This is a genomic window from Propionivibrio dicarboxylicus (genome assembly GCF_900099695.1).
GTDB lineage: Bacteria > Pseudomonadota > Gammaproteobacteria > Burkholderiales > Rhodocyclaceae > Propionivibrio > Propionivibrio dicarboxylicus.
This window is the reverse complement of the sequence record NZ_FNCY01000006.1, coordinates 113,674-209,472: the sequence shown is the minus strand read 5'-3', so window position 1 is coordinate 209,472 and position 95,799 is coordinate 113,674. Positions and strand designations below refer to the sequence as shown.

100 protein-coding genes, 1 tRNA gene and 1 riboswitch (1 of these 102 only partly in view) are annotated in these 95,799 nt (G+C 60.0%); of the genes, 72 read left to right on the top strand and 29 right to left on the bottom strand.

What is annotated here, in order from left to right:
* Both BLR25_RS09630 and otnC read left to right on the top strand, forming a co-directional pair.
* Positions 1 to 225, top strand: a 225-nt coding sequence (locus tag BLR25_RS09630) for a nucleotide-binding domain containing protein (RefSeq protein WP_281245575.1), incomplete at its 5' end; no start/stop codon positions are given.
* Between the two features lie 44 nt (positions 226 to 269).
* The gene (gene otnC / locus BLR25_RS09625) at positions 270 to 926 is read left to right on the top strand and encodes a 3-oxo-tetronate 4-phosphate decarboxylase (protein WP_091936970.1); all 657 of its coding nucleotides are present in this window, start codon (positions 270 to 272) and stop codon (positions 924 to 926) included.
* Positions 927 to 989: 63 nt separating this feature from the next.
* Here the strand turns inward: otnC and BLR25_RS09620 are convergent, their stop codons facing one another.
* Both BLR25_RS09620 and ycaO read right to left on the bottom strand, forming a co-directional pair.
* Entirely contained in the window at positions 990 to 1,691 is a 702-nt protein-coding gene (locus tag BLR25_RS09620) for a FadR/GntR family transcriptional regulator (protein WP_091936968.1), read from the bottom strand.
* A 130-nt stretch (positions 1,692 to 1,821) separates the two neighbouring features.
* Positions 1,822 to 3,552: a 30S ribosomal protein S12 methylthiotransferase accessory factor YcaO gene (gene ycaO, locus BLR25_RS09615; RefSeq protein ID WP_091936966.1), complete on the bottom strand. Its 1,731-nt coding sequence runs from the start codon at positions 3,550 to 3,552 to the stop codon at positions 1,822 to 1,824.
* A gap of 126 nt (positions 3,553 to 3,678) precedes the next feature.
* Here ycaO and BLR25_RS09610 point away from each other — a divergent pair, with 126 nt between their 5' ends.
* Positions 3,679 to 4,101 carry a hypothetical protein gene (locus tag BLR25_RS09610; protein WP_091936964.1) on the top strand — a complete coding sequence of 141 codons (423 nt, stop codon included), beginning with the start codon at positions 3,679 to 3,681 and terminating at the stop codon, positions 4,099 to 4,101.
* Positions 4,102 to 4,295: 194 nt separating this feature from the next.
* Here the strand turns inward: BLR25_RS09610 and BLR25_RS09605 are convergent, their stop codons facing one another.
* The 3 genes from BLR25_RS09605 to BLR25_RS09595 are packed head-to-tail and all read right to left on the bottom strand — an operon-like array spanning position 4,296 to position 6,487.
* A complete protein-coding gene (locus BLR25_RS09605; RefSeq protein ID WP_245715517.1) occupies positions 4,296 to 5,177 on the bottom strand; it encodes a DMT family transporter in 882 nt (293 codons plus the stop codon).
* 12 nt (positions 5,178 to 5,189) lie between these two features.
* The gene (locus tag BLR25_RS09600; protein ID WP_091936962.1) at positions 5,190 to 6,050 is read right to left on the bottom strand and encodes an SPFH domain-containing protein; all 861 of its coding nucleotides are present in this window, start codon (positions 6,048 to 6,050) and stop codon (positions 5,190 to 5,192) included.
* Positions 6,047 to 6,487, bottom strand: coding sequence for an NfeD family protein (locus BLR25_RS09595; RefSeq protein WP_091936960.1), 441 nt, complete (start codon positions 6,485 to 6,487; stop codon positions 6,047 to 6,049). Before BLR25_RS09595 ends, BLR25_RS09600 begins: the two co-directional genes overlap by 4 nt.
* Before the next feature lie 149 nt (positions 6,488 to 6,636).
* Here BLR25_RS09595 and BLR25_RS09590 point away from each other — a divergent pair, with 149 nt between their 5' ends.
* Positions 6,637 to 7,644: an AAA family ATPase gene (locus tag BLR25_RS09590; protein WP_091936958.1), complete on the top strand. Its 1,008-nt coding sequence runs from the start codon at positions 6,637 to 6,639 to the stop codon at positions 7,642 to 7,644.
* 9 nt (positions 7,645 to 7,653) lie between these two features.
* Here the strand turns inward: BLR25_RS09590 and BLR25_RS09585 are convergent, their stop codons facing one another.
* Entirely contained in the window at positions 7,654 to 8,097 is a 444-nt protein-coding gene (locus BLR25_RS09585; protein WP_091937020.1) for a universal stress protein, read from the bottom strand.
* 170 nt (positions 8,098 to 8,267) lie between these two features.
* Between BLR25_RS09585 and BLR25_RS09580 the strand changes: the two genes are divergently transcribed.
* Genes BLR25_RS09580 through BLR25_RS09570 form a run of 3 tightly spaced genes read left to right on the top strand, consistent with a single transcriptional unit; the run spans position 8,268 to position 10,293 of the window.
* Positions 8,268 to 8,708, top strand: coding sequence for a hemerythrin domain-containing protein (locus BLR25_RS09580; RefSeq protein ID WP_091937018.1), 441 nt, complete (start codon positions 8,268 to 8,270; stop codon positions 8,706 to 8,708).
* Positions 8,709 to 8,722: 14 nt separating this feature from the next.
* Positions 8,723 to 8,962 (top strand): DUF2249 domain-containing protein, encoded by a 240-nt coding sequence (locus BLR25_RS09575; RefSeq protein ID WP_091936957.1) that lies wholly within the window; start codon positions 8,723 to 8,725, stop codon positions 8,960 to 8,962.
* A gap of 20 nt (positions 8,963 to 8,982) precedes the next feature.
* Positions 8,983 to 10,293 (top strand): hypothetical protein, encoded by a 1,311-nt coding sequence (locus BLR25_RS09570; RefSeq protein ID WP_091936955.1) that lies wholly within the window; start codon positions 8,983 to 8,985, stop codon positions 10,291 to 10,293.
* Here BLR25_RS09570 and BLR25_RS09565 read toward each other — a convergent pair.
* A complete protein-coding gene (locus tag BLR25_RS09565) occupies positions 10,276 to 11,136 on the bottom strand; it encodes a ChbG/HpnK family deacetylase (protein ID WP_091936953.1) in 861 nt (286 codons plus the stop codon). The two genes, BLR25_RS09570 and BLR25_RS09565, sit on opposite strands and share 18 nt — an antisense overlap.
* On the opposite strand from BLR25_RS09565, the gene BLR25_RS09560 reads away from it, so the two are divergent.
* Positions 11,135 to 11,533, top strand: a complete 399-nt coding sequence (locus tag BLR25_RS09560) for a GtrA family protein (RefSeq protein ID WP_091936951.1) — start codon at positions 11,135 to 11,137, stop codon at positions 11,531 to 11,533. The genes BLR25_RS09565 and BLR25_RS09560 overlap by 2 nt on opposite strands.
* On the opposite strand, the gene BLR25_RS09555 is transcribed toward BLR25_RS09560, so the two are convergent.
* Both BLR25_RS09555 and BLR25_RS09550 read right to left on the bottom strand, forming a co-directional pair.
* Positions 11,490 to 13,073: a glycosyltransferase family 39 protein gene (locus tag BLR25_RS09555; RefSeq protein WP_091936949.1), complete on the bottom strand. Its 1,584-nt coding sequence runs from the start codon at positions 13,071 to 13,073 to the stop codon at positions 11,490 to 11,492. The two genes, BLR25_RS09560 and BLR25_RS09555, sit on opposite strands and share 44 nt — an antisense overlap.
* A gap of 10 nt (positions 13,074 to 13,083) precedes the next feature.
* Complete coding sequence (locus BLR25_RS09550) at positions 13,084 to 14,067, bottom strand: glycosyltransferase family 2 protein (protein ID WP_091936946.1); 984 nt, start codon at positions 14,065 to 14,067, stop codon at positions 13,084 to 13,086.
* Positions 14,068 to 14,212: 145 nt separating this feature from the next.
* Here BLR25_RS09550 and BLR25_RS09545 point away from each other — a divergent pair, with 145 nt between their 5' ends.
* Positions 14,213 to 14,845, top strand: coding sequence for a class I SAM-dependent DNA methyltransferase (locus tag BLR25_RS09545; protein WP_091936944.1), 633 nt, complete (start codon positions 14,213 to 14,215; stop codon positions 14,843 to 14,845).
* A 31-nt stretch (positions 14,846 to 14,876) separates the two neighbouring features.
* Complete coding sequence (gene hemN / locus BLR25_RS09540; RefSeq protein WP_091936942.1) at positions 14,877 to 16,274, top strand: oxygen-independent coproporphyrinogen III oxidase; 1,398 nt, start codon at positions 14,877 to 14,879, stop codon at positions 16,272 to 16,274.
* Between the two features lie 116 nt (positions 16,275 to 16,390).
* Here hemN and BLR25_RS09535 read toward each other — a convergent pair whose 3' ends face one another.
* The 4 genes from BLR25_RS09535 to BLR25_RS09520 all read right to left on the bottom strand — a co-directional run bounded on the left by BLR25_RS09535 (position 16,391) and on the right by BLR25_RS09520 (position 20,760).
* Positions 16,391 to 17,158: a methyltransferase domain-containing protein gene (locus BLR25_RS09535; RefSeq protein WP_091936940.1), complete on the bottom strand. Its 768-nt coding sequence runs from the start codon at positions 17,156 to 17,158 to the stop codon at positions 16,391 to 16,393.
* A 210-nt stretch (positions 17,159 to 17,368) separates the two neighbouring features.
* Complete coding sequence (gene dcuC / locus BLR25_RS09530) at positions 17,369 to 18,631, bottom strand: C4-dicarboxylate transporter DcuC (protein WP_091936938.1); 1,263 nt, start codon at positions 18,629 to 18,631, stop codon at positions 17,369 to 17,371.
* Between the two features lie 55 nt (positions 18,632 to 18,686).
* On the bottom strand, positions 18,687 to 20,087 hold the full coding sequence (locus tag BLR25_RS09525; protein WP_245715516.1) for a sensor histidine kinase: 1,401 nt from the start codon (positions 20,085 to 20,087) through the stop codon (positions 18,687 to 18,689).
* Entirely contained in the window at positions 20,077 to 20,760 is a 684-nt protein-coding gene (locus tag BLR25_RS09520; RefSeq protein ID WP_091936936.1) for a response regulator, read from the bottom strand. The genes BLR25_RS09525 and BLR25_RS09520 overlap by 11 nt, the downstream gene beginning before the upstream one ends.
* 80 nt (positions 20,761 to 20,840) lie before the next feature.
* On the opposite strand from BLR25_RS09520, the gene BLR25_RS09515 reads away from it, so the two are divergent.
* A complete protein-coding gene (locus tag BLR25_RS09515; protein WP_091936934.1) occupies positions 20,841 to 21,908 on the top strand; it encodes an ABC transporter substrate-binding protein in 1,068 nt (355 codons plus the stop codon).
* Positions 21,909 to 21,917: 9 nt separating this feature from the next.
* Here the strand turns inward: BLR25_RS09515 and BLR25_RS09510 are convergent, their stop codons facing one another.
* Both BLR25_RS09510 and BLR25_RS09505 read right to left on the bottom strand, forming a co-directional pair.
* Positions 21,918 to 22,241, bottom strand: coding sequence for a branched-chain amino acid transporter permease (locus tag BLR25_RS09510; protein WP_091936932.1), 324 nt, complete (start codon positions 22,239 to 22,241; stop codon positions 21,918 to 21,920).
* The gene (locus BLR25_RS09505) at positions 22,234 to 22,938 is read right to left on the bottom strand and encodes an AzlC family ABC transporter permease (RefSeq protein ID WP_091937014.1); all 705 of its coding nucleotides are present in this window, start codon (positions 22,936 to 22,938) and stop codon (positions 22,234 to 22,236) included. Before BLR25_RS09505 ends, BLR25_RS09510 begins: the two co-directional genes overlap by 8 nt.
* 132 nt (positions 22,939 to 23,070) lie before the next feature.
* Here BLR25_RS09505 and BLR25_RS09500 point away from each other — a divergent pair, with 132 nt between their 5' ends.
* The 5 genes from BLR25_RS09500 (at position 23,071) to selD (ending at position 28,490) form a co-directional block, all read left to right on the top strand.
* Positions 23,071 to 24,009, top strand: coding sequence for a nucleoside recognition family protein (locus BLR25_RS09500; RefSeq protein WP_091936930.1), 939 nt, complete (start codon positions 23,071 to 23,073; stop codon positions 24,007 to 24,009).
* Positions 24,010 to 24,072: 63 nt separating this feature from the next.
* Entirely contained in the window at positions 24,073 to 24,750 is a 678-nt protein-coding gene (locus BLR25_RS09495) for a sulfite exporter TauE/SafE family protein (protein ID WP_091936928.1), read from the top strand.
* A gap of 22 nt (positions 24,751 to 24,772) precedes the next feature.
* On the top strand, positions 24,773 to 27,184 hold the full coding sequence (locus tag BLR25_RS09490) for a heavy metal translocating P-type ATPase (RefSeq protein ID WP_245715515.1): 2,412 nt from the start codon (positions 24,773 to 24,775) through the stop codon (positions 27,182 to 27,184).
* Between the two features lie 12 nt (positions 27,185 to 27,196).
* Positions 27,197 to 27,409: a heavy-metal-associated domain-containing protein gene (locus BLR25_RS09485; protein WP_091936926.1), complete on the top strand. Its 213-nt coding sequence runs from the start codon at positions 27,197 to 27,199 to the stop codon at positions 27,407 to 27,409.
* A 7-nt stretch (positions 27,410 to 27,416) separates the two neighbouring features.
* Positions 27,417 to 28,490, top strand: a complete 1,074-nt coding sequence (selD, locus tag BLR25_RS09480; RefSeq protein WP_091936924.1) for a selenide, water dikinase SelD — start codon at positions 27,417 to 27,419, stop codon at positions 28,488 to 28,490.
* A gap of 24 nt (positions 28,491 to 28,514) precedes the next feature.
* Here selD and BLR25_RS09475 read toward each other — a convergent pair whose 3' ends face one another.
* A complete protein-coding gene (locus tag BLR25_RS09475; RefSeq protein ID WP_091936922.1) occupies positions 28,515 to 29,177 on the bottom strand; it encodes a hypothetical protein in 663 nt (220 codons plus the stop codon).
* A gap of 9 nt (positions 29,178 to 29,186) precedes the next feature.
* Positions 29,187 to 29,276, bottom strand: a riboswitch (cyclic di-GMP riboswitch).
* A 252-nt stretch (positions 29,277 to 29,528) separates the two neighbouring features.
* On the opposite strand from BLR25_RS09475, the gene BLR25_RS09470 reads away from it, so the two are divergent.
* Entirely contained in the window at positions 29,529 to 31,481 is a 1,953-nt protein-coding gene (locus tag BLR25_RS09470) for a sensor domain-containing protein (RefSeq protein ID WP_091936920.1), read from the top strand.
* Between the two features lie 64 nt (positions 31,482 to 31,545).
* Here BLR25_RS09470 and BLR25_RS09465 read toward each other — a convergent pair whose 3' ends face one another.
* Both BLR25_RS09465 and queF read right to left on the bottom strand, forming a co-directional pair.
* Positions 31,546 to 32,268 carry a YecA/YgfB family protein gene (locus BLR25_RS09465; protein WP_091936918.1) on the bottom strand — a complete coding sequence of 241 codons (723 nt, stop codon included), beginning with the start codon at positions 32,266 to 32,268 and terminating at the stop codon, positions 31,546 to 31,548.
* A 6-nt stretch (positions 32,269 to 32,274) separates the two neighbouring features.
* Positions 32,275 to 32,694: a preQ(1) synthase gene (gene queF / locus BLR25_RS09460; RefSeq protein WP_091936916.1), complete on the bottom strand. Its 420-nt coding sequence runs from the start codon at positions 32,692 to 32,694 to the stop codon at positions 32,275 to 32,277.
* Between the two features lie 142 nt (positions 32,695 to 32,836).
* On the opposite strand from queF, the gene smc reads away from it, so the two are divergent.
* The 8 genes from smc to BLR25_RS20955 all read left to right on the top strand — a co-directional run bounded on the left by smc (position 32,837) and on the right by BLR25_RS20955 (position 43,424).
* Positions 32,837 to 36,337 carry a chromosome segregation protein SMC gene (gene smc / locus BLR25_RS09455; protein WP_091936914.1) on the top strand — a complete coding sequence of 1,167 codons (3,501 nt, stop codon included), beginning with the start codon at positions 32,837 to 32,839 and terminating at the stop codon, positions 36,335 to 36,337.
* A gap of 9 nt (positions 36,338 to 36,346) precedes the next feature.
* Positions 36,347 to 37,816: a cell division protein ZipA C-terminal FtsZ-binding domain-containing protein gene (locus BLR25_RS09450; RefSeq protein WP_245715514.1), complete on the top strand. Its 1,470-nt coding sequence runs from the start codon at positions 36,347 to 36,349 to the stop codon at positions 37,814 to 37,816.
* A gap of 9 nt (positions 37,817 to 37,825) precedes the next feature.
* Entirely contained in the window at positions 37,826 to 39,847 is a 2,022-nt protein-coding gene (gene ligA / locus BLR25_RS09445; RefSeq protein WP_091936912.1) for an NAD-dependent DNA ligase LigA, read from the top strand.
* 13 nt (positions 39,848 to 39,860) lie between these two features.
* Complete coding sequence (galU, locus tag BLR25_RS09440; protein ID WP_091936910.1) at positions 39,861 to 40,733, top strand: UTP--glucose-1-phosphate uridylyltransferase GalU; 873 nt, start codon at positions 39,861 to 39,863, stop codon at positions 40,731 to 40,733.
* The gene (locus BLR25_RS09435; protein WP_091936907.1) at positions 40,730 to 41,278 is read left to right on the top strand and encodes a hypoxanthine-guanine phosphoribosyltransferase; all 549 of its coding nucleotides are present in this window, start codon (positions 40,730 to 40,732) and stop codon (positions 41,276 to 41,278) included. Before galU ends, BLR25_RS09435 begins: the two co-directional genes overlap by 4 nt.
* A 1-nt stretch (position 41,279) precedes the next feature.
* On the top strand, positions 41,280 to 42,035 hold the full coding sequence (locus tag BLR25_RS09430) for an S-methyl-5'-thioinosine phosphorylase (RefSeq protein ID WP_091936905.1): 756 nt from the start codon (positions 41,280 to 41,282) through the stop codon (positions 42,033 to 42,035).
* Positions 42,028 to 42,552 (top strand): peptide deformylase, encoded by a 525-nt coding sequence (gene def, locus BLR25_RS09425; protein WP_091936903.1) that lies wholly within the window; start codon positions 42,028 to 42,030, stop codon positions 42,550 to 42,552. The genes BLR25_RS09430 and def overlap by 8 nt, the downstream gene beginning before the upstream one ends.
* A 269-nt stretch (positions 42,553 to 42,821) precedes the next feature.
* Positions 42,822 to 43,424, top strand: a complete 603-nt coding sequence (locus tag BLR25_RS20955; RefSeq protein WP_143009811.1) for a DUF6701 domain-containing protein — start codon at positions 42,822 to 42,824, stop codon at positions 43,422 to 43,424.
* Here BLR25_RS20955 and BLR25_RS09420 read toward each other — a convergent pair.
* Both BLR25_RS09420 and map read right to left on the bottom strand, forming a co-directional pair.
* Complete coding sequence (locus BLR25_RS09420) at positions 43,348 to 45,939, bottom strand: [protein-PII] uridylyltransferase (RefSeq protein WP_245715513.1); 2,592 nt, start codon at positions 45,937 to 45,939, stop codon at positions 43,348 to 43,350. The genes BLR25_RS20955 and BLR25_RS09420 overlap by 77 nt on opposite strands.
* A complete protein-coding gene (gene map / locus BLR25_RS09415) occupies positions 45,927 to 46,736 on the bottom strand; it encodes a type I methionyl aminopeptidase (protein ID WP_091936899.1) in 810 nt (269 codons plus the stop codon). The genes BLR25_RS09420 and map overlap by 13 nt, the downstream gene beginning before the upstream one ends.
* Before the next feature lie 308 nt (positions 46,737 to 47,044).
* Here map and rpsB point away from each other — a divergent pair, with 308 nt between their 5' ends.
* The 16 genes from rpsB to BLR25_RS09330 all read left to right on the top strand — a co-directional run bounded on the left by rpsB (position 47,045) and on the right by BLR25_RS09330 (position 62,016).
* Complete coding sequence (gene rpsB / locus BLR25_RS09405) at positions 47,045 to 47,782, top strand: 30S ribosomal protein S2 (protein WP_091936895.1); 738 nt, start codon at positions 47,045 to 47,047, stop codon at positions 47,780 to 47,782.
* Positions 47,783 to 47,887: 105 nt separating this feature from the next.
* A complete protein-coding gene (gene tsf / locus BLR25_RS09400; protein ID WP_091936893.1) occupies positions 47,888 to 48,781 on the top strand; it encodes a translation elongation factor Ts in 894 nt (297 codons plus the stop codon).
* 21 nt (positions 48,782 to 48,802) lie between these two features.
* The gene (pyrH, locus tag BLR25_RS09395; RefSeq protein WP_091936891.1) at positions 48,803 to 49,525 is read left to right on the top strand and encodes a UMP kinase; all 723 of its coding nucleotides are present in this window, start codon (positions 48,803 to 48,805) and stop codon (positions 49,523 to 49,525) included.
* Positions 49,526 to 49,536: 11 nt separating this feature from the next.
* Positions 49,537 to 50,097: a ribosome recycling factor gene (gene frr / locus BLR25_RS09390; protein WP_091936889.1), complete on the top strand. Its 561-nt coding sequence runs from the start codon at positions 49,537 to 49,539 to the stop codon at positions 50,095 to 50,097.
* A gap of 69 nt (positions 50,098 to 50,166) precedes the next feature.
* Entirely contained in the window at positions 50,167 to 50,946 is a 780-nt protein-coding gene (uppS, locus tag BLR25_RS09385) for a polyprenyl diphosphate synthase (protein WP_091936887.1), read from the top strand.
* A 7-nt stretch (positions 50,947 to 50,953) separates the two neighbouring features.
* A complete protein-coding gene (locus BLR25_RS09380; RefSeq protein ID WP_342718537.1) occupies positions 50,954 to 51,787 on the top strand; it encodes a phosphatidate cytidylyltransferase in 834 nt (277 codons plus the stop codon).
* Positions 51,784 to 52,974, top strand: coding sequence for a 1-deoxy-D-xylulose-5-phosphate reductoisomerase (ispC, locus tag BLR25_RS09375; RefSeq protein ID WP_091936883.1), 1,191 nt, complete (start codon positions 51,784 to 51,786; stop codon positions 52,972 to 52,974). The genes BLR25_RS09380 and ispC overlap by 4 nt, the downstream gene beginning before the upstream one ends.
* Complete coding sequence (rseP, locus tag BLR25_RS09370; protein WP_342718536.1) at positions 52,950 to 54,338, top strand: RIP metalloprotease RseP; 1,389 nt, start codon at positions 52,950 to 52,952, stop codon at positions 54,336 to 54,338. The genes ispC and rseP overlap by 25 nt, the downstream gene beginning before the upstream one ends.
* Before the next feature lie 13 nt (positions 54,339 to 54,351).
* A complete protein-coding gene (bamA, locus tag BLR25_RS09365) occupies positions 54,352 to 56,679 on the top strand; it encodes an outer membrane protein assembly factor BamA (protein ID WP_091936878.1) in 2,328 nt (775 codons plus the stop codon).
* Positions 56,680 to 56,730: 51 nt separating this feature from the next.
* On the top strand, positions 56,731 to 57,204 hold the full coding sequence (locus BLR25_RS09360) for an OmpH/Skp family outer membrane protein (protein WP_091937009.1): 474 nt from the start codon (positions 56,731 to 56,733) through the stop codon (positions 57,202 to 57,204).
* Between the two features lie 26 nt (positions 57,205 to 57,230).
* Positions 57,231 to 58,250 (top strand): UDP-3-O-(3-hydroxymyristoyl)glucosamine N-acyltransferase, encoded by a 1,020-nt coding sequence (lpxD, locus tag BLR25_RS09355; RefSeq protein ID WP_091937005.1) that lies wholly within the window; start codon positions 57,231 to 57,233, stop codon positions 58,248 to 58,250.
* Between the two features lie 5 nt (positions 58,251 to 58,255).
* Complete coding sequence (gene fabZ / locus BLR25_RS09350; RefSeq protein ID WP_091937006.1) at positions 58,256 to 58,690, top strand: 3-hydroxyacyl-ACP dehydratase FabZ; 435 nt, start codon at positions 58,256 to 58,258, stop codon at positions 58,688 to 58,690.
* A gap of 18 nt (positions 58,691 to 58,708) precedes the next feature.
* Positions 58,709 to 59,479 (top strand): acyl-ACP--UDP-N-acetylglucosamine O-acyltransferase, encoded by a 771-nt coding sequence (gene lpxA, locus BLR25_RS09345; protein ID WP_091936876.1) that lies wholly within the window; start codon positions 58,709 to 58,711, stop codon positions 59,477 to 59,479.
* Positions 59,479 to 60,654 carry a lipid-A-disaccharide synthase gene (gene lpxB / locus BLR25_RS09340; RefSeq protein ID WP_176785822.1) on the top strand — a complete coding sequence of 392 codons (1,176 nt, stop codon included), beginning with the start codon at positions 59,479 to 59,481 and terminating at the stop codon, positions 60,652 to 60,654. The genes lpxA and lpxB overlap by 1 nt, the downstream gene beginning before the upstream one ends.
* Positions 60,635 to 61,219 carry a ribonuclease HII gene (gene rnhB / locus BLR25_RS09335; protein WP_091936872.1) on the top strand — a complete coding sequence of 195 codons (585 nt, stop codon included), beginning with the start codon at positions 60,635 to 60,637 and terminating at the stop codon, positions 61,217 to 61,219. Before lpxB ends, rnhB begins: the two co-directional genes overlap by 20 nt.
* Positions 61,216 to 62,016: a TrmH family RNA methyltransferase gene (locus tag BLR25_RS09330; protein ID WP_091936870.1), complete on the top strand. Its 801-nt coding sequence runs from the start codon at positions 61,216 to 61,218 to the stop codon at positions 62,014 to 62,016. The genes rnhB and BLR25_RS09330 overlap by 4 nt, the downstream gene beginning before the upstream one ends.
* Here the strand turns inward: BLR25_RS09330 and smpB are convergent.
* Positions 62,006 to 62,452 carry an SsrA-binding protein SmpB gene (gene smpB, locus BLR25_RS09325; protein WP_091936868.1) on the bottom strand — a complete coding sequence of 149 codons (447 nt, stop codon included), beginning with the start codon at positions 62,450 to 62,452 and terminating at the stop codon, positions 62,006 to 62,008. The two genes, BLR25_RS09330 and smpB, sit on opposite strands and share 11 nt — an antisense overlap.
* A 74-nt stretch (positions 62,453 to 62,526) precedes the next feature.
* Between smpB and BLR25_RS09320 the strand changes: the two genes are divergently transcribed.
* Positions 62,527 to 62,970, top strand: a complete 444-nt coding sequence (locus BLR25_RS09320) for a type II toxin-antitoxin system RatA family toxin (protein WP_091936866.1) — start codon at positions 62,527 to 62,529, stop codon at positions 62,968 to 62,970.
* Positions 62,963 to 63,295 (top strand): RnfH family protein, encoded by a 333-nt coding sequence (locus BLR25_RS09315; protein ID WP_091936864.1) that lies wholly within the window; start codon positions 62,963 to 62,965, stop codon positions 63,293 to 63,295. Before BLR25_RS09320 ends, BLR25_RS09315 begins: the two co-directional genes overlap by 8 nt.
* A gap of 5 nt (positions 63,296 to 63,300) precedes the next feature.
* Here the strand turns inward: BLR25_RS09315 and BLR25_RS09310 are convergent, their stop codons facing one another.
* On the bottom strand, positions 63,301 to 63,768 hold the full coding sequence (locus BLR25_RS09310; RefSeq protein ID WP_091936861.1) for a DUF4124 domain-containing protein: 468 nt from the start codon (positions 63,766 to 63,768) through the stop codon (positions 63,301 to 63,303).
* A 165-nt stretch (positions 63,769 to 63,933) separates the two neighbouring features.
* Between BLR25_RS09310 and guaB the strand changes: the two genes are divergently transcribed.
* Together guaB and guaA are read left to right on the top strand one after the other, a co-directional pair.
* On the top strand, positions 63,934 to 65,394 hold the full coding sequence (guaB, locus tag BLR25_RS09305; RefSeq protein WP_091936859.1) for an IMP dehydrogenase: 1,461 nt from the start codon (positions 63,934 to 63,936) through the stop codon (positions 65,392 to 65,394).
* Positions 65,395 to 65,447: 53 nt separating this feature from the next.
* The gene (gene guaA, locus BLR25_RS09300) at positions 65,448 to 67,013 is read left to right on the top strand and encodes a glutamine-hydrolyzing GMP synthase (RefSeq protein WP_091936856.1); all 1,566 of its coding nucleotides are present in this window, start codon (positions 65,448 to 65,450) and stop codon (positions 67,011 to 67,013) included.
* A gap of 158 nt (positions 67,014 to 67,171) precedes the next feature.
* Here guaA and BLR25_RS09295 read toward each other — a convergent pair whose 3' ends face one another.
* From BLR25_RS09295 to BLR25_RS09285, 3 genes are all read right to left on the bottom strand, one after another.
* A complete protein-coding gene (locus tag BLR25_RS09295; RefSeq protein WP_281245576.1) occupies positions 67,172 to 67,654 on the bottom strand; it encodes an Aca2/YdiL-like domain-containing protein in 483 nt (160 codons plus the stop codon).
* Positions 67,655 to 67,756: 102 nt separating this feature from the next.
* A tRNA-Asn gene (locus BLR25_RS09290) sits at positions 67,757 to 67,832 on the bottom strand.
* A gap of 182 nt (positions 67,833 to 68,014) precedes the next feature.
* On the bottom strand, positions 68,015 to 69,217 hold the full coding sequence (locus tag BLR25_RS09285; protein WP_091936852.1) for an amino acid aminotransferase: 1,203 nt from the start codon (positions 69,215 to 69,217) through the stop codon (positions 68,015 to 68,017).
* A 133-nt stretch (positions 69,218 to 69,350) separates the two neighbouring features.
* Between BLR25_RS09285 and uvrB the strand changes: the two genes are divergently transcribed.
* The 7 genes from uvrB to BLR25_RS09250 are packed head-to-tail and all read left to right on the top strand — an operon-like array spanning position 69,351 to position 74,480.
* Positions 69,351 to 71,420, top strand: coding sequence for an excinuclease ABC subunit UvrB (gene uvrB, locus BLR25_RS09280; RefSeq protein WP_091936851.1), 2,070 nt, complete (start codon positions 69,351 to 69,353; stop codon positions 71,418 to 71,420).
* Positions 71,421 to 71,476: 56 nt separating this feature from the next.
* Positions 71,477 to 72,247, top strand: a complete 771-nt coding sequence (locus BLR25_RS09275) for a HesA/MoeB/ThiF family protein (RefSeq protein WP_091937002.1) — start codon at positions 71,477 to 71,479, stop codon at positions 72,245 to 72,247.
* Positions 72,247 to 72,747, top strand: coding sequence for a cyclic pyranopterin monophosphate synthase MoaC (gene moaC, locus BLR25_RS09270; protein WP_091936849.1), 501 nt, complete (start codon positions 72,247 to 72,249; stop codon positions 72,745 to 72,747). The genes BLR25_RS09275 and moaC overlap by 1 nt, the downstream gene beginning before the upstream one ends.
* Positions 72,744 to 72,983 (top strand): MoaD/ThiS family protein, encoded by a 240-nt coding sequence (locus tag BLR25_RS09265; protein WP_176785820.1) that lies wholly within the window; start codon positions 72,744 to 72,746, stop codon positions 72,981 to 72,983. Before moaC ends, BLR25_RS09265 begins: the two co-directional genes overlap by 4 nt.
* Positions 72,984 to 73,409 carry a molybdenum cofactor biosynthesis protein MoaE gene (locus tag BLR25_RS09260; RefSeq protein ID WP_091936845.1) on the top strand — a complete coding sequence of 142 codons (426 nt, stop codon included), beginning with the start codon at positions 72,984 to 72,986 and terminating at the stop codon, positions 73,407 to 73,409.
* Between the two features lie 30 nt (positions 73,410 to 73,439).
* Positions 73,440 to 73,982, top strand: a complete 543-nt coding sequence (gene mog, locus BLR25_RS09255) for a molybdopterin adenylyltransferase (RefSeq protein ID WP_091936843.1) — start codon at positions 73,440 to 73,442, stop codon at positions 73,980 to 73,982.
* 12 nt (positions 73,983 to 73,994) lie between these two features.
* Positions 73,995 to 74,480 (top strand): low molecular weight protein-tyrosine-phosphatase, encoded by a 486-nt coding sequence (locus BLR25_RS09250; protein WP_091936841.1) that lies wholly within the window; start codon positions 73,995 to 73,997, stop codon positions 74,478 to 74,480.
* 58 nt (positions 74,481 to 74,538) lie between these two features.
* Here the strand turns inward: BLR25_RS09250 and BLR25_RS09245 are convergent, their stop codons facing one another.
* Positions 74,539 to 77,196, bottom strand: a complete 2,658-nt coding sequence (locus tag BLR25_RS09245; protein WP_091936838.1) for an Rne/Rng family ribonuclease — start codon at positions 77,194 to 77,196, stop codon at positions 74,539 to 74,541.
* A gap of 405 nt (positions 77,197 to 77,601) precedes the next feature.
* Here BLR25_RS09245 and BLR25_RS09240 point away from each other — a divergent pair, with 405 nt between their 5' ends.
* From BLR25_RS09240 to BLR25_RS09230, 3 genes are all read left to right on the top strand, one after another.
* On the top strand, positions 77,602 to 78,594 hold the full coding sequence (locus BLR25_RS09240; RefSeq protein WP_091936836.1) for an RluA family pseudouridine synthase: 993 nt from the start codon (positions 77,602 to 77,604) through the stop codon (positions 78,592 to 78,594).
* Positions 78,578 to 79,234 (top strand): HAD family hydrolase, encoded by a 657-nt coding sequence (locus BLR25_RS09235; RefSeq protein ID WP_091936834.1) that lies wholly within the window; start codon positions 78,578 to 78,580, stop codon positions 79,232 to 79,234. The genes BLR25_RS09240 and BLR25_RS09235 overlap by 17 nt, the downstream gene beginning before the upstream one ends.
* A gap of 81 nt (positions 79,235 to 79,315) precedes the next feature.
* A complete protein-coding gene (locus BLR25_RS09230; protein ID WP_091936831.1) occupies positions 79,316 to 80,269 on the top strand; it encodes a S49 family peptidase in 954 nt (317 codons plus the stop codon).
* Here the strand turns inward: BLR25_RS09230 and BLR25_RS09225 are convergent.
* Both BLR25_RS09225 and BLR25_RS09220 read right to left on the bottom strand, forming a co-directional pair.
* Positions 80,266 to 80,979: an SAM-dependent methyltransferase gene (locus tag BLR25_RS09225; RefSeq protein WP_091936829.1), complete on the bottom strand. Its 714-nt coding sequence runs from the start codon at positions 80,977 to 80,979 to the stop codon at positions 80,266 to 80,268. The two genes, BLR25_RS09230 and BLR25_RS09225, sit on opposite strands and share 4 nt — an antisense overlap.
* The gene (locus BLR25_RS09220) at positions 80,976 to 81,560 is read right to left on the bottom strand and encodes a Maf family protein (RefSeq protein ID WP_091936827.1); all 585 of its coding nucleotides are present in this window, start codon (positions 81,558 to 81,560) and stop codon (positions 80,976 to 80,978) included. Before BLR25_RS09220 ends, BLR25_RS09225 begins: the two co-directional genes overlap by 4 nt.
* 117 nt (positions 81,561 to 81,677) lie before the next feature.
* Between BLR25_RS09220 and BLR25_RS09215 the strand changes: the two genes are divergently transcribed.
* The 9 genes from BLR25_RS09215 to BLR25_RS20950 all read left to right on the top strand — a co-directional run bounded on the left by BLR25_RS09215 (position 81,678) and on the right by BLR25_RS20950 (position 88,265).
* Positions 81,678 to 82,175, top strand: coding sequence for a YceD family protein (locus BLR25_RS09215; RefSeq protein WP_091936825.1), 498 nt, complete (start codon positions 81,678 to 81,680; stop codon positions 82,173 to 82,175).
* Positions 82,176 to 82,195: 20 nt separating this feature from the next.
* Positions 82,196 to 82,375 carry a 50S ribosomal protein L32 gene (gene rpmF, locus BLR25_RS09210; RefSeq protein ID WP_091936823.1) on the top strand — a complete coding sequence of 60 codons (180 nt, stop codon included), beginning with the start codon at positions 82,196 to 82,198 and terminating at the stop codon, positions 82,373 to 82,375.
* A 68-nt stretch (positions 82,376 to 82,443) separates the two neighbouring features.
* Positions 82,444 to 83,457: a phosphate acyltransferase PlsX gene (plsX, locus tag BLR25_RS09205; RefSeq protein WP_091936821.1), complete on the top strand. Its 1,014-nt coding sequence runs from the start codon at positions 82,444 to 82,446 to the stop codon at positions 83,455 to 83,457.
* Positions 83,458 to 84,420, top strand: a complete 963-nt coding sequence (locus BLR25_RS09200; RefSeq protein WP_091936819.1) for a beta-ketoacyl-ACP synthase III — start codon at positions 83,458 to 83,460, stop codon at positions 84,418 to 84,420.
* 10 nt (positions 84,421 to 84,430) lie between these two features.
* Positions 84,431 to 85,369 (top strand): ACP S-malonyltransferase, encoded by a 939-nt coding sequence (gene fabD / locus BLR25_RS09195; RefSeq protein WP_091936817.1) that lies wholly within the window; start codon positions 84,431 to 84,433, stop codon positions 85,367 to 85,369.
* Positions 85,370 to 85,372: 3 nt separating this feature from the next.
* Positions 85,373 to 86,116 carry a 3-oxoacyl-ACP reductase FabG gene (fabG, locus tag BLR25_RS09190; protein WP_091936815.1) on the top strand — a complete coding sequence of 248 codons (744 nt, stop codon included), beginning with the start codon at positions 85,373 to 85,375 and terminating at the stop codon, positions 86,114 to 86,116.
* A 124-nt stretch (positions 86,117 to 86,240) separates the two neighbouring features.
* Positions 86,241 to 86,477, top strand: a complete 237-nt coding sequence (gene acpP / locus BLR25_RS09185; protein ID WP_091936813.1) for an acyl carrier protein — start codon at positions 86,241 to 86,243, stop codon at positions 86,475 to 86,477.
* A gap of 91 nt (positions 86,478 to 86,568) precedes the next feature.
* Entirely contained in the window at positions 86,569 to 87,807 is a 1,239-nt protein-coding gene (fabF, locus tag BLR25_RS09180) for a beta-ketoacyl-ACP synthase II (protein WP_091936811.1), read from the top strand.
* 23 nt (positions 87,808 to 87,830) lie between these two features.
* Positions 87,831 to 88,265 carry a protein YgfX gene (locus BLR25_RS20950; protein ID WP_143009810.1) on the top strand — a complete coding sequence of 145 codons (435 nt, stop codon included), beginning with the start codon at positions 87,831 to 87,833 and terminating at the stop codon, positions 88,263 to 88,265.
* Here BLR25_RS20950 and nadB read toward each other — a convergent pair.
* Positions 88,225 to 89,796 (bottom strand): L-aspartate oxidase, encoded by a 1,572-nt coding sequence (gene nadB / locus BLR25_RS09170; RefSeq protein ID WP_091936807.1) that lies wholly within the window; start codon positions 89,794 to 89,796, stop codon positions 88,225 to 88,227. The genes BLR25_RS20950 and nadB overlap by 41 nt on opposite strands.
* 187 nt (positions 89,797 to 89,983) lie before the next feature.
* On the opposite strand from nadB, the gene rpoE reads away from it, so the two are divergent.
* The 8 genes in view from rpoE to era are tightly spaced (at most 59 nt apart) and all read left to right on the top strand, a layout consistent with a single transcriptional unit that may run on beyond the window.
* Positions 89,984 to 90,583 (top strand): RNA polymerase sigma factor RpoE, encoded by a 600-nt coding sequence (rpoE, locus tag BLR25_RS09165; protein ID WP_091936804.1) that lies wholly within the window; start codon positions 89,984 to 89,986, stop codon positions 90,581 to 90,583.
* 14 nt (positions 90,584 to 90,597) lie between these two features.
* Positions 90,598 to 90,999 carry a SoxR reducing system RseC family protein gene (locus tag BLR25_RS09160; protein ID WP_091936801.1) on the top strand — a complete coding sequence of 134 codons (402 nt, stop codon included), beginning with the start codon at positions 90,598 to 90,600 and terminating at the stop codon, positions 90,997 to 90,999.
* A 17-nt stretch (positions 91,000 to 91,016) separates the two neighbouring features.
* Positions 91,017 to 91,262, top strand: a complete 246-nt coding sequence (locus BLR25_RS09155; protein WP_091936799.1) for a glutaredoxin family protein — start codon at positions 91,017 to 91,019, stop codon at positions 91,260 to 91,262.
* A gap of 59 nt (positions 91,263 to 91,321) precedes the next feature.
* Positions 91,322 to 93,112, top strand: a complete 1,791-nt coding sequence (gene lepA / locus BLR25_RS09150; protein ID WP_091937000.1) for a translation elongation factor 4 — start codon at positions 91,322 to 91,324, stop codon at positions 93,110 to 93,112.
* A 9-nt stretch (positions 93,113 to 93,121) separates the two neighbouring features.
* Entirely contained in the window at positions 93,122 to 93,910 is a 789-nt protein-coding gene (gene lepB, locus BLR25_RS09145; protein WP_091936797.1) for a signal peptidase I, read from the top strand.
* A 10-nt stretch (positions 93,911 to 93,920) separates the two neighbouring features.
* The gene (locus BLR25_RS09140) at positions 93,921 to 94,274 is read left to right on the top strand and encodes a DUF4845 domain-containing protein (RefSeq protein ID WP_091936795.1); all 354 of its coding nucleotides are present in this window, start codon (positions 93,921 to 93,923) and stop codon (positions 94,272 to 94,274) included.
* 8 nt (positions 94,275 to 94,282) lie between these two features.
* Positions 94,283 to 94,951, top strand: coding sequence for a ribonuclease III (gene rnc, locus BLR25_RS09135; protein ID WP_091936793.1), 669 nt, complete (start codon positions 94,283 to 94,285; stop codon positions 94,949 to 94,951).
* Positions 94,948 to 95,799 carry the 5' portion of a GTPase Era gene (gene era, locus BLR25_RS09130; RefSeq protein WP_091936791.1) on the top strand. 33 nt of this gene lie beyond the right edge of the window, so 852 of the gene's 885 nt are visible here — the first part of the coding sequence; its start codon is at positions 94,948 to 94,950; the stop codon falls past the right edge of the window. The genes rnc and era overlap by 4 nt, the downstream gene beginning before the upstream one ends.

The following is a 95,799-nucleotide window of genomic DNA, read 5'->3' as shown; positions in this document are numbered from 1 at the left end:
GCCAAGGGCGTCGGGCAACTGATTGTCGCCGGTGGCGAGACCTCGGGCGCGGTGGTGAAGGCACTCGGCGTGAGCGGGCTGCGCATCGGGCCGGAGATCGATCCGGGTGTGCCATGGACGACCGGCATCGGCGGCGAAGCGCGCGAGAAGCCGCTGGCGCTGGCATTGAAATCGGGGAACTTCGGTACGCCGGACTTCTTCCTCAAGGCATGGAGCAAGTTGTAGCAGCCCCCGCATACGCAAGGCATAACAAGGAATATATCGAAAGCATGAGTGCACACATACAAAGCGCGGAAACGCGCGAACGCGACAAGATCGCGCGACTCTCGCGGTCCCTGTACGAACGCGGCCTGACGGCGGGCAGCAGCGGCAACATCAGCGTGCGGCTGGAAGACGGCTGGCTGCTGACGCCGACGAATTCGTGCCTGGGCGAACTCGACCCGGCGCGGATCTCGAAGCTGGACTGGAACGGACAAGTGCTGGCGGGCGATGCGCCGTCGAAGGAAGCCTTCCTGCACCGGTCGATGTACGAAGTGCGGCCGCAGGCGGGGGCGATCGTGCACCTGCACTCGACGCATTCGGCGGCGGTGTCGTGTCTGGCCGGACTGGATGCGGACAGCTGCATGCCGCCGCTGACACCGTATTTCGTCATGAAGATCGGGCGCCTGCCGCTGGTGGCCTACCATCGGCCGGGGGACAAGGCGCTGGGCGAGGTGATCCGGGGGCTGGCGGCGAAGCACAGCGCGGTGCTCCTGTCGAATCACGGACCGGTGGTATCGGGGCCGGACCTGGAAGGGGCGATCTACGCGAGCGAGGAGCTCGAAGAGACGGCGAAGATCTTCCTGCTGCTGCAGGGGCGGGCGACGAATTGCCTGAACGCGGCGCAGATGGAAGAACTGAAAGTGGCGTTCAAACTGGATCTCTGAAAAAAATGCGGCACGCCGAGTTTCGGTGTGCCGCCTGCTTGTTGCGCAAAACCGTGTCCGTCGTCAGAGCTTTTTCTGCGAGGCGATCCAGGTTGCCGTGTGATCGTGTTCGGCCGCCATTGCCGCCGCCTTGTCGCGACCGACGATTGCGGTAATGATCTTGCGGTGACGCTCAAGCCCGAAGGTGGCATTGATCGTCGGCGCGAAGATGTCGATGACGAAGTTGTACATGTTCTCGATCAGGTGGTTGTGCGTCAGCGTCGCCATCGTGCGGTGGAACTTGAGGTCGCAGGCGTTGAGCTGGGCGAGGTCGGTCTCGCCGCGCTGACCGAGGGCCTCGTATTCGGCATGCACCGCTTCGAGCTTGCGCAGGTCTTCGTCGGTGGCGTTGTCGATGATCGTGTTGATTACCCCCATTTCGACCATCTCGCGCAACTGAATCAGTTCGTTCGAGTCCGAATTCGAGATGATCATGCTGTAGATCAGCGGGTCGAAAATCTTCTTGTTGGCCGACGTGGCGATATAGGTGCCGTCGCCATGAATGATTTCGACGATACCGAAAGCGTCAAGGATCTTCAGCGCTTCGCGCACCGAACCGCGGCCGACGCCGAGGCTGTCGGCCAGCGCCTGTTCGCTCGGCAACAGATCGCCGGGCAGAATTTTCTTCTGGATCAGGATGTTCTTGATGCTGTCTATGACGAGATCGACCGCCGAAACCTTGGTCTTTTTTTCGAAGAGTGAGGCGACGTTCTTGGTGCGAGGCATGTAAATTCTCCCGTGCGATAGTAGAGTCGCACTGTTCTAAAAGCATGATATCACATGTCTGCAGTGTATTGCGTCATCGACCCGGAAAATCGGCCGGGTCGATGTTGCGGCGATGCCCGAGCTTGCGGCGTCAGCCGTGGGCGCGGACCACCTTCTCGTAAGCGGCCAGCAGGCGCTGGTGCATCTCGCAACCGGCGAACGCGGTGCCGGGCGCGTCGATGCCGAAGAAACGCAGTTCGCGCGTCATCAGCGCTTCTGCTTCGGCCAGCGTGGCCGGCCCGAACAGGTGTTCGAGGGCGGTCCGGAACGGATCGATTTCGCCGGCGTCGTACAGACGTTGCAGCGTGTCGATGCAGCGATAGACGCGCAGGCGCGCCGGGTTGATCTGGCCGAAATGCAGGATCCAGTCACAGCCTTCGCGCACCGCTTCCTCGTTGCCGATCGCCAGCGCCAGCAGCGTTTTCAGTTCGCCGACGCGCAGGTCTTCCCAGAACGAATCGGCATCGGGCGCCAGTCCGATCAGCGCGGCGACCAGGCGGTCGTCGGCGAGATTGAGGTCGTTGAAGGTATCGAGCAGATCGCTGCATTCCTCGTCGTCGAGTTCGGGCAGATAGAGAAGGGCTTCGCGGAAATCGTTGGCGACGCTGTTGTTCTCGTAGTCCAGGTCGTCGATCGGATAGATTTCCGACATGCCGGGGACGATGATCCGGCAGGCGTAGACGCCGAGATGTTCGTAATCGGCGACGTAGATGTCGCTGTCCTGGGCGCGGATCAGGCTTACAAGCCAGGTGTAGTCTTCGGCGGTGGTCGTGCTGAAATTCCAGTCGCAGAACTCGAAGTCGGGCGTGTTGCCGAGGAACGGCCAGCCGACGATGCCGCTCGAATCGACAAAGTGGATCTCGATGTTGGGCGAGCTGGCGACCTCGTCGAGGTCGAAACCCGGTGGCGGGAAACCGTCCAGCGCGTCGAGCGCGCGTCCTTGCAGCAGTTCGGTCAACGCCCGCTCCAGCGCGACCTCGAAGCGCGGATGGGCGCCGAAGCTGCAGTAGCAGCCTTGGTCGCGCGGATTGAGCAGGGTCACACAGAGAACCGGGAATCGGCCGCCGAGCGAGGCGTCGCGGACGAGGATGCCATAGCCGGCTTGGCGGAGCACGGCAATATCGGCGGCGATTTTCGGAAAGCGGGCGATGACGGCCGCCGGAATCTCCGGCAGACACAGCCCTTCGGTAAAGACGCGGAACTTGATGTGACGCTCGACGATTTCGGACAGCGCCTGCGCCCGCGCCTCGTTGCGGCTGTTGCCGGCGGCCATGCCATTGCTGACGTAAAGGTTGCCGACGATATTGACCGGGAACCAGACGCGGGTGTCATCGCTGAGGCGGGTAAAAGGCAAGGCGCAGATGCCGCGGTCGGCGTTGCCGGAGTTGTGATCGACGAGCATCGACGCATCGATGCTCTGCTGCGGGTTGTAGAAATTCTGCAGATCCGGCGTCAGCAACGCTTCGGGCCAGGCGCCGTCGTCGTCGAAGTCAAACCAGCGCTCCTCGGGATGGTGTGTGAAAGGCGCGTCGGCAAAGTGCGGACCGAGATGGTAGTGCGACCAGAAATAATTGCAGGACAAGCGCTCGAAGAATTCTCCGAGGGCGCTGGCACGCGCGGCCAGCTGGGATGCGCCCTTGCCGTTGGTGAACAGGAGCGGGCAGTCGCGGTCGCGGATATGCACCGACCAGACGTCATCAATCGGGTTGAGCCACGAACGTTCTTCGACATGAAACCCGAGTTCGGCAAGTTTTTGCTGCATGCGCCCGATCGTCGCTTCGAGCGAGGCATCCTTGCCGGGAATGAAGTGTTCAGTTGTCATGAATTCGTCCGATAATGGGTAAAGGGCGAGCTTATCGCAGGATTGTCGCGGGAATGCAAGCGCCAAAAAAACGAATTACTGTGATCCTGGCCGGAAATTTGGCCGGGATCGGATGAGGGGTTGATCATGTTTTCGGGATTTTTTCGTGAATTGAGGGACCAGATCGTCGAAGCCGGGCGCATCATGCGCACGCGCGAGTTCTGGATTTACATGGCGGTGATCGCCTTGTTCCTGCTTATGGCGATCGCCTTTATCCGCCTGGCGACGGCCTTCGATCCGATCACGCGCGGTCAGGTACGCCTCGATTTCAGCTGTCGGACCGGGCAGGGGCAATTGGGGACGATCATTGTCGGCTGTTTCGTCTTTGGCCTCGCCTGTCTGTTCGCGCTGGGTGAAGTCATCCAGTGGGTCGAGGGCGCGCGCGAAGCGAAGCGTCCGGGCAACGAACACTATCCGGTCCCCAGTCACTGGCGGGCGCTCCTGCATGTCGTCGGCACCGTCGCACTCGGTGCGACCGGCTATGGCCTCCTGATGACCTGGTGTACCTGAATCCGACCGGAGTGATTAAGAGCCCAATTCGGTAGGGCTCACGGGCCGCGTTGTCGATAGGGGCGGATGGATGCAAGGCGCGAGGTGCAGCGCATGGTTGTTCCATGCGCAAGCGGAGCAACGCCGCAGACACCGGCCCTATCGGCAACCCGAAGGGCCGTCGGCGCGGCCCACGATCCCTACCGAAATAGGCTCTAAAGCGTTGCCTTTTGCCGCGCGGCGACGAGCGCGCCGCCCGATACCAGTACCAGTCCGGTCATCAACCAGCCGGTCAGAGGCTCGTCGAGCAGCGGCACGGCGACGAGTCCGATGACGATCGGAACGAGCGCGAGCAGGGGCGCGCAACGTTCGGCCCCGAGGATCGAGATGGCCTTGAGATAGGTGAGCATGGCGAGAATCGTGGCGAAGATGCCCTGATACAGGCCTTGCATGACGATCGCCGAGAGCGGTGCAGCCGCCAGCGCCTTGGGCAGGAAGAGCGTATAGATCGGCAGATAGACGACCAGCGAGCCGAAGGCGATGGCGCAGGTCAGTCCCCAGACGGGATAGCCCCAGCGCGCCGCCAGCACCGAATAAACGGCCCAACTCACCGACGAGAGGAAGATCAGCAGATCGCCGAAGGCCGAATCGGGCGACCATGCGTTGAAATAGGGGACGGCGGCACAGACGATGCCGCCGGTGATCAGCAGCAGGCCGACGCTGCGCGCATGGCTCGGCCGCTTGCCGGTAAATAGCCAGACGACGAGGCTGATCAGCAAGGGCTGCAGGCCGGCGAGCAGGATGCCGCCATGCGCCGCCGGCGCGTATTTGAAGCCGCTGTAGACGAGCGGGCAGTAGATGAGGCTGCAGAGCGCGGTGAGCAGCCACAGCCGGCTGTCCTTCCAGGCGCCTTTCGGCAGGCGCCCGATGAAGGGGGTCAGCACGGCGGCGGCCGTGACAACCCGAAGCGCATAGACGTCGTACGGTGTCAGGACGCTTTTCCCGCCGAGGCGGGAAACGAGTGAAAAGGCGCTCCACATCAGGAGCGTGGCAATGGCGGCGAGGTAGCCCTGGAATAGATGTCGGTTGTCGGTCAAAACGCGTTCGCTTCAGGTCTTGGGTAGATGCTGGAACAGGCCGCGCAAGGTGTTCTGCAGATCGGCAGGGAGCAGTACGACCTTGGCATTGGGCGAGTCGGCCATTCTACCCAGACTGGCGATATATTTCTCGCCAAGCAGGTACAGCATCGGCAATTCATTGGCGCCAAAGGCGCCGGTGACCTTGGTGATCGCCTGCGACGACGCGTCGGCGAGCATGATCTGCGCTTCGGCGTCTCGCTTGGCCGATTCAAGCCGCGCTTCGGCGGTCAGAATCATCGACTGCTTCTCGCCTTCGGCCTTGGTCACCATTGCCTTGCGTTCGCGCTCGGCCGATGCCTGCAATTCCATTGCCCGCTGCATCGATTGCGAAGGCTTGATGTCCTGGATCTCGACCGACTTGACCGTCAATCCCCAGTCGAGCGCCTCGTCGGCGACGCCGGCCTTGAGCCGGGCCTTGATCATGTCGCGCTGCGAGAGCGCGTGGTCGAGTTCCATCTCGCCGACGATCGAGCGCAGGGTCGTCATGATCATGTTGCGGATCGCTTCGGAATAATTCTCGACGCCATAGACCGCCTTGACCGGGTCGGTGACCTTGATGAAGGCGATGGCATTGACGACGATGACGGCGTTGTCGCGGGTGATGACTTCCTGTTCCTGAACGTCGAGGATGATGTCCTTGGTCGTCACCTTGTAGGCGACCGAGTCGAGGTAGGGGATGATGAAGCGCAGGCCGGGCAGCAGCGTTACGCGGTATTTGCCAAGGCGCTGTACGACCCATTCCTCGCCCTGCGGGACGATGCGTACGCCGCGGGCGACGGTGATGATGACGAAAGCAAGGAATACGAACGAGGTGATGGTCGTGCCGATCATGATACTTCCTCCACTTTGACGAAACTGCCTTCGACGGCGACGATGCGCACGCGCGCGCCGGCGCGGATCGGCCTGTCGGCATAGCATTCCCAGAGATCGGCGCCGAGCACCGGTTTCTGGAAGCGCACCCGGCCGCGCGCGTCGGGGCCGAGATCGCCGACGAGAATGCCGATTTCGCCGGTGACATGCGCCGTCGAACTGCCGACTGCGCTGACGGTGGCCGGCCTGAGATAGCGGAACCAGACGATTACCAGGGCTGTCGAGCTCGCCGCCCACAGCAATAACTGAACAGCGATGCCGAGATCGGGCGAGGCGAGCAGGACAAGGCCGACGAGCAAGGCGCCGATGCCGAACCAGATCAGGAAGAAGGCCGGTACCGCCAGTTCGGCCATGGCCAGGCAGAGCCCGAGAACCATCCAGTGCCACCATTCGAACATGCGATTTCTCCCCGTGTGAAGACAATAGCATTGAGCCGGCCGTGCCGAATTTCCCCCGTTCGACTACCATGGGGTGTGTTCTCAATTAAGCGTTCGTTGCGCTTAATTGAGAATACACCCTAATACAAACCGTCAGGGAGGAGAAGCGGATGCTGGCCAAGGAAGTGACGCCGAGCGTCATCGTCAGGTATCTCGATCAGTATGTCATCGGCCAGGAGAATGCCAAGAAAATTCTGGCGGTGGCGGTCTATACGCACTACCGCAAGATCGCCTCGGCGGCATCCCGCCGCAGCGTCGCCGCCAAGAGCAACGTGTTGCTGATCGGCAGTTCGGGGACGGGCAAGACGCTCGTCTGCGAGACGCTGTCGCGCATGCTCGGCGTGCCTTTCGTTACCGCCGACGCCACCTCGCTGGCACAGACCCGCTATGTCAATGACGAAATCGAGGCGGTCCTGCTGCGCCTGCTCGAACGCGCCGGCGACGACCTGCGCAAGGCGCAGTGCGGCATCGTCTTCATCGACGAAATCGACAAATTGAAGGCCTCGCCGGGTCTCCAGCGCGCCGCGTCGGGCGAAAGCGTCCAGCATGCGCTGCTCAAGATCATGGAAGGCGCGCCGGTCAGGATGAAGGACGGGCGCTGCATCGATACGACGAACATCCTGTTCATCTGCGGCGGCGCTTTCGTCGGACTCGACGAACTGATGGCGAAGCGGCGCGGTTTCGGGTTCATCGCCACCTCGGCCAACGACAATCAGGCGATCCTGGATCGTCTCAACCGGCGCGTCAAACCGACCGATCTTGCCGAATACGGCCTGATTCCGGAATTCACCGGCCGTCTGCCGATCGTCGCGCGCTTCGACGATCTCGACAAGGCCATGCTGGTGCGCATCATCAGCGAACCGAAGGACTCGATCTACCGGCAATATGCCGATCTGCTGCAGGCCGACGGTGTCGAACTCGTCGTCGCACCGCGCGTCTTCGAGCAGATCGCAGAACTGGCGGTCGAATACCGTGCCGGGGGACGCAGCTTGCGCGGCATCTTCGAGGAATTGATGACGCCGGTGCTCTATCTCGTGCCTGATGATCCCGGCATCATCCGGGTGGAGATTGCCTCGCTGTTCGAGGAAGCGCGCTATCTGCGCAAGCACGCTTCCTGAGCCATGTGGCTAGCGATAGACCAGCACCGGAATCTTCGAGTGCGTCAGCACCTTGTGGGTTTCGCTGCCGAGCAGAAGCGCGCCGATGCCGCGGCGACCGTGCGATGACATGAAAATCAGGTCGCAGTCGCGCTGCGTCGCGACTTCGATGATGGCTTCATAGGGAATGTCGCTTTCGACGGCGCAGGTCTCGCACGGCACCTGCGCTTCGCGGCATCCGGACTCGACCTCGTCGAGGATACGCAAGGCTTCCTCTTCGGCCATCAAGGCGAATTTTTCCGGCGAACCGGGGTCTACCAGCGCACCTTCGCCGAAGAAGCATTCGGGGAAGGACGGTTTGGCATAGAACGCCGTGATTTTCGCGCCAGCTTCCTTGGCGAACGAAATGGCGCGTTTGACGGTTTCCTGCGAAAGCGGCGAACCATCGGTGGGAACAAGAATGTTCTTGAACATGAGCGCTCCTTTGTTGTTCTTGGTACTTTCACTATAGGTCGCTTTTGAAGCGAAGGGCAAAGTCCGGATCGATGACAATGCAGTGCGGCCGATTTGATCTTCGTCAATTCATTTGCTTCCGCCTTGCGGCAAGATGAGCCTCGTTGATGGGTAAAAAAGGAGATACGACCATGACATTCAGAGAACTGATGAGCGGCGATCATCGCCATTGCGACGATTGCTTCGTCGCGGTCGAATCGGCGCTCGGGCGTGACGATTGGGCCGGCGCAACGCAGGCGTTCGCCGTCTATGAGCGGGCGATGCTGGCGCATTTTTCCGCCGAGGAGTCCTTGCTGTTCCCGGAATTCGAAGCGCGCACCGGCATGCGCATGGGGCCGACGCAGGTGATGCGCAACGAGCACGCGCAAATGCGCGAATTGATCGAGGCGGCGGCTTCGGCCTTGCGCGAACACGATGCGGTCGACTATTCGGGCTATGCCGAAACGCTATTGATCATGATGCAGCAGCACAACATGAAAGAGGAGAATATCCTCTATCCGATGTGCGACGAGCATTTGCGCGATGCCTATGCGTCTTTGTCGGCGCGCATTGAATCGACATTGCACCCGTAAGCGAGGAGGCAAGCATGAGCGACGCCCAGGCCGACCGTATCATCGACGGACGCGAACTCGAACCGCCGGAGCCTTTCGTCCGGACGATGGAGGCGCTCGACGCGATCGCGCCGGGCGAGAAGGTGATGTTGCAGATCGGTCGCGAGCCGTTTCCGCTCTACCGCGCGCTGTCGCTCAACGGGTTCGAGTGGCTGACCCGGCAGGCGCCGGACGGTTGCTACGAAGTCCTGATATGGCATAAGTCGGCGGCATAGATTCCTGGGTTGAATTCGCGATGCAGGCTTTACTGTCTTACGATCAGTCGCCGCCGATGGCGGCGCCGTTCCGTTTTTTCCTGACGGCGCCGCTCTTCGCCGTGCTGGCCGGTGCGCTCCTGCTGTGGGGCGGGCCCGACGCGCTGGCTTCGCGCTGGACGCCGGCGATCCTCGCCGTGGTCCATCTGATGACTGTCGGCTTCATGCTGCAGGTCATGCTGGGGGCATTGGTGCAGATTCTTCCCGTCGTCGCCGGCGCCAATCTCGAGCGGCCGCTGTGGGTGTCGGCGGTCGTGCATGCGGCGATGACGATCGGCACCTTGTTTCTCGCCGTCGCCTTCCTCAGTTTCGCGCCCTACTGGTTTGCCGCTGCCTCTGCCTTCCTCGGCTTTGCCGCGCTGGTTTTCATCGTCGCCGCGGCAGCGTCCTTGCGCGGTGTGCCGCCGACCAGTCCGACGATCTCGGGCCTCAAGCTGGCGCTGGTCGGACTGAGCGTGACGGTCGCGCTCGGCGTCGCCATGGCTGTGTCCTTCGGCGGATCGTTTTCGCTGCCTTTACTGCAGGTGGCCGATTATCACGCGGCCTGGGGCTTTGTTGGCTGGGGCCTGGTGCTGCTCACCGCGGTGGCGCTCGTCGTCGTGCCGATGTTCCAGTTAACGCCGAATTACCCGAACGTATTTGGCGCGCGCTTCATGGTATTGGCATTGGCTGCGCTGGCGGTCTGGAATGCGGTCGACCTGTTCTGGCCGGGGCCCTGGGCGACGCTGGCCGCAGCCGTCGTCGTCGCCTTTCCGCCCGCTTTTGCCACAGCAACCCTGCGGCTGCAGCAGCGCAGCAAGCGCCCGCGCTTCGATCCCTCGCAGCATTTCTGGCGCCTGGCGATGCTCAGCACGCTGCTGGCGGCCATGCTCTGGGGCGCGGCGGTGGGATTCGACACGGTCGGCGAATGGCAAGGCTGGCCGCTTCTGTTTGGCACGCTCGTCATTTTCGGCGCTTTCGTTTCGGTGATCACCGGCATGCTCTACAAGATCGTGCCCTTCCTCATCTGGCTGCATCTGCAGAATCTCGGCAGCGGCCGGCTGATGGCGCCGAACATGAAGAAGATCATCGACGAAGCGGCCATGACCCGCCAGTTGCGCGCGCATGGCGTCGCCTGCCTGCTGCTGGCATTGGCGACGGTCTGGCCTGAGGCGCTCGTCTATCCCGCCGGCATCGCGCTGATCGTCGCGCAGGGCTGGCTGGCGCTCAATCTCCGCGCCGGCATGCAGGTGTATTCGGCGCACCGGCGCAAGCTCGACGCGCTGCCGCCGGCCTCAATGCAGCTCGGATAGACGGACAAGCCGGACGCCGGCCGTGGCGCGCCAGGCGTCGACGCGCGGGTCGGCGAGGGTGGCGAATTCCACCGGGCGCTGCGCCGCGATCGCATCGTGGTGCGGCTGCGTCAACGCCGCCCCGGCGATTGCCGGGTGACACATCAGGAGGTCACCGTCCTTCGCCGCCTGCAGCCAGCCGCGCAGCAAGTGCGCATAGCCGTCGGCATCGGAAGAAAAATCATAGACGCCGAGCAGCCGGCCGTTCAGGCGCCATCCCTGCGCTTCCGCCAGCGTGGCGAAGCGCCGGCTGCCGAGCGCTGCGATGACAAAGGCCTTGAACCGGAAGGCCGGCAGCGCTGCCGGTGCCGCCGTCCGGCGCAGCCAGAGCGGCTGTCCGGCATAGCGTCGGGCGAGAATTGGCAGCAGCGCGTCGCGGATCATCGGCAACTGGTGCACGTGCTGATGGCCGTCGACGAAGTCCGGGGCGCGTCCGTAATGACGTTCGAAAGCGTCGCATTGACGTTCGATTTGTTCGGCGAGACGCGACTTTGGCAGGCGGCGCAGGTAACATGCGCGGATCAGCGCCGGCAGCGGCAGCGACAGTGGCAGATGCGGCGCATCGCCGGCGAAGGCTTCGGTGAAATTGAGATGCAGTCCGGCATCGATCGGCAGCTCGCGCAGGCGCGCGGCGCTGGTCGGCCAGGTCGGCCCGGTGGTGAGACAACTGGTGGCGGTCAGCCGGCCTTGTTCGCTCAGTGCGATGATGCCGGCATCGACGTCGGCATTGAGGCCGAAATCGTCGGCGCAGACGGCGATGCGCTTGATTGCGTCGGAAGAAGATGAGCTTGGGGATGCGTGCATGAAGAAGATGTTCTGGGAAGTCGGCTGGTTCGTTGCGGTCGGTTGTGCGGCTGCGGCGACGCACTGGCTGGCGGCGGTTGGTTGCGTGAGCTTGCTCGCGCTGCCGCCGTTGGTCGCCAATGTGCTGGGCTGGCTGGTGGCTTTCATTGTCTCATTCAGCGGGCACTACTGGCTGACTTTTCGCCATCAGCAGCAGGCGTTCGCGGTCGCCCTGCGGCGTTTCTTCCTCGTTTCGGCGAGCGGCTTCGCGGTCAACGAATGCGCGTATGCCTGGCTGCTCAAGGCGACCTCGATCCGCTACGACCTTCTGCTCGCGGCGATTCTCGTGGCCGTCGCTTTCCTGACTTTCGTCGTCAGCCGCCTGTGGGCTTTCCGGCACACACCGGCAGCGTCCTGATGTTATCGGGCGTGAGCCGCCACAGCGCGTAACGCGCGTTGGAAAAGGCCGGCGGCAGGTCTTTCAGCCAGAGGGCGAATTCCATCGATGGCGGCCGCCCCCAGACCCAGATCGCGCCAGTCTGGCGGGCGCAGAGACGTTCGACGAACTGCGCCTCCTCGATGAGTTGAGCCGTGCCGGCGGCGGCGTCGAATTTTCCGGCATCGAAGAGTTCCTTGCGCCAGTTGTCGTGTTTCGGGATGTCGGGGTCGGACCAGCGGCTGACCACCCAGGCCGGTTTGCGCGCGCGCAGGTAGAAGGGCAGGTCGTACTGGTACCAGTCGATCATCGCGACATCGTCGGCCGCGGCATTGAAATCCGGGCGTGCCGGGGTAATGAGCGGCTTGGCGCTGACGGTGTAAGCGACGGCGATGACGGCGACCAGCGTGACACAGGCGCCTGACGCGAGGCCGAGCAAGCAGAGGAAGCGCGTGCGGCCGCGTTGCGGTTCGCGTTCGAGCCAGTTGGCGAAGGGGTCGGCGATCAGGTAGGCGAGCGGGGCGAGCGCCGGCAGGACATAGCCGACGAGTTTGGAACTCGGCAGCGAGAAGAAACCGACGATGACGATCAGCCAGATCGCCATCAGGCTGCGCAGCGGGGCTTGCGCCGCATCTTGCCAGTAGGCGCGGTTGAACAGCCGTGTCAGGCCGATCGTCCAGGGCAGCGCAAAGACGACGAGGATCGGTACGTAGAACCAGAGCGGACGCTGGTTGTTGAAGCCGGTTTCGGCGAAGCGCTGGAAGTGGTGGTAGATGAAGAAGTAGTCGTAGAACCCCGGGTACAGGTGCTGCATCCAGAAGAACCAGGGCAGCGCGACGAGCGCGAAAGCGAGCAGGCCGACCGGCCACAAGGTCTTGACGAGCGGACGCCAGGCACGCCGCCAGAGCAGCCAGAAAAAGAGGACGCCGCCCGGCAGAACGATGCCGATCAGGCCCTTGGCGAGGACGCCGAGTCCGGCCAGCGCGTAGGTTGCGGCGAGCGCGCCGCGGTAGGGCAGGCCCTGTTCGAGACGGAGGACGGCATTGGCACCGGAGAGGATGGTCAGCGAGATCATCCCGGCGACGAGCATGTCGAGGTTCGCGTACTGCGATCCGGCGAAGAAGAAGGGCGAGGTGACGAGAATCAGGCTGGCCATCGCCGCGACGCGGGCAGAGCGATGGCGGCGCGCGAAGAGATAGAGGCCACCGGCCGTCAGCACGCCGGCGAGGATCGAGGCGAAGCGCGCGCTCCAGTCGTGGATGCCGAAAAGCTTGAGGCCGAGCGCCGTCAGCCAGTAGAAAAGCGGCGGCTTGTGGAAGAAGGGCAGGCCGTCGAGGCGTGGTACGTCCCACTGTCCGTTGGTCACCATTTCCCAGGCGACGCCGACGTAGCGACCTTCGTCCGGGAGCATCAGGGCGCGGATACCGGCGAAGGCGACGAGCCAGAGCGCGAGGGTGGCGAGCAGGCGCCGGGGAGAGTTGCCGTCGGTCAGCGACGACAGGAATGCAGCGATTTTCGACATGGGCGGTACGTCAGAGAGGGTCGGCGCCGGTCGATCGTCCGAGATTCTGGCGCACGACGTAGAGCGGGCGCTGCTTGACTTCGTCGAAGATGCAGGCGATGTAGGCGCCGATCGTGCCGAGCGCCATGGTATTGATGCCGGCGAAGAAGAACATTGCCGTGACGATCGTCGTCCAGCCCGACACCTGGTTGCCGTTTACGGAATAGTCGACGATCAGGTAACTGCCGTAGACGAACGAGGCGATGGCGACGAGGCAGCCGACGGCGGTGAGGAAGCGTAGCGGCCAGGTCGAGAAGGCGGTGATGCCGTCGAGCGCGAAGCGGGTCAGGCGGATGAGGCTGAAATTGCTCTGGCCGTGGCGTCGCTCGGCCGGGACGTACAGGATCGGTTCGGACTTGAAGCCGACCCAGGCGTACAGGCCCTTCATGAAACGGGTGCGCTCGGGCAGGTGGAGCAGCGCGTCGACGACCTGACGGTCCATCAGGCGGAAATCGCCGGCGTTCGGCGGGATGCGGAAGCGTCCGCCGTTGCCGAGGATGCCGTAGAACATCGACGAACCGACCCGCTTCAGCCAGCGCTCGTCGTCGCGATGTTCGCGCACCGCATAAACGGTGTCGATACCGGCGTGCCAGCGTTCAAGCATGGCGGGGATCAGTTCGATCGGGTGTTGCAGGTCGGCGTCGAGAATGACGACGACGTCGCCGTCGGCGACTTTCAATCCGGCGGTCAGCGCCGCTTCCTTGCCGAAATTACGCGACAGTTGCAGATAACGGAAGCCAGGCTTCGTGGCGAAGTCGGCGAGCAGTTGCGGTGTGGCGTCGGTGCTGCCATCGTCGATGACGATGATTTCCCAGCCGCCGGCGATTTTTCCGAGCAAGTCCGATAACATCGGCAAAAGCAAGGCGAGATTATCGTGTTCGTTGAGTGCGGGGACCACGCAGCTGATGCGTGGGCGATCGGGGCGTTGGCAGTGGTTCTGGGCGCTGGGCGTCATCAAGAGGTCCGGAAGTGCTTTCGGGCGTAATCTGAGATATTTTCCGTTATTCGCCGCTCAAATGAAACCCACGCCGCCCATTTCGGGTCTGTGTTAGCGGCGTTTTGTCTTTTTTGTAACGAAAATGAACCGGAGGAATGGCAGCATGGTGGCTGAAGCGGCAAGTTTCGATGCACGGGCGGAGACCTGGGACGAGGATCCGATGAAGACGGCGCGGGCCGAGGCGGTGGCGGCGGCGATGTACGCCGGCGCCCGTTGGCAGCCTGGCATGCGCGGTCTCGAATTTGGCTGCGGGACGGGCTTGCTGAGCTTCGCGCTGCGCGACCGTTTTGATGCTGTTGTAATGGCCGACACCTCGGCGGGAATGCTCGATGTGTTGCGGCGCAAGATTGCCGGGTCGAACGCGGTCGGTCTCGAGCCGCGGCTGCTTGAGGTGGGCGCCGGCGGCTTGGCCGATACCCTGGCGGGCGAACGCGTCGACATGATCTTTTCCTTGATGACGCTGCATCACGTGCCCGATACCGATGGCATCCTGGCGCAGTTTGCCGAGGCGCTCCCTGTCGGCGGACAGCTTTGCATTGCCGATCTCGACGCCGAGGATGGTTCGTTCCACGCGCACGATCCTTCGGTGCACAACGGGTTTGACCGGGCCGCGCTCGAACGGCAGCTCGTCGCGGCGGGGTTTGGCGCAGTCCGCTTCTCCACCGTTTTTTCGATTGCCAAGGGCACGCCGGTGCGCGAGTATCCGGTTTTCCTGATGATTGCCGAGAAGCGTTGAGGGACATGCCTTCTGGGTTAAACTTGCTGCCATGACTGCCATGACCGACCACGTCGTTTTCGACCCGCAACTGATCCGCCGTTTCGACATCAACGGACCGCGTTACACCTCGTATCCGACGGCCGACCGCTTCGCCGACCAGTTCAATCCCGACATCTGCCGCCACTGGCTGTCGCACCGCAATTCGGGCGGTGCGCGACAACAGTTGTCGCTGTATTTTCACATCCCGTTCTGCAGCACGATCTGTTACTACTGTGCCTGCAACAAGATCATCACCAAGGACCACGGGCGTTCGGCCAAGTACCTGCGCTATCTGGCGCGCGAAGTCGCGCTGCAGCAGAGCTTCCTCGCCGACGGCGACAACGTCGTCGAGCAGTTGCACTGGGGCGGCGGTACGCCGACCTTCCTGTCGCACGACGAGATGCGCCAGCTGATGGCGATCACGCGGCGCCACTTCCAGTTGGTCGACGGCGGCGAGTATTCGATCGAGGTCGATCCGCGCAAGGTCGACCACGCGACCGTCGCCTTGCTCGGCGAACTCGGTTTCAACCGCATGAGCATCGGCGTGCAGGATTTCGACGAGCGCGTGCAGGAAGCGATCAACCGCATCCAGAGCGAAGCCGAGACGATGGCCGTGATCGATGCGGCGCGCGCCAACGGCTTCAAGTCGATCAGCCTCGACCTGATCTACGGCCTGCCACGGCAGAGCGTCGAGGGCTTCGAGCGGACGCTCGATCGCGTCCTGGCGGCGAGTCCGGATCGCCTGTCGATCTACAACTACGCGCATCTTCCCAGCTTGTTCAAACCGCAGCGACGCATCCTCGAAAGCGATATGCCGAGCGCCGACCAGCGCCTGCAGATCCTTTCGCTGGCGATTTCCAAGCTGACCGCGGCCGGCTATGTCTTCATCGGCATGGACCACTTCGCCAAGCCCGACGACGAACTCGCCGTCGCCCAGCGCGAACGTCGCCTGCACCGCAATTTCCAGGGTTATTCGACGCATTCGGACTGCGACATGCTGGCTTTCGGCATCTCGTCGATCAGCAAGGTCGGCCCGACCTATTACCAGAACGTCAAGACGCTCGACGAGTACTACGGGCTGCTCGACGAAGGGAAACTGCCGGTGTTCAAAGGCATCGAACTCGATGCTGACGACATCATCCGGCGTTCGATCATCCAGTCGCTGATGTGCCACTTCGAGTTGTCGTTCCCGGCGGTCGAACGCGCCCACGGGCTCGAGTTCAAGTCCTATTTCGCCACCGAGATCGCTGCGCTCGACGAGATGGTTCAGGCCGGCCTGGTGCGCCTCGAGGAGGAGCGCCTGGTCGTGCTGCCGCCGGGAAGGATGCTGATCCGCGCCATTTCGATGGTCTTCGATCGGCGTCTGCGTGCCGATCGCGAGAACAAGCGTTATTCCAAGGTGATATAGAGCCTCTTTTTGCGCTGCCTCCCGCAACAAGGCGGCGCGGCTCGTGAGCTCTACCGAAATAAGCGCTTAAGGCGGCACCAGCGCTGCAGGCCGGTGCCGGTGCTATTTCCGAGTCGTTAGGCGCGAGTGGCGACGATGAACAGGCGACGGAAGGGGAAGAGCGTCTTACCGTCGGGCAGCGTCGGATAGGCCGCGCGCAGGCGCTTGGCATAGTCTTCCTCGAAGTCGGCGCGTTCGGCCGGATCGAGCGCATCGAGGAACTGCTTGAGCCAGGTGCCCTTGGTCCATTCCTTGACCGGGTCCTTGCCTTCGAGTACCTGCAGGTACTCGGTCTCCCAGATGTCGATGCGCGCCGCCGCCGGGGCGATGCATTCGTAATAGAAGCGCGGTTCGGCCACCGGCGAATTACGCGGAATATGACCGAAATCGCCCTTCCAGGCCTGAGCGGCCACGGTTTCCCAGATCAGCGTGTGCGAGGGCGCGCCGAAGTTGCGCGGCATCTGCACGGCCAGCGTGCCGCCGGGCGCGAGTTGCCGCATCAGTTGGGGGAACAGCGTCGCGTGATCGCCGAGCCAGTGCAGCGCGGCGTTCGAGTAGATCACATCGACCGGCGCGTCGGCCTGCCAGGCGGCGATGCTTTGCTCCTGCCAGGCGATATTGCCCGGCAGCTTGGCGGCCTCGGCGATCATCTCCGCCGAACTGTCGATGCCGGTGATGCGCGCCGAGTTCCAGCGACCGGCCAGCATCTGGGTGACGTTACCGGCACCGCAGCCGAGATCGACGACGGTCTGCGGTGCGTCGGCCGTGACGCGCGCCAGCAGGTCCTGCGCCGGGCGGAAGCGCGGTTGCGAAAACTTCAGGTATTGCTCGGGATTCCAGGCCATCGTGATTCCTTTTCGATCGGGCAATGGGGGCTTAGAGCCTATTTCGGCGGGGCTCGCGGGCCGCGTTGTCGATAGGGGCGGATGGATGCAAGGCGCGAGGCGCAGCGCATGGTTGTTCCATGCGCAAGCGGAGCAACGCCGCAGACACCGCCCCTGTCGGCAACCCGAAGGGCCGCCGGCGCGGCCCACGATCCCTACCGAAATAGGCTCTTATTTGTAGAGCATCATCCACATGGTGACACAGCAGGCGATGAACATGCCAGGCGCGTTGCGCTTGGCCGATTCGAGCGGCGAGCATCCGGCGAATCCGGCGCAGATGACCATGCCGCCGGCGATCGGCGACATGCTGCGGCCGAGCGCGCCGGCAATCGCCGCAGCGCTGCCCATGTCGATGGCGGAAAGGCCGAACTTTGCGGCTTCCGGCGTTACGGCACGGTTGAAGGCGACGGCGGCGGCATCGCCGGAACCGCTCAGAACGCCGAGGATGAAGGGGCCGAAGGTGGCGCTGATCTTGGCGATTGCCGGGGTGTGCACCATGGCGTCGGTCATCGCCTGGATCATGCCGACCGATTTCAAGCCGGAGACGAAGACGAGCGCGCAGATGATGATGCCGAAGACATGGCCGAAGGAGTCTCCGGCGCCGTGCCAGAATTCCTTCGAGATCTTCTGCGGATTGGTGCGGGTGACGGCGAAGGCGACGAAGACGCCGATGATCATCGCGTGGGAGATGGCGAGCTGCTTGAGCGCCGGGACGAGGCCGAAGCTGCCGAGCAGCAGGAGCACGAGCGGAATCAGCGGGACGAGGGCCTTGACCGGATGGACGCTGAAGTCGGCCGGCAGTTGCTTGTCGCTCGGCACGACGTAGCCCTTGTTTTCCTTGAGCAGCAGCGCGACGACGAGCAGCGAGAAAGCGCCGATCATGCCGGTGGCAAGCATGGTCATGAAGTGGTTCGAGACGACTTCCATGTTCGAGGCTTTGGCCACTTCGGCGACCAGCGCGACCTGGGCGTAGCCGGGGTTGAAGATGGCGCCGTAGGTGCCGGCGTAGATGGCGGCGGCAGCGATGGCCGGGTGCACGCCGGCGGCGAGCATGATCGGGATCAGGATCGAACCGACCGCGGCCGAGCAGCCGGCCGAGCTGGTGATCGAGGTGTTGATGAAGAAGGTCACCAGCGTTGCGCCCGGAATCAGCAGCGGACCGGCCTTGCGCAGCGGCTTGACGAGCGACTGGATGAGATGCTGGTCGCATTGCGTCAGCTTCATCACCATGGCAAAGCCCATGACGGCGATGATCGCCTCGAAGAGCTTGTTTTCCTGCATGGCGTGCGAGAAGGCCTTGAACGGTGCCATGGGCTCGCCGGCGCAGAGTGCCAGGAACATGCCGGCGCCGAAGAGCACGAGGCGGGTTTCGTATTGTTTGACCATCAGATAGACGGTGATGGCGACGACGATCGCGCCGATGACAATCAGCATGGTTCCCTCCTGAGGATGTGTTTGAACGACACCGCCATTAAACGGTGTCTTGCTTTCAATCGGCTTTCAGGCGGATGTCGACGCAGAGTCCGCGGCCCGACGGGCCGTCGTCGAGGCGGATGCTGCCGCCGTGGGCGAGGCAGACTTCGCGCACGATCGAGAGACCGAGGCCGCTGCCTTCGCTGTTGCCGCTGCCGAGGATGCGGTAGAAGCGCTTGAACACCGCTTCGCGTTCGGCCGGCGCGATGCCGGGACCGTCGTCGCAGACGCGCAACCCGATGCCCTCGGCATCGCCTCGCAGCATGACGGTGACGTGGCCGCCGGCCGGCGTGTAGCGCAGGGCGTTATCGACGAGGTTGGAGACCATCTCGCGCAGCATCACCGGGCTGCCGTCGAAGTCGATGCGCGGCGTGTCGTTCTCGAAGGCGAGTTCGATCTGGCGGTCGAGGGCGAGCAGGGCGAAATCGCCGGTCACCTCGCGCACCAGGTCGACGAGGTCGATCCGGCTGTGTTCCTGGATCAGACCGTTGGCCTGTTCTGCGCGTGCCAGCGTCAGCATCTGGTTGGCCATGCGCTTGGTGCTCTGGATGCTGTTGCGCATGCTCGACAGCGTCTGGCGCATTTCCTCCGGATCAGCCTGGCGTTCGCCGTATTCGGCCTGGGCGCCGAGCACGGCGAGCGGCGTGCGGATCTGGTGGGCGGCGTCGGCGAGAAAACGGCGACGCGCTTCGAGCATGCGGCCGAGCCGGCCGATATGGACGTTGATCGCCGCGATTAGCGGCAGGACTTCGGACGGCACGCCACCTTCGGGCACCGGCGTGAGGTCCTCGGCGTCGCGTTTGCGGATCGATTCGCAGAGGGCGAGCAGCGGCCGGAACGTCCGCGAGAGGGCGAAGACGATGAGAACGCCGCAGGAGACGATCAGCAGGATCTGCCAGCGCAGCCCCCCGAAGAAGAGTTGCAGCGCGAGGTGCGTGCGTGCCTCGATCGTTTCGGCGAAGACGATGGTGACGGTGTCGCCGTTTTCGAGTTCCGGATCGAAGAGGCGCTTCTTCATCGCTGCCAGCCGCACGTCATGGTCGCGGAAGCGCGAGTCGGTTGTTGCCGGTTCGCCGGAGAGGCGCAGCAGGGGCGGCGGCACAAGGTCCTCGTAGCCGGTCAGCAGCTTGCCGTCGGCGCCGATGATGGCGTAGAAGATGCGTTCCTGGACTTCGTCGTCGAAGAGGTCCATCGCCGAATAGGGAATGTCGGCGATGACCCGCCCTTCGGTGGCGTGGGTGTTTTCGGCGATCGCCTTGATGGCGGTGGTGAGCGACCGGTCGTAGGCGTGGTTGACGGCGCTCATCGCGCTCTTGTACGACCAGACGGCGGTGACCGTCAGGATCACCGCCCAGGCCGGGATCATCCACCAGGCCAGCCGCTGGCGCAGGCTGGCGGGTGTGGTTTCAGGCCGCACCGGCGCCTTCTTCCGAGACGAGGTAACCGAGGCCGCGCAGCGTTGTGACGGCGACGCCGGTGCCGTCGAGTTTCTTGCGCAGGCGATGGATGTAGAGTTCGATGCTTTCCGGCTGGGCGTCGTCGTCGAAACCGAAGACCTTTTCGAACAACGCGTCGCGCGTCACCGGCTTGCCCTTGCGCGCCAGCAGCGCCTCGAGCACGGCGAGTTCGCGCTTGGTCAGCGCCAACGGGCGCTCGTTGACGGCGACCATCCGCGTCGTCGTGTCGAACGCCAGCGGGCCGAGACGGACGACTGGCGCCTGTTGGTGGCTGCGCCGCAGCAGGGCACGGACGCGGGCTTCGAGTTCGGAGAGTTCGAAGGGCTTCGGCAGGTAGTCGTCGGCGCCGAGGTTGAGGCCGCGGACGCGGTCTTCTGCGGTACCGCGCGCGGTCAGGATCAGCACCGGCAGCTGGGCGGTGCGTTCCTGATGACGGATGCGTTGCAGGATTTCTAGCCCGTCCATGCCGGGCAGCGACAGGTCGAGGATGGCGAGGTCATAGCCTTGCGTGAGCAGGGCCGTGGCGGCGTGGTCGCCGCGGTCGATGACGTCGACGACGAAGCCCGACTGGCGCAGCGACTTGGCGACCCAGACGGCGAGTTCGGCATGATCTTCAACGAGCAGGAGGCGCATGGGATGTCCGGTTTTTCGGCAATGACGGGAGCTTGGACTAGAATGACGGCGATTCGGGGTTTCGACGCAAAGAATACGACATGACGACCGGCCTGCAGGGAATGAAATCGCCCATGATGATCGACTGGCTGCGGCGCGCGCTGGCGGCGCTGTGTCTGGTCGCCGGCGCGGTCGCGGCGGAGCCGATGGTACTGTATGCGGCAACCGACCGGCAAGTCGTCGAACCGCTGGTCGCCGATTTCCAGGCGCTGCATCCGGATATCCGGGTCGAGTATCACGACCTCAATTCCGGCGAACTGCACGAACGTTTTCTCAGCGAATTTGGCAGCGCCCGGCAGGCCGACGTGCTCTGGAGTTCGGCGATGAATCTCCAGTTCAAGCTGGTCAACGACGGTTATGCCGCGCCTTACCAGTCGGCCGAGACGGCGGCCTTGCCGGCCTGGGCGATCTGGAAGGGCGAAGCTTTCGGCGTCACTTTCGAGCCGGTGGTCTTCGCCTACAACACGAAACGCCTGGCGGCCGACGCGGTGCCGCGCACCCACGCCGAACTCGTCCGCTTTCTCGAACGTTCGCCGCAGCGCGGCCTGCGCGTCGCTTCCTACGATCCGCGCGGTTCCGGCCTGGGCTACCTGCTGCATACGCAGGACATGGAAGCCAATCCGGTGGCCTTCTGGAACCTGATCCGCGCGTTCGGCCGCACCGGGGTGATCCTCGAACCGTCGACGGCCGAGATGCTCGAACACCTGTCGGTCGGTCGCGCCGCGCTAGGCTACAACGTGCTTTTGTCCTACGCGATGAACCGCGCGGCGGTCGATCCGAACATCGGCCTGCTGCTGCCCAGGGATTACACGCTGGTGCTGAGCCGCATCGCCTTCATCAACCGGCAGGCGCCGCATCCGCAAGCGGCGCGCCGCTGGATCGACTATCTCCTGTCGCAGCGCGGGCAGGCGATGATCAATCGGGTCGGGTTGTTCTCGGTGCGCGAGGATGTGCCTGCCGGCGATCACTCGGTCGCCGAACTGCGGCGCCAGATGGGCTCGGCCTTGCGACCGGTGGTGATCAGCACCGGTCTGCTCACCTATCTCGACAAGATGAAGCGCGAGCTTTTCCTCAGTCGCTGGGATGCGGCGCTGTCGGCGCCGCGCTGAGCGGCGGTCTCAGGCGAAATTGCGCAGCGCGACGTAGACGGCGGTGCCGACGGCGATGCTGAGCAGCGCGTTGCGGCGCGTCCATTGCAGGACGACGACGATGGCGATCGAGACCAGTTCGAACCAGGGACCGGCGGCGTGTTCGCGCGCAGCGCCGGCCGCCGCATGGACGACCAGCAAGGTCATGATCGCCAGCGGCAGGAACTGACCGAGGCGGCGGACGATGGCGTGGCGTTGCAGCCAGCGCGTCGCGACGAAGGGCAGCGCGCGCAGCGCGAAGGTGACGGCGGTCATTGCAGCAATGACCGCGAGGGCGGTGCGTTCGTCAATCATCGGCGGCCTCCGTGGCGGGGTTGGCGCGCGACTGCCAGAAGACGCCGCCGAGCACGCTCAGGGCAATCGCCAGCAGCAGCGCGTGCGAGGGCGCCAGCACGGTGACGATGGCATAGGCGCCGAGGGCGATCCAGAGCGGCGCCGGACTCTGTTTGCTGCGCCATTGTTCGACCGTCAGCACGGCGAAAAGCGCGGCGAGGCAGAAATCGAGGCCGGCGAGCGTGAGGCGTGCCTGGGCGCCGACGAGCGCGCCGATGCTGCTGCCCAGCACCCACCAGAAGTGGTTGAGCGCGGCGACGAGCGCCAGCCGGCGCGGCGGCGTGCTGGCCGGCAGCGTCGTCAGCAGCGAGAAGGTTTCGTCGGTCAGCGCGAAGATCAGGTACGCGCGCAGCGGACCGCGCGCCGGAAAGCGGTCGAGCAGCGACAGGCCGTAGAAGACGTGGCGCAGATTGACGACCAGCGTCGCCAGCGCGATGGTGCCGATCGGCAGGCCGGCGGCGAGCATCGGGATCATCATGTACTGCGAGGCGCCGGCATAGACGAAGATGCTGGTAAGGATGGCCAGCCAGCCGGCGCCGCCGGCCTGGACGAAGAGAAAACCGAAGACAATGCCGAGCGGGATGTAGCCCATCGCCACCGGCGTGGTCAGCGCCAGCGCCGAGAGCGGCGGGGCAGCGTCAGGTTCGGGTGAAGACATCGGCATCGGGGCGAGGCGCAAAAGCCGCCATTGTACCGGAGCGAGGCTTGCCTGCCGGGCGCGAATGGCTCATTCTTGCGCCTCATGCCGATGGCCTTAGAGCCCGGCGCAACTTCGCGAAAGACAGGCTTCATGCAGGAATTCCTCAAGATTCTCTTCGCCTCCGGGCAAAAAGGCTTCGAACTCGCCTTCTTCATCCTGATGCCGATCATGGTCTTCATGATGGCGATCATGCGCGTGCTCGACCAGAAGGGCGTGCTGCGCCGCGTCGCCATCCTCGCCGCGCCGGTGCTGCTGATCTTCGGCATTCCCGGGCTCGGCGTCTTCGCCATCGTCCAGATCCTCTTCGTCAGCTTCGCCGCGCCCGTGTCGACCTTCCGCATCATGGACCAGGACACGGCGATTTCCGACCGCAAGGTCGCCGCCGGATTCGCCGCCATTCTCTGCATGTCGCAGGCCAACGCCACGCTGCCGTTGTCGGCCTTCGGCCTCAACCTGCCGGTGGTCATGGCGACCTCGGTGATCGGCGGACTCGTCTCGGCGGCGCTGACCTACCGCTTTTTCGCTGCGCATCTCGCCGACAGCGTCGAGTTGCCGGCCGAGGAAGAAATCCACGCCAGCCGCAGCAACCAGAACATCGTCCAGATGATCCTCGCCGGCGGCGAAGAGGGCTTTCAGCTGGTACTGAAGGCCGTGCCGGTGCTGGTGTTGGCGGTGCTGCTCGTCAACGTGCTCAAGGCCGTTGGCGCCATCGGCCTCCTGGAATCGCTGTGCGGGCCATTGTTTGGCGCGATCGGCGTGGCGCCGGCCTCGGTCCTGCCGATCGTCACCAAGTATCTTGCCGGCGGCACGGCGATGATGGGCACCACCTTGCCGATGCTGCAGGACGGGACGCTGACCGTGCTCGACCTCAACCGTATCGCCGGTTTCACCATCAACACGCTCGATCCGGTCGGGCTTGCGGTGCTGGTCTCGGCCGGTCCGCGCTTCTCGTCCTTCGCCGTGCCGGCGATCAAGGGGGCGGCCTTCGGCATCCTGGTGCGCGGCGTCCTGCATCTCATCTTCTTCTGACCGACGCGCGCGTGCGCTTCCGGAGTACACTGCCGGTTTTCCCGATCGTCATTGCAGCGTTTCATGCCTGAGTCCGGTTATCTCGCGCTTTTCCTGGTCGGCCTGCTCGGCGGTGGCCATTGCATCGGCATGTGCGGCGGCATCGTCGGCGCGCTCTCGTTCGGTGGCACAGTGCGGCCGGTGCTGCATCTTGCCTACAATGCCGGTCGCATCGCCAGCTATGCGGCGGCCGGAGCGCTCGCCGGCGTGCTCGGCGGCGGCCTCGACGCGGCCGGCACAGCGCTGTCGGCGCAGTGGCCGCTGCGCATCGGACTGGCAATCGCCGCCAACCTGATGCTGATCCTGCTCGGTCTCTATCTGATGGGCGCGACACGCAGTCTCGCCTGGATCGAGCGCGGCGGCCAGCATCTGTGGCGGCGCGTGGCGCCGCTGACGCGGGGATTCCTGCCGGCGCGCACGCTCGGTCAGGCGCTGGCGCTCGGCGCGCTCTGGGGCTGGCTGCCCTGCGGCCTCGTCTATAGCGCGCTGATCTCGGCGCTGACCACCGGTTCGGCCTGGCGCGGTGCGGCGACGATGCTGGCCTTCGGGCTCGGCACACTGCCGGCCTTGCTGCTGGCAGGATTGTTGGCGACCCGCCTGAACGAAATGCTGGCGCGGCCGGTCGTACGGTTCTCGGTCGGGCTGGCGGTGGTGCTGATCGGTGTCCGTGGCGGGGCCCATGCGCTCGGCCTCGGCATGTGAATGAATGTGAATGGATGTGACGATGACGAATGAGAACACGGCCGCGGCGGCAAACCGGATCGATTTACCGATCGCCGGCATGACCTGCGCCGCCTGCGCGGCGCGCATCGAGAAGGTGCTGAACCGCTTGCCCGGTGTCGAGGCCAGCGTCAACCTGGCGGCCGAACGCGCACGCGTCGATCTGGCGGGGGATGGAACGACACCGGCACAGGTGGTGGCGGCGATCGAGAAAGCCGGCTTCAGCGTGCCGCCGCAGACGCTCGAAGTCGGCCTCGAAGGCATGACCTGCGCCGCCTGCGCGGCGCGCATCGAGAAAGTGCTGAACCGGTTGCCTGGCGTCGAGGCGGCGGTCAATCTCGCCTCCGAACGCGCCCGGCTGCGCATTGTGCCGGGCGTCGTCGATACCGCCAGGATCCTGGCGGCGATCGAGAAGGCCGGCTTCAAGGGGCGCGTCGCCGACGACCGTTCGCGCGAGGAAGAGAAGGCGCGCAAGCTTGCGGCCTATCAGGCGGAATTGCGGCGTTTCTGGATTTCCGCCGCGCTGACCTTGCCGCTGGTGGCGCAGATGGTGACGATGTTCAACGGATTCGATCTCTCGGGTCACGGCCATCAGGATCTCCTGCCGCGTTGGCTGCAGCTCGCGCTGGCGACGCCGGTGCAGTTCTGGATCGGCTGGCGTTTCTACGACGGCGGCTGGAAGGCCTTGCGCGGCGGCGGCGCCAACATGGACGTGCTCGTTGCGCTCGGTACCAGCGCCGCCTATTTCTTCAGCCTGATCGTCACGCTGATCGGCCATCACGCCATGCCGGTGTATTTCGAGGCGTCGGCGGCGGTGATCACCCTGGTGCTGCTCGGCAAGCTGCTCGAGGCCCGCGCCAAGGCGCGCACGACGGCGGCGATCGAGTCGCTGGTGCGCCTGCAGCCGCGCACGGCGCGGGTCGAGCGCAACGGGCAACTGGTCGAACTCGATGCGGCGCTGCTGATTCCCGGCGACATTTTCATCGTTCGTCCCGGCGAGAGCCTGCCGGTCGATGGCGAGGTCATCGAAGGCGCGTCGAGTGTCAACGAGGCGATGCTGACCGGCGAGAGCATGCCGGTGGCCAAGGGCGCCGGCGATCGCGTCTTCGCCGCGACGGCCAACGGCGAAGGCATGCTGCGCTGCCGCGCTACCGGCGTCGGCGAACATACCTTGCTGGCCGGCATCATTCGGCTGGTCGCCGAGGCGCAGGGGTCGAAGGCGCCGGTGCAACGCTTGGCCGACCGCATTTCGGCGATCTTCGTGCCGGTCGTCTGCGCCATCGCGGCGCTGACCTTCGCGTTCTGGTGGAGCCAGGGCGGCGTCTTCAGCGTCGCCCTCGTCAATGCCGTTGCCGTGCTGGTCATCGCCTGTCCCTGCGCGCTTGGCCTCGCGACACCGACGGCGATCATGGTGGGCACCGGCCAGGGCGCGCGCTCGGGCATCCTCGTCAAGAACGCCGCCGCGCTTGAACTCGCCGAGAAAGTCCGCGTGCTCGCGGTCGACAAGACCGGAACGCTGACGCGCGGCGAGCCGGTTGTCACCGACGTCGTGCCGCTGACGCTGGATCGGCCGGAGGCGCTGCGCTTCGCCGCCGGGCTCGAGCAGGGGTCGGAGCATCCGCTTGCCAAGGCCGTGCTGCAGTGCGCGTCGGCGGAGAGCGTCGCCTTGCCTGCGGTAAGCGAATTCATCGCGGTGCCGGGTCGCGGCGTCGAGGCGACGATCGACGGGCGGCGCCTGCGGCTTGGCGCGCCCGACTGGTTCGACGGCATCGCCTTGCCGGCGGCGCAGATCGACGCGCTCCAGGGGGAGGGCAAGACTGTCGTCGTCCTCGCCGAGGGCACAATGGCGCTGGCGCTGCTGGCGATCGCCGATCCGGTGCGCGAGACCTCGCGCGACGCGGTGGCGCGGCTCAAGGCGCTCGGCGTCCATGTCGTCATGCTGACCGGCGACAACGTGCGGACGGCGGCGGCGATTGCGGCGCAGGTCGGTATCGACGATTTCCGTGCTGGTATCTCGCCGGCCGACAAGTCGGCGGCGGTCGACGCGCTCAAGACCGGCGGCCGCCTCGTCGCCATGGTCGGCGACGGCATCAACGACGCGCCGGCGCTGGCGGCGGCGGACGTCAGTTTTGCCATGGGCGCCGGGTCGGATGCGGCGATCGAGGTCGCCGACATCACGCTGGTGCGCAGCGACCTGCACGGCGTCGGCGACGCCATCCGCCTCTCGCGTGCGACGCTCGGCAAAATCCGGCAAAATCTCTTCTTTGCCTTCATCTACAACATTCTCGGCATCCCGCTGGCGGCGGCCGGGATGCTCAACCCGGTGGTGGCCGGCGCGGCGATGGCGATGAGTTCGGTCTCGGTCGTTTCGAATTCGCTCCTGCTCAAGCGCTGGCACCCGGATTCAACTTCCTGAAGGAGTTTTGACATGGCAACGGAACAAGCAACGATCGGCGTTGGTGGCATGAGCTGCCAGGGCTGCGTCAAGAATGTCACGGGCGTGCTGCAGGCATTGCCGGGCGTCAGTGCGGTCGAGGTCTCGCTCGAAAAGGCGCAGGCCAGCATCGTCTTCGATCCGGCGCAAGCCGGGATGGCGCAGTTTCGCGACGCCATCGAAGGCGCCGGTTTCGACGTGATCTGAGGCAGCAATGGTGACTGAAACGAACGCTGAAAAAACAGAAGCGCCGATCCGCCTGACCTCGCTCTCGCACGGTGGCGGCTGCGGTTGCAAGATCGCGCCGGGCGTGCTCGAACAGATTCTCGCCAAGACGGCCAAGTCGGTGGTGCCGCCGCAATTGCTGGTTGGCATCGAAACAGCCGATGACGCGGCGGTCTACCAGATCAACGAGCGTCAGGCGATCGTCGCGACGACCGATTTCTTCATGCCGATCGTCGACGATCCCTTCGATTTCGGCCGCATCGCCGCGACCAACGCGATTTCCGACGTCTACGCCATGGGCGGTACGCCGCTCTTCGCGCTCGGCCTCGTCGGCATGCCGGTCAGCACGCTGCCGATGGACACGATCCGGCGCATCCTCGAGGGCGGTGAGTCGGTCTGCGCCGCTGCCGGTATTCCGATCGCCGGCGGGCACACGATCGACTCGATTGAGCCGATCTACGGCCTCGTCGCCATCGGCCTCGTCGATCCGGCGCAACTCAAACGCAACAGCGGCGCCAAGGCCGGCGACAAGCTGATTCTCGGCAAGGGTCTCGGTGTCGGCATCTACAGCGCTGCCTTCAAGAAGTCGCGTCTGGCGGACGCGGATTACGCGACGATGATCGCCAGCACGACGCAGCTCAACACGCCGGGAACGGCGCTCGGCGGGCTGGCCGGTGTCAATGCGCTGACCGACGTCACCGGCTTCGGTCTGCTCGGGCATCTGCTTGAAATCTGCAAGGGCTCGAACCTGACCGCGCGCGTCGATTACCGGGCGCTGCCGATCCTGCCCAACGTGCCGGCGTACATTGCCGACGGCTGCGTCACCGGCGCTTCCGGTCGCAACTGGACGAGTTATGGCGATAGCATCGTACTCGGCGCCGGTCTCGGCGACGTCGAGCGGGCGCTGCTGACCGACCCGCAAACGAGTGGCGGCCTGCTGGTCGCCTGTGCGCCGGAACTCGAAGCCGAAGTCCTCGCGACGTTCCGGGCGCAGGGCTTTGCGCGCGCGGCGGTGATCGGCGAGATGGTCGCCGGCGCAGCGCGCATCGAAGTGTCCGCCTAGCGGCGGATCATGGGGCCGGCCGGGTCAGTCGGCGCGGGCCCCGTTTTGCGCCAGGCAGGTACTCAGGTCCCGGAGGCCCGGTTGCGTGAGTTTGCAGCGACCCGAGACATTCTCGGGCAGCGTCACCCTGCGGTTTTCGCCAAACGACGCTTCGATCGTATCGACATCGCTGGCGACACTGGCAACGGTGGCAACGGTGGCAACGGTATTCTGCTTGCGGGCGGGGCTCGCCGTCAGGCCGAGCTCCGGTGAGCCCTGGATGGCGGCAGGACGTGCGCCCGTTATCCCGTTAGCATGGCTTGCCGACCACTGCCCCGGGTGGCCGCTGTAGCCCATTGGCCGGGCCTGACCGGGCGTTTCCGTCCTGACATTGCGCCACTCCCGTTGCGGCGCTTGTTCCTGCGCCATCGACGGCTCCGTCTCGTCCTCGGACGACGCGACAAACGCATAGGCGATGGCCGCGGACGAGCAGAGCACGATCGGCACGAGCAGTTTCCAGCTCAGATACCAAGGGCGCTGCGAGGCTTTGGGTGACGGCGTGTCGGTCCGGCTGAAGCGCGGCAAGGCCGGTGCTTCCGTTCTCACGGGCGCGGCATGCGGCGTCGTGCGGACGTTACGCTGGGAGGTGCGGCTTTTCTTGACCTTGGCCTTGATAATGCGACGGCTGGTCGTCGTCGAGTACATCATGCTGGGTTTCCTGGCGATCCCGCTACCGTGGGACGTCGGACGCCCTTTAGGCCGGAGATTTTGCGTCCCCACCTTTCGATGGGTTTGCCTTGTTTACAGAACCTTGAGGCATCTGCCGAAGGACGGCATTCAGACGACAAGGGCAATGCGGATGCGACCAGTACTATAGCACTTTTGTGCAATTCGGCCAGCCGGTGGGCGTACGTCACTGTCATTAGACGACGATATTTTCGCCAATCGGTAAAAACAGTGTAATCTGAGGGTGAGTCATGCCGTTATCGTAACAAGCGCCGTGGTACGGGCCGGAGCGAGGGTCTGCCGTCGGATATCGCTGGCATCGGAGGCCGCCGGATGAGGTCGGACAGTCGAAAGCAGAAGATCAGGGTGAGTGGCGGCGCGTTGCGCGTCGTCCTGATCTATGCGGTGTTTTCGAGCCTGTGGATTCTGTTTTCGGATGCCGCCGTCGGCTTCATGTTCGAAGACCGAGAGCTGATGACGCTGGTCAGCACGCTCAAGGGATGGTTGTTCGTCGCTGTAACCGCCTTGCTGCTGTACGTGCTTGTCCGGGGTTTGATCAATGAGGCGATGGGCTATGCCGAACTTGAACAGGCGGCGCGTCGGGAGAAGGAACGCACAGCCGGGCTGCTCGAAGCCATTGTCGACAGTTCTTCCGATGCCATTTTCGCCAAGGATCGAGACGGGCGTTACCTGATGATCAGTCGCGAGGTCTGTCGCCTGGTCAGAAAGGAAGCCGAGCAGATCGTCGGCCGTGACGACACTTTCATTTTCCCGGCCGAGCAGGCCGAAATCGTGCGGAAAAATGATCTTGTTGCCATGAATGGCGGGCACGTCGCGACCTACGAAGAGAACATGACGACGGCCGACGGCGATCGCATCTTCCTGGCGACCAAGGGCCCGCTGCGCGACAGCGACGGCCAGATCATCGGCGTTTTCGGTATTTCACGTGACATCACCGAACGCAAGCAGGCCGAAGAGGCGCTGCGCCGGAGCGAGGAGAATTTCCGGCTGTTCTTCGAGAAGAATTCTTCGGTCATGCTGCTGATCAACCCGGTGACGGGCGAGATCATCGACGCCAATGGCGAGGCCGTGCGTTATTACGGCTACGCGCGCGACCAGTTGCTGAAAATGGCGATCGGCGACATCAACATTCTGTCGCCGGAACAGGTGGCGCTGGAGCGCCGCCGGGCGATCAAGGGCGAGCGGACGGTCTTCCTGTTCCAGCACCGTCTCGCGTCGGGCGAGATCCGCGACGTCGAATCCTATGTGACGCCGATCGAAACCAGTAGGATGCCGTTGCTTTTGTCGATCGTTCATGACATCACCGATCGCCGGCGGGTCGAGAAAGCCCTGAGCGAGAGCGAGGAGCGACTGCGCCTGGCGCTCAGCGCATCGAATCAGGGCTGGTTCGATATCGACCTGAAGATCGGCAAGATCGATGTCAGCGCCGATTATGTCCGTCTGATCGGCTACGATCCCGATGTCTTCGACTCGACGCTAAAGTCGTGGACAGCGCTTGTTCATCCGGAGGACCGGGCGGCGTTCACCGCTGCACTCGAGCAATGCGCCCTGGACGGTGTGCCGCACACGATCGAATATCGCTGCCGGACCGTGACCGGTGAATGGATCTGGATCCGTTCGGTCGGCAAGACGGTCGAATGGGACGAGGCGCGGCGGGCGGCCCGCATCATCGGCATCCACACCGATATTTCCGAGTGGAAACGCATGGAAGAGCATGTCCGGCAGTTGGCCTTTTACGATGCGCTGACCGGCCTGCCGAACCGTCGTCTGCTTCACGACCGGCTGATCCAGGCCATGCTGGCGAGCAAGCGCAGCGGGCGCTACTGCGCACTGATGTTCATCGACCTCGACAATTTCAAGCCGCTTAACGACACCCACGGCCATGACGCCGGCGATCTCCTGCTCGTCGAAGTGGCGGCGCGCATGCGGCGGTGCATACGCGAAATGGATACGGTCGCGCGCTTCGGTGGTGACGAATTCGTCGTGATGATCTGCGAACTCGATCCGAACGATCCCGAGCAGGTTCGGGCGCAGGCCCTGGCGGTTGCCGAGAAGATCCGTCTCTCGCTCTCCCAGCCCTACCGCATCAGCCTGCGGCGCGACGAAGGCGACCCCTTGTCGGTTGTGCATCATTGTTCGGCCAGCATCGGCGTGACCCTGTTCGTCAATCACGAGATCGACGCCGGGGAAATCCTCAAGCGGGCCGACGGGGCGATGTATCAGGCCAAGGAAGCCGGCCGCAACACCATCCGATTCTGGTCCTAGCAAAAAAAAACGCCCCCGCGTTGCGGAGGCGTTCGATCGATGGAAGAACCGATTGTCGTCCTGACTATTCGGCGCCGCAGCACTGCTTGAATTTCTTGCCGCTGCCGCAGGGGCAGGCGTCGTTGCGGCCGACCTTGGGCGCATCGCGGCGGATCGTGCCGACGCCGCGCTTGGCGCGCCAGAAGCAGTAGAGGTCGGCAACGGCTTGCGGCAGGTCTTCCTCGCAGTCGTTGATGACCTGCTCGAGTTCATCGCCTTCCGGCCATTCTTCGCCGTGTTCGCGGGCGGCTGCCTCGGCTTCGCCGGTCAGTACCATGAGCGGGAACAGGCACTCGTCGATGTAGGCGACTTCCTCGCGGATTTCTTCATTGTCGTCGGCGTCTTCCTCGCCGAGAAATTCGAACCAGTCCTGTTCGGCGGCGTCGACACCGGCGAGATAGGCCTGGCACCAAGGCACATAGTCGCTGGGAGCGTCTTCCTCGTCGCTGGCCGGATAGAGCAGCAGCACCGGCGGCGTGCCTTCGGCGAGCTCGGCTTCGATGGCGTCGGCGAACTGGCGCAGCAGTCCGGCCGCCTCAAGGCCTTCCGGGATTTCCAGGGCGTTTTCGCTGCCGAGGATATCGGCCAGCCAGCGCTCCGGCGCCATCGGTTGCGGGCCGGCGAGGGCTGCGCAGAGATAGCCCTGCGCCGAGTCGAGGCCCATGGCGTTTTCAAGCGTCGGCGACGACAGCAAGGCTTCGAGCCGGTCCAGTTGTTCGTCCGAGAAGGAGAAGGATGTCTCGCTCATGATCGTTTAACCTCGCGTGTTCGACGATGTTTCGAAATCGGTCAGTTCGACCTTGGGCTCGGGCTTCCAGCCCTTTTTCCGGTGTTCGGCGACGACGTTGGTGAAAATGCCGCCGCGCACGAAGAACTTCGCCGTCAGGCGCATGTAGCGGGGCTTGAGCGCCTTGACGAGGTCGTCGAGAATCTGGTTGGTCACTGCTTCGTGGAAGCAGCCCTCGTTACGGAACGACCAGATGTACAGCTTCAGTGCTTTCAGTTCGACGCAGGTCTTCTCGGGAATGTAGTCGAGGATCAGCGTGGCGAAATCGGGTTGGCCCGTCTTCGGGCAGAGGCAGGTGAATTCCGGAATCTCCATGTGGATGTGAAAATCCCGGTGCGGGGCCGGATTGGGAAAGGTTTCCAGTGTTTTTGAGGGTTGAGTCGTCATGTCTGGGGTCTGATTCGAAACGATTTGGGCTGCCAAAATGCTATTATAGGCGGTCAATGATGCCGGAGCGATATCGCCGGCGCCGAGTCTACCAAGAACAGAGCCACGATTTGCGCAGCCAGGCCGGCTGCCACCGGTTTACATGCGCCTGACAAAACTAAAACTCGCCGGTTTCAAATCCTTCGTCGATCCGACCACCATCGCGCTTCCCGGTCAGCTGGTGGGGGTCGTCGGTCCCAATGGTTGCGGCAAATCCAACGTCATGGATGCCGTGCGCTGGGTGCTGGGCGAGTCGAAAGCCTCCGAACTGCGCGGCGAGTCGATGCAGGACGTCATTTTCAACGGCTCGGGCGGCCGCAAGCCGGTGTCGCGCGCCTCGGTCGAACTCGTCTTCGACAACTCGCTCGGTCGCATCTCCGGGCAGTGGTCGCAATATTCCGAATTGTCGGTGAAGCGCCTGCTGACGCGTAGCGGCCAGTCGGAGTACTACATCAACAACCTGCACGTGCGCCGCAAGGACATCACCGACCTGTTCCTCGGCACCGGCCTCGGTCCGCGTGCTTATGCGATCATCGGGCAGGGCACGATTTCGCGGATCATTGAGGCGCGTCCAGACGAACTGCGCGTCTTCCTCGAAGAAGCCGCCGGCGTGACCAAGTACAAGGAGCGGCGCAAGGAAACCGAGAACCGGCTGTCGGACACGCGTGAGAACCTGACCCGGGTCGAGGATATCCGGGTCGAACTCGGCTCGCAGATGGAGCGGCTCGAAGAGCAAGCGGCGGTGGCGCGCCAGTTCCGGGAATACCACGAATCGCTGACGCGCAAGCAACAGCTGCTCTGGCTGCTGCGGCGCAACGAGGCGCAGACCGAGCGCGAACGCGTGGCGCGCGAAGTGGAGCGTGCCGTCAACGAACTCGAAGCGCAGAATGCGGCGCTGCGCGAGACCGAAGCCAAGCTCGAAGAAGCGCGCGAGAACCATTTCATCGCCACTGACGGCGTGCAGTCGGCCCAGTCGGAAAACTACAAGGCCAGTGCCGAAGTGGCGCGGCTCGAGGCCGAAATCCGCCATCGTCGCGAGTCGCAGAGCGAGTACGAATCACGCTTGACGCAGTTGCAGGCCGACAAGCAGCAGTGGGAAGCCGACGTCGAGAAATACGACGCCGATCAGACGCGCTGGGAAGAGCTTTCGGTACTGGCCGACGAGCGCGCCGAGCAGGGCGAAATGCGCCTCGCGGCACAGCAGGAGCGCCTGCCGCTGGTCGAGGAGGCCTATGCCGAAGTGCAGGAAGCCGTCAATACGCAGCGTGGCGAGATCGCGCGCGCCGAACAGCGCCTGCAGGTCGAGCTGACGAATCGCGGCCACGCACAGCGTTCGCTGCAGATCCTGGCGAGCCGGCGCGACCGGCTGAACCAGGAACGCGAAGCATTGCCGGTGCCGGATCATGCCGAGTTCGAATTCAAGCAGGAGCTGCTGGCCGAACTGCGCGAGAAGATCGCGACGGCGCAGGAAGACCTGATGTCGCGGCAGCGTGCCTTGCCGGGGCTCGATCAGCAGCGCCGGCAGGTCATGGCCGATGTGCAGCTGGTGCAGAAGGAACGTGCCGAGGCACATGCGCGACGCATCGCGCTGGAACAACTGCAAAAGCGCGTTCAGGGCGATGGCAAGGTCGGCGAATGGCTGCGCCGCTATCACCTGGAGAAACACGAACCGCTGTGGAAGTCCTTGCATGTCGATGCCGGCTGGGAAGACGCGGTCGAAGCGGTCCTGCGCGAGCGGCTCAACGCCCTGTCCGCCGACGACGTCGATCCGGCCTGGGACAAGGATCGGCCGGGCAGCAAGCTGACGCTGCTGTTGCCGGTCGGGGGGGGCGAAACCAAGCATCGCCACGACAGCCTGATGGCCAAGATCCGTTGCGACGATGCCCGACTGGCGGCGATTCTTGCCGACTGGCTCGGCGACGTGCATGCCGTCCCCAGTCTGCAAGCCGCGCTCGACCGGCGCGAGACGCTGACCGGCAACGCCTGCTGCGTCACGCCTCATGGCGATGTCATTACGCGGCAAAGCGTCACGCTGTTTGCCGCCGATGCTGCCGAACACGGTCTGCTCGAACGCCAGCGCGAAATCGAGGAGCTTGGCCGCATCATCGCCGAGCGCGAGGAGCGCGTCGAACAGGCGCAGGAGCGTCTGGCCGAGATCGAGGCGACGATCGCCGACGCGCAGAATTCGCTGCAGGAGGCGCGGCGCGAACTCGATGTGCTGCAGGAACAGGCGCATGCCATTCAGGTCGAGACGCTGAAGCTGTCGCAGGCGCTCGACCGTTTCCGCGAGCGCCAGGAACAGATCGACGCCAGCTTCGCCGACATGGCCGCCGAGGAAGAAGCCGAAAACGAACGCCTGTTCATGGCGGACGAGGCGGTCGAGAGCGCGCGCGAGGCGATTCGCGAGTTGCAGATGCGGCTCGACGCGATTTCCGCCCGCTTCGAACAGGCCGAGCGGACGCTGCGTGACGAGCGCGAACGCGTCAATGCGGCTGAACGCGAGTGGCGCGAAGCGCAGTTTTCGCAGCGTGAATGCCGGACGAAGCTCGGCGAAATCAAGAACAACCGCGATCTCGCGCTCAAGCAGATTGACCGCATTGCCGACGAGCTGGTGCGTTGCGCCGAAACGGCCGAGGCCATGCAGTCGGAGGATCTCGAGCCGCAACTGCAGGCCGCGTTGGAGCGGCGCGTGGCGTGCGAACAGGCACTGATCACGGCGCGCGATGCGCAGGAAGCTGCGGCCGGCGCGCTGCGGACGCTCGAAGAGCAGCGCATGAAGGTCGAACTGAGTCTCGAACCGCTGCGCGAACGCATCGGCGACTTCCGTCTGAAGGAACAGGCGGCGGCGCTGAACGTCGAGCAGATGGCGGCACAGTTGGAAGAAGCGCAGGCCGATGAGGCGAGCCTGTCGCTTGACCTGCCGAATGCCCGTCCGAGCGCGCTGCAAGGGGCGATCACCACTTTGCAGCGCTCGATCGAGGCCCTGGGACCGGTCAATCTGGCGGCGCTCGACGAACTCGAATCGGCACGCGAACGCAAGGGTTTCCTTGACGCGCAATCGGAGGACCTGACGCAGGCGATGGAAACGCTGGAAAACGCCATCCGGCGCATCGATCGCGAAACCCGCGATTTGCTGCAGGCAACCTACGACACGGTGAACAAGAATTTTGGCGAGCTGTTCCCGATCCTGTTCGGAGGCGGCGAAGCGCGCCTGATTATTACCGGCGAGGAAATCCTCGATGCCGGTGTGCAGGTCATGGCGCAGCCGCCAGGCAAGAAGAATTCGACGATCCACCTGCTTTCCGGCGGCGAAAAAGCGCTGACCGCGATCGCGCTGGTGTTCGCCATGTTCCGGCTCAATCCGGCGCCATTCTGCCTGCTTGACGAGGTCGATGCGCCGCTCGACGATACCAATACTGAACGCTTCTGCGCGATGGTCCAGCGCATGTCGACGAACACCCAGTTTCTCTTCATCAGCCACAACAAGATCGCCATGGAGATGGCGCAGCAGTTGGTCGGCGTGACGATGCAGGAATCCGGGGTGTCGCGCATTGTCGAAGTCGATATGGAAGAGGCCTTGCGCATGCGCGAGCAAATCCTATAGCGGAGAACTATGACCGAACTGCAGATAGGTCTGATCGGCCTCGGGGCCGTCGCCGTATCGGGCGTGGTGGCCTACAACGCCTGGATTGAATACCGCCACCGCACCTTGGCGCAGCGCCTGCTGGAGCCAGCGGAGGAAGACGTGCTGGTGACCTCGACGGACGACGAGGCGCCGGCGATGCGTGTCGAACCGGAAGAAGCGCTGCCGGACGACGAGCCGGCGATGAGGACGGAGGATGAGGATATCCCCGCGCCGGTAGCCGAGACGCCGATGATCGAGCGGCGGATGCCGGCCGAGCCGGTGCCGCAACGCATCGAGCCGGTCCTGCGTGTCGACGCCGTCAGCGGTGAACGGATCGAACCGGTGTTGCGCGTCGAGGACGATGTCATGGCGCCCCCGGCGCCCGTTTTGGCGCCCGACGCCACACCCGCTTCCGTGCCTGCTTTCACCCCCGAGCCGGTTGTGCCGACCCGGCCAGCACCGCCTGTCCAAGCGTCAGCACAAGCAGCGGTGCCGCCCAGGCCGGTGACAGCGCCGCGTCCGCCGGTTACCGCTTCGCCGATGTCAGCGCCGAAGGCTGCGCCCAGTCGGGTCGAGCCTGTCGAGGTGGCGCCGGCAGCTCCTGCTACCAGCGACGAATTCCGTGAAGTGGCCGAACCGCAGCACCTGTTGTCGGCGGAGGTCGATTACATCGCCGCGCTTGAAGCGATCGAACCGGCGCCGGCGGCGCAAATCCTCGGTGCCGTCAAGGAGGCGCTTGCCCATGTGCGCAAACGCGTGCTCTGGTTCGGTTTTAACGAGACGACGCGCGAATGGGAGGCGATCGAGGCCGGCAGCGATACCCCGTACCGCAGCCTGCGCATTGGCCTGCAACTCGTCGATCGTCGCGGACCGGTGTCGGATGCCGAGCTGACGGTCTTCCATGTCGCCATGCATGATCTTGCGCATGCGCTGATGGCCATCGTCGATATGCCGCAACGGCAGAGCGCGCTCGAGAAGGCCGCGGCGCTCGACGCCTTCTGTGCCGGCGTCGATATTCAGATCGGCATCAACGTGGTCAGCGTTGCCACGCCCTTGCCGGGAACGAAAATCCGGGCCTTGGCCGAATCGGCCGGAATGGTGATCGAGAATGGCCGCTTTGTCCGCGTCGACGACGATGGCAACGTCCTCTACGTCCTGCTCAATCACGAGGCCGCGGGGTTTGTCGGGGAAGCGATGAAGACGATGACGACGCACGGGCTGACCTTCCTGCTCGATGTGCCGACCGTCGCTCACGGCGATCGCATCTTCGCGCAGATGGTCGATCTGGCCAAACGCTTTGCCGACGTGCTCAAGGGTGCGCTTGTCGATGACAACCGGCGTCCGCTCTCCGACGGTGCGCTCGAACCGATCCGGCGCCAGATCGCGCAGTACCAGACGACGATGGCGACGCGCAAGCTGCCTGCCGGCGGCGCTTTCGCCCAGCGGCTGTTTTCCTGAGGCCGACGCATGGAGGCCGCCGAGCGCGCCCGCGTCTTGCGGGCGGATATTGAAAACCACGATTACCAGTACTACGTCCTCGACGCCCCGAGTATCAGCGATGCCGAATACGACCGCCTGTTTCGCGAGCTGCAGGCGATCGAGGCTGCGCATCCGGAACTGCTGACGCCCGACTCGCCGACGCAGCGGGTCGGCGGCAAGGTGCTGGACATGTTCCAGCCGGTGCGCCATGCCGTACCGATGCTGTCGATTCGTACCGAGACCGACGACGGTGACAGCGGCGCCTTCGCGTTCGATGCGCGGGTGCGTCGCGAGCTTGGCCGGGACGAATCGGCGCCGCCGATCGAATACGTCGCTGAATTGAAGTTCGATGGATTGGCGATCAATCTGCGCTATGAGGCCGGCATGCTCGTCCAGGCAGCAACACGCGGCGACGGCGAATCCGGCGAGGATGTGACCGAAAACGTGCGGACCGTTGCCCGGATCCCCTTGCGCTTGCGTTCCGAGCTGCCGCCGGCCGTGCTGGAAGTGCGCGGCGAGATCTACATGCGACGCGCCGACTTCGAGCGTTACAACGAGCAGGCGCGTCAGCGCGGCGAAAAGACGCTGGTCAACCCGCGCAACGGGGCCGCCGGCAGCATCCGGCAGCTCGATTCGCGGATTGCCGCAAGCCGGCCGCTGGCGTTTTTCGCTTATGGCCTCGGCGAGGTGCGTGATTGGGAACGTCCTGCCACGCAGGCGGAAATGCTTGACGCGCTGGCGGCCTTCGGCCTGCCGGTCTGCGAACAGCGCGCAGTGTTGCGCGGCCCGCAGGCGCTCGCCGATTTCCACCGGCGTATCGGTGAGAAACGCGGTGAATTGCCCTTCGACATCGACGGCGTCGTCTATAAGGTCAATTCGTTGGCACTTCAGGCCGAGCTTGGCTTCGTCTCGCGCGAACCGCGCTGGGCCGTGGCGCACAAGTATCCGGCCGAAGAGGCGGCGACCGAGGTGCTCGGGATCGACATCCAGGTCGGCCGTACCGGGGCGCTGACGCCGGTGGCCCGGCTCAAGCCGGTCTTCGTCGGCGGCGTCACGGTGACCAACGCGACGCTGCATAACGAAGACGAAATCCGCCGCAAGGACGTGCGCGTCGGCGATACCGTCGTCGTCCGCCGTGCCGGCGACGTGATTCCCGAAGTGGTGCGGGTGCTGCCCGAACATCGACCCATCATGACGCCGGAATTCATCATGCCGGGCGCATGTCCGGTATGCGGCTCCGCAGTTGTGCGCGGGGACGACGAGGCGGTGGCGCGTTGCAGTGCCGGGTTGTATTGTGCCGCGCAGCGCAAGCAGGCGCTAATCCATTTTGCCTCGCGGCGGGCGATGGATATCGAAGGCCTGGGCGAGAAAATCGTGGAACAGCTGGTCGATGCCGGTCTCGTGCATACGCCGGCAGATCTTTATCGGCTCGATCTCGCGACGCTCGCCGGTCTCGACCGGATGGGCGAAAAATCGGCGTCGAATCTGCTCGCAGCGATCGACAAGAGCAAGCAGACGACGCTTGCCCGTTTCATTTTTTCGCTGGGTATCCGCAACGTCGGCGAAACCACGGCCAAGGATCTCGCTCGTCATTTCGGCGTGCTCGAGGCTTTGCTCGGCGCCGATGAGGAGGCTTTGCTGCAGGTGAACGATGTCGGGCCGGTGGTGGCGGCGTCGCTGCGCGGATTCTTTGCCGAGCCGCATAATCACCGGATCATCGAGGATTTGTGCAGTCTCGGCATCGTCTGGCCACAGGAAGAAGGGCGTGCCGCTGAACCGGGCGTATTGGCGGGGAAGACGCTGGTGCTGACGGGTACGTTGCCCTCGCTGACGCGCGACGAGGCCAAGGCGCTGATCGAGGCGGCCGGCGGACGCGTCAGCGGATCGGTGTCGAAGAAAACCGATTACGTGGTCGCCGGCGCCGAGGCGGGATCCAAGCTCGACAAGGCGCAGACACTTGGAGTCGCGGTGATCGATGAGGCACAATTACGCGTTTTGATAGGGTCATAATGAGGATAACATCATGAAAAAGGTTACCAAGGCGGTCTTTCCGGTCGCCGGACTCGGTACGCGCTTCTTGCCGGCGACCAAGGCCAGCCCGAAGGAAATGATGCCGATCGTCGATAAGCCGCTGATCCAGTACGCCGTCGAGGAGGCGGTCGCTGCCGGCATCACCGACATGATCTTCGTCACCGGCCGCACCAAGCGGGCGATCGAAGACCATTTCGACAAGGCCTATGAGCTTGAGACCGAACTCGCCGCCAAGAACAAGACGGAAATGCTCGAGTTCGTCCGCAACATGCTGCCGAAGAACATCAACTGCATCTATCTGCGCCAGCCCGAAGCGCTGGGCTTGGGGCACGCCGTGCTGTGCGCCAAACCGGTGGTCGGCGACGAGCCGTTCGCCGTGCTGCTGGCGGACGATTTGCTCGATCACGAAGTGCCGGTGATGAAGCAGATGACGGACAAATTCGACTATTACCGCTGCTCGATTCTCGGTGCCCTCGACGTGCCGCCGGCCGATACCGCCAGTTATGGTATCGTCAAGTCGGCGCCGGTCGGCGACCGGCTCGAACGGATCGAGGCGATCGTCGAGAAGCCCAAGCCCGAGGTGGCACCATCGAATCTGGCGGTGGTCGGGCGTTACATCCTGACGCCGAGGATCTTCCATCACCTGGAAACGGTGGCGCCGGGATCGGGCGGCGAAATCCAGCTGACCGACGGCATTGCTTCGTTGATGGCGGAAGAGCAGGTGCTGGCCTATCGCTATCTCGGCAAACGTTTTGATTGCGGCTCCAAACTCGGTTATCTGGAAGCGACCGTTGATTTCGGTCGCCGTCATCCCGAAGTGGGCGCCGCATTTTCGCAGTACCTCAATACCCTGGAAAATGCATGACCGACATTGAAAATGCCAAGGCGATTCTCGCCGCGGCCGATCTGATCCACTCCGCCGAGACCGTCAAAGTGGCGGTCTCGCGCGTTGCCGCCGAGATCACGCAACAGTTGGCCGACACCAATCCGCTCGTGCTGTGCGTGATGAGCGGCGGTGTGCCCTTTGCCGGGCACCTGATGACCCAACTCGATTTCCCGCTCGAGTTCGATTACCTGCACGTCACGCGCTACGGTCAGGAAACCTCCGGGGGCGCCTTGTCCTGGCGTGCAGCGCCGCGGACGCCGGTCGAAGGCCGGACGGTGATCGTGCTCGACGATATCCTCGACGAAGGGCTGACGCTGGCGGCCATCGTCGATCGCCTGTCGGAACTGGGCGCGCGGCAGTGCTATACGGCCGTGGCGACAGAAAAGTTGAACGGCAAGACAAAGCCGATCCGGGCCGATTTCGTCGCACTGACGGTGCCGGATCGTTTCGTTTTCGGCTATGGCATGGACGTCAGCGGACATTTCCGCAATCTGCCGGCCATCTATGCGATGAAAGGAGCATGAAATGCTCGCCGTGATCGGAGGCAGCGGCCTCTCGCAACTCGCGAACCTCGACATCTCGCACCGCGAGGTCGTGCGCACGCCTTATGGCGATCCCTCCGGTCCGGTCACGCTTGGGCGGATCTGCGGCGAACCGGTGGCCTTTCTCGCCCGGCACGGTTACGGACATACGATTCCGCCGCATGAGGTGAATTACCGCGCCAATCTCTGGGCGCTGCAGAAGCTCGGCGCGCAGCGCATCGTTTCGGTAGCTTCGGTCGGCAGTATCCGTCCCGACCTCAAGCCCGGCGATGTCGTGATTCCTCACCAGATCATCGATTACACCTGGGGCCGGAAATCGACCTTTCATGAAGGGCCGGATGGCAAGGTCACGCATATCGATTTCACCGAGCCCTATGACGCCGATTTGCGCCGGCAACTGATGGATGCCGCCGCCAGTGCCGGCGTGCCGGTCAGCGATTCCTCCGTCTACGCGGCGACGCAAGGGCCGCGGCTCGAAACGGCGGCCGAGATCGACCGTTACGAGCGCGACGGCGCCGATGTCGTCGGCATGACCGGGATGCCGGAAGCGGCGCTTGCGCGTGAATTGGGCGTGCCCTATGCGGCGATCAACCTGGTCGTCAATTACGCGGCCGGTCGCGCCGACAGTCGTCACGGGATCAAGTTCGAGGCGATCGAGAGCGTGCTGCAGGAGTCGATGAGCCACGTCCGCTCGATCATCGGCGAACTCGTCATGCGTAGCGGGTGCGGCTGTGCCTAGCAGGCCCGTGCTCCGGATGGGGGATTCCCGCCTGCTGCAACGGGCACGCGAGGTCACCGAGTTCAATACGCCCGAGTTGCTGGCGCTGATCGAGGAGATGATGGAGACCATGCGCGAGTACGATGGCGTTGGTCTGGCGGCACCGCAGATCGGCGTCGATCTGCGGGTGGTGATCTTCGGTTTCGAGCACAATCCGCGCTATCCGGATGCGGACGCCGTACCCTTTACCGTGCTCGTCAACCCGATTCTGACACCGCTCTCCGATGCGACCGAGGACGATTGGGAAGGGTGTCTGTCGGTGCCTGGCCTGCGTGGCAAGGTGCCGCGTTGGACGCGTCTGCGCTATACCGGATTCGATCCGCAGGGAAATCCGCTTGAACGCACGGTCGAAGGCTTCCATGCCCGCGTCGTGCAGCACGAGTGCGATCATCTCGATGGCATGCTTTATCCAATGCGAATTCGGGACTTTCGACAGTTCGGATTCAGCGACGTGTTGTTCCCTGACGCGCAGGCATAAGTCAGATACGGCCTGTTAGAAGAGGTGAAACATCTTTCCTCGACAACATGCCGGCAAGATAATGCCGTGTTGAGATGAACGCTTGTTTATAACGCTGCGCGGCAGGGGGCGTGCCTGCCGCTGAATCCTATCGACTCCATGTCGATTTTTGTTTCCCGCAAACTGGGTATCTTGTTTGTCTGGGCACGGCTATTTCTCTCGGGTCTGGCCCCGGCGCCAGTTGGACAAACTGAGGGTCGATCTGGGTGCCGTGCAACGGCGGCGTCGCATTGGCAAGCGGAGACAGTAAATCGAGCGCGACGCCGGTTCGCTCCGGACGCTTGCGCCTGGTTTCCGGCCGGGGGTCGGAATGGGCGCCTTATGTCGTGCGTAGCGAGGCGCAATACTGGACAGGCTCGTATGGGCAGACGAATCTTGCCGATAGTTGCACGACCTATGCCACAGCGAATATCGCGCTGTCCGGGACGACGGGCACGACGGTCAGCGCCGTTGGCGCCCTGGCGAACGGCTTCGGTTCGATCACGCTTGGCCAGCCAAGTGCCGCCGGCAAAGCGACCGTCTGCCTCGATATGGCATCATCATCGGACGGCTGCACCGCCGGTACGCCCGTGTCGATCGATTATCTGCGCGGCAACTGGACGGACTCGACCTATACGGCGGACCCGTCCGCGACGGTATTGTTCGGCCGCGCCGCCCAGAATACTCGCGGTAAATGGGGCTTTCTCTACCGGCGCAAGAATTTCCAGGCGGCGCTCGTAAAACCGCGGCCGCGGACACCGGGCAATGCTACTCGCATCAGCTTTTCAGTCGTTCGAGCAGTTTGCCTTCCAGTCGGATCCGGCTGGCACTGTCGGTCAAGTCGCCGCCGCTGATCAGGAACGTGTCCTCGACACGTTCACCGAGGGTGGCAATTTTCGCCGTTTGCAGATTGGCACCGTGTTCGGTCAGCGTTGTCGCCACGGTGAACAAGAGGCCGGGGCGGTCGGCTGCCGACACTGACATGACGAAGTTCGTGCCCTTGTCGTCGGGATAGATCGAAACGGTCGGCTGGATCGGGAAGTGCTTGACCTGCCGCGACAGGCGGACGTTGGCAGGGGTGTCCGGTGCCGTCTCGCGGTTAAGGCGGTCGCGCAGTTCGTGTTCGATGTACTGGATCAGGTCGCGATCGTCGTCGCGGCCGCTGACGTCGAGGACGATGAAGCTGTCGAGCGCGTAGCCGTGGCGGGTGGTATGGATCTTCGCGTCCATGATGTTGAAGCCGGCGCGGCTGAAAAAACCGACCATGCGCACGAACAGGTCCTTGATGTCGCGCGTGTAGGCGAGCACCTCGATGCCAGCGCCATGCCGACATATCCGCGCCTTGACCACCGGCTCTTCACTGGCGACGCGATAGTGCAGCATGCGCGCATGCCAGGCGATTTCCTCGGCGGAATGACGTTGGAAATAGACCGTGTCGAGCTGCTTCCAGAGGATTTCGTGCGCGCCGTCCGGCATCGCCAGAAAGCGCATCAGCCGTTCGGCTTCGTGCTGCTTTTCCTGAATCAGGCCCTGCTTCGGCGGTGTCGCGCCGTCGGAGTTCAGTACCCGCTGCGTCTGCCGGAACAAGTCTTCGAGGAGCTGGCCCTTCCAGGTGTTCCACACCTTTGGGCTGGTGCCGCGAATATCGGCGACCGTCAGCAGATAGAGCGCAATCAGGTGTCTTTCGTCGCCCACCAGCGCAGCGAAGGCAGCGATGACGTCGGGATCGGAAAGGTCCTTTTTCTGGGCGACACTCGACATTTCGAGATGCTGCCGCACCAGCCAGACGATGAGTTCGCGGTCCTCGGGATCGAGGCCGTGGCTTTCGCAGAATACCCGCGCATCCTCGGCACCGAGTTCAGAGTGGTTGCCGCCGCGGCCCTTGGCGATGTCGTGGAAAATGGCGGCGATGTAGAGCACCCAGGGACGATCGAAATTGCTGATCAGCTGGCTGCAGAAGGGGTATTCGTGGGCGAATTCGGTTTCGAGAAAGCGCCTCAGGTTACGCAGAACCTGCATGGTGTGCTGATCGACCGTATAGGCATGGAACAGGTCGTGCTGCATGCGGCCGACGATGTCGCCGAAGTTGGGCAGGTAGCGGCCGAGAATCTCGAACTGGTTCATGCGCCGCAACTCGTGCAGGACGCCGCGTTCCTGCTGGAACAGGGAGATGAAACAGGCCTTGTTTTCCGGCGAGTCGCGGAAGGCATGGTCGACCAGGGTACGCGCCCGCCACAGGGCGCGGATGGTCCGGGCGGTCATGCCGCGCAGCTCGGAATGCTGCTGCATGATCAGGAAGGCTTCGAGGATGGCGCCTGGCTTCTGGTTGAAAACGTCCTCGTTGGTCACGTCGAGCAGCTGATTGACTGCCTGGAAGCGCTTGTTGATCGGCACCGGCGGGTGGGGGCGCATCGGGAAGATCGCTGTACCGATGTTCTGCAGCAGGATGGTGTTGAGTTGCGTGATCGCCTTGGCAGTCCGGTAGTACTCCTGCATCAGCTGTTCGCTGGCGAGCAGCGAAGTCGTGTCAGCGAAGCCCATTTTCTCGGCGATGGCACGCTGGTGGTCGAACAGCAGCCGGTCTTCGCGTCGCCGCACATGGATATGCAGTTGAATGCGCAGGCGCTGCAGGAACAGTTCGCGCCGCTGCAGTCCATGCGCCTCCTGTTGCGTGATGAATCCGTGCAGTTGCAGGTCTTTCCAGGTGTTGCCGAATCCGGCCGCCTGGGCGATCCAGAGGATCGACTGCAGGTCGCGCAGGCCGCCGGGGCTCTCCTTGCAATTCGGTTCGAGGCTGTAGGGCGATTCCTGGTAGCGGAGGTAGCGTTCGGTTTGCTCGGTTCGCTTGGAATGGAAAAAGGTCTGCGGGTCGAGTTGCTTGCGGAAGGCAGCCGAGAGTTCGGCGAACAAGGCTTCGCTGCCGGCAAGCAGACGCGCTTCGACCAGCGCCGTTTCGATGGTCAGATCGCCGGCGGCTTCAGCCAGGCATTCTTCCGGCGTGCGCACACTGTGACCGATTTCCAGGCCGATGTCCCATAGCAGGCCGATGAACTGCTCAAGCGTCTCGGCGAGTTTGGGGTCCGGGCGTTTCGGCAACAGGAACAGCAGGTCGATGTCGGAGTAGGGCCACAACAGCCCGCGGCCATAACCGCCGACAGCAACCAGAGCCAGGGAGGGGTGGGGACAAAGCTCCTGCCAAATCTCGTGCAGGACGTCATCGACCAGTTGACAGCGCGCGTGCAGCATGCCCGGCGGGTCTCGGTCCTCAAGAAAGCGCTGGCAAATGTTGGCCTGTTCGGCTTGAATTCTCGGCTTGTAGCGCGCGATCAGCGCGTTGCGGGCCGCTTGCTGGGAGCTTATGCGGGACACTTGATCCAGTCCGGTTTGGGGCGAGCGCCCTCGGAGAGTGTGAGAATCTCGAAACCTGTCGCCGTCACCAGAATCGTGTGTTCCCATTGCGCCGACAGGCTGTGGTCCTTGGTCACGATCGTCCAGCCGTCGGCGAGTTCGCGGATGGCGGCCTTGCCGGCGTTGATCATCGGCTCGATCGTGAAAATCATGTTTTCCTTGAGTTCGACACCGGTTCCGGGCTTGCCGTAATGAACGACTTGCGGCTCCTCGTGGAAGCGTGCGCCGATGCCGTGGCCGCAAAATTCACGGACGACCGAGTATCCATTCTTCTCGGCGTATTGCTGGACGGCATGGCCGATGTCGCCGAGGCGGGCGCCGGGACGTACCTGGCAGATGCCGAGCCACAGGCATTCGAAGGTGATTTCGCACAGCCGTTTGGCCTGGATCGAGGCTTCGCCGGCGATGAACATGCGGCTGGTATCGCCGTGGTAGCCGTTCTTGATCGTCGTGATATCGATATTGACGATGTCGCCGTTCTTCAGCTGCTTGTCGCCGGGGACGCCGTGACAGACCTGGTGGTTGACCGACGTGCAGGTGGCCTTGGGATAGGGTTTGTAGCCCGACGGCGCGTAGTTGAGCGGTGCCGGGATGCAATCCTGAACATTGACCATGTATTCATGACAGAGACGGTCGAGTTCGCCGGTGGTGACGCCGGGTTTTACAAACGGCGCAATATAATCAAGCACCTCGGCGGCCAGGCGGCCGGCGACCCGCATCTTTTCTATTTCTTCTGGTGTTTTCAGGACGATACTCATGGTTCAAGGGGCTCGATGGCAGCACAAAGCCACGAGGATAAAGGATGCGGGCGATCGTGGCAATTTTGCGGCGTCCGCCACGAGCACCGAGACAGTGCATAGTGGTGGCTTTGGGTGGCTTCTAGTGGTAGAATTGCCAGGTTTTTCCGGCGAGTGCCGGGAAACAATGCGCGCCATGGTGGTGCGCGGGCTCGTCGTGATCGATGAGCTTATTACGCACATTCGCCCGATCAAGGGTGTTCGGTTCCGTTAATGGCCGGACGTAGCTGGGCGAATGGTGGTTCAACCCTGACATGAAAGAGAAGAGTATGTCTGCAACGATGCGTCAAATGCTGGAGGCCGGTGTCCATTTCGGCCATCAAACCCGTTTCTGGAATCCCAAGATGGCACCGTACATTTTCGGTGCCCGCAGCAAGATTCATATCGTCAACCTCGAAAAGACCCTGGTCAAGTACAACGAAGCCATGGCCTTCGTTCGCAAGCTGGCGGCCAACAAGGGAACGATCCTGTTCGTCGGCACCAAGCGCCAGTCGCGCGAAATCATTGCCGAAGAGGCGCTGCGCGCTGATTCCCCCTTCGTCGACCAGCGTTGGCTGGGTGGCATGCTGACCAACTTCAAGACGATCAAGCAGTCGATCAAGCGCCTGAAGGAAATGGAAACGACGCTTGAAGACGGTTCGCTCGACAAGCTGGGCAAGAAGGAAGCGCTGATGCTTCAGCGTGAAGTTGCCAAGCTGCAAAAGTCGATCGGCGGCATCAAGGAAATGAACACGCTGCCCGACGCGCTCTTCGTCATCGACGTCGGCTATCACAAGATCGCCATCACCGAAGCCAACAAGCTCGGCATCCCGGTCATCGCGGTGGTTGATACCAACCATTCGCCCGAAGGCGTCGACTACGTCATCCCGGGTAACGACGACTCCTCGAGCGCGATCCGTCTGTATGCGCGCGGCGTTGCCGATTCGATCCTCGAAGGCCGCAGCCAGTTCGTTGAAGAAATCATCGCGGCGTCTTCGGACGACGACTTCGTCGAAGAAGCCGAGTAATTATTGCCGACCGAAACGATCCGGCTGCGCGCCGGATCGTTTGTCGCGTCCTGTGTTCAATCGGACTGGCCTCAACGGCCAGTTCCTGTAACTGGAGAGAATGAAATGGCGGAAATTACCGCAGGCATGGTAAAAGAATTGCGCGAGAAGACCGACGCGCCGATGATGGAATGCAAGAAAGCGCTGACCGAAGCCGCTGGCGACATGGCCAAGGCAGAAGAAATCCTGCGCATCAAACTGGGCTCCAAGGCGACCAAGGCCGCCACCCGCATCACGGCCGAGGGCGTCGTGGCGGTCAGCATCGCTGCCGATGGCAAGACCGGTGCGATCATTGAAGTTAACTGCGAAACCGACTTCGTCGCCAAGAACGACGACTTCCTGGCGTTGACCAAGGTCGCCGCCGACCTCGTCGTCGAGAAGAACCCGGCCGACGTCGCCGCCTTGTCGTCGCAGCCCTTCGGCGAAGGAACGCTGGAATCGGCGCGTACCGCACTGGTCGGCAAGATTGGCGAAAACCTGACGCTGCGCCGCTTCGTGCGCGTCGAGGCGAAGGGCCGTCTGTCTTCCTACATCCACGGCGGCGCCAAGATCGGCGTGATGCTGGATCTCGTCGGTGGTGACGAGCAGCTGGGCCGCGACCTGGCCATGCACATCGCTGCGTCGAAGCCGAAGTCGCTCGATGCATCTGGCATTTCGGCCGAACTGCTCGACAGCGAGCGTCGCGTCGCGATCGAGAAGGCGCGTGAAGCCGGAAAACCGGAAGCGATGCTCGAGAAGATCGCTGAAGGGACGGTGCAGAAATTCCTCAAGGAAGTGACGCTGCTCGGTCAGGTCTTCGTCAAGGCCGAAGACGGCAAGCAAACGATCGAGCAACTGCTCAAGTCGAAGGGCGCGTCGGTTGCTTCGTTCACGCTGTATGTCGTCGGTGACGGTCTGGAAAAGCGCACCAACGACTTTGCCGCCGAAGTTGCTGCTCAGGCAGCCGCTGCCCAGAAATAATCCGACTGAAAGCGCCGAACCATGTCCGACATCGCTCCTAAATACAAACGCATATTGCTCAAGCTCTCGGGTGAGGCCCTGATGGGGGCCGATGCTTACGGGATCAACCGTCAGACGATCTCGGAGATCGTCGCCGAGGTCAAGAGCGTCGTTGATTTGGGAGTGCAGGTCGGCGTGGTGATCGGCGGAGGTAATATCTTTCGCGGCGTCGCCCCGGCCGCGACGGGTATGGACCGTGCCCAGGCTGATTACATGGGCATGCTGGCGACGGTCATGAACGCGCTGGCGCTGCAGGATGCGATGAAAACGATTGGCATGCCGACGCGTGTGCAGTCGGCGCTGAACATCGAACAGGTCGTCGAGCCGTATATCCGCGGACGTGCGATCCGCGGTCTCGAACAGGGGCGCACCATTATTTTTGCCGGTGGTACGGGAAATCCGTTCTTTACCACCGATACCGCCGCCGCATTGCGCGGGGCTGAAATCGGCGCGGAAATCGTGTTGAAAGCCACCAAGGTTGATGGCATCTATTCGGCTGATCCGAAAAAGGATCCTCACGCGACCCGATATGACCGCATCAGTTTCAATGAGGTCATGATGAAGAATCTTGCCGTCATGGATGCGACCGCATTCGCGCTTTGCCGCGATCAGAAACTGCCGATCAATGTCTTTTCGATTTTCAAGCCGGGTGCGCTGAAGCGCGTCGTGATGGGCGAGAACGAAGGCACCCTGGTCTACTGCTGAAGGAGAGTGCGATGTCGATTGCAGATGTGAAAAAGACGGCCGAACACAAAATGCATAAAACGCTCGAGGCGCTGCGTCTCGATCTTGCCAAGATTCGCACCGGACGCGCGCACGTCGGTCTGCTCGATCACGTTCAGGTGGATTACTACGGATCGATGGTGCCGGTCAATACCGTCGCCAACATCACTCTGCTGGATCAGCGTACCCTGGGCGTGCAGCCTTGGGAAAAAGCGATGGTGGGCAAGGTGGAAAAGGCAATTCGGGATTCTGACCTCGGCCTGAATCCGGCGGCGCTGGGTGAATTGATCCGCGTGCCGATGCCGGCCTTGACGGAAGAGCGCCGCCGCGACCTGATCAAAGTCGTCAAGCATGAGTGCGAAAATGCGCGAGTGGCCATTCGCAACCTGCGCCGGGATGCCAACTCGACGCTGAAGGATCTCGTCAAGAACAAGGAGTGTTCGGAAGATGACGAGCGTCGGGCGCAGGACGACATCCAAAAGTTGACGGACAAGAACATTGCCGAAGTCGACAAGCAGTTTGCGCAAAAAGAATCCGAATTGATGGCCATCTGAGCCTCTCCGCGCATCTTTTCGACTAACGTGTTTACCAGTTCGACGAGCGATATTCCTGCGCCGGCCAGGATGCCGCGGCATGTTGCCATCATCATGGATGGCAACGGCCGTTGGGCGAAAAAACGTTTTCTTCCTCGTTTTGCCGGCCATCGTCGGGGGGTGGAAACGGTCAGGGAAGTGGTGCGCTACTGCCTTGAGCACGGTATTCGCTATCTGACGCTGTTTGCCTTCAGCTCCGAGAACTGGCGGCGCCCGGCCGACGAAGTCTCGTTGCTCATGCAGCTTTTCGTCAAAGCCTTGCAGCAAGAAGTCGAAAAACTCGCGGACAATGGCGTTCAACTCAAGGTCATCGGCGATCTGTCGCGTTTCGACCCGGAAATGCGCGAGTTGATCCGGCTTTCCGAGGAGAAAACTGCGCAGAACGATCGGCTGACCATGACGGTTGCCGCCAATTATGGGGGGCGCTGGGACATTCTCCAGGCGGCCAATCGACTTGCATTGGCTCATCCGGAAAAGGCAGGGCACTGGGAAGAGGACGATCTCGCGCCTTTCCTGTCGATGAACTACGCCCCCGAGCCGGATCTTTTCATCCGTACCGGCGGTGAAGAGCGCATCAGTAATTTCCTGCTTTGGCAACTCGCTTACACAGAGTTCTATTTCACCAAGACGCTTTGGCCAGAGTTTCGTTCAGCCGCGATCGCCGAGGCCGTGTTGTCCTATCAGCAGCGCGAACGTCGGTTCGGTCGGACAAGCGAGCAACTGGTTGGAGCAGGCCAAAATTCCGCGAGCGCGGGCGATGCGCCGGCGACGATCAAAGGGCGTTCCCTGAAAGTTCAGATCGATGCTTAAGACACGGGTGTTGACCGCGGTCGTTCTGCTCGGCGTCTTTCTCTCGGCTGTGTTTGTTCTGCCGCCAGAGGGGTGGGTGCTGGCAGTTACGCTGACCGCTTCCCTGGCTGCCTGGGAATGGGGCGGCCTGATGGCATGGGGGCGTTCGGCACGGATCGTTCTCGGTGTCATGTTTGCCTTGGTGTGCGCTCTTATCTGGCGCTTATGCCCGGCAGTTTTGGGGCTCGGCGACGATTTCGCGCACCAGGCGTGGCCTTTCTCGCGTTGGATTTACTTGCCGGCACTGGCGTTTTGGGTCGCCGTTGTGCCTGTGTGGATGTCTCGGCGGTGGCGTTTGCCGGCTTCCCTTCCCGGAGTGCTGATCGGGTTGCTGATCATCCTCCCGACATGGCTGGCGTTGGTCCAGTTGCGGCAAGCAGGCGATTGGGCTCTGCTGGCCATCATGGCGGCAGTATGGGTTGCGGATATCGGGGCTTATTTCGTCGGTCGCCGCTTTGGGCGCCGCAAATTGGCACCGTCGATCAGTCCCGGAAAGACTTGGGAAGGCGCTTTTGGCGCTGCCGTTGCCGTGACCTGCTATGTCTTCGGACTGGCGCCCTGGTTGCCGTCGGCCATGAAGCTCAGCCCGATGCTGCTGGCGCTCGTTGCACTGTCCATGACCGTGGTGAGCATTCTCGGCGATCTCTTCGAGTCCCTGTTGAAACGCAACGCTGGCCTCAAGGACAGCAGTGGCATCCTGCCAGGGCACGGCGGTATTCTTGACCGGATCGACAGTCAGACCTCGACCTTGCCGCTGGTCGCGCTCATCTGGCTGATAAATTTGTCCGCGGGGGCTGCATGACCCTTCGTCAACTCACGGTTCTCGGCTCGACCGGTTCGATCGGCGTCAGTACGCTGGATGTTGTCCGGCGCCATCCTGATCGTTACCGCATCATCGCCTTGTGCGCGCACCGCCAGATAGATCGTTTGTTCGAGCAGTGCATCGAATTCCGTCCGCAATACGCCGTCGTCGGAAATGCGCTACTGGCGGAGTCCTTGCGCAATCGATTGCAGGCAGCCGGGTGCGCAACCAAGATTGAGTACGGGGAGGAGGCGCTTGTCCGCATGTCCGCCTTGCCCGAAGTCGATACCGTCATGGCGGCGATTGTCGGTGCCGCCGGGCTGAAGCCGGCCCTGGCTGCAGCACAATCGGGCAAGCGCGTCTTACTCGCCAACAAGGAATCGCTCGTCATGGCCGGTGCCGTTTTCATGCGGGCCGTGCGCGAAAATAACGCTGTTTTGCTCCCGATTGATAGCGAACATAATGCTATATTTCAATCACTTCCAGTTGATTATTCGGGTGATTTATCAAGTAGTGGCGTTGCCAAAATTCTGCTGACCGCGTCTGGAGGTCCCTTCCGGTCCGCCGATCGGGCCGAACTTGAGCAGGTCACGCCGGATCAGGCGTGTGCGCATCCGAACTGGGTGATGGGGCGAAAGATATCCGTCGATTCCGCAACCCTGATGAACAAGGGGCTGGAAGTGATCGAGGCGCATTGGCTCTTCAATGTGCCGCCCGAACGTATTCAGGTCGTCGTTCATCCGCAAAGCGTCATCCACTCAATGGTGGAATATATCGACGGCTCCGTTCTGGCAGAGTTGGGGTCGCCCGATATGCGGACGCCGATCGCTCATGCGCTGGCTTATCCCGAACGAATTACGTCGGGGGTGGCGTCGCTCGATCTGTTCAAGATCGCTTCGCTGACCTTCGAGCGGCCGGATTTCGAGCGTTTCCCGTGTCTGGGTCTGGCGTATGAGGCGTTGAGAACGGGAGGAACGGCGCCCGCCATCCTCAACGCTGCAAACGAAATTGCAGTTGCGGCGTTTTTGGCAGAAGAACTCCGGTTTACCGAAATTCCCAAGATCATTGATGCAACGATGCGCGGTGTGTCGGTGTCGGCTGCGGAGACGCTCGAAGACGTGCTGGCGGCAGACGCAGCTGCGCGTGACTATGCCGCGCGGATGTGTCGGCAAGCAGGCGGTTTGTGAACAGCTTTCTCTACACGACGACCGCTTTCCTCGTCGTTTTGGGCGTATTGATCCTGTTTCACGAGTTTGGCCATTATTTCGCCGCGCGCTGGGCGGGGGTCCGCGTTTTGCGTTTCTCGGTCGGGTTCGGTCGTGCGATTGTCACCAGGAAGTTGGGGCGCGACCAGACGGAGTGGTCCCTTGGAATAATTCCGCTGGGCGGCTATGTGCGAATGCTCGATGAGCGCGAGGACGATGTTCCGGCGGATCAGTTGAGTCGGACGTTCAACCGGCAAAGTGTTTGGCGGCGCATGGCGATCGTTGTGGCCGGTCCCTTGGCGAATTTTCTCTTGGCGTTCCTGATTTATTGGGGCAATTTCTGGGTCGGTGTCGAAGAACTTCGTCCTATCCTCGGCGAGCCTGTGGTGGCGACGCCGGCGGCCCAGGCCGGAATCGTCAACGGTGAGCGCGTTCTGACGATCAATGGCGTTCCGACTGAATCCTGGCCGGAAATGCGCTGGCAGATCGTCACACAGGCCTCCGCCGGCGATTCGGTACTCCTCGAAGTCATCAATGCGCGACATGAAATCGTGCATCGGCGGCTCGATCTTGGCGTTATCCGTCAAGCCGGATGGGATGGCGATGCCCTTGAGCGCCTTGGCTTGCGTTTTTACCAGCCCAAGATTCCGCCATTTGTCGGGCGCCTCAGTCCTGACGGACGCGCCGCGTTGGCGGGGCTGCGCGTGGATGACGAGATTGTCAGTGTCGATGGGCTTTCGATTGCAGCGTGGCAGGAGTTTGTTCGTATCGTCCGCGCCAGTCCTGGGCGCGTGTTGAACGTCGGTGTCATGCGGGGAGGGGCGGCGCTGCTGCTGCAGATTGAGCCGGCCTTGATCACCGAAAACGGCCGCGAGATCGGTCGGATTGGCGCCGGCGTCAGGGATCCCGGTGACATGCGCAACGAGTTGCTGGTGACGGTGCGTTACGGCTTTTTCGAGGCGCTGCACAAGGCGTTGGACGAAACCGGAGACAAGATCGGCTTCAGCCTGAAGATGATGGGGCGGATGCTGACCGGCGAAGTGTCATGGCACAACATCAGCGGGCCGATCACGATCGCCGATTATGCCGGTCAGTCGGCAAAATCAGGTGCCGGTCAATATTTGAAATTCATCGCATTGATAAGCATCAGTTTGGGCGTGCTCAATCTGATGCCGATACCGATTCTTGATGGTGGTCATTTGCTGTATTATGTGGCCGAAGCTATCAGGCGGAAACCACTCTCCGAGCGTAGCGTGGAAATTGGGCAGAAGATCGGCATGTTTCTGTTGATCCTGCTCATGGCCTGCTCATTTTATAATGACATCAATCGACTGATTTCCGGTTGAACCGAACGAACGTATGAAGAAGATCCTCCTGTCAGGACTGGTGGCCGCTTTGTTTGCGACCGGCGCGTATGCTTTCGACCCTTTCACGGTCAAGGACATTCGGGTTGAAGGGCTGCAGCGAACCGAGGCCGGAACGGTCTTTAGTTATCTGCCCGTCAAGGTTGGCGAGACCATGACGAACGAGAAAGCATCCCAAGCGATCAAGGCTTTGTTCGCGACAGGGTTCTTCAAGGATGTTCGCATAGAGGTCATGGGCGGCGTCGTCAATGTCATCATCGAGGAACGGCCGGCGATTGCCCAAATCGATTTTGTCGGACTGAAGGAGTTCGACAAGGAACAAATTCTGAAGGGGCTCAAAGAGGTCGGATTCGCAGTTTCCCGGTCGTTCGATCGCGGCATGCTCGACAAGGCAGAGCAAGAGTTGAAGCGGCAGTATCTGACGCGCGGAAAGTATGCAGCCTCGATTACCACGACGATTACGCCGTTGGAGCGGAATCGTGTGGCAATCAACTTCAAGATTGATGAAGGCGATTCCGCCAAGATCAGACAGATCAACATCGTCGGCGCGCAATCCTTCAAGGAAAAACTGCTTCTGGACGAATTCCAGTTGCAGACGCCAAACTGGATTAGTTGGTACACCAAGAACGATCAATACTCGAAGCAGAAACTTTCCGCCGACCTGGAGTCCTTGCGCTCGTTCTATCTCAACCGCGGGTATCTCGAATTCAACATCGAATCGACGCAGGTGTCGATCAGCCCGGATAAGAAGGACGTTTATATTTCCGTCTCCGTCAATGAGGGAGAGCGCTACGTCGTTTCATCAGTCAAGCTGGCGGGTGATCTGACTTTGCCGGAAGACGAACTTCGCAAAGCGGTTCAAATCAAGCCGGGCGATATCTTTTCGCGCGAAAAGCTCAATGAGAGCACCAAGGCCATCAGTGACAAGTTGTCGGCAAAAGGCTATGCATTCGCCAACGTCAACGCGGCGCCGGAGATCGACAAGGAGAAGCATCAGGTTGCATTCACGATCTTTGTTGATCCGGGCAAGCGGGTTTACGTACGCCGGATCACGATTTCGGGAAATACCAAGACGCGCGACGAGGTCATCCGCCAGGAAATGCGACAGATGGAAGGCGCCTGGTACGATGACGAGCGCGTCAAGCTCTCGAAGCAGCGCATCGACAAGACGACCTATTTCAGCGAGGTCAATGTCGAAACACCTCCTGTGCCGGGGACGACAGACCAGGTCGATGTCAATGTCAATGTGACCGAACGATCGACGGGCAGCATTTCGGCAGGTCTGGGTTACTCTCAGGCTGAAGGCGTTATCGTTCAGGGGGCAATAGCGCAATCCAATATTTTTGGTAGCGGCAAGTTCGCGTCGATACAGCTCAATACGGGCCGATTGAATCGGACGATCGGGTTTAGCTACACCAATCCCTACTTCACGGTGGATGGTATTAGTCAAGGGTTTGACATCTACCACAACAAATACAATCCGATCTCCCTGGGCTATGCCTATCGCAAGGAAACGACCGGGGCCGGCATCCGTTTCGGTTTGCCGATTGGTGAAAAGGAAACGCTGACCTTTGGCGCCGGCGCGGATTACACGACGGTGAATATCGATCGCAGTGATGCGAATACACCTTTGCAATATATTCACTTTGCCGACAAGTTCTGCGGTGGTTCTAGTACTTGCTCCAATACCTCGTATCCGTTCTCAACGGGATGGATTCGCGATTCCAAGGATAGCGTGATCAATCCGACCAAAGGTGGCATTGCGCGCGTCGGGTACGAGATCAGTCCGGTTGGTGACATCAAGTACAACAAAATCGTCTTTCAGCGCCAGCACTATTTTGCAATTACGCGCAACACCGTGCTGATGATCAATGGCGAGGTTGGTTTTGCCAAGGGGCTCGGCGGGCAGGATCTCCCGTACTACAAGAACTTCTACGCCGGCGGTCCTTCGACGGTCCGTGGCTATGACACCGCCAGTCTTGGTCCCTACGAATATGGAACGAACGGTATCGTCCGTCTCGGGGGTGTGCGCCGGGTTCTCTTCAACAGTGAATTGACAGTGCCGCTATCCGAACTTGGTTTTGGCAAGGATAAGTCCGTGCGTTTCGGTCCGTTCTTCGATGCAGGCCAGGTTTACGGTGACAAGAGTGCCAATCAGGTTGCAGGGGTAGTTGCGGAAGGCCCGATCCGGATGTCGACCGGCGTGGCACTTACCTGGACTTCGCCTTTTGGGCCTTTGAGATTCAGTTTGGCGCAACCGATCAACCGCCAGGAAAATGATAAAATCCAACGGTTCCAGTTCCAGATGGGACAGACCTTTTAAATCAGGAGAAGAAGCTTGAATACGAAATTTGCCTCGTTGCTGGTTGCGTTGATGACGCTGTTGCCAGTGTCGTTTGCCTCCGCTTCGGATGCGCTCAAGGTCGGTTATGTAAATACGCAACGCATTTTCCGCGACGCACCTACGGCGGTGAAAGCGGCAAAGAAGATTGAGGCCGAGTTTTCCAAGCGCGATCAGGATCTTCAGCGCATCGCCAAGCAACTTCAGTCGATGCAGGAAAACCTCGAGAAGAATGCAGTGACGATGTCGGAAACCGAGCGTCGGAACAAGGAACGCGAGCTTAACGATCTTTCCCGCGATTTCCAGCGCAAGCAGCGCGAATTCCGCGAAGACCTGAACTTGCGTCAGAATGAGGAAAACGCTGCGATCATCGAAAAAGCCAACAAGGCCATCAAACAGATCGCAGAGACCGAGAAGTACGATCTGATCGTGCAGGATGTTGTCTGGGTGAGTCCGAAGCTGGATATTACCGACAAAATCATCAAAGCCTTGTCTGACGGCAAGTAAGCGACGTGCAGGGTCAATCACAGGGGATGCGGCTTGACGCGATCGTTGCTCAGCTCGGGGGAGAACTGCGCGGGGATGGTAGTGTAGAGATTGTTCAGGTTGCGAGTCTGATATCGGCAGGGCCAGGACATATCAGTTTTTTCTCCAACCCGAAACTCAAGGCCCAGCTTAAAGATACGCGTGCATCGGCCGTGGTTCTCGCGGCCAGGAGCGCTGACGATACCGACTTGCCGCGGATCGTTCATCCCAATCCTTACGCCTACTATGCGCGCGTGGTGGCGTTGCTCAATCCCGCGAAGCATCCCGCCGTTGGCGTAGATGCCAGTGCGGCGGTGTCGTCTCCCTTGCCAGATAGCGTTACGGTGGGGGCGTGTGCCGTGGTCGGGCAGCGCGTGTCTTGCGGCGAAAATGTGGTGATTTATCCCGGATGCGTGATCGGCGACGACGTGAGCATCGGCGATGATTCCGTTATCTATCCGAATGCGGTGGTCTATCAAGGCTGCGTGATCGGTAAGCGGGCGGTCATCCAGGCGGGCGCGGTGATCGGTAGCGATGGCTTTGGATTTGCCAAGGAAGGCGAGTGCTGGATAAAAATCCCGCAAATCGGCAGAGTGATCATTGGCGATGACGTTGAAATCGGTGCCAATACATCGGTCGATCGAGGCGCGCTCGACGACACGGTAATCGGCAACGGCGTCAAGCTCGACAATCAGATTCAGATCGCCCACAACGTGCACATCGGCGATCATTCCGCGATGGCCGGCTGCGTTGGCGTCGCAGGGAGTACGCGATTTGGCAAACGTTGCACGGTTGGCGGGGCCGGCATGGTTTCCGGTCACCTTGAGATCGCTGACGACGTTCATATCTCTGCCGGTACGCTGGTGGGCAAGAGTTTGAAGCAGGCAGGCGTTTACACAAGCGTTTTTCCGCTCGATACGCATGAAGACTGGTTGCATAATGCGGCGCAGATCCGGCGCTTGTCGAAGCTGGCGGAACGCGTTTCCGAACTTGAAAAAGCACTTAAAGAAAAAAATATAACACCATGATTGAAATGGATATTAACGAAGTCATCAAGCATCTTCCTCATCGTTATCCCTTCCTTCTCGTGGATCGGGTTGTGACGATGGAGATTGGCAAATCGATTCACGCCTACAAGAACGTGACAATCAACGAGCCATTCTTTCAGGGGCATTTCCCGCATTACCCGGTCATGCCCGGCGTGCTGATCATGGAAGCGTTGGCCCAGGCGGCCGGCATTCTGTCGTTCAAGAGTGCCGGAGAGATGCCGAGCGAACATTCGGTGTTCTATTTTGCCGGGATCGACAAGGCTCGCTTCAAGAAGCCGGTCACTGCCGGTGATCAACTCCATCTGCATGTGGAGATTGCCCGGCAGATGCGCGGTGTGTGGAAGTATAACGCCGTTGCCCGTGTTGACGGTGAGGTGGCGGCCGAAGCCGAGTTGATGTGCGCGAAGCGCGATATCTAAGAGAGGGCGATGTCAAGCATGATTCACCCGACAGCAATCATTCATCCGGGCGCGAAACTGGGGGCTGGCGTTTCCGTTGGTGCTTACTCGATCATCGACGAGCACGTGGAAATTGGCGATAACACCAGAATTGGGCCGCACGTCGTCATTACCGGGAACACCAGGATCGGTTGCGACAACCGCATCTTCCAGTTCTGTTCGCTTGGCGAAGTGCCGCAGGACAAGAAATATGCAGGGGAACCGACTCGTCTCGAAATCGGTGATCGAAACACAATTCGCGAGTATTGCACCTTCAATCTGGGTACCGCACAAGATGTCGGCGTGACGAGGATGGGTGACGACAACTGGATCATGGCCTATGTGCACATCGCCCATGATTGTCAGGTCGGAAACCGGACGACCTTCGCCAATAACGCTCAGTTGGCAGGCCACGTGCACGTAGACGATTGGGCCATTCTCGGTGGCTATACGGGGATACATCAATTCTGCCGCGTCGGGGCGCACACCATGACGGCGGTTGGAACTGTGGTGCTTCAGGATATTCCGCCTTATGTCATGGCCGCCGGGAATACCGCGACACCGTTCGGCATCAATGCCGAGGGGCTCAAACGTCGGGGATTCTCGCCGGAAGCGCTGCTGACGCTCAAGCGTGCTTATCGCACCTTGTACAAGTCCGGACTCATGCTTGACGAAGCCAAGCTTAGACTTGAAGAAGAGGTCGGTAGTCATCCCGAACTTCAGCCGATCCTCGATTTCCTGGCGGTGTCCAAGCGCGGCATCATCCGATGATGGGAACGGGCGTTCGCATCGCCATGGTGGCGGGCGAGGCGTCGGGAGATCTGCTCGCCAGCCACCTGATTGCTTCGCTCAAAGCAAAGCTGCCAGGGGCTCGTTTCTACGGTATTGGTGGCCCCAAGATGGAAGGTCAGGGGTTCGAATCCTGGTATCCGCTCGAGAAACTGGCCGTTCGTGGCTATGTGGAGGTCTTGCGGCAGTACCGCGAAATCTCTGGCATACGAAATGCGTTGAAAAGGCGCTTGCTTAGCGACAAGCCGGATGTGTTCATCGGAGTGGACGCGCCGGATTTCAACCTTGGCTTGGAACACGCACTGAAAGTTCGTGGAATTCCCTGTGTTCATTACGTCAGCCCGTCGATTTGGGCTTGGCGGGGCAAGCGCATTCACAAGATCGGCGCTTCCGTCTCTCACGTGCTGTCGCTTTTTCCGTTCGAACCGGCGTTGTACGAGAAGGAAGGTATTCCGGTGACCTATGTCGGCCATCCGCTGGCCGATGTATTGCCGCTTGAAGATGGCAGGTCATCTGCGCGAACTTTGTTGGAACTATCGCCGCAACGCCCCGTTTTTGCCTTGCTTCCGGGAAGCCGTCAATCCGAACTCGGATTCATGGCAGATACCTTTATCGCTACAGCTGCCGAAATCCATCGTAAGTTGCCGGAGGCCTTGTTTCTCGTCCCCTTGGCGACGCGTGAAACGCGCATGCAGTTCGAGGAAGCGCTTTACCGTTGCCAGGCGCGAGAGTTGCCCTTGCGTATGCTGTTCGGCCATTCGCACGAGGCGATGATGGCCGCCGATGTCGTGCTTGTAGCGAGCGGCACAGCGACCCTCGAGGCTGCATTGCTCAAGCGTCCGATGGTCATTGCGTACAAGATGGCGCCGATGAGCTATCGCATCATGCGCCGCATGGGTTATCTGCCGTATGTGGGCCTGCCGAATATTCTCGCCAACAAGTTCGTTGTCCCGGAATTTCTGCAGGATGATGCCAATCCTGAAAATCTGGCACAGGCCATGCTGAATCTCTATGCCGACAAGGAGTCCTGCGAGCGAATTCAGCAGGTTTTTCATGGGATTCACCTCCAGCTTCGGCAAAATACGGCGGAGAAGGCTGCGGCAAAGATAATCGAGTTTTTGCCGGCGGGAGCGGGTAATGCCGCTGTGGCTGCCTGAAGGTCTTGTCTGCGGCGTGGATGAGGCCGGGCGTGGCCCGTTGGCCGGATCCGTTGTCGCCGCAGCGGTGATTTTGGATCCGCAGCACCCGATTGATGGCCTTGACGACTCGAAGAAGCTTTCGGCCAAACGGCGTGAAAAGTTGGCGGAGGAAATCCGACAGCATGCGCTGGCATGGGCCGTGGCGGAAGCAAGTGTCGAAGAGATCGACCGGATCAATATTCTGCAGGCGAGTCTGTTGGCAATGCAGCGCGCCGTTTCTGCCTTGTCGATTACACCGGAGAAAGCGCTGGTCGACGGTAACAAATGCCCGCGCTTGTCATGTCTGGTCGAAGCAATCGTCGGTGGAGACGGCAAGGTAGCATCGATCGCTGCGGCGTCAATTCTGGCAAAGACAACGCGTGATGCGGCAATGCTTGAATTACACAAGCAGTACCCCGACTACGGTTTCGATCGGCATATGGGCTACCCGACGCCACAGCACCTGCAAGCTTTGCGCGAACATGGCATCAGCCCGGTGCATCGGCGTAGTTTTGCGCCTGTCGCCCAGTTGTCACTGCTGTGAAATACATCGTTTCTCGCGAAAACCCACGCTTCAAGGCACTGAAAAAGCTCTGCCAGAGCGGTCGCGAGCGTCGCAAGGCACGGCAGATCGTGTTGGACGGAATGCATCTTGTCGAGAGCCTGCTTGCTTCGGGTCGGTCGCCGCTTGAGATCGTCATCAGCGATGCTGGAAAAGCCAGAAGTGAAATTGCTCGGTTTCTCGAAACCGGCGAAAAGTGTTCCAGTGTCATCTGTTTGTCCGACGCGCTTTTTGCCGAGTTGGCTCCCGTGGAAACGCCCAGTGGAATATTGGCGATTGCCTCGATGCCAGATGAGGCCATGAGAGTCGATTTGGCGGGTGATGCAGTGCTGCTTGATGGCGTTCAGGATCCCGGTAACGTCGGTTCGATTTTGCGCAGTGCTGCGGCCGCAGGGTTCCGCCAAGTTCTGCTCTCTGAAGATTGCGCGCAGGTTTGGTCACCCAAAGTGCTCCGTGCCGGCATGGGAGCGCACTTTTTGCTGAATCTGCATGAATCGGTCCGCTTGCCGGAATTCCTGAACGAATACCGTGGATTGTCGATGGCAACGGCCTTGGGGGCAGATTCCACCGGTTTGTACGAACAGCGTTTGCAGGGGGCGGTCGCCTGGGTGTTCGGTAGCGAAGGCGCCGGTGTGTGTCCCGACGTGATGGCGAGCGTGGCGCGGCGCGTCCGGATACCCATGCCAGGTGGTTGTGAATCACTCAATGTCGCTGCCGCAGCGGCCGTCTGTTTGTTCGAAACGGTGCGACAGCGGAACCTCGCACCGGTCAGTTGTTGACGCGCATCAGTCGCGCCTTCTCACGCTCCCAGTCCCGGGATTTTTCGGCCTCGCGTTTGTCGTGCAGTTTCTTGCCCTTGGCCAAGCCGATTTCTACTTTGATGCGACCTTTCTCGAAGTGCAGATCGAGCGGCATCAGTGTGTAGCCGGCGCGCTCCACCTTGCCGATGAGTTTGCTGATCTCTTTGGCATGCAACAACAATTTGCGCGTGCGGATCGGGTCGGGTTTGATGTGCGTTGAAGCTTCCGCCAAGGGAGTGATATGCATGCCGAAGATAAAGATCTCGCCGTCGCGAATGACGACATACGATTCCTTGATGTTCGCTCGGCCGGCACGGATCGCCTTGACTTCCCAGCCTTCAAGAACCAGGCCTGCCTCGAACCTTTCCTCAATGAAATAGTCGTGGAAAGCCTTCTTGTTGGTAATGATACTCATATGGGTAGACCCGGAACTGACCGCTGGCAATGTTAGAATGAGCATTTTACCGGATTCGCGGAGTACGACGATAAATGGCCACGGTGGAAAGGTCGATCCTGATCGGATATTCGGTACGACAGATGTTTGATCTCGTCGAAAATATCGAGGCGTATCCAGATTTCCTGCCGTGGTGCGAGCGCACGCAGGTCTCCTATCGGGACGCGACCAGAACGGTGGCAACGCTGTTTATCAATTTCCGGGGCGTAAAAGCCCACTTTACGACGGAAAACGACAAGAACGATCCCGCTTTCATCGGGCTGAGGTTGGTCGACGGCCCTTTCCGGCGTTTGGACGGAGGGTGGCATTTTCATCCGCTCGATGAACACGCTTGCAAGGTTGAACTACGGCTGACGTACGAGTTCTCGAACCGGTTGTTTGACAAAATGATCGGCCCGGTTTTCGGGCAGATTTGCAATACGTTTGTCGATGCTTTTGCACGCCGCGCTGAGGCGGTTCTTGGAGAAGGAAATGGCTGAAGATATCAGCGTGGAAGTGGTTTATCCGCTTCCAGACAAGCAGGAAATTATCACAATCAGATTGAGCGAAGGCGCGACAGTGTTTCAGGCCATCGAGCGGTCCGGGTTGCTCGAAAAATATCCTGAGATTGATCTCGCCAAGAACAAGATCGGTGTGTTCGCCAAACTCGTCAAACCGGAAACCGTTTTGCGGCATCGGGATCGCGTCGAGATCTATCGACCGCTGATTGCCGACCCCAAGGCTGTCCGAAAGCAGCGCGCGGCCGAAGGAAAAGTGATGAAGAAAGGTGCCGGCGAAAGCGCCGAGGCTCCGACTTCAAACTGAGGACTTCATTGGCAGGTGTTTTGTAGCGACTGGCGGACTTTCGCGATCTCCTGCTCGCGTTGGGCGTCGTCGAGAAACTGCCGTTCGCCGTTTTCATCTCGCCTGACGATGCGTTCGCCGGACTCTAGTGCCATCAGTTGCCGACGCAAGGACGTGCAGTATTCCTGTTTTTCAGCTTGTGCGGCTTCATCCTTGCCCGTCTTTTCGGCACGCTCCCTGGCGTCCTTCTGTCTCTTCTGGAACGATATTTCTTGTTCGGCGAGATTTTTTTGGGCGGTGCTACCTGCCGAAGATGAGAGGGGGGCGTCCAGTTTCTCTTGTTGGCGGGCGCGGCCCTCCGGTGGTTTGTCCGAGAACACCGTCCTGCCGTTTTCGTCCTTCCAGCGATAGATTTGCGCCGAAGCGCCAGCGGTTGCCGCGATCAGGCTTAGCGCCAGCACGGTCTTGATCAGGTTAGGCGATCGGATGTTCATGACAGATTAATGGCAATACCGGTCTTGGCGGAATTCGGATGTCTTAATATCGGTCGCTTGCGCCAACCAAAGTAAATAACAAACACTTCCATCGGCGCGCGCTTGATTTCCGTGCTTTGGATGGTTTTGGTAGAATACGACTTTGTGACCCTAGGATCAAAGGCCATGCGTTTATTGCAGAAAGCGCTGACGTTTGACGACGTCCTGCTCGTTCCCGCCCATTCTTCGATTCTCCCCCGCGACGTCTCGTTGCGTACCCGCCTCACCCGCAACATCACGCTCAATATGCCACTCGTGTCAGCGGCAATGGATACCGTGACGGAAGCGCGTCTCGCGATCGCCATGGCGCAGGCGGGTGGTGTCGGTATCGTACATAAGAATCTTTCGCCACAGGCCCAAGCCGCCGAAGTGTCCAAGGTCAAGCGTTTCGAGGCCGGAATCCTGAAGGATCCGATCACCATCGCGCCGACGCTGACGGTGCGCGAGGTTTTGGAATTGACCCGGTTGCACAAGATCTCGGGTTTTCCGGTCGTTGAGGGCAAGAAGGTCGTCGGCATCGTAACGAACCGTGATTTGCGTTTCGAGACAAATCTCGATCAACCGATCATAAACATCATGACCCCGCGTGATCGGCTGGTCACCGTGCGTGAGGGTGCCACGGTGGAAGAGGGGAAGTCCTTGATCCACAAACACCGGCTTGAGCGTGTTCTTGTTGTTAACGAGGCGTTCGAGTTGCGCGGTCTGATTACGGTCAAGGACATCATCAAGACGACCGAACACCCGGATGCGTGCAAGGACGCTTCCGGTCGCTTGCGTGTCGGTGCCGCCATCGGCGTTGGCGCGGGAACGGAAGAGCGGGCCGAGTTGCTGGCGGAAGCGGGGGTTGATGTGATCGTGGTGGACACGGCACACGGACATTCTCAAGGCGTGCTCGAACGCGTTCAGTGGGTCAAGACTAGATTCCCTCATATCGAGGTGGTTGGCGGAAATATCGCGACGGCGGACGCGGCGAGAGCGCTGGTGGATCATGGCGCTGACGGCGTAAAAGTCGGCATCGGCCCGGGATCTATTTGCACGACGCGTATTGTTGCCGGTGTCGGCGTTCCGCAAATCACCGCCATTCAAAATGTTGCGGAAGCGCTCGCCGGCAGTGGTGTTCCGATGATTGCCGATGGTGGCATCCGTTATTCCGGCGATATTTGCAAGGCAATCGCTGCCGGCGGCAATGCGGTCATGCTCGGTGGTCTGTTCGCGGGCACCGAAGAGGCGCCTGGCGAGGTAGAACTCTATCAAGGTCGTTCCTATAAGTCCTATCGGGGCATGGGGTCGATCGGTGCGATGGCGGCAGGTGCCGCCGACCGTTATTTCCAGGACAGCGCGTCCAATGTCGAGAAACTCGTTCCCGAGGGTATTGAAGGACGGGTCCCGTACAAGGGCTCGGTAGTTGCGGTCATCCATCAGTTGATGGGCGGCCTGCGCTCCTCCATGGGCTATCTCGGCTGTCCGACGATCGCCGACATGCACAGCAAGGCGGCTTTTGTCGAAATCACGTCCGCGGGGGTGCGTGAGTCCCACGTTCACGACGTACAAATCACCAAGGAAGCACCGAATTACCACGTCGATTGACGTTGCGTTCCGAGGGCACGATGACGTGACCCTCGCTCATTCAAGGCGGAGAAATGGCACACAAAAAAATCCTCATTCTCGATTTCGGTTCTCAGGTAACGCAACTTATCGCGAGGCGGATCCGTGAGCAGCAGGTCTATTGCGAGCTCCATCCGTTCGACGTGGGTGAAGCGTTTATCCGCGAATTCAATCCGCAAGGGATCATTCTTTCCGGAGGACCGAATTCGGTTTATGAAGCCGAGGAATGGCGTGCGCCGCAGGTGGTCTTTGAATTGGGTGTCCCGGTGCTCGGTATCTGCTATGGCATGCAGACGATGGCTCAGCAACTGGGTGGTAAGGTCGAGAGTTCCGGGAAGCGCGAGTTCGGCTATGCCGAGATTCGGGCGCGCGGTCATTCAAAACTGTTTCAGGGCATTGAAGACCGGAAAAATGCAGAGGGTCACGGCTTGCTCGATGTCTGGATGAGTCATGGCGATAAAGTGACCGGCTTGCCCGAAGGTTTCCGCGTCATCGCCAGCAATGAGTCCTGCCCGATCGCCGCCATGGCTGACGAAACCCGGAAATTTTACGCAGTCCAGTTTCACCCTGAGGTGACGCATACCCTCAAGGGCAAGGACATGTTCGCGCGCTTTGTTCATGACATCTGTGCTTGTGGGCATGACTGGAATATGCCGGACTATGTCGATGAAGCCATTGCCAAGGTGCGCGCGCAGGTTGGCAGCGAAGAAGTGATCCTTGGCCTTTCCGGCGGGGTGGACTCCTCCGTGGTGGCGGCGTTACTGCACCGCGCCATCGGCGATCAATTGACCTGCGTATTCGTCGACAATGGATTGCTCCGTTTGAATGAGGCGGAGCAGGTCATGCAGACGTTTGCGCGCAATTTGGGCGTCAAGGTGATCCACGTGGATGCGACAGCTCAGTTCATGGGGCATCTGGCGGGTGTTTCCGATCCCGAACAGAAACGCAAGATCATTGGTCGTGAATTTGTCGAAGTGTTCCAGGCCGAAGCCAAAAAGCTGCCCAATGCAAAATGGCTGGCTCAAGGCACCATTTATCCCGATGTAATCGAGTCGGCAGGGTCAAAAACCAAGAAGGCGCATACGATCAAGAGTCACCACAACGTCGGTGGACTGCCGGAAACGCTCAAGTTGAAGCTACTTGAGCCCTTGCGTGAACTGTTCAAGGATGAGGTGCGCGAGTTGGGTCTTGCGCTGGGGTTGCCGCATGAGATGGTTTACCGCCATCCGTTCCCAGGCCCAGGTCTCGGCGTCAGAATTCTGGGTGAGGTCAAGAAGGAGTTCGCCGATCTTCTGCGCCGTGCCGACGCAATTTTTATCGACGAACTTCGGGCTGCGGATTGGTACGGAAAGACCAGTCAGGCATTCGCCGTTTTCCTGCCGGTGAAATCGGTTGGCGTGATGGGCGACGGGCGGACCTACGAATATGTCGTTGCCTTGCGTGCGGTCCAAACCCAGGACTTCATGACCGCGCACTGGGCAGAATTGCCGCATGCGCTGCTGGGCAAGGTCTCCAACCGCATCATCAACGAAGTGCGCGGCATCAACCGCGTTGTTTATGACATCTCCGGAAAACCACCAGCAACTATCGAGTGGGAATAATTATTAAAAAGCATAAACATAGATTTATTTGTTAAAGTAAAAAATTAAAACCCGCAGCTTGGTAAATCCAAGATCTGCGGGTTTTTTGTTTCCGTTGAATCAGGCCGTCAGGGCGTTTGGTTAAGCTCAATCGCCCAGCGGGGGCTGCAATGGTCTGCTTAGGCGACGGTTGAGGCCCACTCGGCGCGGAGTGATTCGGAATCTTCGCGGTCGCCGCGCCATTGGCGATAGGCATCGGCATCGAAACATACGAGTTTCACGATGCTGTACATCTCTCTCAGGCCGGCGCAGACCGATTGCTGCAGCCGCCACATGACCGGTTCGCGTCCAGGCAGGGAAAGCCAGTCGTCGAGGTTGTCGTACCAAATGACGAAGACGGAATCTGGCGTGCCAGCTTGTTCGCCAATCTGGATGCGGATGTTGTCGGCGGTGGCCGCCAAGGCCCCGTAACGCCATTCACTCAAATCCGTAATGCGTTCGACGATATGCGGCGGGATCGGCTGCGTGCCGGTTTCCCACGCTTGCCAGGTGTCCGGCGTAACGCCCTCCGGATGTTCGGGGCTGGATGCTACATAGCGTGCGGCTTCGGCCTGCGTGAAAAAAAGCAGTTGGCGAATGGCCTGCAAATCGGTTCGGTTCATGGTCGTCGTGTCGTGAAAAGGGCGATTTTCCGAATCTCGGACGTCGCGCATTGAGCTAGAAAAAAAGGGCTACGTTACAAACGTAGCCCTTTTTGGCATTTCTGGCTCCTCGACCTGGGCTCGAACCAGGGACCTACGGATTAACAGTCCGGCGCTCTACCGACTGAGCTATCGAGGAACAACGAAGCCGGCATTATAGACATCGGAGCAGGGAGCGTCAACACCCATCCGGCGTTTGCCCTGTTGGTGTGATGACATCATCGTGATGTTCGGCGCGCCCGTATTACTCACGTGTATTGTCGTGCTGAAACGAAAAGGGCGCCGCTGACGGCGCCCTGGAGAAGCTGAGGTTGCTCTTGGTTACAGCACCGCAGCAACGGCATCGACAACGTAGTCGATGTTGCGGGTGTTCATCGCTGCAACACAGATGCGACCCGTGCTGACCGCATAGACGCCGAATTCATTCTGCATCCGTGCGACTTGATCGGCGGAGAGGCCGGTGTAAGAGAACATGCCGCGTTGCTTGATGATGAACGAGAAGTCCTGAGCGACACCTTTGGCCTGGAGCTTCTGCACGAAGCTCTGACGCATGGTGCGAATGCGATCGCGCATGCCGGCAAGTTCGGTTTCCCAGACGTTGCGGAGTTCCGGGCTGGACAGCACTGCCGCGACGACGCTGCCGCCGTGCGTCGGCGGGTTCGAGTAGTTGGTGCGGATGGTCCGCTTGATCTGCGACATGACGCGCGCCGATTCGTCCTTGGACGCGGTAACGATCGACAGTGCGCCAACGCGCTCGCCATACAGCGAGAAGGATTTCGAGAAGGAGCTGGAAACGACGAACTGAAGTCCGGAGGCTGCAAAGAGATTCAGTGCCAGCGCGTCTTCGGCGATGCCGTCGGCAAAGCCCTGATATGCCATGTCCAGGAAGCCAACCAGGCCGCGCGCTTTGGTGATCTCGATGATTTCACGCCACTGGGCTTCGGTTAGGTCTGCACCGGTCGGGTTATGACAGCAAGCATGCAGCACGACGATCGAGCCGGCTGGCAAGGATTTCAGGCAGGCTGCCATGCCGTCGAAGTTGACGCCGCGCGCCGCTGCATCGTAGTAGGGATACGTTTCGACCGTGAACCCGGCCGTTTCGAACAGGGCACGGTGGTTTTCCCAGCTCGGGTCGCTGATATAGACCTTGGCATCGGGGAGGAGACGGCGGAGATAATCGGCGCCGACTTTCAGGGCGCCGGTGCCACCCAGCGCTTGTGCGGTGACGACGCGGCCTTCGGCCAGCAGGGGCGAATCATTGCCGAAGAGCAGCTTTTGCACTGCCTGATTGTAGGCAGGAGCGCCTTCGATCGGTTGGTAGCCGCGTGCCGGCAACGACTCGATTCGCGTTTTTTCGGCCCGTTTGACAGCGTCCAGCAAGGGGATCTTGCCGGATTCATCGAAATAAACGCCGACGCCAAGATTGACTTTCGTCGTACGAGTATCGGCGCCAAAAGCTTCGTTCAATCCGAGAATCGGGTCGCGTGGAGCCATCTCCACGGCGGAAAATATTGATGTTGTCATTTCGAGTCACTCAAATATGTCGCTGCGACACAACGGGTGTTGCATTGCGGGGTTGAAGGGCGGTGCGAACAACAGCACGAATTTCACCGGAAAGCAGAGGACGCGTCCATCCGTTTCCGCTTAAAATTCTAGCATGACAGATTCACGTTCCATACAAGACTCCCCTGAATTCGTGACATTTCCCGGGAGTCCATTCTTGTTGCATCAACCGTTTCCGCCCGCCGGCGACCAGCCCGAAGCGATTTGTTCGCTCGTCGAAGGTTTGGAGGACGGTCTGGCTTTCCAGACCTTGCTCGGCGTTACCGGCTCCGGCAAGACCTACACGATGGCAAATGTCATCGCTAGAACCGGCCGGCCGGCCCTTGTCCTGGCGCCGAACAAGACCCTGGCGGCCCAGCTCTACGCTGAGTTCCGGGAGTTCTTTCCGGAAAATGCAGTCGAGTATTTCGTTTCTTACTACGACTACTATCAGCCAGAAGCCTATGTCCCGGCCCGAGATCTCTTCATTGAAAAGGACTCGGCGATTAACGAGCACATCGAGCAAATGCGGCTGTCAGCGACGAAAAGCCTGCTCGAGCGGCGCGATTGCATCATCGTTGCGACGGTTTCATGCATCTACGGTATCGGTGATCGCGACGAATACCACAAGATGATCTTGACCATGCGCGTCGGCGACCAGATGGGGCAGCGCGACATCATCAAGCGTCTGGCCGAAATGCAGTACGAGCGCAACGAAACCGATTTCCATCGCGGCACGTTTCGCGTGCGCGGCGACGTGATCGACGTTTTTCCGGCCGAACATGCTGAACATGCTGTCCGTGTGTCGTTGTTCGACGATGAAATCGATGGGCTGCAATTGTTCGACCCGTTGACCGGACATCTGCAGCAAAAGCTCAAGCGTTTTAGCGTGTTCCCTTCGTCGCACTACGTCACACCTCGCAATACGGTGCTGCGTGCCATTGAGGCGATCAAGGACGAGTTGCGCGACCGGTTGGCGTTCTTTACCAAGGAAGGTCGTCTTGTCGAAGCGCAGCGCATTGAGCAGCGTACCCGCTTCGATATTGAAATGCTCGACCAGCTTGGTTTCTGCAAAGGGATCGAAAACTATTCCCGGCACTTGTCCGGAAGACAGGCCGGAGAACCGCCGCCGACGCTGATCGACTATTTGGCGGCCGACGCGCTGATGTTTATCGACGAGTCGCATGTGGCGATCCCGCAGATTGGCGCCATGTACAAGGGCGACAGGTCGCGCAAGGAGAACCTGGTGAATTATGGGTTCCGTCTGCCGTCTGCCTTGGATAACCGCCCGCTCAAGTTCAATGAGTTCGAACACCTCGTCAGGCAGTGTGTTTTCGTTTCGGCGACCCCGGCTGCCTATGAGAGTGAGCATCAAGGACAGGTCGTTGAGCAGGTGGTACGGCCGACCGGACTCGTCGACCCGCAAATTCAGGTGCGCCCGGCCAGTTCTCAGGTCGATGATCTGCTCGGTGAAATTCGGACGCGTGCTGCGATTGACGAGCGCGTGCTGGTGACGACGCTGACCAAGCGGATGGCGGAAGAACTGACCGAGTACCTTGGCGAGAACGGAGTGCGGGTGCGCTATCTGCATTCGGACATCGATACCGTTGAGCGTGTCGAAATCATCCGCGATCTCCGGCTGGGAGAATTCGATGTGCTAATCGGCATCAACCTGCTACGCGAGGGGCTCGATATTCCCGAGGTGTCGTTGGTGGCGATCCTCGATGCCGACAAGGAAGGCTTCCTTCGGTCCGAGCGCTCCTTGATCCAGACCATTGGGCGCGCTGCGCGTCATTTGCACGGCACGGCGATTCTGTATGCCGATCATGTTACCGATTCGATGCGCCGGGCGATTGCGGAAACCGAACGTCGACGCGAAAAGCAGATGCACCACAACGAAATACATGGTATCCGTCCGCGCAGCGTGTCGAAGCGAATTAAGGACATCATCGACGGTGTCTACGATGCCGAGTCGGCGCAGAAGAACCTGCAGGCAGAACAAACGCAGGCGGGGTATCTGGCCATGGACGAAAAACAACTTACCCGGGAAATTAAAAAGTTGGAAAAGGAAATGCAGAAATTTGCGCAAAACCTCGAGTTCGAAAAGGCCGCCGCGACCCGCGACGCGCTTTTCCGGGTCAAAGAAATGCTGTTCGGCGTTGAGGGACACGATCGTGCTGTTTGAGGATTTGCTTGTGCATTTTGCATTTCGCCTGGCTCTGGCATTTTGGGGAAACGACCATGAATGATGAACAGTTGCTGCGCTACAGTCGCCATATCCTGCTGGACGCCGTAGGAATCGAAGGCCAGACGCGGCTGTTGCAGAGCCACGCGTTGATTATCGGCGTGGGTGGCTTGGGTTCGCCGGTCAGCATGTATCTGGCGGCGAGCGGCGTGGGCCGGCTGACCTTGTGCGACCATGATCAGGTCGATCTCAGTAATCTTCAGCGCCAGATTGTTCATCGGACTTCAGCCATCGGCTTGCCTAAGGTCGCTTCGGCCGAGCATACGCTGAAAGAGATCAATCCCGAGGTTGTTTGCACGCCCGTGGCTAAGCGCGTCGATGAGACCGAGCTTGGCAGGCTGGTGGCAGAGGCGGATGTCGTCCTCGATTGCAGCGACAATTTCGCGACGCGATATGCCGTGAACCGGGTTTGTCGAAAGCTGGGCAAGCCGCTGGTTTCTGGCGCCGCAATCCTCATGCACGGCCAGGTTTCGGTGTTCGATTTCCGCCGAACCGACGTGCCTTGTTACAACTGCTTGTTTCCGGAGGGCGCGGAAGTGCCGGAATTGCGCTGTGCGACAACCGGCGTTCTTGCACCGCTCGTTGGTTTGGTTGGGACGATTCAAGCCGCCGAGGCGCTTAAACTTCTGGTGGGTATGGAACGCGGTCTGTCCGGCGCGCTCTTACTCGTCGATGCAATCGATATGGATTTCTCGCGCAACACCGTCAGCCGGGATCCTTCCTGCTGTGTGTGCGCCACCTTGAACACTACGGATACGGAACACTAATGGATGAACTGACCCATTTCTCAGAATCAGGACGCGCGCGCATGGTGGACGTGTCCGCCAAAGCCGTCACCGAACGGAGCGCGACCGCCAGCGGCATACTGCGGATGCAGCCGGCAACGCTGGAGCGGATTCGATCGGGAGGGGTCGCCAAAGGCAACGTACTTGCGGTTGCTGACGTCGGGGCCGTGATGGCGGCGAAACGGACGCCGGACATCATTCCGATGTGCCATTCGATCGCACTGTCGGGGGTTGATGTTTCTTTCAGCGAGATTGTCGAACCTGATGCCGAGGGCTGTGTCGGCATCAAGGCCGTCGTCGTTGCGCGTTGTGTCGGGCAGACCGGCGTTGAGATGGAAGCATTGTGCGGCGCCAACGTGGCCCTGCTGACGATTTACGATATGTGCAAGGCCATGGATCGCGGCATGCGCATCGAATCGGTCCAGCTTGAGGAAAAGCGCGGTGGCAAGAGCGGACTGTGGAGCCGGGGAGAGAGATCGTGATCACGCTGTTGTTCTTTGGCCCGGTAGCTGACAGCGTCGGTCAGCGCCGCATCGAGATCGAGTTTTCGTCAGGGCTGCGACTCGGCATTCTGCGCCAACAATTTGCCCAGGACTATCCAGAGGCTGTTAGATGGGTTTCCTTCGTTGCCGTGAATGGCGTTCAGGCGCGCGACGACGACATCCAAATCGTCGACGGGAGTGAAATTGCGTTCATGGCCAAATTTTCGGGAGGATAGATGAAAGCACCTGTGCGAATCCAGGAGGAAGATTTCTCTCAGGATGATGAGATTGCGGCGTTAAAGTTGGTATCGGTGCGCATGGGCGGTATCGCCACATTCCTTGGTTGCGCTCGGGATTTTTCCGAGGGGCGGGAAGTCTCAGCGATTAGTTTTGACGCCTACGACAGCATGGCACTGGCCGAAATGAACGCGCTTCGCGATGAAGCGATCAAGCGGTTCGGGCTGATCGACGCCCGCCTGGTGCATCGGGTGGGAACAGTGCACGGTGGCGACAATATCGTTTTTATCGCGGCCGGCGCAGAACATCGTGCGGAAGCATTCGACGCCTGTCGCTGGATGATCGACACGCTCAAGGAACGGGTGCCGATCTGGAAAAAGGAAATTACCCCGACCGGCGACGCCTGGGTTGTTCCGCATCCATAAGCAGACCGAAGTTATCAAGGAGCATGAAGCATGAAGGCAGTTCGAATCGGCATTGTGACTGTCTCGGATCGGGCCAGTCGCGGAGAGTACGAGGACAAAGGAGGGCCAGCAATTCACGCTTGGTTCTCGCGTGTCCTGACGACACCATGGGAGGCCGTGGCCCGGGTGATTCCCGATGAGCAGGCGCTGATAGAAAAGACGCTCGTGGAATTGAGCGATCAGGAGCAGTGCAGCCTGATCGTCACGACCGGCGGTACTGGCCCGGCCTTACGCGACGTTACACCGGAAGCGACCGAAGCCATCTGCGAGAAGATGATGCCGGGATTTGGCGAATTGATGCGCACGGCGTCGTTGAAGTTCGTGCCGACGGCAATTCTGTCGCGTCAGACGGCCGGTATACGGGGGCACAGTCTGATCGTCAATCTGCCAGGCAAGCCATCCGCCATCGATGATTGTCTCGATGCGGTATTTCCGGCGATTCCGTATTGCATCGACCTGATCGAAGGCGCTTACATTGAAAGTGACCCGGCGCAATGCAAGGCTTTCCGGCCGGCGCATGCGCGCCGTCCTTGATCGAAAACGCCGATGAAGAAATTGGCGGTACTTTTTGTCTGCTTGGGCAACATTTGTCGCTCGCCGACGGCGGAGGCCGTTTTTCGCAAGGCAGTCGTGGAATCAGGCTTGTCGGAACGCGTCGTCATCGACTCCGCGGGGACCGATGCCTATCACGTTGGGCAGGCGCCAGATAGTCGCGCGCAACGGGCGGCGCTGAAACGAGGATACGATCTTTCGGGAATCCGGGCGAGGAAGGTTGTGGCGCAGGATTTTGAGCGCTTTGACCTCATTCTGGCAGTCGATAAACCCGTGTTGGCAGCGCTGAATCGCCAATGTCCGGCAAAGTTCGCTGACTGTCTCGAACTGTTCATGGCTTACGCGCAGCCGTCCTCGACGCAGGAAATCAGCGATCCATATTACGGCGGACCACAGGGGTTCGAGATCGTGCTTGACCAGATCGAAGCAGCAACCGAAGGATTGCTGGCATTGATAAAGAGCCGGATGCTCATCCAATAAAAAATGGGGCGCTTTCCGCGCCCCATTTTGCTGATCGCCGTTAGGCGATAGTGTCGGATCAGTTCGGATTCCGAGTTTCAACCATGACCAAGGGCTCGTCCGGTATCGCTTGGACGACCGCACGGCGACGGCGCGGACGCGGCGCTGCTTCCTTCGTTGCCTCCGGCTGCCAGGATTGGAGCATGTCGCTCTTCGTTTCGACCATGACCAACCCGGAGCTTTCAAGCGCCTGATCGACCGTGACAGAGGGGATGTCTTCGATAGGCTTGGGCGCTTCAGCAACAGTAGTCGTTACGATGACAGGCTGCTCGGCTGCTTTCAGCGCTTCGGCAAATTCGGAACCTTCCGCAGAAATGACGGCTTCTTCCGGCGCCAAGACGATCGTTTCTTGCACGACCGGCGCGGCCTCGCTTGCAGGCGCTTCCGGCGAGACTTCCGTGGCTTCGGGTGCCTCGACAGGTTCCGCCACTTCGCTAACCTTCGTCAGCACAGGAGCCGGCGTTTCCACCGCAGGCACCGCGGTCGTTTCGATCGCCGCTGTAACTACAGGTTGTGCTTCGCCAGCAGCAGCCTGAACGGCGACTTCTGCCGTCGCGTCCGTTGGTTGCTCCTTGCGATCGCGACGTCCACCGCGACGTCCACGCCGGCGCGAATTGTTCGACTCGTCCTGCGCTTTCTCGACAGGCGCGGCAACTGCACTATTTGCGGCTTGCTGTGCTGTGGCTTCCGTATCGACCGCCTGTGCGACCTGACGTTCCTTACGCTCGGGGCGCGGTTCACGAGGCTCGCGAGGTTTGCGTGCTTCGCGATTTTCCCGCTGCGGCTTTTCGGCAACTTCTTCGCGCGGGGCTACCGGAGCGGCCGGACGTCCCTCGCGCTGCTCGCGATTTCCACGGTTGTCACGTTCTTCCTCACGACGATGTCCGCGGCCATTGCGACGACTATCGCGGCCCTCGCGCGGACCGCTGCGCGGTTTCCGCTCGGGCTTTGCAGGTTCCGTCGGCGTCGGCGTGCTGCGGAACCACGAGAGAATCTTCGAGAAGAAACCGCCCGTACTTTCCGCATCGCGTTCCTTACTCTTTTCCGGAACGATCGGTGCCGGCTGGTCGGGGGTGATGCCTTTGATCGCGGCTTCCTGGCGTGGCGCACGCGCTTCGTTTTTGCTGACCGTCGAATTCTTGTCGGCATCGTCCGCAGGGGCTTCGACCATCTTGTAGGACGGTTGCGAGAGATCTTCCTGATTGAGCTCGTCGTGGCGCAAGCGCGTGATCAAGTGTTGTGGCGTTTCCAGGTGAATATTCGGGATCAGCAGGATGCTGACCTTGTGACGCAGCTCAATCGCCTGGATGTCCTGGCGCTTCTCGTTCAACAAGAAAGTGGCGACATCCACCGGGACCTGGGTGTGAACGGCCGCCGTGTTGTCCTTCATCGCCTCTTCTTCGAGGATTCGCAGGATGTGCAACGCCGCCGATTCGGCGCTACGGATATGCCCGGTACCCGAACAGCGCGGGCAAGGGATGTAGCTGGTTTCGGCCAAGGCCGGACGCAAGCGTTGTCGCGACAGCTCCATCAGGCCGAAGCGGCTGATCTTGCCAGTTTGAACGCGAGCGCGGTCGAAGCGGAGCGATTCGCGCAGACGGTTCTCGACTTCGCGCTGGTTGCGCGAGCTTTCCATGTCGATGAAGTCGATGATGATGAGGCCACCCAAGTCGCGCAAGCGCAACTGCCGGGCAACTTCCTCTGCGGCTTCCAAGTTGGTCTTGAACGCGGTTTCTTCGATATCCGCACCCCGCGTCGAACGTCCCGAGTTGACGTCGACCGACACCAGCGCCTCGGTATGGTCGATGACGATGGCGCCGCCAGACGGAAGCGTCACTTGGCGCGAATAGGCCGACTCGATCTGGTGTTCGATCTGGAAGCGAGAGAAGAGGGGAACGTCGTCGCGATACCGTTTGATTCGGTTGACCGTTGCCGGGATGACGTGGCTCATGAACTGACGAGCCTGTTCATAAACATCGTCGGTGTCGATCAGGATTTCACCGATATCGGGCTGGAAGTAATCGCGAATTGCACGAATGACCAGGCTGCCTTCCTGATAGATGAGGAAAGCGCCTTTTTGCTGATTGGCTGCGCCTTCGATCGCCTTCCAGAGTTGCATCAGGTAGTTGAGGTCCCATTGCAACTCCTCGGGACTCCGGCCGATTGCCGCGGTGCGGGCGATCAGGCTCATGCCGGAAGGTACTTCGAGTTGATCCATGACGTCACGCAATTCGGCGCGCTCGTCGCCCTCGACGCGGCGCGAAACACCACCGCCACGAGGATTGTTGGGCATCAATACGAGATAGCGCCCCGCCAGACTGATGAACGTGGTCATGGCGGCACCCTTGTTGCCGCGTTCGTCCTTGTCGACCTGGACGATCAGTTCCTGTCCTTCGCGCAGGGCTTCCTTGATCGTCGCGCGACCAGCCTCGACACCCGGTTGGAAATACGAGCGGGAAATTTCCTTGAAAGGCAGAAAACCATGGCGCTCTGCGCCATAGTCGACGAATGCCGCTTCGAGACTGGGCTCAATGCGGGTAATTACAGCCTTGTAAATATTGCTTTTCTTCTGTTCCTTGGCAGCCGATTCAATGTCAAGGTCAATCAGTTTCTGACCATCAACAATGGCGACACGGAGTTCTTCGGCTTGTGTCGCATTAAACAACATGCGTTTCATAACTGGGCTCCCGCGCGCTGTGAGCGAACGAAGGGAGCGCCTTGTGCAGGCAGCGACGATTAGTTGAATGAGGGATGCTTCATGGGCTTCCTAGTGTGACAACTAATGAAATAAATCGCTGAATCAATCTTTCATCCCCACCCGAAATTTCGGTGGGGCAGGAATCTGCTTGGGGCGTTCCGAACGTGTCAGGCGCGCGCAAATCAAGTAGTATCGCTACTTTTGGTGAGCGTACTTAACCAGGCGATTTGCGTTGTCTTGATCTTGCACAGGTTTTTGCAAGCGAGGCGTCTGAAGCCTGCCGGAAAGTGCGTCGCAGCTACTACGAATCGGCGTCGCTCAGCGGTCTCATGGGTCAGCGCCTCTTTCAACACGAGACGTAAATCGTTACGAAGTATATTCAAAATGGCCGTGCTTGGCAAAAAAACAGTAACTCAGGCCATTGTTGCAGATGAAGAACACGGGCAGCGACTGGATAATTACCTGCTAAGAATCTGCAAAGGCGTTCCAAAAAGCCACGTGTATCGCATCGTGCGAAGCGGCGAAGTTCGCATCAACGGCAAACGGGCCGAAGTGTCCTATCGTATTCAGACGGGCGATATCGTGCGCATCCCGCCGATCCGGATTGCCGAAAAACGAGAGGAAGTCGTTGCCGGTGCCGAACTCAAGGCCGACTTGCCGATCGTTTATGAGGACGATGCCCTGGTTGTCATCGACAAACCGGCCGGAATCGCCGTGCATGGTGGTAGCGGTGTCAGCTTCGGTGTGATCGAGGCACTGCGGCGCCAACGTCCGCAAGCCAAGTTTCTCGAGTTGGCGCATCGTCTGGATCGGGAAACATCGGGCCTCCTACTTGTGGCAAAAAAACGTTCGGCCTTGACCTCGCTGCACGACATGTTCCGCGAAGGCGGTTCTGACGGACAGGGTCGGGGCGCCGACAAGCGCTACCTGGTTCTCGTTTGCGGACGCTGGATGGACCCTTTGCGGCATGCGAAATTTCCGCTGTTAAAGTATTTGTTGGCGTCGGGCGAGCGACGCGTTCGGGTGGCCGAAGAGGGAAAAGCATCGCACACAGTGTTTCGCCTGGTGGCGCGCTGGGAGCATTTCAGCTTACTTGAGGCTGAGCTCCGTACCGGCAGAACCCACCAGATCCGTGTTCACTGTGCCGAACTCGGCTATCCGATTGCCGGAGATGAAAAATATGGTGATTTCGCGCTGAACAAGACATTGGCAAAGAACGGATTGAAGCGAATGTTCTTGCACGCATGGAAAATGAAATGCCGGCATCCTCTGTCCGACGGAACATTGGCGCTGGAAGCTCCATTGCCGGAAGCGTTGCACGCCTTTGTGACAAAACTGTCGAGTCAAGAAAAGCAGGATTATGGGCAAGCGATTTGAATTGCTGGTTTTCGATTGGGACGGCACCTTGCATGATTCGGTTGCCGCAATTGTCACGTCGCTTCAGCGGGCGTGTCTTGATCTTGATCAGTGCATGCCGACGGATTTGTGCGCACGGCAGGTGATCGGACTTGGCTTGGTTGACGCTCTTCGTCATGTGGCGCCGGAACTTGATGAGGCCCGTTACCCGGAACTGGCTGATCGCTACCGCTTTCATTATCTGGCCAGCGACTTGGATCTGAAACTGTTCGACGGCATCCATGACATGATCGAAGAACTCCACGCCAGAGGATATTTGCTCGCCGTAGCGACGGGCAAGAGTCGGCGTGGATTGAATCGCGTCCTCGAATACAGTGGCATCGGTTCGTTTTTTTCCGCATCGCGCTGTGCCGACGAGTGCTTTTCGAAACCGCATCCACAAATGCTGCTTGAGTTGATGGATGAATTCGCGATCGACCCCGAAAATGTACTGATGATCGGCGATACGACGCACGACATGCAGATGGCGATCAATGCCGGTGTCAATGGAATGGCGGTGACATATGGGGCGCATTCCTCAACTCAACTCGCTGCCTTGAATCCTTTATGGCAGGTCGATAGCGTTGCGGATTTGTCAGCGTTGTTGATGGATCGGGCCTGATATTTTCGTCAAGTGCAATAGTGCGCCGCGTGGCGCGTTATACTTCGTCGGGTGAATTTATTCTCTGATAATTTAGGCAACGTGGAATCTCCAAACGACAACGATCCGCTCTGGGATCGCAAATTACTTGAGCGAATTGCATTCGAATCGCTAAAAGAGCAACGCGCAAAACGACGTTGGGGTGTTTTCTTCAAGCTCGCGGCGTTGGCATATCTGCTTGCAGTGCTTGTGCTTGTCGTTGATTGGGGAGGGTCGGAAAAACTCGCTGATGGCAAACACACCGCGCTCATTAACTTGCACGGGACGATCGAGGCATCTGGCGACACCAGCGCGGACAAGATTAACGGCGCACTGCAATCGGCTTTTGAGGACAAGGGGACTGCTGGCGTTGTATTGAGGATCAACAGCCCTGGAGGGAGTCCTGTTCAGTCCGGAATCGTTTATGACGAAATCCGTCGGCTGAGAGCGAAACATCCGCAGATTCCGCTTTATGCCGTTGTCGAGGATATCTGCGCATCCGGTGGTTACTACATTGCGTCGGCTGCCGATCAGATCTATGTCGATAAGGCCAGTATTGTCGGCTCGATCGGAGTGCTGATGTCTGGATTCGGTTTTACCGGTACCATGGACAAACTTGGCGTCGAACGTCGTTTGCTGACGGCGGGGACAAATAAGGGCTTTATGGATCCATTTTCTCCGCAAGATGAGAAGCAGAAACAGCACGCTCAGATTTTATTGGCGGAAGTTCACAAGCAATTTATCGAGGTGGTACGCCAAGGGCGTGGGGCTCGATTGAAAGAAACGCCCGATATGTTTTCGGGGTTGATGTGGGCGGGAAGCCAGAGCATTGAAATGGGGCTCGCAGACGGTTTGGGTACGGTCGACTCCGTTGCGCGCGATGTCGTCAAGGCCGAAACTGTTCTGGATTATTCGGTCAAGGAGAATATTGCCGAACGTTTTGCCAAGAAGTTGGGCGCCGAAGCCGGGCAAACCTTGGGAAGCCGGATTCTAGGCGCCTTTCCCACCTTGCGCTAAGTAGCCTGCAATAGAAATATGGAGGGGCGCCGATCAAAAGTCGGTGCCCCGATTTTTTTCCATGCCGAAATCGCGTGTGTCCTGACCGACTCTTCGGCAAGCGTCAAATCGGTTGCAATGCAAAGGCGTGTGTGTGGCGAGCAGTATGTCAATAAGGAATCAAACATCCGGCGGTTGCGATACGGTGTTTCGATGAAAATCTGCGTACGCTTTTCAGCTCGTGAGTCTTTTTCCAGGGCGGAGATCTTGCGCGGGAGTTGATCTTCCTTGGCCGGCAGATAACCGTGGAAGGCAAAGTTCTGTCCCGAGAGGCCAGATGCCATCAGCGCCAAAAGGATTGAAGACGGTCCAACCAACGGTCTGACCTGGATTCCTTTTTCGTGCGCAAGGGCGACGAGTTGCGCTCCGGGGTCGGCAACAGCCGGGCAACCCGCTTCCGAAATCAAGCCTACATCGCTCCCGCTGATCAGCGGTTCGAGCATTCCGAGCAATTCGGATGAGGGTGTATGCTCGTTCAGTTCGGCAATTGCGATTTCCTGAAGCGTGAGCGAATGCGGAAGCGCCTTGAGAAAGGCGCGGGCGGATTTTGCATTTTCGGCAACAAAGTGCCGAAGCGTTGCCGCCTGTTGGCAAACATCCGGCGGCAATACGCTCGATACGCCCGATGGCCCGAGCGGAACGGGGATCAGGAACAGGGTGCCGGCGCTCATAGGATGCGAATACCTTCCTGTCTGAACATTTCACACAGCGCAATCAGCGGAAGTCCGATCAACGCATTGGGATCCTCCCCTTGCATGCGGGCGATCAGGGCAATACCCAATCCTTCCGACTTGGCACTGCCGGCACAATGGTACGGCTGCTCCAGTTTGAGGTAGTTTTCAATTTCCTCGTCCGAAAGGTCCCGCAATGTAACCAAAGTGGGTACGCCGCACACGTGCGCCTTACCTGTTTGGGTGTTCAGCAAGCACAGTCCGGTAAAGAAATTTACCGTTTGCCCGCGCATGGCTTGTAACTGGCGTACCGCATTTTCATGATTGCCGGGCTTTCCAAAGATTTGGTCTCCAAGAAAGGCAACCTGGTCGCTGCCGATAATGAGGGCATCTTTGTAATTGGCGGCGACAGCGCGTGCCTTCGCTTCCGAAAGACGGAGCGCGGTTTGCGGCGGGGTTTCGCCATCCAGAACCGCTTCGTCAGTCTCGGGATTGGCGGTGGTAAAAGAAATTTTTAGCCGCTGAAGAAGCTCGCGGCGAAACGGGGAAGTCGAGGCAAGTACGATTTGTTGGCTACTCATGACATGATCGGCGAAAATACCAGCACGTTCGCTGCAGGTTTAAAAAACAGAAAAAATCCATATAGTTGCGGCTCCGGCTTTGACTTCGGAGGGCAAAAATAATATCATGCGCGCCTTATGTCGCAGCAGATCGTTATCGACAGTCGGGTTTTCGCGAGAGAGGCAAAGTCGCTGGAAGGCGAGTTGCCGGTGGCTCAACTGACGCGGATTTTGGATATGCTGGCCGATTCGGCGGGCGTTCTTAAATTCCGTATCGAGGGCAGTATGAATCTCGAGAGGAACCGACCTCAGCTGCTCTTGCAGATCAGCGGAGTTTTGTCGGTGTGCTGCCAGCGCTGTCTTGAGGGGGTTGAATACCCGCTCGGGATCAACAGTTTGCTGGAGTTTGTTGCCGACGAAAGCGAGCTGACGCAGGAAGATATCGAGGATGATTCCAAAGATTTTCTTCCGGTGCAAAGCGAAGTGGATGTCGTGGCGTTGATTGAAGACGAGATTATTCTTGATCTTCCGTCGGCGCCCCGCCATGAAAGCTGTGCGTTGCCCGAGACCGGGCGCGACGACGGAAGTAGTTCACCGTTCGCCGTGCTTAAAGGGTTCAAAGGCAAAGCATCTTAATTGGACTATTGGAGTAAATTATGGCTGTTCAACAGAATAAAAAATCCCCTTCCAAGCGGGGGATGCATCGTGCTCACGATTTCCTGACCAATCCGCCGCTGGCTGTTGAACCGACGACCGGCGAAGCGCATCTCCGTCACCACGTGAGCCCGTCGGGTTACTACCGCGGCAAGAAAGTTGCCAAGGGTTCAGGCGAGTAAGCTTTAAGAATCAGGCGGGACGATTCCCGGATTCGGGAGTGCCTGCCTTTTCTTTTGCCTTTTTTCGGATGACGGTTACTGTCGCTATCGATTGCATGGGGGGGGACCACGGTCCCATCGTTACCGTGCCAGCCGCCCTCGAACTCTTGCGCAAGCATGAGGACGTGTGCGCCATTCTCGTTGGTCTCGAGGAAAAAATTCGCCCGCTGATTCCGGGGGAATTGCCTTCGCGGCTACGCCTTCATCATGCCAGCGAAGTCGTTGGCATGGACGAGTCGCCAGCGCTGGCAATTCGTAACAAGAAGGATTCGTCAATGCGCGTTGCGCTGGACCTCGTCAAGAGTGGCGAGGCGGACGCTTGTGTTTCGGCGGGCAATACCGGCGCATTGATGGCGATTTCGCGTTTCGTGCTCAAAACTTTGCCGGGGATAGATCGGCCGGCGATTTGTGCCATCTTGCCGACAGTGTCGGGGCATGTCCATGTGCTCGATCTGGGGGCAAACGTCGACTGTTCGCCCGAGCACTTGTTGCAATTCGGCATCATGGGTGCGTCGCTCGTCGGGGCGCTGGAGCACAAAGATCGCCCGACGGTCGGAATCCTCAATATTGGCGAAGAGGACATTAAGGGAAATGATGTCGTCAAACGCGCGGCAGAACTGCTCAAGGAGTCCGGGCTCAATTTCATCGGCAACGTTGAAGGCGACGGCTTGTACAAGGGCGAGGCCGATGTCGTAGTCTGTGATGGCTTTGTCGGCAACGTCGCGCTTAAGACATCGGAAGGATTGGCGCAAATGCTTGCGACATTCCTTCGCCAGGAATTCGGGCGAAATCTGTTTACAAAAATGGCTGCGGTTGTGGCGCTTCCCGTGCTGAAGCATTTCAAACGCCGGGTTGACCACCGCAGGTATAACGGCGCGTCGCTGATTGGTCTCAAGGGCATTGTTCTCAAGAGCCACGGTTCCGCCGACTCATTTTCTTTTTGCAATGCGCTGGAACGCGCCGCAGACACAGTGCGCAGCGGTGTTCTCCAACGCATTTCCGAACGTGTCGCGCAGCAGCATACGATTCAGGAGGTCAACTAGATGACGTTTTCCCGTATTGCAGGGGTCGGTAGTTTCTTGCCCGGAAATCCGGTCAGTAACTCGGATTTGATTCAGCGCGGAGTTGATACCAGCGATGAATGGGTGGCAACACGCACCGGAATTCGCTCGCGTCACATCGCTCCGCCTGAATGCACAACGAGCGACTTGGCTCTGGAAGCATGCCGGAACGCCCTGGCCTCTGCGGGAACAGACGTCTCGGAGATCGACCTGATCATCGTCGCGACGACAACGCCCGACTTCATTTTTCCGAGCACGGCCTGTCTGCTGCAATCGAAGCTTGGCAATAAAGGCGCCATGGCGTTTGACATCCAGGCTGTCTGCAGCGGCTTTGTTTATGCGCTGACGATTGCCGATAAATTCATTCGTTCTGGCAGCCATAAAAAGGCTCTGGTTGTCGGGGCGGAAGTTTTTTCGCGGATTCTTGACTGGAACGATCGGGCGACCTGCGTCCTTTTCGGTGACGGTGCCGGTGCCGTAGTACTGGAAGCGTCCGAAAAGCCCGGAATTCTGGCAACCGTGGCACACGCCGATGGTTCCCAGAATGGAATCCTTTCGGTTCCCGGCTCCTTGCGTAATGGCCAGGTCGTAGGCGATCCATTCCTGCGCATGGATGGCCAGGCGGTGTTCAAGTTTGCGGTCCGTGTTTTGTCGGAAATGGCCGAGGAATGCTGTGCGCAAGCCGGCATCGCGACGTCGGATATCGATTGGCTTGTGCCTCATCAGGCAAACATGCGTATCATCGATTCGACTGGCAAGAAATTGGGCTTGCCTGTCGAGAAGGTTGTTGTCACAGTCGATATGCACGGAAATACGTCAGCGGCATCAGTACCGCTCGCACTGGATCAGGCTGTGCGCGACGGACGTATACAGCGTGGGCAAAAAGTGTTGCTCGAAGGGGTTGGCGGCGGCTTCACCTGGGGCGCCGCATTGCTCGAATTCTGAGGAGGTTTCCATGACGTTCGCTTTTGTTTTCCCTGGGCAAGGGTCCCAATCGGTAGGAATGATGTCGGCGTACGGCGATTCTCCGGTCGTTCGCGCAACATTCGACGAGGCCTCCGCAACGTTGGGGCAGGATCTTTGGCAAATGGTTGCTGATGGCCCGGCGGAACTGCTCTCACAAACGGTCAATACGCAACCGCTCATGCTAACGGCCGCGATTTCTGCGTACCGCCTGTGGCAAGAGAAGGGGGGGAAGACTCCCGCGGTCGTTGCCGGGCATAGTCTTGGTGAATATTCCGCGCTGGTCGCGGCTGGCGTGATCGCTTTCAAGGACGCCGTTCCGCTCGTTCGCTTGCGTGCCACTGCGATGCAGGAGGCTGTTCCCGTCGGTACCGGCGCGATGGCTGCGATTCTGAATCTCGACGACGAAAAAATTCGCGAAGCGTGTGCAGAGGCAGAAGCCAAATTGGGTAATGGCGAGGTTGTCGAACCCGTCAACTTCAACGGCCCCGGTCAGACGGTCATCGCCGGGAGCAAGGCTGCGGTCGAGGCCGCCTGCGAGGGTTGCAAGGCTCGCGGCGCCAAGCGTGCGGTGCTGTTGCCCGTTTCGGCGCCGTTCCACTCCTCGCTGATCCGTCCTGCGGCAGATCGTCTGGCGACTCGCTTGGCTGAAATCGAATTCCAGGTGCCGACGATTCCCGTCATCAACAATGTCGATGTCTTGATCGAAACGGATCCGGCAAGAATCAAGGACGCGCTTGTTCGCCAGGCTTATTCGCCCGTTCGCTGGGTGGAGACGATGCAAAAGATCGCGACGATGGATGTCACGACGGTGGCGGAATGCGGCCCAGGCAAGGTCCTGGCAGGGCTTGTGAAGCGTTGCGCCGACACACTGACCGGCGTCGCACTTGCCGATCTAGCTTCGATCGAAGCCAATATTTCCCTGGAGTAGTCGATGACGCTGAAAGGTCAGATCGCGTTTGTTACGGGCGCCAGCCAAGGCATCGGCGCAGCCATTCTGATTGCTCTTGCCAAGCAGGGGGCCACGGTTATCGGCACTGCGACAACGGAAAGTGGAGCCGCCACCATCACCGCCAGACTCGCCGAAGCCGGTGTGGTGGGACGTGGACTCGTGTTGAACGTGAGAGAAGATGGCCAGATCGATGCGGCAGTGGCGCAGATCGAGAAGGAGTTCGGCCCGGTTTCGATTCTGGTCAACAATGCTGGCGTCACCCGCGACAATCTTGCCATGCGGATGAAAGACGAGGACTGGGACGTCGTCATCGACACCAACCTGAAAGCGGTTTTCAAAACATCGCGCGCAGTCATGCGCGGAATGATGAAGGCTAGGACAGGGCGCATCATTAATATCTCGTCGGTCGTTGGGCATGCCGGAAATCCCGGGCAGGCGAACTATTGCGCGTCCAAAGCCGGACTCGTTGGAATGACCAAAGCGTTGGCGCGGGAACTTGGCAGCCGGAATATCACCGTCAACTGCGTTGCGCCTGGCTTTATCGACACGAGAATGACGCAGGCGCTTGACGAGAAGCAAAAGGAAGCATTGGCCTCGGGCATCCCGCTCGGCCGATTCGGAAGCCCGGAAGATGTTGCCGCGGCCGTAGTGTTCCTGGCGTCTCCGGATGCTGGTTACGTTACCGGCTCGACGATTCACGTCAACGGCGGCATGTATATGGATTAACGCCCGCAAGGGCTGCAGGCGGTAACGACCGGTTCGCCTGCCTATCGTTTGGTTAGATCCGGTCGTTTTGTTAGAATGAAACAGTCCTGTTTCATCCTTATAAACCTTGGGAAGGAGCACTTGAATGGATAACATCGAACAACGCGTCAGAAAGATTGTCGCCGAGCAACTGGGCGTCAACGAGGCCGATATCAAGAACGAATCCTCGTTCGTGGATGATCTTGGCGCGGATTCGTTGGATACGGTTGAACTGGTGATGGCGCTCGAAGAAGAATTCGAGTGCGAAATTCCGGATGACGAAGCGGAAAAAATTACCAGCGTCCAGCAAGCGATCGACTACGTCGTCGGCCACAAGAAGTAATTTCTTGCAGCGCAATGCAGGCGGCCTCGTGTCGCCTGCCATTCCGGATTTCTCCTAATTTATTGTTGTCTTCCTGTTTCCGGAGAATAAATTGTCACGTCGTAAAGTCGTCATCACCGGCCTGGGAATCATCTCGCCGGTAGGAAATACCATTGAACAGGCTTGGCAGAATATTCTTGCCGGCCGTTCAGGGATCGATAAAATCACGCGTTTCGATGCCTCAACTTTCTCCACGCAAATCGCCGGAGAGGTTCGTGATTTCGATATCAGCAAATATATTCCGCTCAAGGATGCCCGTCGAATGGATGCCTTCATCCATTACGGCATTGCAGCAGCCATTGACGCGATAAAGGACGCTGGCCTGGAAGCCAATCCGGCTGATGCCGATCGTATCGGCGTTGCTATTGGTTCTGGCATCGGCGGTCTGCCAATGATCGAGAACACGCGGGATGAATTCAATGCATCCGGCATCCGGAAGGTTTCGCCTTTCTTTGTTCCGGGTTCCATCATCAACATGATCTCGGGCAACCTCTCGATCATGTATGGACTCAAGGGACCGAACCTCGCCATCGTCAGCGCCTGTGCCAGCGCGACCCACAGCATTGGTGATGCCGCTCGTTTTATCGAGTACGGCGACGCCGATGTCATGATCGCCGGCGGTGCCGAGTCAACCGTCTCGCAACTGGGCGTTGGCGGCTTCTGTGCGGCACGAGCCTTGTCGACGCGTAACGATGATCCGAAGACGGCGAGCCGTCCTTGGGACAAGGATCGCGATGGCTTCGTCCTCTCGGAAGGCGCAGGCGTTGTCGTGCTCGAAGAGTACGAGCATGCCAAGGCGCGTGGCGCCAAGATTTACGCGGAATTGGCTGGTTTCGGCATGAGCGCCGATGCCAATCACATGACCGCCCCCTGCGAAGATGGAGAGGGTGCGGCGCGTTGCATGACCAATGCATTGAGAAATGCACGGGTCAATGTCGACGAGGTGACCTACCTGAACGCCCATGGCACGTCCACGCCGTTGGGCGATAAAGCTGAAACGATCGCTGTCAAGCGCGCGTTTGGCGATCAGGCCAAGAAATTGGTGATGAACTCGACGAAGTCGATGACTGGCCATCTGCTGGGTGCCGCTGGTGGTGTTGAGGCCGTATTCTCGACGCTCGCGATTTACAATCAGATATCCCCGCCGACGATCAACATCTTCAACCAAGACGAAGCCTGCGATCTTGATTACTGTGCCAATCAGGCACGTCAGATGAAGATTGATGTCGCCGTTTCCAATTCGTTCGGTTTCGGCGGGACGAATGCTTCGTTGGTGTTCCGTAAGATCTGACGGATTTGACGGACGGCGCAGTGATGATCATCACGCTGCGCCGTTCCCGTCTTCTTGACTTTCTGCTCGTCTCGATTCATGCGTTAAGCGCTCTCGCGCTTTTCCTCGTTGCGCTTCCAACGCCGGTTCGTATCGTTACTTTCGGCTTCATCGTGGCGTCGCTCGTGCGGGCCTTGAGGCGAGAAAGCTTCACTAGTCTGAAATTGTCGGCAGAAAATGCCGGTCAAATATGCTTTGGACGTGCTGCCTCGTGCGTCCTCGTCGCCGACATTCTTCCGGAAACAGCTGTCTTTCTGTTCCTTGTCGTGCTTCGTCTGCGCGAGGAGGGTGACCAGGCGCACTTTCAGGTTATTTTGCTTCCTGACCAGATGAGCAAAGACGAGTTTCGCCGGATTCGAGTCTGGTTGCGCTGGCGGCTTACGAACGACGCCGGATCACCGAGTTCTTCGCCGCTTTGAGGGTCTCGGGATAGTCGCGACTGAAATGCAGTCCTCGGCTTTCCTTGCGCTGTAATGCGCACCTGACGATCAAATCGGCGGTCACCACGAGATTGCGCAGTTCTATCAGATCGTGGCTAATTCTGAAATTTGAGTAGAACTCGTTGATTTCCTTGGTCAGCAAACGAATTCGATGCTGCGCACGTTGCAAGCGCTTTGTCGTGCGCACGATGCCGACGTAATCCCACATGAAGCGCCGGAGTTCATCCCAGTTATGGGCAATGACAATTTCCTCATCGGGATCAGTAACGCGACTCTCATCCCAGTCGGGCAACTCAGGGAATTCGATAGGTGTCTGATGCAGCATGTCGTTGGCTGCTGCTTCGGCGAATACGATGCATTCAAGCAAGGAGTTACTTGCGAGGCGATTCGCCCCGTGCAGCCCTGTGCAAGCCGCTTCGCCTGCAACATAGAGACCCGGCAGGTTGGTACGCGCGCGTAGGTCAGTTACCACGCCGCCGCAGGTGTAATGTGCCGCTGGAACAACCGGGATTGGCTGTTGCGTGATGTCGATTCCAAGTTCCAGGCAACGAGCAAGAATGTTCGGAAAATGGGCGTGTAAGAAATCGGCAGGTCGATGAGAAATATCCAGATAGACGCAGTCCAGTCCCCGCTTTTTCATTTCGAAATCGATTGCGCGTGCGACGACATCGCGTGGCGCCAGCTCTGCCCGGGAATCGTGTTCCGGCATGAAGCGCGTCCCGTCGGGCAAGCGCAGCAGGCCGCCTTCGCCACGAACCGCTTCCGAGATCAGAAAAGACTTGGCTTGAGGGTGGTACAGGCAGGTGGGGTGGAACTGAATGAACTCCATGTTGGCGATCGAACATCCCGCTCGCCATGCCATTGCAATTCCATCTCCGGTCGAGGTGTCGGGGTTGGTCGTGTATAGGTAGACTTTTCCGGCACCACCGGTTGCGATCAAGGTGTTTTTCGCACCAATCGTAATAATGTCGCCGGTGTCGTTATTGAGAACGTAGGCGCCGTAGCAGCGTTTGTCATTCAAGCCAAGCTTGCTGCTCGTAATCAGATCAACCGCAATATGTTGTTCGAGTACGGTGATGTTCGGATTCTGCCGGACTTTGGCCGTAAGTACCTGTTGAACCGCAAGCCCTGTCGTGTCGGCAACGTGAATAACGCGCCGCGTGCTGTGACCGCCTTCCCGTGTAAGGTGGTAATTACCGCTTTCGCGACTAAACGGAACGCCCTGGTCAATCAGCCATTCGATGGCACGTCGGCCATTCTCAACAACAAATCGTGTTGCCGGAAGATCGTTGAGGAACGCACCTGCCGTCAATGTGTCCTTGATATGGGCTTCAATCGTATCCTGATCATCAAGTACTGCTGCGATGCCGCCTTGAGCCCATCCTGACGCACTGTCTTCGAGCGAGCGTTTGCTGATCAACCCGACTTTGCAGTGTTTTGCCAGCCTGAGCGCGGCAGACTGGCCTGCCAGCCCGCCACCAATCACCAGAACATCGAAATAGCTTGCCACGATACTTGTCCGAAGGATGGGGTGGCAACTATAGCATGAGCATCCAGGTCTTGACTTGCCCCTATTGACGAAATGGCTATGCGTATGCTGATTTTTGTCAATTTTGACCTGCCAAAAGGACGAAGAAGGCGCGTTGCGCTATACTCCCTTTACATTTTAGTTGTCTCCGATAGGGAACCCAAAAAGAATGAGCGAACGCGAAATGGATCAGGCCTTGGTCGAGCGCGCCCAAGCAGGTGATCAGTTGGCATTCGAAAAGTTGGTCGCCAAGTATCAGCGCAAACTCAACCGCCTGTTGTCGCGTTTTATCCGCGACCATGCGGAAGTGGAAGATGTTGCGCAGGAAGCTTTTATCAAGGCTTTTCGGGCATTGCCATCGTTCCGCGGAGAGAGTGCCTTTTATACGTGGCTCTACCGAATTGGCATTAACACGGCCAAGAATTATTTGGTCGCGAAGGGGCGGCGTGCGCCGACGTCCACGGATTTCGATGCGGATGAAGCTGAAACGTTCGAAGATGCTGATCAATTACGCGACATCAACACTCCTGAGCGGGTTCTTCAGTCGAAGCAGATCGGTCAAACCGTTAATGCGGCGATGGAGGCCCTTCCTGAAGAGTTGCGCAATGCGATTGTGCTACGAGAAATAGAAGGCTTGAGTTACGAGGAAATTGCCGTCGAAATGAACTGTCCTATTGGAACGGTGCGATCCCGAATTTTTCGTGCACGTGAGGCGGTTGCCGAAAAACTTCGTCCATTGCTTGATACCGCACCCGATCACCGCTGGTAGCACCGGAGGCGCTGATGATTGAAACCGTTGGTGTGGTCGCGGCTTGCGAGGGAGATCGGGTTCTTGTTCGCGTCGAGCAAAAAGGATGTGGTCGTTGCCACGAAGAGGGCGGTTGTGGCGGTAACAATTTGGGCAATCTGCTGTGTAAGAGCCCGGAGTCTTTTTGGTTGAAAAATCCAGGGGGGCTGGCAGTCGGCGATACGGTGACCGTTGCGATCGCCGAAGGGGCGTTATACAAGACTGTTACGCGAGCGTATTTGATTCCATTGCTGGGTTTGCTCGTGGGTGCCATCATCGGCATGTTCCTGTATGAGGAATCGGGGGCAATAGTGGGTGCGGTTCTGGGGTTGTTCGTGTCCTGGTTCGGTACTCGACGTCGTGGTGGTCAGTCTTTCGACCCTTTTATTAAACGCTGAATTGCGCTATCGGACTCATGGCGTTCTGCTTAACGCTCATTTCTCGGTCATACTGTCATCTCTGCCACGATATGGAATCAGAAGCTTCCGTTCTCGTGGCCGAATTCGATGGAGAGCTCAAGGTTCTTGATGTGGATGCTGACCCGGAGTTACTGGCACTCTACGATGAACGCGTTCCGGTTCTGCTGCATCAGGACGAGATCTTGAGCCAATACTTCCTTGATCCCGGCAAAGTCCGTGATTATTTGAGCAAAATCAGCTAGAATCCGCGATTCTGGCAATTATGATCAAAGGGTGCCCGCCGGCGCCCTTTTTTTCTGCGATGCAACATATTCGAAACTTCTCAATCATTGCTCATATCGACCACGGTAAGTCCACCTTGGCAGATCGGATTATCCATCTTTGCGGAGGCTTGTCCGACCGCGAAATGGAAGAACAAGTCCTCGATTCGATGGATATTGAGAGAGAGCGGGGCATCACCATCAAGGCGCAGACTGCTGCACTTCGATACAAGGCCCGCGACGGACAAGTCTATAACCTCAACCTGATTGACACCCCGGGACACGTCGACTTTTCGTATGAAGTGTCGCGCTCGCTGTCAGCCTGCGAAGGTGCTTTGCTGGTCGTTGACGCTTCCCAAGGCGTCGAGGCGCAGACGGTTGCCAATTGCTACACGGCCATTGATCTTGGCGTCGAGGTCGTGCCAGTGCTGAACAAAATTGATTTGCCTTCTGCCGCGCCAGAAACCGCAAAGCAAGAGATTGAGGACGTTATTGGTATCGATGCGTCGGAAGCGATCCTTGCCTCGGCAAAAACAGGCGTCGGCGTCGAGGACATCATCGAGGCGATCATTGAGCGAATTCCGGCGCCGCAAGGCAATCCGGAAGCGCCGCTGAAGGCGTTGGTCATCGATTCGTGGTTCGACAATTACGTCGGCGTCGTCATGCTGGTGAGAGTCGTCGATGGTGCTCTCCGTCCGAAAGACAAGATCCGCCTGATGGCCACGAATGCGAGCTATCTGTGCGAACAGGTCGGCGTATTCACGCCCAAGGCGTTGCAGCGCGATGTGCTGTCGGCCGGTGAGGTGGGTTACATCATCTCCGGCATCAAGGAACTCCAAGCTGCGCAAGTGGGCGATACCGTGACACTGATCGAGAAGCCCGCGACGGAACCGCTTCCCGGCTTCAAGGAAATCAAGTCGCAGGTGTTCGCCGGCTTGTATCCAGTCGAGTCGAATCAATACGATTCCTTGCGCGAATCGCTCGAGAAACTGAAGCTTAACGACGCTTCCCTGCATTACGAGCCCGAGGTGTCGCAAGCGCTCGGTTTCGGTTTCCGCTGTGGCTTCCTTGGTCTGTTGCACATGGAAATCGTTCAGGAGCGCCTGGAACGCGAATTTGATCAGGATTTGATCACGACCGCGCCGACGGTAATCTATGAGGTCGTGATGCGCGACGGGACCATTGTGCCGGTTGAGAATCCAGCCAAACTTCCCGAGCAAACCAAAGTCGAGGAAATCCGGGAACCGATCATCACTATCACGGTTTTCGTGCCTCAGGAATATTTGGGCAACGTCATTACCCTGTGTAACCAGAAGCGTGGGAACCAGGTCGACATGACCTATCACGGACGCCAGGTTCAGCTCGTTTACGAAATGCCAATGGCCGAAGTGGTCATGGATTTCTTCGATAAATTGAAATCCGTGTCTCGCGGTTATGCCTCGCTCGATTACGAATTCAAGGAATTCCGTGCGGCGGATGTCGTCAAACTTGATGTCCTGATCAATGGCGACAAGGTCGATGCCTTGTCGATGATTGTGCATCGGGCCAACTCGGTCTATCGCGGTCGCGAACTGGCAAGCAAGATGCGGCAGTTGATTCCGCGCCAGATGTACGATGTCGCGATTCAGGCAGCGATTGGTTCGAACATTATTGCGCGCGAGAACGTCAAAGCCATGCGCAAGGATGTGCTGGCCAAGTGTTACGGCGGCGATATCACGCGCAAAAAGAAACTGCTTGAGAAGCAGAAGGCTGGTAAGAAGCGCATGAAACAGGTGGGAACGGTGGAAATCCCGCAAGAGGCGTTCCTGGCTGTTCTGCGCATCGGAAACTAAGGAGTCGGTGTGAACTTCGCTCTCATCTTATTCTGTCTGCTTATTGCCAGTGGTGCGATCTGGGTGGCCGACGCTTGTTTTCTCAAAAAGAATCGTGCCGCAGATGCAAAGGATCCGTGGTGGGTGGAATACGGGTCGAGTTTTTTTCCGGTGATCCTGTTCGTTTTTGTCCTGCGCTCCTTCATTGTCGAACCGTTCAAGATTCCCTCTGGGTCAATGATTCCGACTTTACAGGTGGGGGATTTTATCCTCGTTAACAAATTCACCTACGGCATCCGATTGCCGGTCATCAACAAGAAGATCATTGACATTAACCACCCAAAGCGTGGCGATGTCATGGTGTTCCGCTATCCGGAAGATCCTTCGGTCGATTACATCAAGCGCGTAGTTGGAGTTCCTGGCGACAAGGTTGCCTATCAGAACAAACGCTTAACGATCAACGGACAAGCTGTTGAGACGCAGCGAATCGAGGACTATCTGCATCCTGAGCGGCTCTATTATTCGAAGCAATTCGTCGAAAAGGACAGCGGCATCACGCATCGCGTGCTTAATGATGACGATGCGCCCGCATTCATTCCCGATCCAGCCAGCTTTCCGAATCGGGAAGATTGCTTCTACAATAATTCAGGGGTGATCTGTACGGTACCTGCGGGTCACTATTTCATGATGGGCGACAACCGGGATAACAGTCGGGACAGTCGCTATTGGGGATTCGTGCCGGAAGAAAACATCGTCGGCAAAGCATTCTTTGTCTGGCTCAATTTCGGCGATTTGAAACGAATCGGTTCCTTTGAATAAAGGAGGAAATATGCGCCAACAGCAGGGTATAGCGCTTTCGGGGCTGCTTTTCTGGGGCATTGTCATCGCACTGGTTGCCGTACTCGGCATGAAGGTCGCGCCGGAATACATGGATTACTTCAAGATCCAAAAGAGTGTCAAGGCAGTCTCCTCTGAAGCCAATGGCAAGACGCTGACCGAGATCCGGGCGGCTTTCGACAAATATGCGAGCGTCAACCAGATCAGCACTGTCAAAGGCTCCGATCTCGATATTTCCAAAGATGGCAACGAGATCGTCATCGCATTCGAGTATGAAAAGCGGATTCCGTTGTTCTGGAATGTCAGCTTGTTGATAGATTTCCAGGGATCTTCATCCGGCCGCTGAAAGTAGAAATGCCCCAAAAACTTGAACGCAGCATCGCTCATCTCTTTTGTGACGCGTCGCTGTTGCAGACTGCGCTGACGCATCGCAGTCACAGTTCTCCCCACAACGAACGACTCGAGTATCTCGGCGATGCCGCGCTTAACGCAGTCGTCGCACGCTTGCTGTTCGAACGATTCCCCGAATTACCTGAGGGTGACCTGTCACGTTTGAGGGCTAATCTGGTTCGCCAGGACAGCCTGCACCGGCTTGCCGAGCAGCTGATGCTTGGTCAGTTTCTGCGTCTCGGCGAGGGGGAACTCAAAAGTGGAGGGGCGACCCGCCCCTCGATCCTCGCTGATGCGCTGGAGGCACTGTTCGGCGCGATTTGGCTCGATGCCGGTTTTGATGCGGTCAGCGCTGTGATTGCCCGTCTTTACGATCCGCTGATTCAGGCGATCAATCCTGCCAAGCCGATGAAAGATGCCAAAACTCGTTTACAGGAGTTGCTGCAAGGCAAGCGTCTGCCGCTGCCGAAATATGCATTGACCGCGACGGAAGGCGAGGCGCACGCGCAAAAATTCCGTATTGCCTGCGTTATCGAGAAGCTGGATATTTGCACTGAAGGACTGGGTGCCAGCCGCAGGGCCGCCGAACAGATGGCCGCGGAGCGCGCCCTCGAGATAATGGAAAAGTCATGAGCTCTCTAAAATCCGGAACCATCGCCATCGTCGGACGGCCGAACGTCGGCAAATCGACACTGTTGAATCAACTGATCGGCGAGAAGATCAGCATTGTCTCGCGCAAAGCGCAAACGACCCGGCATCGGATCATGGGCATTCTCACCCGACCTGATGCACAGTTTGTTTTCGTGGATACGCCTGGTTTCCAGAACAAGCATGCTAACGCGCTTAACCGCGCCATGAACCGGGGCGTCAAGCAGGCCTTGTCTGATGTCGATGTTGTCATTTTTGTCATGGAAGCCGACCGCTTTGATGCGCGTGACAAAATCGTTCTGGAACTGCTGCCGGCGGACCGCCCGGTTGTCCTGGCGCTGAACAAGATCGACCAATGCAAGGATAAGAGCAAGATGCTGCCTTTGCTGACGGAGATGAATAGCCGCTTTCCCTTTGCCGCCATCGTTCCAATCAGTGCAACACGCGGCAGCCAAGTCGAGGATTTGCTTTCCGAAGTCCGCAAACACCTGCCCAACGATGAACTGCTCTACGGCGAAGATGAAATTACCGACAAGAGCGAGCGTTTTCTGGCTGCGGAATATATTCGCGAGAAGCTGTTTCGTTTGATTGGTGACGAGCTTCCTTATGGCGCCACGGTCGAAATCGAGCGCTTTGAAGTCGATGGTGGGCTCCGACGCATCAATGCAGCCATCGTCGTCGATCGTGAGTCACACAAGGGCATCGTCATCGGCAAGGGTGGCGCGACACTCAAGCGAATCGCTACCGAAGCTCGCCAGGATATGGAACGGTTATTCGATGGCAAAGTATTCCTTGAGATATTCGTCAAGGTCAAATCAGGCTGGACCGACGAC

Coding starts and splice junctions, on each gene's coding strand:
- BLR25_RS09570 (WP_091936955.1), top strand. CDS start 8,983: ATGCAGGCTTTACTGTCTTACGATCAGTCGCCGCCGATGGCGGCGCCG.
- BLR25_RS09320 (WP_091936866.1), top strand. CDS start 62,527: ATGGCCACGGTGGAAAGGTCGATCCTGATCGGATATTCGGTACGACAG.
- lepA (WP_091937000.1), top strand. CDS start 91,322: ATGCAACATATTCGAAACTTCTCAATCATTGCTCATATCGACCACGGT.
- BLR25_RS09515 (WP_091936934.1), top strand. CDS start 20,841: ATGACGACCGGCCTGCAGGGAATGAAATCGCCCATGATGATCGACTGG.
- galU (WP_091936910.1), top strand. CDS start 39,861: ATGAAAAAGGTTACCAAGGCGGTCTTTCCGGTCGCCGGACTCGGTACG.
- BLR25_RS09575 (WP_091936957.1), top strand. CDS start 8,723: ATGAGCGACGCCCAGGCCGACCGTATCATCGACGGACGCGAACTCGAA.
- BLR25_RS09220 (WP_091936827.1), bottom strand. CDS start 81,560: ATGAGTAGCCAACAAATCGTACTTGCCTCGACTTCCCCGTTTCGCCGC.
- ispC (WP_091936883.1), top strand. CDS start 51,784: ATGACCCTTCGTCAACTCACGGTTCTCGGCTCGACCGGTTCGATCGGC.
- BLR25_RS09160 (WP_091936801.1), top strand. CDS start 90,598: ATGATTGAAACCGTTGGTGTGGTCGCGGCTTGCGAGGGAGATCGGGTT.
- BLR25_RS09490 (WP_245715515.1), top strand. CDS start 24,773: ATGACGAATGAGAACACGGCCGCGGCGGCAAACCGGATCGATTTACCG.
- BLR25_RS09245 (WP_091936838.1), bottom strand. CDS start 77,196: ATGAAACGCATGTTGTTTAATGCGACACAAGCCGAAGAACTCCGTGTC.
- smc (WP_091936914.1), top strand. CDS start 32,837: ATGCGCCTGACAAAACTAAAACTCGCCGGTTTCAAATCCTTCGTCGAT.
- BLR25_RS09450 (WP_245715514.1), top strand. CDS start 36,347: ATGACCGAACTGCAGATAGGTCTGATCGGCCTCGGGGCCGTCGCCGTA.
- BLR25_RS09535 (WP_091936940.1), bottom strand. CDS start 17,158: ATGGCCTGGAATCCCGAGCAATACCTGAAGTTTTCGCAACCGCGCTTC.
- BLR25_RS09595 (WP_091936960.1), bottom strand. CDS start 6,487: ATGTTCGAATGGTGGCACTGGATGGTTCTCGGGCTCTGCCTGGCCATG.
- BLR25_RS09430 (WP_091936905.1), top strand. CDS start 41,280: ATGCTCGCCGTGATCGGAGGCAGCGGCCTCTCGCAACTCGCGAACCTC.
- fabG (WP_091936815.1), top strand. CDS start 85,373: ATGACGCTGAAAGGTCAGATCGCGTTTGTTACGGGCGCCAGCCAAGGC.
- rpmF (WP_091936823.1), top strand. CDS start 82,196: ATGGCTGTTCAACAGAATAAAAAATCCCCTTCCAAGCGGGGGATGCAT.
- queF (WP_091936916.1), bottom strand. CDS start 32,694: ATGACGACTCAACCCTCAAAAACACTGGAAACCTTTCCCAATCCGGCC.
- BLR25_RS09155 (WP_091936799.1), top strand. CDS start 91,017: ATGGCGTTCTGCTTAACGCTCATTTCTCGGTCATACTGTCATCTCTGC.
- BLR25_RS09275 (WP_091937002.1), top strand. CDS start 71,477: ATGAATGATGAACAGTTGCTGCGCTACAGTCGCCATATCCTGCTGGAC.
- BLR25_RS09555 (WP_091936949.1), bottom strand. CDS start 13,073: ATGTCGAAAATCGCTGCATTCCTGTCGTCGCTGACCGACGGCAACTCT.
- BLR25_RS09250 (WP_091936841.1), top strand. CDS start 73,995: ATGAAGAAATTGGCGGTACTTTTTGTCTGCTTGGGCAACATTTGTCGC.
- rpsB (WP_091936895.1), top strand. CDS start 47,045: ATGTCTGCAACGATGCGTCAAATGCTGGAGGCCGGTGTCCATTTCGGC.
- BLR25_RS09315 (WP_091936864.1), top strand. CDS start 62,963: ATGGCTGAAGATATCAGCGTGGAAGTGGTTTATCCGCTTCCAGACAAG.
- BLR25_RS09520 (WP_091936936.1), bottom strand. CDS start 20,760: ATGCGCCTCCTGCTCGTTGAAGATCATGCCGAACTCGCCGTCTGGGTC.
- BLR25_RS09585 (WP_091937020.1), bottom strand. CDS start 8,097: ATGTTCAAGAACATTCTTGTTCCCACCGATGGTTCGCCGCTTTCGCAG.
- selD (WP_091936924.1), top strand. CDS start 27,417: ATGGTGACTGAAACGAACGCTGAAAAAACAGAAGCGCCGATCCGCCTG.
- tsf (WP_091936893.1), top strand. CDS start 47,888: ATGGCGGAAATTACCGCAGGCATGGTAAAAGAATTGCGCGAGAAGACC.
- BLR25_RS09495 (WP_091936928.1), top strand. CDS start 24,073: ATGCCTGAGTCCGGTTATCTCGCGCTTTTCCTGGTCGGCCTGCTCGGC.
- BLR25_RS09285 (WP_091936852.1), bottom strand. CDS start 69,217: ATGACAACATCAATATTTTCCGCCGTGGAGATGGCTCCACGCGACCCG.
- BLR25_RS09510 (WP_091936932.1), bottom strand. CDS start 22,241: ATGATTGACGAACGCACCGCCCTCGCGGTCATTGCTGCAATGACCGCC.
- BLR25_RS09295 (WP_281245576.1), bottom strand. CDS start 67,654: ATGAACCGAACCGATTTGCAGGCCATTCGCCAACTGCTTTTTTTCACG.
- otnC (WP_091936970.1), top strand. CDS start 270: ATGAGTGCACACATACAAAGCGCGGAAACGCGCGAACGCGACAAGATC.
- BLR25_RS09550 (WP_091936946.1), bottom strand. CDS start 14,067: ATGACGCCCAGCGCCCAGAACCACTGCCAACGCCCCGATCGCCCACGC.
- guaA (WP_091936856.1), top strand. CDS start 65,448: ATGGCACACAAAAAAATCCTCATTCTCGATTTCGGTTCTCAGGTAACG.
- hemN (WP_091936942.1), top strand. CDS start 14,877: ATGACTGCCATGACCGACCACGTCGTTTTCGACCCGCAACTGATCCGC.
- fabD (WP_091936817.1), top strand. CDS start 84,431: ATGACGTTCGCTTTTGTTTTCCCTGGGCAAGGGTCCCAATCGGTAGGA.
- moaC (WP_091936849.1), top strand. CDS start 72,247: ATGGATGAACTGACCCATTTCTCAGAATCAGGACGCGCGCGCATGGTG.
- BLR25_RS09470 (WP_091936920.1), top strand. CDS start 29,529: ATGAGGTCGGACAGTCGAAAGCAGAAGATCAGGGTGAGTGGCGGCGCG.
- ligA (WP_091936912.1), top strand. CDS start 37,826: ATGGAGGCCGCCGAGCGCGCCCGCGTCTTGCGGGCGGATATTGAAAAC.
- BLR25_RS09310 (WP_091936861.1), bottom strand. CDS start 63,768: ATGAACATCCGATCGCCTAACCTGATCAAGACCGTGCTGGCGCTAAGC.
- BLR25_RS09260 (WP_091936845.1), top strand. CDS start 72,984: ATGAAAGCACCTGTGCGAATCCAGGAGGAAGATTTCTCTCAGGATGAT.
- uppS (WP_091936887.1), top strand. CDS start 50,167: ATGCCGCGGCATGTTGCCATCATCATGGATGGCAACGGCCGTTGGGCG.
- BLR25_RS09610 (WP_091936964.1), top strand. CDS start 3,679: ATGTTTTCGGGATTTTTTCGTGAATTGAGGGACCAGATCGTCGAAGCC.
- BLR25_RS09215 (WP_091936825.1), top strand. CDS start 81,678: ATGTCGCAGCAGATCGTTATCGACAGTCGGGTTTTCGCGAGAGAGGCA.
- BLR25_RS09600 (WP_091936962.1), bottom strand. CDS start 6,050: ATGATCGGCACGACCATCACCTCGTTCGTATTCCTTGCTTTCGTCATC.
- lpxA (WP_091936876.1), top strand. CDS start 58,709: ATGATTCACCCGACAGCAATCATTCATCCGGGCGCGAAACTGGGGGCT.
- BLR25_RS09465 (WP_091936918.1), bottom strand. CDS start 32,268: ATGAGCGAGACATCCTTCTCCTTCTCGGACGAACAACTGGACCGGCTC.
- map (WP_091936899.1), bottom strand. CDS start 46,736: ATGAGTATCGTCCTGAAAACACCAGAAGAAATAGAAAAGATGCGGGTC.
- BLR25_RS09565 (WP_091936953.1), bottom strand. CDS start 11,136: ATGCACGCATCCCCAAGCTCATCTTCTTCCGACGCAATCAAGCGCATC.
- BLR25_RS09620 (WP_091936968.1), bottom strand. CDS start 1,691: ATGCCTCGCACCAAGAACGTCGCCTCACTCTTCGAAAAAAAGACCAAG.
- BLR25_RS20950 (WP_143009810.1), top strand. CDS start 87,831: ATGATCATCACGCTGCGCCGTTCCCGTCTTCTTGACTTTCTGCTCGTC.
- BLR25_RS09435 (WP_091936907.1), top strand. CDS start 40,730: ATGACCGACATTGAAAATGCCAAGGCGATTCTCGCCGCGGCCGATCTG.
- BLR25_RS09225 (WP_091936829.1), bottom strand. CDS start 80,979: ATGAGCGCCGGCACCCTGTTCCTGATCCCCGTTCCGCTCGGGCCATCG.
- BLR25_RS09475 (WP_091936922.1), bottom strand. CDS start 29,177: ATGATGTACTCGACGACGACCAGCCGTCGCATTATCAAGGCCAAGGTC.
- bamA (WP_091936878.1), top strand. CDS start 54,352: ATGAAGAAGATCCTCCTGTCAGGACTGGTGGCCGCTTTGTTTGCGACC.
- ycaO (WP_091936966.1), bottom strand. CDS start 3,552: ATGACAACTGAACACTTCATTCCCGGCAAGGATGCCTCGCTCGAAGCG.
- BLR25_RS09240 (WP_091936836.1), top strand. CDS start 77,602: ATGGCCGTGCTTGGCAAAAAAACAGTAACTCAGGCCATTGTTGCAGAT.
- BLR25_RS09500 (WP_091936930.1), top strand. CDS start 23,071: ATGCAGGAATTCCTCAAGATTCTCTTCGCCTCCGGGCAAAAAGGCTTC.
- BLR25_RS09140 (WP_091936795.1), top strand. CDS start 93,921: ATGCGCCAACAGCAGGGTATAGCGCTTTCGGGGCTGCTTTTCTGGGGC.
- BLR25_RS09560 (WP_091936951.1), top strand. CDS start 11,135: ATGAAGAAGATGTTCTGGGAAGTCGGCTGGTTCGTTGCGGTCGGTTGT.
- rnc (WP_091936793.1), top strand. CDS start 94,283: ATGCCCCAAAAACTTGAACGCAGCATCGCTCATCTCTTTTGTGACGCG.
- BLR25_RS09545 (WP_091936944.1), top strand. CDS start 14,213: ATGGTGGCTGAAGCGGCAAGTTTCGATGCACGGGCGGAGACCTGGGAC.
- BLR25_RS09360 (WP_091937009.1), top strand. CDS start 56,731: ATGACGCTGTTGCCAGTGTCGTTTGCCTCCGCTTCGGATGCGCTCAAG.
- frr (WP_091936889.1), top strand. CDS start 49,537: ATGTCGATTGCAGATGTGAAAAAGACGGCCGAACACAAAATGCATAAA.
- pyrH (WP_091936891.1), top strand. CDS start 48,803: ATGTCCGACATCGCTCCTAAATACAAACGCATATTGCTCAAGCTCTCG.
- acpP (WP_091936813.1), top strand. CDS start 86,241: ATGGATAACATCGAACAACGCGTCAGAAAGATTGTCGCCGAGCAACTG.
- lpxB (WP_176785822.1), top strand. CDS start 59,479: ATGGGAACGGGCGTTCGCATCGCCATGGTGGCGGGCGAGGCGTCGGGA.
- BLR25_RS09200 (WP_091936819.1), top strand. CDS start 83,458: ATGACGTTTTCCCGTATTGCAGGGGTCGGTAGTTTCTTGCCCGGAAAT.
- uvrB (WP_091936851.1), top strand. CDS start 69,351: ATGACAGATTCACGTTCCATACAAGACTCCCCTGAATTCGTGACATTT.
- rpoE (WP_091936804.1), top strand. CDS start 89,984: ATGAGCGAACGCGAAATGGATCAGGCCTTGGTCGAGCGCGCCCAAGCA.
- dcuC (WP_091936938.1), bottom strand. CDS start 18,631: ATGCTGATTGTCATCGGCGCGATCGTCGTCGCCATCACCGTCTATCTG.
- fabZ (WP_091937006.1), top strand. CDS start 58,256: ATGGATATTAACGAAGTCATCAAGCATCTTCCTCATCGTTATCCCTTC.
- BLR25_RS09235 (WP_091936834.1), top strand. CDS start 78,578: ATGGGCAAGCGATTTGAATTGCTGGTTTTCGATTGGGACGGCACCTTG.
- BLR25_RS09505 (WP_091937014.1), bottom strand. CDS start 22,938: ATGTCTTCACCCGAACCTGACGCTGCCCCGCCGCTCTCGGCGCTGGCG.
- lpxD (WP_091937005.1), top strand. CDS start 57,231: ATGCGGCTTGACGCGATCGTTGCTCAGCTCGGGGGAGAACTGCGCGGG.
- guaB (WP_091936859.1), top strand. CDS start 63,934: ATGCGTTTATTGCAGAAAGCGCTGACGTTTGACGACGTCCTGCTCGTT.
- BLR25_RS09580 (WP_091937018.1), top strand. CDS start 8,268: ATGACATTCAGAGAACTGATGAGCGGCGATCATCGCCATTGCGACGAT.
- BLR25_RS09485 (WP_091936926.1), top strand. CDS start 27,197: ATGGCAACGGAACAAGCAACGATCGGCGTTGGTGGCATGAGCTGCCAG.
- BLR25_RS09590 (WP_091936958.1), top strand. CDS start 6,637: ATGCTGGCCAAGGAAGTGACGCCGAGCGTCATCGTCAGGTATCTCGAT.
- smpB (WP_091936868.1), bottom strand. CDS start 62,452: ATGAGTATCATTACCAACAAGAAGGCTTTCCACGACTATTTCATTGAG.
- plsX (WP_091936821.1), top strand. CDS start 82,444: ATGACGGTTACTGTCGCTATCGATTGCATGGGGGGGGACCACGGTCCC.
- mog (WP_091936843.1), top strand. CDS start 73,440: ATGAAGGCAGTTCGAATCGGCATTGTGACTGTCTCGGATCGGGCCAGT.
- rnhB (WP_091936872.1), top strand. CDS start 60,635: ATGCCGCTGTGGCTGCCTGAAGGTCTTGTCTGCGGCGTGGATGAGGCC.